This is a genomic window from Rhodovulum iodosum (genome assembly GCF_041020385.1).
GTDB lineage: Bacteria > Pseudomonadota > Alphaproteobacteria > Rhodobacterales > Rhodobacteraceae > Rhodovulum > Rhodovulum iodosum.
In genome coordinates this window covers 498544-607221 of the sequence record NZ_JBEHHI010000002.1, presented here as the reverse complement: position 1 = coordinate 607221, position 108678 = coordinate 498544, and the positions used below count along the sequence as shown (strand labels likewise).

Sequence of the window (108678 nt, the reverse complement as noted above, 5' to 3'; positions counted from 1 at the left end):
GTTGGCGCGCCTGGTCGAGGCGCTGGCGCTGCCGGATCTCGTGGAGATCATGCAAGAGGAGGGGCGCGCCTACGGCACCGATATCGAGGACGAGATGTTTTCCGGCCGCGGTGGCGCGCGCTGGTCGGCGCAGGTGGCCGAGATCTATGACGGCGGGCGGATGCTGGACACGCTGACCGGCGCGATGGAAAATGCGCTGGAGGGCGAAGACCTGACGCCGATGGTCGAGTTCTTTACCGGCCCGCTGGGCGCGCGCCTGATCGCGCTGGAAACCTCGGCCCGGCGGGCGCAGCTCGACCCCGAGGTCGAGGCCGAAAGCGTCGCGCGGCTGGAAGAGATGATCGCCGACGACGATCCGCGCCTCGCGCTGATCGAGGAATTCGTCGAGGCCAACGACCTGATCGAGCAGAACGTGGCCGGGGCGCTGAACTCCAACTACGCCTTTTTCACCGGGCTCGCCGATGGCGGCGGGCTGTCGATGGAGGTGACGGAAGACCAGATGCTGCGCGAGACCTGGTCGCAGGAGCCGCAGATCAGGGCCGAAACGCGCGAATGGCTGTTCGCGTTTCTCGCCATGGCCTACGCGCCGCTCAGCGACGACGAGCTGCGCGCCTATATCGATTTTTCCCGCAGCGAGGCGGGGCAAGAGCTGAACGCGGCGCTGTTTGCCGGCTTCGACGTGATGTTCCGCGACATCTCGCGCGCGCTGGGGCTGGCCGCGGCGCGGTTCACCGGCGGGCAGGATATCTGACCCCTTGACTTGACGCGGCCGATCCGGGATAAGCGCGGCTCCATCGGGCCGAGGCCCGCGTGGGTATCTGACATTGACGCCTTTTCAGGGGCGCGCTGTCCGAGGGCGCCATCCGGCAGAAACGCCGCCGCGAGGCGGGGCCACAGGACGCGGAAGCGAAGGGAAACAGGCCATGTTTGCGGTCCTCAAGACCGGTGGCAAGCAATACAAGGTCCAGGCCGGCGACATGCTGCGCGTGGAAAAGCTTGCGGCCGATGCCGGTGAAACCGTGCAGTTCAACGAAATCCTGATGGTCGGCAGCAAGATCGGCACGCCGACCGTCGCCGGTGCCGCGGTCCAGGCCGAGGTGGTCGACCAGATCAAGGGCGACAAGGTCATCAACTTCGTCAAGCGCCGCCGCAAGCACGGCTCGCAGCGCACGCGCGGCCACCGTCAGCAACTCACCCTCGTGCGGGTGACCGACATTCTGGAAAAGGGCGCCGACAAGTCCGGCGTCAAGCCCGCCCTGGGGGCCGCCACGGCCCCGGCGGACGCCTGAGCGACAGAGGAGTAACGAGCTATGGCACACAAGAAAGCAGGCGGTTCCTCCCGCAACGGCCGCGACTCTGCCGGCCGCCGTCTGGGCGTGAAGCTCTACGGCGGGCAGGCCGCGATCGCCGGCAACATCATCGTGCGTCAGCGCGGCACCAAGTTCTGGCCGGGCGAAGGCGTGGGCATGGGCAAGGATCACACGATCTTTGCGACCTGCGAAGGCGCCGTGACCTTTCACAAGGGCCTCAAGGGCCGCACCTTTATTTCGGTCCTCCCGGTAGCGGAGGCCGCCGAGTAAGCCGAAACCTCAGGACACGGCATTTCAGGTGGGGGATCGGCAAGGCGCCGGTCCCCCATTTTCGTTTCAAGCATTGAAAGGCCCCCGGGATGGGCGTCGAGACAGGTTCTTTCACATGGGTCTCCGCCGGCCCGGGCCGCGGCCCCGACACCGCCGGAGCTGCGGTGTCGGGGCGGTTGCGGGGCGCGGCGCCCGGGTTGGCCGGTTTTGTCGCACCTTGTGCGCCGTCCTTGCAGGCCAAGGTGACGATGGCCATCTTTTTATCGGTCCTTCGGTCGTCGGTGCGCGCGGCCGGGACCGGCGGGGGAAAGCAGATAGCAAAGACGGCCGCGCGCCGGCCGTTTGACAAAGAATTGATGGGGGCCCTGGCCGGCTGAATGCCCGCCAGCATCGCCCGCGCGCTTTTCGGAGGAGGAAAGGCATGACCCTGCAATCGATCGTCACCCAGCCCGTGATCGAGGCCGAACGGTTCACGCTGCGCCCGTTGCGCAGCTCGGATGCCGGGCTGCTGGCGCTTTACGCGGGCGATCTGCGGGTGGCGCGCTTTACCCGGTCGATCCCGCACCCGATGCCGCCCGGCGCGATCGAGGCGTTCATCGACCGCGCCCTCGACGCCAAGCGCAGCGAGGATGTCTGGGTCATGGACGGGGCCGCGCAGGGTCTGTCGGAAGTGCTGGGCGTGGTTGCCCTGGACCGCATGGAACGCGCCCAGTCCGAGATCGGCTATTGGGTGGCGCCGGCCTTTTGGAACACCGGCATCGCCTCGGAGGCGGTGACCGCGATCCTGGAGGCCAACCCGCACGGCGACAAGACGGTCTTTGCCGAGGTGTTTCAGGACAACCCCGGCTCGGCCCGCGTGCTGACCAATGCGGGGTTCGAATATATCGGCGACGCCGAGGCGTATTCGGTGTCGCGCAACGCCAAGGTCGCGACCTGGACCTATCTGAAGAAACTCGGCTGACGCGATGGGCCGGGCGCGGAGCTTTGCGGTGGAGACGCCGCGGCTGAGGCTCGGCCCCATCGGCCAAGACGACTTGCCGGCGCTGATCGAGATCGGCGCGCACCCCCTGGTGGCCCCGATGATGGGCTCGATCACCGTGCCCTGGCCCGAGACCGCGGCGCGGCTTTGGGTCGAGCGGGGGCGGTTTCGCGGCTGGCCGCGGTTCCGGCTGGGCATCTACGAAAAGGCCGGCGGCCTGGTGGGCGCGGCGGGCCTGGGCGGCGCGCCGGTGTCGCTGGCCTATTTCCTGGGGCCCGATCACTGGGGCAGGGGCTATGCCACCGAGGCCGCGCGCGGGCTGATCGGGGCCGTCTTCGACCGCTTTTCCAAGCTGGACCTGATCGCCGCCGATTGTTTCGCCGACAACCCGGCCTCGGCGCGGGTTTTGGAAAAGCTGGGCTTTGAACGCACCGGCACCGGCACCGGCCACTCTCTGGCGCGGCTTGAGCCCGCACCGAATATCCACTATCGGCTGAGCCGACGCAGCTTCGAGGCGCGAGATGAAATTCCTTGACCTTGCAAAGGTTGAAATCCGGTCCGGCGCGGGCGGGGCGGGCTGTATCAGCTTTCGCCGCGAGAAGTATATCGAGTTCGGCGGCCCCGATGGCGGCGATGGCGGGCGCGGCGGCGATGTCTGGGCCGAGGCGGTCGATGGTCTGAACACGCTGATCGATTTCCGCTATCAGCAGCATTTCTTTGCCAGGAACGGCCGCCCCGGACAGGGCAGCCAGAAAACCGGCGCCAGTGGCGACGACATCGTGCTGCGCGTGCCGGTGGGCACAGAGATCCTGGACGAGGACGAGGAAACCGTGATCGCCGACCTCACCGAGGTGGGCCAGCGGGTGCTTCTGGCCAGGGGCGGCAACGGCGGCTTTGGCAACCTGCATTTCAAGACCTCGACCAACCAGGCGCCGCGGCGCGCCAACCAGGGGCAGGAGGGGGTGGAGCGCACGCTGTGGCTGCGGCTCAAGCTGATCGCCGATGCGGGCCTGCTGGGCCTGCCCAACGCGGGCAAGTCCACCTTCCTCGCGGCCACCTCGAACGCGCGGCCCAAGATCGCCGATTACCCGTTTACCACGCTGCACCCCAACCTCGGGGTCGTGGGCGTGGACGGCGTGGAATTCGTGATTGCCGACATTCCGGGGCTGATCGCGGGCGCCCATGAAGGGCGCGGGATCGGCGACCGGTTTCTCGGCCATGTCGAGCGCTGTTCGGTGCTGTTGCACCTGGTCGACGGCACCTCCGAGGATGTGGCCGCGGATTATCGCACCATCATCCACGAGCTCGAGGCCTATGGCGGGCACCTCGCCGACAAGCCCCGCGTGACCGCGCTGAACAAGATCGACGCGCTGGATGAAGACACCCGCGCCGAGGCCCGTGCCGCGCTGGAGGCCGAGACCGGCCGGCCCGTGCTGATGATGTCGGGCGTCTCGGGCGAGGGCCTGACCGAGGTCTTGCGCGCGCTCAGGGCCGAGATCGACGAGGACCGCCTGCGCCACAAGACCGCCCGAGAGGAGCCCGAGACGTGGCGGCCCTGAGCACGGCGCGGCGCGTCGTCGTCAAGATCGGCTCGGCGCTCCTGGTCGACCGCGCGACGGCCAGCCTGCGCGGCGACTGGCTGCGCGCGCTGGCCGAGGATGTGGCGATGCTCAAGGGCCGGGGCGCGGACGTGATCCTGGTCTCGTCGGGCTCGATCGCGCTGGGGCGCGGCGCGCTCGGCCTCGGTGCCGGGACGCTGCCGCTGGAGCAATCCCAGGCCGCCGCCGCGGTCGGTCAGATCCGCCTGGCGCGGGCCTACGAAGAGGCGCTGGCGCCCCACGGCATCGCCGCGGGGCAAGTGCTGGTGACGCTGGAAGACAGCGCCGACCGGCGGCGCTATCTCAACAGCCGGGCGACGATGGAAACCCTGCTGGGCCTCGGCGTCGTGCCCATCGTCAACGAAAACGACACCATCGCCACCGACGAGATCCGCTTTGGCGACAACGACCGGCTGGCCGCGCAGGTGGCGGTGACGGTGGGGGCCGATCACCTGATCCTGCTGTCCGATGTCGACGGGTTCTACACCGCCAACCCCGTCGACCATCCCGATGCCCGCCGCTTCGACCTGATCGAAGACATCACGCCCGAGATCGAGGCGATGGCCGGCGACGCGGGCTCGGGGCTCAGCAAGGGCGGGATGAAGACCAAGCTGATGGCGGCCAAGACCGCCACCGGCGCGGGCTGCGCCCTGGCGATCACCGAGGGGTCGCTGATGCGCCCGCTGACGGCACTGGAAGACGGGGCCCCGTGCACCTGGTTCCGCCCCAAGGGCGACCCGCAGGCGGCCCGCAAACGCTGGATCGCCGCGATGAAGCCGCGGGGCCGCGTGCTGGTCGATGCCGGGGCCGCGGCGGCGCTGGGGCGGGGCAAGTCGCTGCTGCCGGCCGGCGTGACCGAGGTGACCGGCGATTTCGGGCGGGGCGACCCGGTGTCGATCGTCGGGCCCGGCGGTGCGGGGCTGGGCGCGGGGCTGGCGCGTTACACCGCTGCCGAGGCGCGGCTGATCGCCGGCTGCCGCTCGGAAGGGATCGAGGCGATCCTGGGCTATCCGGGCCGCGCGGCGTTAATCCACCGCGATGACATGGTCCTGTAAAACTCTGTAAAAGCGGTGTTTTGGAGATTTCTTGGGCGCGTTTCCTTTTGCCGTGTCCTGGCCGGCTGCGAAACTATCCCGAGCTTCAAAGCGGTATTGTTGAAAATGGCGTATTCCCGCGCCGGGCTGGAAAGGCCCTGGCCGTTCTTGTATTGTGACGGCCAGACAAGGAACCGAAAAGATGAAAGACCTGCCCAAAGACGACATTCCCGCCCTGATGGCTGAAATGGGCCGCCGCGCCCGGGCCGCCGCTGCCGATCTGGCCTTCGCCGCGCCGGGCGCCAAGGCCGAGGCGCTGGCCGCCGCCGCGCAGATGGTGCGCGAGCGCCAGGCCGAGATCCAGGAGGCCAACGCCCGCGACATGGCCTTTGCCCACGCCAAGGAGTTGAGCGCGGCCATGCTCGACCGGCTGCATCTCGACGCGGCGCGCATCGACGGCATCGCTCTGGGGCTAGAGGCCGTGGCCGCCCAGCCCGACCCGGTGGGCGCGGTGATGGCGGAATGGGACATGCCCTCTGGCCTGCATATCCGCCGGGTGCGCACGCCCCTGGGCGTGGTCGGCGTGATCTACGAATCGCGCCCCAACGTGACCACCGATGCCGGGGCGCTCTGCCTGAAGGCCGGCAACGCGGTGATCCTGCGCGGCGGGTCGGAAAGCCTGCATTCCTCCGAGGCGCTGGCCGGCTGCCTGACCGCCGGGCTGAAGCAGGCCGGCCTGCCCGAACACGCCGTCCAACTGGTGCCCACCCGCGACCGCGAGGCGGTGCGCGAGATGCTGACCATGACCGGCGCGATCGACGTGATCGTGCCGCGCGGCGGAAAGGGGCTGGTCGAACTGGTGCAGCGCGAGGCGCGGGTGCCGGTCTTCGCGCATCTCGAAGGCATCGTGCATATCTATGTCGACAAGGCCGCCGACCCGCAAAAAGCGCGCGACGTGGTGCTGAACGCCAAGACACGGCGCACCGGGATCTGCGGCGCGGCCGAATGCCTGCTGGTGCACCGCGACGTGGCCGAAGGGCTGGGCGCCGATCTGGTGGCCGCGCTTTCGGCCGCCGGGGTGCAGGTTCATGCCGGGCCCGGGCTGGCCCACCTGCCGGGCACCGTGGCCGCCACCGAGGCCGATTGGGGGCGCGAATATCTCGACATGGATATCGCCGCCAAGGTGGTCGATGACATCGACGCGGCCATCGCCCATATCCGCGACCATGGCTCGCAGCATACCGACGCGATCCTGACCGAGGACGACGCGGCGGCCGACCGCTTCTTTGCCCGGCTCGACAGCGCCATCCTGATGCGCAACGCCTCGACCCAGTTCGCCGACGGGGGCGAGTTCGGCATGGGCGCCGAGATCGGCATCGCCACCGGCAAGCTGCACGCCCGCGGCCCGGTCGGGGCCGAGCAACTGACGAGCTTCAAGTACCTCGTCGAGGGCGCGGGAACGGTCCGGCCCTGACGGGCCGGTTTTTCGGGTATTTTTGCCAAGAAGAAGGAGCGGCGCGGCGCGCTGCCCTCGGCTTCTTCTGGCCTTAAATATCCCCGCCGGAGGCAGGCGCCGCAAGGCGCCTCCCCGAGACCGGCCGCCTGCCTGCGCGGCGCCTTCAGAAGCGGAGCGTCAGCGCGCAGCCCTCGTGATTGACATCAAGCGCGCGCCCGGCGGCCCGGGCCGCGGCGGGCAGCAGGGCGAATTGCACCTGCGCGGCGCCGGGCGGCGTGGCCGGGCCCGCGCCGGTCAGCGGCGCCCAGTGCGCGGGGTCCGGCCGGAGCGTGTCGGCCTCGGCCCGCACCCGCCCCCCGGCCGGCGCGAGGGTGAGCGCGAGCTGCCCGCCGCGGGGCAGGGCGGCCTCGGCGCAGAGCAGCGCCAGGAGGCCGAGCTGCGCCATGCTGCGGGGCAGGGTGGCCTCGGGCAGATCGGCGGCGAGGCTCAGCCTGGGCGTTTCGAAGTTTTCCTCCAGGATCGACCGCAACGCGTCGCGGCCCAGGCTCTGGCCCGGCGCGGGGGCCCCGAAGGCGAGCCGGAAGAGGCGGAGCCGCGCGGTGGCGCGCGCCACGCTTTCGGCGATCAGCGCCAGTTCCGGTCCTGTCGCGGCCCCGGGGCCGCCGGCCATGGCCAGAAGTTCGAGCCCGTTGCCGATCGCGCCGAGCGGGTTCATCATGTCGTGACAGATCCGTGAACTGACCAGCGCGCTGAGATCGGTCATGCTGCCACCGAGCCCATGCACGCAAGGAGACCGGCCATGCTGGCGCTGAACGCGATTCTCGAGCCCGGCATGCGGGTACGCCACCCGGGCCAGCCCGACTGGGGGATCGGGCAGGTGCAATCGGTGATCGGCACGCGGATCACGGTGAATTTTCCCGATGCGGGCAAGGTGGTGATCGACGGGGCGCGGGTGGAACTCATGCCGGTATACGAAGACTGAAAGCTGTGGTGCGCGCCCAGACTGACCTGCGAACGTTAACGGGGACTTAACGGCTGGGCGCGTCAGGGCGCGCGGTTGCAATGGCGGCGATCTGTGCCTAGAACCGCCCAACCGTCATAGACGAGGCCGCCGCCCCGCCGATGCTTCCGCTCGACCCGCATTTCAGGCTGAAACTGGCCGACACGCAGCAAGAGCTGCGCGCCGCGCAGCGGCTGCGCTACGAGGTGTTCGTGGCCGAGCTGGGCGGCGACGGGCCGCTGGTCGACCACGACGCGCGGCTCGAGGCCGACGAGTACGACCCCTATTACGACCACCTGATCCTGATCGACACGCGCCGCGACGCCGACGCGCTGGACCACGTTGTGGGGGTCTACCGCCTGTTGCGCGACGAGAAAGCGGCCGAGTTCGGCCGGTTCTACAGCGAGGACGAATACGATCTCAGCGTCTTGAAGGCCGGCGGCCGCAGCCTGCTGGAGCTGGGGCGGTCCTGCGTGCATCGTGACTATCGCGGGGGGCCGGCGCTTTATCACCTGTGGAACGGTCTGGGCGATTACGTGCTGGAGCACGGGGTGGAGATCCTGTTCGGCGTGGCCAGTTTCCACGGCACCGACGTGGCGGCGCTGGCCGAGCCGCTGGCCTATCTGCACCACACCCATCTTGCGCCCGCGGCGCTGAGGGTGCGCGTCCAGCCGCAGCATTTCCAGAGCATGGACCTGATGCCGGCCGACCAGATCGACCGACGCCGGGCGATGCTGGCGATGCCCGCGCTGATCAAGGCGTATCTCAGGCTTGGCGGGTTCGTGGGCGAGGGGGCCTTTGTCGACCGGGCCTTCAACACCATTGATATCTGCCTGCTGATGGACACCCAGGCGATGAACGCCCGCTCCAAGGCGCTTTATTCGCGGGGGCGGGCCTGATGGCCACATGGGATGGTGCGCCGCCGCCGGCGGCGGCGCCGATCGGCGCGGCGGGCTGGGCGCGGGTGGCCTGGCGCGGCGCGGCGCTGGGGGGGGTGACCTTCGGCTGTCTGGGGGTGCTGTTGCTGGTGCGGCTGGTCGAGCGGCCGATCTTCGGCTGGCACCGGCCGGTGACGCCCTTCATCACCCAGTTCGTCTGCCGGATGGCCTTTGTCATCCTCGGCATCGGCTACCGGGTGCAGGGCCAGCGGATGACAGAGCGCGGCGCGGTGGTGTGCAACCATGCCTCGTGGCTGGACATTTTCACGCTGAACGCGCGCAAGCGGGTCTATTTCGTGGCGAAATCCGAGGTCGCGGGCTGGGCCGGGATCGGCTGGCTGGCGCGGGCCACGGGCACCGTTTTCATCAACCGCGACCGGCGCGAGGCGAAGCGGCAGACCGAAGTTTTCGAGGCGCGGCTGAAGGCCGGGCACAAGCTTTTGTTCTTTCCCGAGGGCACCTCGACCGACGGCATGCGGGTGCTGCCGTTCAAGACCACGCTTTTCGCAGCCTTCCTGAGCGAGGGGTTGCGCGATCTCTTGTTCGTACAGCCGGTGACGGTGATCTACACCGCGCCCGAAGGGCAGGACGCGCGCTTTTACGGCTGGTGGGGCGACATGGGCTTTGCGCCCCATCTGGTGAAGCTTCTGGCGCAAAAGCCGCAAGGCGCGGTCGAGGTGATCTACCACGCGCCGCTTAAGGTGAGCGATTTCACCGACCGCAAGGCGCTGGCGCGGGCCTGCGAAGAGGCGGTGCGCTCGGGTATGCAAGCGGCCCGGACGGCGGCCGCCGGCTGAGGCGCGGGTGACTTTCGGATTGTCCGCCTGCCGTGCTGCCCGGGGGCGAATCATGTTAGGCTTGGTTCCCAACGGCCCGCGTGGCCCATGGCGCGAGGGATGATGTCATCATGGCCGCAAAGCGCAGAGTCCCCATAGGTCCGGGCGTGATCGGCGCCCTCATGGCCGCGATGATCGCGGTTTCGCTGACGAAGCCGCCGGCGGAGATTTCCGCCTCGCTGGCCGAAATCGCCCGCGCGCTGGTCGGTTACGCGGGCGCGTTGCACGTTGTCTTTCCGGTCGTGCTCGTCCTGGGGCTCGTGCTGCCGCATCTGCGGACGGTGCTCTTTGCCGGGGCCATGGCGTTTCTGGCGCTGTCGGCGGCCACCGTTTCGGTCATCTACCTGCTGGTGCCCAACATCATCGCCTTTTCGGCGATCTTCGTCCTGGTGTGCCGCGCCTATCTGCGCGGCGAGCTGGCCTTCGACCTGGGCCGGACCGGCGCGGCGGACAGGGCCGTGGGCGGCCTCGCGCTCTTGTTCGGCTTTTGGTACCTGCACTGGGTCGCGGCGCCGGTCTGGTGGAACGCGCTGCTGGCCTCGCCCCTGGGGGTACTGAACTGCCCGACATTGTTGGCGATCTGCGGGTTTCTTTGCCTTTCGACGCCGCCGCGCTCGGCGATGCTGACCCTGACCGCGGCGTTCGTGACGCTCTATTTCGGGATTTTCGGAATCGTCTTTCTCGGCGCCTATATCGACGTGGTGCTGGTGGTCGTGGCGCTCTATCTGGCCGTCCGGACGCTGCGGAGGGGCGCGCGGGCGGGCGCCGGGGCGTGAGCGCCCGGTCTCAGCCCATCGCCGCGATCAGCCGGCCCAGCGCGGCCGGGGCGTCGTCGTCGCGCCAGATTTCCTCGCCGATGGCGAAGAAATCGGTGGCGGGCGCGAATTGGGCCACAAGCGCCTCGGTCAGCGCGCCTTCGGCCACCACGGGCAGCTCGATCATCTGCGACCACCAGTCGAACAACTCGTACTCGGCGCGCGTTCCGTCGCCCAGCGCGCTTTGCCCGACCGGGCCGAAGCCGACGTAATCGGCGCCCGCCTCGCCGGCGTTCATCCCGTCATGCCGCGAGGCGCCGCAAAAGGCGCCCAGGATCGCGTCGGCGCCCAGCGCCTTGCGGGTCTTGCGCACGCTGCGCGGCCCGTCGGTCAGGTGCACCCCGTCGAGGCCCAGCCGTTCGACCAGCCCCACATGCGCCTCGATCACCAGCGGCACGTCGCGGGCATGGGCGATTTCGCGCAACGCGTCGGCGGCGCGCGCCACCGCGTCTTCGTCGCGGGTGGCGAGGGCCAGCCGCAGGCAGGCCACCGGGTGGGCGTCCAGAACCGCGGACAGACGGTCGGGAAAGCCATCGGCATCGTAGACAGGCGGCGTGATCAGGTAGATCTGCGGGCGGTCGGTATCGGGCATGGGCAAGCTCCGGCAAACGGCTCGCGCCCCTATAGCGAGGTTTGCCACACTTGGCCACGGGTTGCAGGGGCGCGCGTGGGCGCGTATGACCGCATCCGCCCGACGCCTCAGGAAAAACCGATGACCGCCCCGACCCCCGCCTTTGTTCTGGTCCGCCCGCAGATGGGCGAGAATGTCGGCGCGGCGGCGCGGGCGATGTGGAATTTCGGGCTCGACCGGATGCGGCTGGTCGCGCCCCGCGACGGCTGGCCCAACCCGCGCGCGGTGGCGACTGCCTCGGGCGCCGGGCGGCTGCTGGACGAGGCGGGGCTTTTCGACAGCACGGCCGAGGCGGTGGCCGATTGCGATACCGTCTATGCCACCACGGCGCGCGCCCGCGGGCTGACCAAGCGCGTGGTCACGCCCGAGCGCGCGATGCAGGAGGCGCGCGCGCTGAGTGCCGAGGGGCGGCGCGTGGCGGTGCTGTTCGGGCCCGAACGGGCCGGGCTGGAAAACGACGACATCGCCCGCGCCAACGCGATCATCTCGGTCCCGGTCAACCCCGCCTTTGCCTCGCTCAACCTCGCGCAATGCGTGCTGCTGACCGCCTATGAGTGGCGCCGGGGCACTGCCGACGTCGCGGCCGAGCGCATCGAGATGGCCGGCGCGAGCCCCGCCTCCGTGCTGGAGGTGGAAAAGCTGGCCGAGCATTACGAGCAACGGCTCGACGCGGCGGGCTTCTTCTTTCCCGAGACCAAGGCGCCGGGGATGAAGCTGGCGCTGCGAAACCTCTGGAGCCGGATGCCCCTGACCCGCGCCGATGTGCAGATCTTTCACGGCGCTCTGCGGCAATTGACCCGGCGCGATAACGGGGCGGAGTGACTTGCGGGGCGCTGGCACCGGCCCTAGTCTCGCGCCCGAAAACGGGAGGACGGCCGATGAGCAAACCCCGCAGTATCTTCGAAGAGGTCGGCACCGAGGCGCCGGTGGAAAAACCCGTGGTCGCCCCGGGCGCCATCGACCGCGCGGCGCGTCGCGGCGCGCGGGGCGGCGTGCGGCTGTGGCTGGTCGCGCTGTTTCTCTTGGTGGTGGCGATGATCGTGGTGGGCGGGCTGACCCGCCTGACCGATAGCGGCCTTTCGATCACCGAGTGGCAGCCGGTGATGGGCGCGGTGCCGCCGCTAGGCGACGCGGGCTGGACCACCGCCTTTGAAAAATACCAGGCGACGCCGGAATACCAGATCCAGAACCAGGGCATGACCCTGGCCGAGTTCAAATCCATCTACTGGTGGGAATGGGGCCACCGGCAGCTTGGCCGGATTGTCGGCCTTGTCTGGGGGCTGGGGTTTCTGGCCTTCCTGCTGCTGAGGAAGATGCCCAAGGGCTGGACGCTGCGGCTGTTCGGCATCGGGTTCTTGGGCGGCGTGCAGGGGGCCATCGGGTGGTGGATGGTGTCCTCCGGCCTCGCGCCGGGGATGCTGGACGTGGCCTCCTACCGTCTGGCCACCCATCTGGGGCTGGCGTTCCTGATCCTGGGGCTGATCGCATGGTACGTGTTCAAGCTGGCGCGCCCGGAGGCCGAACTGTTGCAGGCGCGGCGGCTGCGCGACGGGGGCGCCTATGGCTGGGGCACGGCGCTGATGGTGCTGGCCTTCTTGCAGATCGTGCTGGGCGCGCTGGTGGCCGGTATCGACGCGGGCCGCAACTTTACCGACTGGCCGCTGATGGCCGGCGGCCTCTTGCCGCCCGAGCCGCTGCGGCTGGAGCCCGCCTGGCGGAATTTCTTCGAAAACGCGGGCACTGTGCAATTCACCCACCGGATCAGCGGGTATCTGTTGTTCATCGTGGGGCTTCTGGCCTGGCGGCGGGGGCGGAAAAGCGCGCTGAAATCGGTGCGCCGGGGCTTTGACTGGATGGCGGTGCTGCTGTTCGGCCAACTCGTTCTGGGGGTCGGCACCGTGCTCTACGCGGCCCAGATGCATATCGCGCTGACCCATCAGCTCGGCGCGGTGGCGCTTTGGGTGCTGATCCTGCGGGCGCGGTTCCTGGCGCAATACCCGCGCGCCCAATCCGTCCGGGGGTGAGCGATGAGCGCCTATGACGATCTGCTGGACCACCATCGCGAGACCGAGGCGCTGGCCGAGGTGATGGGCCGGCTGGGCTGGGACCAGGAAACCGTGATGCCGCGCGGCGGCGCCCAGCAGCGGGCCGAGGAAATGGGCGCGCTGGAGGGCGTGCTGCACCGCCGCCGCACCGACCCGCGCATCGGCGCGTGGCTGGCGTCGATCGACGAGGGCGGCCTCGGCGCGGCCGAGCGCGCGCAACTGCGCCATATCCGCCGCTCTTATTCGCGCGCCATGCGTTTGCCCGAGACACTGTCGGCCGAGCTGGCCCGGGTGACCAGCCGCGCCCAGGGCATCTGGGCCGAGGCGCGCGCGGCCGACGACGTGGCCCATTTCCTGCCCACGCTGACCGAGGTGATCCGGCTCAAGCGCGAAGAGGCCGCGGCGCTGGCCGAGGGCGGCGACCTGTACGACGCGCTGCTGGACGATTACGAACCCGGCGCGACGGGGCAGGGCATCGCCGAGATGTTCGACCGGATGCGCCCGCGGCTGGTCTCCCTGCGCGAGCGGATCATGGGGTCGGGGCGCGACCACCCGGCGCTGAGCGGCCGTTACGGCGCCGAGGCCCAGTTGACGCTGGCCCGCGAGATCGCCACCCATTTCGGCTATGACTGGCGCCACGGGCGGCTCGACAGTTCGGTGCACCCGTTCACGTCCGGCTCGGGCACCGATGTGCGCATCACCACACGGGTGGACGAGGCCGAACCGCTGGGATGCCTTTATTCCACGCTGCACGAGGTCGGCCACGGTGCCTACGAGCAGGGGATCGACCCCGCCTTTCACCTCACGCCGGTGGGCCATGGCGTGTCGATGGGCGTCCATGAAAGCCAAAGCCGGATCTACGAGAACCAGCTTGGCCGCAGCGCGGCGTTTTGCGGCTGGCTCTACGCCCGCTTCGGCGAGGTTTTCGGCCAGGCGGGCGCGGCTGACGCGCAGGCCTTTTACGCTGCCGTCAACCGGGTGCATTCGGGCTATATCCGCACCGAGGCCGACGAGGTGCATTACAACCTGCACATCATGCTGCGCTTCGACCTGGAGCGCGACCTGATCGCCGGGCGGCTGGAAGCGGCCGACCTGGAGGAGGCGTGGAACACGCGCTTTGCCGCCGATTTCGGCGTGGCGGTCGACAGGCCCGCGAACGGCGTCTTGCAGGATGTGCACTGGTCGGTGGGCCTTTTCGGCTATTTCCCGACCTACACGCTGGGCAATGTCTATGCCGGCTGTCTGTACCAGGCGCTGCGCGCCGCGGTGCCCGACCTCGACGCCGGTCTCGCCCGCGGCCATGCCGAGCCCGCCACCGATTGGCTGCGCGCGCATGTCCAGCGCCCCGGCGGGCTCTATGCCCCGGCCGAGGTGATCGAGAGGGCCTGCGGATTTGCCCCCCACGAAGGGCCGCTGCTGGACTATCTCGACACCAAGTTCGGGGCGGTCTACGGGCTGTGATCGGCCGCGTCGGGGGCTTTTCTAGCTGTCCGGTTTCTGTTACACGGCCATGTCATGGAGGAGATTGACACCGTGCTTCGCATGCTTGCGCGGCGGGCCCGACATGTGGCGGTGATGATCCTGGCGGGCTTCATGCGGCGGCGCCGGGCTGAAGACATCCAGGCCCGCCTGACAGAGCAGCCGCCCCGCGTCCAGGCGCTGATCGTGGCCGCCGTGCTGCTGGGACTGTTTTCGACCAGCATGCTGTTTGCCCAGGCGGGCGTGATCGGCCTGCTGGTGTTTTTCCTGCTGATCATCCTGTTGGTGAAATAGACCGCTCACATTCGTTTGATCTGCCCGCCAACGGCGGGCTTTTTTGTCTGTGTGTCAGCGGCTTATAGTTTGGTATACGGATGCATGCAGTTGAAATCCCACATTTTTTCCCACCTCCGGTGATCCGCTCGGGAAAGGGGCGCGTATCCCTTTCACAACACAAAACAGGAAAGGGAACTAAAATGGACCTCATCGGACCCCTCGCGCTCGGCACCATCGGCTTCGTCGTCGTGTTTGCCTACATCAACATGCGCCAGACCGAAGACCAACTGGCCGAGACGCGCAAGCGCAAGGCCGGCACCCCCAGCGCAAAGCCTATCGCGGCCGAATAAGGCCGCGCTCTTCTCCTCTCTACCGGGCAGGGAGCGCGCCCCTGCCTGCCCCTACCGCGCCCAGTCGGGCGGACGCTTTTGGATGAAGGCGTTGATTCCTTCGTCGGTATCGCGCCACATCATGTTCTCGACCATCACCTCCGACGTGTGCGCGTAGGCGCCGTCGACATCCATCTCGATCTGATCGTAGAAGGCACGCTTGCCGATCTTGACGGCGGCGTTGAGTTTCGACGCGATCGTTTCGGCCAGATCGGCCACCGCGCCGTCCTGCTCTTGGTGCGGGACGGCGCGATTGATCAGCCCGATCGCCTCGGCCTTGGCGCAATCGACGAAGGCGCCGGTCGTCAGCATCTCGAAGGCCTGCTTGCGCGGCACGTTGCGCGAGAGCGCCACCATCGGCGTTGAGCAGAACAGCCCGATATTCACCCCGTTCACGCCGAACCGCGTACCCTCGGCCGCCACGGCGAGGTCGCACGAGGCGACCAGCTGGCACCCGGCCGCGGTGGCGATGCCGTGGGGCGCGGCGATCACCGGCTGCGGCAGGCGCATGAGCCCGGTCATCACCCGGCCGCAGCGCGAGAAGAGATCGGCGAAATAGGCGCGTCCGCCATCCTCGGCCTGGCGGCCGGCCTGCATCTCTTTCAGATCGTGGCCGGCGCAGAATGCCTTGCCCGCGCCCTTGAGCACGACGACGCGGGTATCGCGGTCGTCGTTCAAGGCGTCGATCTGGGCCTGAAGCGCGGCCAGCATCGCGTCCGACAGCGCGTTCAGCCGTTCCGGCGCGTTCATCGTCAGCGTGGCGATCCCGCCGGCATCCTGCCGCAAAAGCAAATCGGTCATCTTGTCATTCCTCCCGGTTCCTGCAGACACTACGCGTCAAAACGGGAAGGGAAAAGAGCATGGAACCGGTGATGGACGCGGCGGCGCTGGAGGCGTTTCTCGCACGCGAGTTTCCCCAGGCGGCGGACGATTTCGTGGTCGAGGCGGTGGCGCCGATGGAGGTGCGGGTGCGCATGCCGGTGGCCGAGCGGCATTTGCGCCCCGGCGGCACGGTGTCGGGCCCGTCTATGTTCGCGCTGGCCGATGTGGGCATCTACCTCGCCGTGCTGGCGATGATCGGGCCCAAGGCGCTGGCGGTAACGACGAATTGTTCGATCGACTTCATGCGCAAGCCCGCGGCGGGGCGCGACCTGGTCTGCGCGGCGCGGCTGCTGAAGCTGGGCCGCGTGCTGGCGGTGGGCGACGCGCTGATCCATTCCGACGGGATGGACGGGGCGGTGGCGCGCGCCGGGCTGACCTATTCGATCCCGCCGCGCTAGGGGCGGCCGGGCAGGGGGGCTGTCCGCCCCCCGTCCCGGATGTGCATCCGGGACTCCCCCCGAGGATATTTTTCGCCAGAAGAAGCGGGGGCGGTGGCTATGGCAGGAGGTCCTGCACGTAGCCCGGCAGCGCGAAGGCGGCCTTGTGCACCGCGGGCGTGTAATAGCCGGTCTCGATGGCGGCGGCGGCAAAGCGCGCCTCGAGCGTGTCGAGCGGCACCGCGCGCGCGCCGCCGTCGGTGCCCCAGCCAAAGGCCATCGGGCCGCCGGCATAGGTGGGCACGGTGGCGAGGTAGCAGCCCCAGTCGGCGAAGAGCGCCTTGAACGCGCGAAGCGTGTCGGTCAGCTCGTCGCCCTGCATGAACGGCACGCCGTTCTGGGTGACCAGGATGCCGCCCGGGGTGAGCGCGCGCTTGGCGTGGCCATAGAACGTGTCGGTGAAGAGCACCTCGCCGGGGCCGATTGGGTCGGTGGAATCGACGATGATGACGTCGAATTTTTCCTGCGTCGTCTTCATGAAGGCGGCGCCGTCGTCGATGACGAGGGTCAGGCGCGGGTCGTCGAAGGCGCCCTGGCTGAGCATCGGAAGGTAGGTTTTCGAGAATTCGACCACGCCCGCATCGATTTCGACCATCGTGACATGCTCGACCGACGTGTGGCGCAGCGTCTCGCGCGCCATGCCGCCATCGCCGCCGCCGACGATCAGCACCCGTTTCGCCGCGCCATGGGCGAGGATCGGCAGGTGGGTCAGCATCTCGTGGTAGATGAAGTTGTCGCCCTCGGTGGTCTGGACCACGCCGTCGAGCGTAAGCACCCGGCCGAAGCGCGGGTTGGTGAAGACCCGCAGGCGCTGGTGGTCGGTCTCGCTGTCGTAGAGAAGCTCTGTCTCCTGGAGGGCCTGGGCGTAGCCGTCATGCAGGGTCTCGACCGACCAGCCCGGTATCCGCGTGTCGCTCATGTCTTCGCTCCCGATTTCTGGGGCCGACCTTGCCCGCCCGGCCGAGGCGCGGCAAGGCCGCGGCGCGAAACGGAAAATGCGCGCCGTCCAGCGGGGACGGCGCGCGGATCGCGGGCAGGGCGGCTCAGGCGGCCTGTTCTTCGGTGACCAGGCCGTCGCCGCGCAACAACTCTTTCACGCGGACATCGGCGGTGCCGAAGGCGCGGGCCAGAACATCGACCGCGCGCCACGGCAGGGCATCGCCGCACATGAACACGTCGAAGGCGCCATAGCCGATCTCGGGCCAGGTGTGCACCGAGATGTGCGACTCGGCCAGCACCGCCACGCCAGAGACGCCCTGGGGCGAAAACTTGTGCGTGTGGATGTGCAGAAGCGTCGCGCCGCATTCGTCGACGCAGTCGCGGAACGCCTGCTGGATGCGGGCCTCGTCGTCCAGGCCGTGGCCGTTCACCACCTCGATGATGAGATGCGTGCCGGCAAACACCCGGCCGTCGCGGCGGATGAAGTGATCGTCGCGGGTGTCGTCGAACACGTCGCGGGTCGTGGGTGCAGCCGAAGGGCTGCGGGTGTCTTCCGCATGGGCGCCTGTCTCCAGACCGATCCCCAGTTGGAAGAGGTTGGCGTCTGTCATGGCGCGCCCCTTCTGACCAGTAGATTGAATCCAGTCGGTTCCTTAGCGCCCCCCCGGTATGGCCCGAAGTTGGGATCGGTTCCGATCGTGAGTGGGACGTAAGGAACAAGCGGGATTCGATCAATAGGGAATATGCGAAATCTTCGCGCCGGACGCCGGTGTTGCAAAAACCGCCCGCCGCGCGCCGGGCCCGGGGCGCGGGCCCGTTCGGTTGCGGTCGGGGGCCGGTCGTGCGGCGATGCAGGCCCTGCGCGGTGCGCGGCGGGGCGGAAAACGCGCCCAAGACATGGGGTAAAATGATACCGTAATTCTAGGCCATTGGTTTGGAATGATAATTTGCCGATGATGCCCCTTGACTGGACGCGGCAAATGCTTAGAACTGCGCCATCCCGAGCTCGGCGGCGCCCGCGTGCCGCCCTGGACCTCTCATCCGATAGGGCAGAGTAATGAAAACCTACACCGCTACCCCGGCGGATATCGAGAAGAAGTGGATCATCATCGACGCCGAGGGCGTCGTGCTGGGCCGTCTCGCCTCGATCGTCGCCATGCGCCTGCGCGGCAAGCACAAGCCGTCGTTCACGCCTCATATGGACATGGGCGACAACGTCATCGTCATCAATGCCGACAAGGTGCAGATGACCGGCTCGAAGCGCACCGACAAGAAATACTACTGGCACACCGGCCATCCCGGCGGGATCAAGCACCGCACCGCGGAGCAGATCCTCGACGGCGCCCATCCCGAGCGCGTCGTGACCCAGGCGGTCAAGCGCATGCTGCCGGCCAACCGGCTGTCGCGCAAGCAGATGACCAACCTGCGCGTCTATGCCGGAACCGAGCATCCGCACGAGGCGCAGCAGCCCGAGGTGCTGGACGTCAAGTCGATGAATTCCAAGAACACGCGGAGCGCATGATGGCTGAAGAAATCAAATCCCTCGACGAGCTGAACGCCGTCGTCTCGGGGTCCGAGGACGCCGTCGTTGCCGAACCCGAAGTCCCGCGCGAGCCCGAGCGCGACTCGCTTGGCCGCTCTTACGCCACCGGCAAGCGGAAGGACGCGGTCGCCCGTGTCTGGATCAAGCCCGGCTCGGGCAAGGTCATGGTCAACGGCAAGGACATGAGCGCCTATTTCGCGCGCCCGGTGCTGCAGATGATCCTGCGCCAGCCGTTCCAGGTCGCCGGCGTGGTCGACGAGTTCGACGTGCAGGCCACCGTCAAAGGCGGCGGGCTGTCGGGGCAGGCCGGTGCGGTCAAGCACGGCATCTCGAAGGCGCTGCAGCTTTACGACCCGGGCTTGCGCGCCCCGCTCAAGGCCGCGGGCTTCCTGACTCGCGACAGCCGTGTGGTGGAACGCAAGAAGTTCGGCCGCCGCAAGGCCCGCCGGAGCTTCCAGTTCTCCAAGCGTTAAGACGCTGGTCCGGCTTTCTCGACGGGGCCGCGCCATGGGCGCGGCCCTTTGCGTTTTCGCGGCCCCGCGGGCTTTGGAAACGCCCTTTGCCGGGTTCCTTCAAGGAATTCTGCGCCCGGCCTGCCCGTTTGCGCGGCAGCGGGCGGAAATCCCGGCCCGGTGGATGCACGCCCCCTTGCGCGGGGCGCTCTGTGTTCCCATGATCCCTCCCGCAGATGGGGGAGGCCACCGCAGGGCATGAGCGACACCGGATCGAGGCCCCGTGCAGGACGGGGCGAGGCGGCGCGGGGGGCCCTGCTGGTCGGCCCGCCGTTTCTCTATGCGCTGCTGCTGCTGGCGGTGCCGCTGGGCGCCATCGGGCTTTTCAGCTTCTGGACGCAGGATTACCTGACACTCGACACCACCCTGACGCTGAAGAACTATCGCGAGGCGTTTACCGAACCGCTTTACATGCAGCTTTTGCTGCGCTCGCTCATGATCTCGGGGGCGGTCACGGTGGCGACCGTTCTGCTGGCCTTTCCGGTGGCCTATTACGTCTCGTTCCATGTCCGGCCCGAGCGCAAGGCGATGTGGATCTTCCTGATCACCATCCCGTTCTGGACCTCTTACCTGATCCGGGTGTTTTTGTGGAAGGTGATCCTGGGCTTCAACGGGGTTATCAACACCACGCTGCAAGGCATTGGGATAATTGATGAACCCTTGCGTTTTATCCTTTACAACGCGAACGCGGTGGTGATCACGCTGGCGCATGCCTTCGCGCCCTTCGCCATCCTGCCGATCTTCGTGGCGCTGGAAAAGATCGACCGCTCGCTCCTGGAGGCCAGCCGCGACTTGGGCGAGACCCATGTCACCACCTTTCTCAGGGTCACCCTGCCCCTGGCCATGCCGGGCGTCGTGGCGGCGGTGCTGATCGTCTTTATCCCCACCATCGGCGATTACGTCACGCCGCGGCTGGTGGGCGGGCCCAACGGGCTGATGATCGCCAACATGATCCAGACCCAGTTCCTGAAGCTCAACAACGCGCCGATGGGCGCGGCGCTGGCGGTTCTGGCGATGGCGATGGTCGGCGCGGTCTCGCTGGTCTTTCTCGCGCTCACGCGGCGCTATCTGAGGGGGCGGGGCTGATGGGGCTGCGCATCTACGCCGTTCTTTACCTGATCTTTCTTTACGCGCCGATCGCGCTGCTGCCGATTTTCGCCTTCAACGACGGCACGATCATCGCCTTCCCCCTGCGAGGCTTTACCACCGAGTGGTTCCGGCAACTCACCGAAATTCCGGCGCTGCACGGCGCTGTGCTGAACAGCCTGATCATCGCGGTGTCCTCGGCGGTGATTGCCACGCTTCTGGGGATCTGCGCCGCGCGGGCGGCCACGCGCTTCGTCTTTCCGGGCAAGAAGGGCATCATGGGGCTGATCATGCTGCCGCTGGTGCTGCCCGAGATCATCGTCGCGGTGTCGCTGCTGGTGGTGCTCTTGCAACTGGGGCTGCCGCTGGGGGCCTGGACGGTGGTGCTGGGCCATGTGCTGATCTGCGTGCCGTTTTCCGTGGCGATCCTGAACTCGGCCTTCCAGAGCCTCGACGTGTCGCTGGAAGAGGCCGCCATCGACCTGGGCGAGACGCGCTGGTCGAGCTTTCGCCTGATCACCCTGCCGCTGGTGATGCCGGGGATCATCTCGTCGCTGCTGATCTCGTTCACCATTTCGCTCGACGAGTTCATCATCGCGTTTTTCCTGACCGGGACCGACCCGACGCTGCCGGTCTACCTGTGGGGCCAGTTGCGGTTTCCGCAGAAAATCCCGGTGGTTATGGCACTCGGCACGCTTTTGGTGCTGGCCTCGGTGATCTTGCTTGCCGTGGCAGAATATGTCCGCCGCCGGGGCGCCGCGCGCACCGGACAGCGCGATACGGGAGGATTGATGTGAAGGACACCACCGGAATCGACCGGCCGATCATCGCGCTGCAGGGCGTCGAGAAATATTACGGCGACTACCAGGCCCTGAGGGGCATCACTGCCGATATCGGCGCGGGCGAGTTCTTTTCGCTGCTGGGCCCTTCGGGCTGCGGCAAGACCACGCTATTGCGTACCATCGCCGGGTTCGAGGCGCCCAGCGCCGGGCGGCTGAGCATCGACGGGCGCGACATGTCGCGGGTGCCGGCCAACCGGCGGCCCACCAACATGGTGTTTCAGTCCTACGCGATCTTTCCCCATCTCAGCGTGGCCGAGAACGTGGGGTTCGGCCTGCGCCGTTCGGCGCTGTCGAAGGAGGAAAACAGCCGCCGGGTGGGCGAGGCGCTGGAGATGGTCGGGCTGGGCGGCTACGGCAGCCGTGCCGCGCACGCCCTGTCGGGCGGGCAGCGGCAGCGCGTCGCGCTGGCCCGCGCGCTGATCCTCAAGCCCAAGGTGCTGCTGCTGGACGAGCCGCTGTCGGCGCTCGACCGCAAGCTGCGCGAGACCATGCAGATGGAGCTGCGCAAGCTTCAGCGGCAGGTCGGCATCACCTTCGTTCTGGTCACCCACGACCAGGAAGAGGCTCTGATCATGTCCGACCGGATCGCGGTGATGTTCGATGGGCAGATCGCGCAACTGGACGACCCGCAGACGCTCTACCGCCGCCCGGTCAGCCGGCAGGTGGCCGATTTCATCGGGGTGATGAACTTCCTGCCCGCCCAGGCCGAGGCGCAGGAGGGCCGGCAGGTGGCGGTGACGATCCCCGGGCTTGGCCGCGCCGAGATCGACGCCGAGCAGGTGCCCGGCGGCCTGCATCCGGGGCAGGCGGCCAGCGTCGGCATCCGCCCCGAGACGATGTCGATCCTGTTCGCCGGCGAAGAGACCGAGCGGCGCGTGGCCCAGGCGACGGTCGAGGATTTGGCCTATTACGGCGACATGACCTACTACACCGTGCGGATGAGGGGCGTCGATGCGCCGCTGACCATCTCGATGAAGAATCTGGTGGGCCGTCCGGTGCTGGCCCGCGGCACGGAGACGCGGGTGGCCTGGGATGCGCGTTCGCTGGTGCTTTTCGCGTGAGCGCGGGCTGAGATCACCGCGGCGCAGCGCCGGGGCGGTTTTGGCACCGCCGGGGCCACTGGGTTTCGGCGCAGGCGAAAATGGGGCGTTTCCACCCTGACACGACTTGCCTCGGCCTGTAATTCCGATATTCTGGAAATATGGAAGAAGAGATTCCCTCGCAACTCGGAACCCTCGGCCACCCGCACCGCCTGGCGATCTTTCGCCTGTTGATGCGGCGCTACCCCGACCGGGTGCCGGCGGGCGAGATCGGCGCGGCGCTGGGGCTCAAGCCGTCGACGCTGTCGGCCTACCTCGCGGCGCTGATGCGCACGCGGCTGGTCAGCCAGACGCGAGAGGGCACATCGCTTCGATATTCCGTCGATGTCACAGAGGTGCGACGTACCTTTGATTATCTGTTCTTCGAATGCTGCCGCGGGCGCCCGGAAATCTGTTCGCCCGTGTCCTTTCCTTCTCAGACAGGACCCGATCCCATGTCCGATCGAAAATACAACGTCCTCTTCATCTGCACCGGCAACTCGGCGCGGTCGATTTTTGCCGAGTCGATCCTGCGTGCCGAGGCGGGCGAGCGTTTCAACGCCTATTCCGCCGGCACCAAGCCCTATTCGGAGCTGAACCCGTTCGCGGTTCGGGTGCTCAAGGACAAGGGCTACGATGTCTCGGTTCTGCGCGCCAAGAACGTCTCGGAATTCAGCGGGCCCGACGCACCGCACCTGGATTTCGTCTTTACCGTTTGCGACCAGGCCGCCAACGAGGAATGCCCCGCCTGGGAGGGCCAGCCGGTGACCGCCCATTGGGGCATGCCCGACCCGGTCAAGACCGAGGGCACCGACGCCGAGAAAAGCCTGGCCTTCCAGCACGCCTACGGTGCGCTGCGCAATCGCATCCACGCCTTTACCGCGCTGCGGCTCGACACGCTCGACCGCATCGCGCTGCAAAGGGCCGTGGACGATATCGGCCGCCAAGCGTCCGAGGTGGAGTCTTGACGGTCTATGCGCTGAACGGCCTTGGGCGCATCGGCAAGCTCGCCCTGCGTCCGCTGCTGGAACGCGGCGCCGAGATCGCCTGGATCAACGACGCGGTGGGCGACCCCGAGATGCACGCGCATCTGCTGGAATTCGACACCGTCCACGGGCGGTGGGGCGCCGCCTTTTCCCATGACCGCGGCAGCGTCACGGTCGACGGCACGCGCCTGCCCTTCATAGGCTCGCCCCGCATCGACGATTTGCCGCTCGACGGGGTCGACGTGGTGATCGACTGCACCGGTGTTTTCAAATCCGAGGCCAAGCTCGCCCCGTATTTCGAGGCGGGTGTGAAAAAGGCGGTCGTCTCGGCCCCGGTCAAGGATGGCGGCGCGGCCAATATCGTCTACGGGGTCAATCACGACATCTACGACCCCGCGCGCCACCGCATCGTCACCGCGGCCTCCTGCACGACCAACTGCCTGGCCCCGGTTGTTAAGGTCGTGCATGAACAGGTCGGCATCCGTCACGGGGTCATCACCACGATCCACGACGTGACCAACACCCAGACCATCGTCGACCGCCCGGCCAAGGATCTGCGCCGCGCCCGCTCGGCGCTGAATTCGCTGATCCCGACGACCACGGGCAGCGCGACGGCGATCACGCTGATCTATCCCGAGCTTACGGGCCGGCTGAACGGCCACGCGGTGCGGGTGCCGCTGCTGAACGCCTCGTTGACCGATTGCGTCTTCGAGATGGAGCGCGCGGTGACGGCCGAAGAGGTCAACGCGCTGTTCCAGGCTGCGGCCGAGGGCCCGCTGAAGGGCATCCTTGGCTACGAGGAGCGGCCGCTGGTGTCGGCCGATTACGTCAACGACACCCGGTCGGGCATCGTCGACGGGCCGTCCACCATGGTGGTGAACGGCACGCAGCTCAAGGTTTATGCCTGGTACGACAACGAGATGGGCTATGCCCACCGGCTGGTCGACGTGGCGCTGATGGTGGGGCGCGCGCTGTGACCGGGCGCCCCGACGGCCTTTCTGCCTATATCGCCGTGACCGCGGCCTATTGGGCCTTCATGCTGACCGACGGCGCGCTGCGAATGCTGGTGCTCTTGCACTTTCACACGCTGGGCTTCACGCCGGTCCAGCTGGCCTACCTCTTCGTGCTTTACGAGATTGCCGGGATGCTCACCAACCTCTCGGCGGGCTGGATCGCGGCGCGCTTCGGGCTCACCTCGACGCTTTATGCCGGGCTCGGGTTGCAGGTGCTGGCCTTGATCGCGCTGGCGCAGCTCGATCCGGGCTGGGCGCTCGGCGTTTCGGTCGCCTATGTGATGGCGGTGCAAGGTGCCAGCGGCGTGGCCAAGGACCTTGCCAAGATGTCCTCGAAATCGGCGGTCAAGCTGCTGGCGCCGGCCGACGGGGCGGGGCTTTTCCGCTGGGTCGCTGTGCTGACGGGGTCGAAGAACGCGGTCAAGGGGGTCGGCTTCCTGCTGGGGGCGGCGCTCTTGGCGAGCCTGGGCTTTGTCTGGTCGGTGCTGGCGATGGCGGCGGTTCTGGCGGCAATCCTGGTGGCCGTGCTGATCGCGATGCCGCCGGGTCTGCCCAAGGGCCGAAAAGGCACCAAGTTTTCCGAGGTCTTCTCGAAATCGGCCAATGTCAACTGGCTGTCGGCGGCGCGGGTGTTCCTCTTCGGCGCGCGCGACGTGTGGTTCGTCGTCGGCATCCCGATCTATTTCTACGCGGTGCTCTCGGACGGAACCGAGGCGGGCAACCGCGCCGCCTTTTTCATGATCGGCAGCTTCATGGCGGTCTGGATCATCCTCTACGGGGCGGTGCAGGCCGCCGCACCGCGGCTGTTGCGCGCCGCGACGCGACCCGAGGGCGAACTGGTCGGCGCGGCGCGGGGCTGGGCGGCTCTGCTCTTCTTGGTGCCGGCGGGGCTGAGCGTGGCCGCGCTGATCTCGCCACAGCCGCAGCCCTGGCTGACGGTGACGCTGGTCGGGGGGCTGCTGGTCTTCGGCGCGATCTTCGCCATCAACTCGTCGCTGCATTCCTACCTGATCCTTGCCTTCACCAAGGCCGAGCGCGTGACCATGGATGTCGGGTTCTACTACATGGCCAACGCCGCCGGACGGCTGATCGGGACGGTGTTGTCGGGGCTGACCTTCCAGATCGGTGGGCTTGCGCTGACGCTCGGGACGGCGGCGGCCATGGTGGCGCTGTCGGCGCTGGCCGCGGGGCGGCTGCGCGCGCCGCCACCGCTGGAGGCCTCGGCATGAGCATCTTCGAACGCTTCCTGACCCTTTGGGTCGCGCTCGCCATGGTGGCGGGCATCGCGCTGGGCCACCTGCTGCCGGGGCTCTTCGCCGCGGTCGCCGCGGCCGAGGTTGCGCGCGTCAACCTCGTGGTCGCGGTCCTGATCTGGGCCATGGTCTACCCGATGATGGTCGGCGTCGATCCCGGCGCGCTGAAAAACGTCGTCCGCCAGCCCCGCGGGCTGGCGATCACGCTGGCGGTCAACTGGCTGGTCAAGCCCTTCACCATGGCCGCCCTCGCGGTGCTGTTTTTCGAGCATGTCTTCGCCGATCTCATCGCGCCCGAGGACGCCCGGCAATACATCGCGGGCCTGATCCTGCTGGGCGCCGCGCCTTGCACCGCGATGGTGTTCGTCTGGTCGCAGCTGACGCGGGGCGACGAGGGTTACACGCTGTTGCAGGTGTCGGTGAACGACGTGGTCATGGTCTTTGCCTTCGCGCCGATCGTGGCATTCCTGCTGGGGGTCACCGACATCGCCGTGCCGTGGCAGACGCTGCTGCTGTCGGTCGTGCTGTTCGTCGCGCTGCCCTTCGCGGCTGGGATCGCGACGCGCTACAGGCTGGGCTCCGAGGCGCGGATCGGGGCCTTTCGAGACCGGATCAAGCCCTGGTCGGTCGTCGGGCTGATCGCCACGGTGGTGATCCTCTTCGGGTTGCAGGGCAGCGTGATCCTCGACCGGCCGCTGGTGATCGGGCTGATCGCGGTGCCGATCCTGATCCAGTCCTACGGCATCTTCGCGCTGGCCTATGCGGCGGCCTATGCGTTGAAGGTGCCCCACCGCATCGCCGCACCCTGCGCGCTGATCGGCACGTCGAATTTCTTCGAGCTGGCGGTGGCCGTGGCGATCAGCCTGTTCGGGCTCAATTCCGGCGCGGCGCTGGCGACGGTGGTGGGCGTGCTGGTGGAGGTGCCGGTCATGCTGTCGCTCGTCGCGTTCGCCAACCGGACACGCGCGCGCTTTGCCTGAGCGTGCCGCCGTGATCCAGATCAAGGCGCGCGGCCCCGTCTCTTTGGCACATCCAGTGGACCAGGAGGCATCGTGACAGCCGAGACACGAACATTTCCGCCGTACCGCCTGCCGGGCTGGGCCTGGCACCTGGCGCTGGTCGCCGCTGTCGCGGCCTGGGTGCTTGTCTATCGCCAGCTTTCGCCGCTTGCCGAGGCGATGACCGCGCTCTTGCCGGTGGCGCGCGACAGCCATGCCGGCGAGGCCATCGCGTTTTTCCTCTACGACGTGCCCAAGGTGATGATGCTGCTCACCCTGATCGTTTTCGTCATGGGGGTGGTGCGGAGCTGGTTCAGCCCGGAAAAGACCCGCGCGCTGCTGTCGGGCCGGCGCGAGGGGGTCGGCAACGTGATGTCGGCCGGTCTGGGCATCCTCACGCCCTTCTGCTCGTGCTCGGCGGTGCCGCTTTTCATCGGGTTCGTCTCGGCGGGCGTGCCGCTGGGGGTGACTTTCTCGTTCCTGATCGCGGCGCCGATGGTCAACGAGGTGGCGCTGGTGCTGCTGTTCGGCCTGGTTGGCTGGACCGTCGCACTGACCTACCTGGCCTTCGGCCTCGGCATCGCCATCGTGGCGGGCTTCGTCATCGGCAAGCTGCGGCTGGAAGGCTGGCTGCAGGACTGGGTGCGCGAGATCAACGCCGGCACCGCCGCGCCGCCCGAAGACGACGCCCCGACCCTGGTCGGCCGCTACAAGCTGGGCATCCGGGCGGTGCGCGAGATCGTCGCCAAGGTCTGGGTCTGGATCCTGCTGGGCATCGGCATCGGCGCCCTGATCCACGGCTATGTGCCCGAGGCGCTGATGGCCCGTATCATGGGCGCCGATGCGTGGTGGTCGGTGCCCGCGGCGGTGCTGATCGGCATCCCCATGTACACCAACGCCGCGGGCGTCATCCCGATCGTCGAGGCGCTGTTGGGCAAGGGGGCGGCGCTGGGCACCGTGCTGGCCTTCATGATGAGCGTGATCGCGCTCAGCCTGCCCGAGATGATCATCCTGCGGCAGGTGCTGACGCTGCGCCTGATCGCGGTGTTCGTCGGCGTCGTGGCCAGCGGTATCCTGACCGTCGGCTTTCTGTTCAACGCGATTTTCTGAGGGAGAAGGACATGAAGAACGTCAAGGTCTACGGCCCCGGCTGCGCGCGCTGCGAGAGCACGGCCGAGATGGTCAGGCAGGCGGCCGAAAAGCTGGGCGTCGTGGTCGAGGTCGAAAAGGTGAGCGACGCGAAATCCATCGCCATGGCCGGCGTGATGTCGACCCCGGGGATCAGCATCGACGGCAAGCTGGTGCACGCGGGCGGGCTGCCCGACGCGGCAAGGCTTGAAGGCTGGCTTTCGGCATGACGCTTGCCCGCGCCGCGCTCGTCTGCCTGTCGCTGACCCCCGGCCTCGCCGCGGCCGGCGAACTCGACATTCAACCCGTGACAGACGGCGTCTGGGCCATCGTCGGGGAAATGGCCCAGCGCAGCCCCGAAAACCTGGGCAACAACGCCACCTTCGGCCTGGTCGTCACCGGGGCCGGCGCGGTGCTGGTCGACCCCGGCGGGTCGTGGAAGGGGGCCGAGGCACTGCATGGCGCGATCCGCACGGTGACCGACCGGCCCGTGGCCTACGTGATCGACACCGGCGGGCAGGACCACCGCTGGCTCGGCAACGGCTATTGGCAGGCCCGGGGCGCAACCGTCATCGCCTCGGCGCCCGCACTGGCCGACCAGGCCGACCGCGCCTCGATGCAGATGACGGCGCTGGCCACGCTGCTGGGCGACGGGCTGGAGGGCACCGAGCCCGCGCAGGCCGACATCGTCTTTCAGGACAGCTACACGCTGGAATTCGGCGGGCTGAGCTTTCGGATCGTCCATCCCGGCCCGGCCCACACGCCCGGCGACAGCTTTGTCTGGGTGCCGGACAAGGCGACCGTGTTTACCGGCGACATCGTCTATGTCGGGCGCTTGCTGGGGGTCGGGCCGCAAAGCTCGATCAAGGACTGGCCGGCGGCGTTCGAGGCGATTGCGGCGCTCGACCCGGCGCATGTCGTCCCCGGCCACGGCCCGGCCACGACACTGGACCGGACGCGGGCCGAAACCTACGACTACCTGGTCAACCTGCGCAGCCAGATCGCCGCGCTGATCGAGGAGGGCGGCGGCATCATGGAGGCGCCGCAGGTCGACCAGTCGGCCTTTGCCCATCTCGAACAGTTCGACAGCCTGGCCGGCCGCAACGCCCAGACCGCGTTTGAACAGATGGAGTGGGAATAGCCGCCCCGGCGCGATCAGGTATCCGCCGAGATCAGCCCCAGCCCGCGCAGGTAGATGCCGATGCCGCTTTCCAGCAGCTCTTCGGCCGGGAAGGGCGCGCGGGCGCCCGGCGTGCCGCGGGTATATAGCTCGACCACCCCGTGGGACATCGCCCAGATATGCGCCGTGACCATCGCCACCGGCGGGCGCTTGGACTCGGGAATGTGGTCGGAGAGGTCGCGCGCGGCGCGCTCCAGCACGGCGCTGGCGCGGCCCGCCACCACGCTGAGATCGGGATTGGCGTTGATCGACAGGCCCGATTCGAACATCGCCATGTAATGGCCGGGATATTTCCGGGCGAAGGCCAGATAGGCCCGGCCCACCGCCTCGAGGCTGGACAGCGCCGAGGGCTGGCCGGTCTGGTAGGCGTATTCCATGAGGTCGGCAAAGATGACATAGCCCTGGCGCGCGGCCTCGGCGATCAGGTCTTCGCGCCCCTGGAAATGGCGGTAGACGGCGGCGGGCGTCACCCCGGCGGCCTTGGCCGCCTCGCTGAGGGTAAATCCCTGCGGGCTTTTGGCCTCGATCAGCGACAGCGCGGCATCGACGAGGGCCTGTTTCAGATTGCCGTGGTGATAGCCGCGCTTAGACATTCCAGATCTCGGGGCCGCCGCAAATCTTGGGGTCGGGCGTGCCCACGATATCGGGCTCCTTGCCGGCATAATCGAGCCCCGAAAGCACGCGGCGGATGGCGGCCAGCCGCGCGCGGCGCTTGTCGTCGGTGCGGATCACCGTCCATGGCGCGTCGGTGGAATGGCTGCGCGAAAACGTCTCTGCGATGGCGCCGGAATAGGCGTCCCAGCGTTTCAGCCCCTCGACGTCGATCCAGCTGAGTTTCCATTGTTTCAGCGGGTCGCTCTCGCGCTTGAGAAACCGGCGCAGCTGTTCGGCCCGGCCCACGTTGAGCCACAGCTTGATCAGGTGGATGCCCTCGTCGACCAGCATCTCCTCGAAGCGCGGCACCTGGTGGAAGAAATGCTCGCGCTCGGCCGCGGTGCAAAAGCCGAACACATGCTCGACCACGGCGCGGTTGTACCACGAGCGGTCGAAAAAGACGATCTCGCCGCCAGCCGGAAGATGCTCGACATAGCGCTGGAAATACCACTCGCGCTTTTCCCGGTCCGAGGGGGCCGACAGCGCCACGACGCGCGCCACCCGCGGGTTGAGGTTTTCCCGAAACCGCTTGATCGTGCCGCCCTTGCCGGCGGCGTCGCGTCCTTCGAACAGCACCGCAACGCGCACACCTTCAGCCTTTACATGGGCCAGAAGCTTGACCAGCTCGATCTGCAGCGCCTCAAGCTCGCTGTCGTAGATGTCGCCGTCGAGCCGTTTGTCGTAGGGGTAGCTCTCGGCCAGGATATCCTTCTTGCTGCCCTCGGCGATGGCCTCGCGCACGGCCTCGGGCGCCTCTTCTTCGTAAAAGCGGGTGATGGCCCCGTCGAAGGGCAGCGTGTCGGTCTTGTTCATGCCATTGACCTAGCCCGATTGGGCGCCCCGGCGCAATCCGGCCCGCGCGGCGGCGCGGTCGATCGCCGCGCGGGTGGCGCGCGGCGCGGCGTGGTGGACCATGTGGCCGACCCCGTCCAGCGCGGTCAGCCGCGCCCGGGGCAGACGCGCGGCCAGCGGGCGGGAATGGATGTCGATGCCGACGGTCCGGTCGGCGGTGCCGTGCACCACCTCGACCGGCAGGTCGAGGCCGGGGTAGCGCGCCGACATCTCGACGAGGCTCGGGCGCAGGCTGTCCACCTGCCGGGCGCTGGCGCGCAGGGTGGCGGGGCGCAGCGCGAGGTCGATGCCGACGAAATCGGCATAGCCGGCGGGCACCGGCTGGGGCGCGAAGAACCGCGCCAGCGCGCCGCGCGCCCGCGCCTCGGTGGCAACGGCCGAGACCAGCGCGCTGCCGAGCCCGGTCGAGGCCATCGAATACCAAGGTGCCAGCTGGCCCGGCCAGGGCATGGTCACCCCCGCCAATGTCACGACGCCGGCCACCCGCGCGGGGTGGTTCAGCGCCCAGGCCATCGCCACGGCGGCGCCGTAGGAATGGCCCAGCACGACCGCGCGGCGGATGCCCAGCCTGCCGGCGGCGGCGTCTAGCTGGGCCGCCTGCGCGGCGGGGCTGTCGCCGCGGTCGCTCAGCGCCTCGGAATAGCCCAGCCCCGGGCGGTCGAAGGCCGTGACGCGATAGGCCGGCGCCAGCCGGCCCGTCAGATCGAAGGTGAAATCGCGCAGGTTGCCCGACGCGCCGTGGATCAATATCACGTCGGGCCCGCGCCCCTCGGTCTGGTAATGCACCCGCCGCCCGCGCACCGTCAGAAACCGGCCGCTGGGCGGCGTCGCCGAGGGCGTTTCGGGCGTCGGCGCCGGGCCGCACGCGGACAGGCAGGCGGCCCCGGTCATGCCGAGGACGGTGCGGCGCGTGTATCGGGACCCGTGCAATGCCATTGCCCCAGCATATAGCGGCCCGGCGGGTGCGGGCCAGACCTCAGCGGCCGGGCTGCAGCCGCCCGGCGCGGTTCGCGGCGCGGTCGATGGCCGCGATGGCCTCTTCGGGGCGGGCATGGTGGGGCATGTGGCCGACACCGGGCAACTCGGTCAGGCGGGCCGAGGGTACGCGCGCGGCGAAGGGGCGCGAATGCACCTCGATCGGCACGATCTCGTCGGCGGTGCCGTGCACGATCTCGATCGGCACCGACAGGCCGGGATAGCGCGGCGCCATGGCGGCGAGATGGGGCTTCAGCCCGTTTACCTGCCGGACATTGGCCCTGAGGGCCTGCGGACGCAGCGACAGCTCGATCCCCAGATGCGCGGCATAGCCCGCGGGCGGGTGCTGGGGCGCGAAGATCTTGTCGAGCACCGGGGCCGCCAGCCGACGGGGCACCAAAGCCGCGACCAGCGGCACCACCACCGCGCCGCCGATGCCCGACGCGGCGATCTGGTACCACGCGCCCAGCCCGCCCTTCCACGGCATCAGCGCGCCGGCCAGCGACACCAGGCCGGCCACGTTGGCGGGGTGGTTCAGCGCCCAGGCCATGGCGACGGCGCCGCCATAGGAATGGCCAACGAGGATCGCATCCTTCACCTCCAGCAACTCGGCCGCCTCGGCCAGCACGGCGGCCTGTTCGATGGGGGATTCGCCGTTTTCGTGCAGCGGCGTGCTGTGGCCAAGACCGGGCCGGTCGAAGGCGATGACGCGGTAGCGCGGTGCCAGGCGCCCGACCAGGTGAAAGGTGAAATCGCGCAGGTTGCCGCCCGCGCCATGGATCAGCACCAGATCGGGCCCCGTGCCCTGAACATGGGCATGGACCTGCCCGCCGCGGATCGACAGCAGACGGCCGGACGGGTCGGGCGGGTCGGCGCGGCGCAGCATGATCGGGCCTTTCGGTTGGGCCGCGCGGGCGGCTCAGCCGGGGGCGGTGCCGATGCGCGCGATCTCGTAGGGGGTGGTCTGGTAGATCTGGTTTATCCAGTTGCCATATAGGAGATGCGCGTGGCTGCGCCAGCGGTTAAGCGGCCGGCGCGTCGGGTCGTCGCCGGGGTAGTAGTTGACCGGCACATCAATGGCCGCACCCGCCGCGGCATCGCGGTCGTATTCCTGTTTCAGCGTGTCGCTGTCATATTCGAAATGGTTGAAGATATAGAGCGCCTGGTGGCCCTCGTCCTCGACCAGGCAAGGGCCGACCTCGTCGCTGCCCAGAAGCGTGGTCAGCCCCGGCGCGGCGTCGATTTCGTGCTGGCGCATCTCGGTCCAACGGCTGACGGGGATGACGAAATCGTCCGAAAAACCGCGCAGATAGGGCGAGGCGGGCGCGAGGTTGGCATGCCGGAAACACCCGAAGGCCTTGGCCTCGAGCATGTGCTTTTCCACACCGTGGAAGTAGTTGATCATCGCCATGCCGCCCCAGCAGACGCCGAAGGTCGAATGCACATGGGTCTGGGTCCAGTCGAAGACGCGGGTCAGCTCATCCCAATAGGTGACATCGGGGAAGGGCAGATGCTCGATCGGCGCGCCGGTGATGATGAGGCCGTCGAACTTTTCGCCGCTGGCCGCGATATCTTCGAAGGGGCGATAGAACGCCTCCATATGTTCGGTCGCGGTGTTCCTGGTGCGGTGCTCGGTCATGCGCACGAGGCTCAGCTCGATCTGCAGCGGCGTGGCGCCGATCAGCCGCGCGAACTGGATCTCGGTCTGGATCTTCTTTGGCATCAGGTTCAACAGACCGATGCGCAGGGGCCGGATATCCTGCCGCGCCGCCGCCGCCTCGCCCATGACCATCACGCCCTCGCGCGTCAGCACGTCGAAGGCGGGCAGGTCCGAGGGCAGCTTGATGGGCATGGGGCAGGGGGCTCCGTTTCAGGACGCTGGAAATAGGGGTGTCGTCAGCGGGACTCAAGGGCCTCGGCAATCAGCGCCTCGAAATCGGCCGGGGTCTTCACCGCGGCCACGTCCTCGGCCAGGACCGTGACGCCCCAGTTTTCGGCCATGGCGGCATAGCGCGGCTGGCGATGGGCCAGGGCGCGGGCATAGGTCCAGCGCACGAAGGCGTCGGGGTCGACCTGCGTTTCGCCGAGCCTGTGGGTCTTGAGGTAGTCCTCCCACGCGGCGCGCAGGAACTCGGGCTGGTAATACATCGGCTTGGGCGCGCGGTCGAAGCGGCGGACCAACTCTTCGGTATGCGCGTCCGAGCCCTTGATCCAGACCAGCAGCAGGTTGTCCGAAAGCGTTTTGAGCACCGGGTCTTCGGGGTTTTCGGGGGCGACGACCTCGCAGATCGACCCGCCCGAGTCGCACACGAAATGGGCGTAGCCGTAAAGCGACCCGGCCTTGTCGATAAACCGCGGCGTATCCATCAGCGCGGCGATCTCGGCCTCGCGGTGCTGTTCCTGCCGGCGCATGTATTCGGCGAAGGGCAACCCGCCCCTGTCCGGCGCGCCGGGCTTGCCCAGGTAGGTGGAGAGCGGCGCGAGATTGTGGAACGTGATGTTGGAGGCGATATACACGCTGTCGGTCAGCAGCAGCTCGCGCAGCAGCGGCACCTTCATCGCCTCGCGCTTGAAATTGTCGGCGATGTGTTCGCCCATGTAGCGCGTGCCGATGCGGTAGTCGATCGAGTAGTGGAACCATTCGCCGCCGCCCCGCAGCATGGCCGAGACATGGGTCTTGCCCAGGCCCGACATGCCGAACAGCAACACCCGCTTGTGGGCGCAGTCACGCCAGTCGTCCGCGCATTGATAGATCATCGCCCGCCCTCTCTGTCTCGGGCCTCTCCTAGCCAGAGGGGGCGGGGCGGTCAAATCCTATGCGCCGATCAGAACCGGTAGGCCACCTTTACACCCACACCCAGCCCCTCGTTATCCTCGAACTGGCCGAAGGTCGTGCCGGCGGGGGCGCCCAGTGCCGGGGGCGGCTTGGTCTTGGCGTCGCCGATCCAGAAATAGCGCACCGCGCCGGTGATCTCGACCTTGCCGGTGGTGTAGGTGGCCGCCAGCCCGAGGCTGGTCAGACCGTCGCGCGGCCCGAGGTTGCCGGCGAACCCGCCATTCTGGGGCTCGTGCGAGGCGGTGATGGCGCCCGACCAGTGGTCGGAAAACCGCCGCCCGACGCCGATCTGGTAGGTGATGCGGTCCTCGTCGAAACTGACCAGCGGCTCGCCCACGCCGGCGACGTAGATCGTCGGCGCGATCTGGAACTCCGACCAGTCGACCCAGCGCACCGAACCGAAAACCAGCGTGTCGCGGGCGATGCCGGTCTGGAATTCCAGGTTCACCGATTGCGGGAACTCGGTGGTGAAGTCGGTCATGGTCGCGGGAACGCCGTCGACGGGCGCGGCCTCGGTCGCCCCGAAATCGGTCGTGATCGCCGAGTTGTAGGTCAGCGCGACGCGCAGGGCGATCTCCGGCCGCTCATAGGCAACGCCCAGCAGATATCCCAGATCGGTCTCGGTCGAGGTGTCCAGCGTGTAGCCGTTGAACAGGCCGACATCGCCGCTGACCTTGAGCATCCTGAGACCGCCGAAGACGCTTATCCCGCCGTCGAGCCTGTAGCGCAGCATCGCGGTGGCCGCCTGGCTTTCCAGGTTGGCGGTCGATCCGCCGAAGGCAAGCGACGAGCCGCCATAGAGATAGCCGGTGTCGGGGCCGTAATCGACCGCCGCGCCGAACGGGCTGTCCAGCACCAGCGCTGCATCCATCCGGTCGTTGAGGCGGGTCTTGAACCCGAGGCTGGCGGCCGTGAAATCACCCGTCATGTCGCCGGAACTGGCGCCGGCGGGGCTGGTCGGGCCAACCGCGAAGGCCTGCGTGCCGCTGATATCGGCGAAGAGATGCCCAAAGGTGAACTCGACGTAATTGCCATCCTGAAACAGGATCCCGGTCGATTGCGTCGTTCGCTCCACCCCGCCGGCAAAGGCGGCTCCCGCTCCCAGCAGCGCCAGCCCGGCTGCCCCGACATATCTGTGCATCTGTCCCCCCAGAGTTGTATTTGTTCGGGCCCCAACGCTACCTAGCCGGGATTTTGTCGGTCAATCAATAACGCTACGTCAACCGACGCTGCGTTGTTTCGTCCTCCTTGTCTCGGTGCGCAGGTTCATCAGGTTCGCAGAGAAGATGACGGCGGCGCCCAGGAACACCGCCGCCTCCAGGGGTTCGCGGTAAAATGCCATGCCGACCAGCGCGATGACCGGAAGGCGCAGGAAATCCATCGGCATCACGATGATCGCCGGGGCAAGCGCCAAAGCCCGTGTCAGGCAGAAATGCGCGAACAGCCCCGCGCAGCCGATGACCGCCAGCCACGGCCAGGCCGTGACGCTGGGCCAGGCGATGTCGAAATCGGCCCCGGCGCAGGCCAGACCCATCGCGGCCTGCATCACGGTCAGCCAGAACAGGATGCAGGTCACGCTTTCGGTCCGGGTCAGCCGCTTGGTAAAGACCGCCGACCCGGCAAAGCCCAGCGCCGCGCCGAGCGCGGCCAGCGCGCCGGGTTCCAGCGCCGCGGGGTCGGGCCGGGCGACGATCAGGATGCCCACGAACCCGACCATTGCCGCCAGCGCACGGCTGCGGGTCAGCCGCTCGCCCAGGATCAGCGGCGCCAGCACCGCCACCCAGAGCGGCGAGGTGAATTCCAGTGCGAAAACCTGCGCCAGCGGGATCGCGGTGAGCGCGTAAAACCACAGGTTCTGTCCGGCGAAATGGCTGATGTTGCGCAAGATGTGCAGGCCCGGCCGGCGGGTCGGCACCTGGTTCAGCGTGCCCGCGGCGCGGCCCACGGCCACGACCAGAACGATGCCGATCAGCGAGCGGTAGAACAAAAGCTCGAACGTATCGAGCTCGATCTGCACCGCGCGCCCCGCGACGGCCATCGAGGAAAACGACGCGATGGCCCCGGTCATCCAGGCCGTGGCACGCAGCGTGGCGGGCGGGCTCACCGCGCCGCCCCGGTGCAGCGGCCGCCGAGCCGGCCGAAACGGCCCGCGGCTTTGGCCGGCAGCGTGGCAACCGCAATGCAGAGGCAGGCAAGGGTATGGGGCAAGGCGTTTTTTCCCGTGGCGCGCCGGCCCAGAGGACCCGAGCCCGCCGCGCGCGTCAAGCACCCCCAAGCACGGAAACAGCTCGTTACGCTGGCGCGGCGCGCCCATGCCCCCGGCCATGCCGCACCACAAGTGCCGCGGTCTGCCGGTCAGGCCGCCCGACAGCCGTCAACGCCGCGGGCAGCCCCATGCCGGCCGCTCCATCCTCGGGCAGGGGGCGCCGTCGCGCCCATGGGCGGCACCGCCGCGATGCGTACCCGTGCCAGCACGGCGCGGCGGATCACTCCCATTCGATGGTGCCGGGGGGTTTCGATGTGATGTCGTAGGTTACCCGGTTGATCCCCTTGACCTCGTTGATGATCCGCGTGGCGGTCTCGCCAAGGAAATCATGGGTAAACGGGTAGTAATCGGCGGTCATCCCGTCGACCGAGGTGACGGCACGCAGCGCGCAGGCGTAATCGTAGGTGCGCCCGTCGCCCATCACGCCGACGGTGCGCACCGGCAGGATGGCGACAAAGGCCTGCCAGATCTCGTCATAGAGCCCATGCTTGCGGATCTGGTCGATATAGACGGCATCCGCCTTGCGCAGGATCTCCAGCTTTTCGCGGGTGATCTCGCCGGGGCAGCGGATCGCCAGGCCCGGGCCGGGGAAGGGGTGGCGGCCGATGAAGCTGTCGGGCAGCCCCAGCTCGCGGCCAAGCGCGCGCACCTCGTCCTTGAAAAGCTCGCGCAGCGGTTCGACCAGCTTCAGCCCCATCTTCTCGGGCAGGCCGCCGACGTTGTGGTGGCTTTTGATCGTGACCGAGGGGCCGCCGGAAAACGACACCGATTCAATGACATCTGGGTAAAGCGTGCCCTGGGCCAGGAACGCGGCCCCCTCGATCTGGTCGGCGTATTTCTGGAACACGTCGATGAACAGCTTGCCGATGGTCTTGCGCTTGACCTCCGGGTCGGACACGCCCTCGAGCGCGCCGAGGAACAGATCGGTTTCATCGGCATGGATCAGCGGGATGTTGTAGTGGTCGCGGAACATCGTGACCACTTCCTCGGCCTCGTTCAGCCGGAGCAGGCCGTGATCGACGAAGACGCAGGTCAGCTGCTCGCCGATTGCCTCGTGGATCAGCACCGCTGCGACCGAGCTGTCGACGCCGCCCGACAGGCCGCAGATGACCCTGGCATCGCCGACCTGGTCGCGGATCTTCTGGATCGCCTCGTCGCGGTAGGCGCCCATCGTCCAGTCGCCGGAAAACCCCGCGAGCTTTACGAAATTCTCGTAAAGCGTCTTGCCGTTCGGGGTGTGGTGCACCTCGGGATGGAACTGCACCGCGTAGAACTGGCGGTCAAGGTCGCCCACGATGGCGAACGGCGCATTGGGGGATGTGCCGAAAACCTCAAAACCCGGCGCGATTTCAGCCACATGGTCGCCGTGGCTCATCCAGACCTGTTCGCGGCCCGTTCCGTCCAGGAACCAGCCGTTCAACAGGTCGATGCGCTGGTCGGCGGGGGTGACGTAGGCGCGGCCGAACTCGGCCGTGCCGTGGCCGCTTTCGACCCGGCCGCCGAGCATCTGCATCATCACCTGCTGGCCATAGCAGATGCCCAGAACCGGCACGCCAAGGGCGAACACCTTTTCCGGCGGGCGGGGGCTGGCGTCGTCCAGCACCGAGGCCGGGCCGCCCGACAGGATCACCGCCTTGGGCCGGTACGTGTCGAGAAACGCGTCGGTCACACTCTGGAACGGGTGGATTTCGCAATAGACGTTCAACTCGCGCAGGCGACGGGCGATGAGCTGGGTCACCTGGCTGCCGAAGTCGACGATCAAAAGGCGGTCATGGGTGCGTGTCATGGCCACCTGATAGGGCCGGTCCCGCCCCCGCGCAAGGGGCGCGCAGGCGCGGGCCGGCATCGCCTGCCAGCGATGGGTCATGCCGATGACGATTTCATGCTGCTTCATCCGCAGTTTGACCGGCTGGCTGGACGTATGCGAGGGGCTGGCGACGGTCACGCCTGACTCGAAGGCGCGGGGTTAGAAGACTGTAAAGAAACACTTGTCGTTCGGCCAGTAACTGGCCGCCAAGGAGGCCGTGCCATTGCGGCGGCGCCGGGGCCAGCACGTCGACGAGCGTCTGGTCGCCGTCGATGAACCCGGTCGCGTAGCTGAGCCCGCCAGGCAGAGCCCACTTCTTGTCGGCCCGCCAGATCGCGCCGACCCGCACCACATCCATGTCGTTCCAGCCGAAGCCCGGATCGTCATCGGTGCAGAAGCGGCGGTGATATCGTCGTGCGTGTTTCCAACCGCTTTGACGTCGCTTTAGAAAGGCCGCTGATACTCGGCCGTGAAGGTCAGGTCAGGGCGCGTCGCGGGGGTATGGGCGAGCCTCTGCCGCGTGTTTCGGGCGCCGGTGCGTTAAAGCCAACGACGAAACCAGACATTCGGATGTCTTTCGGTTATCCCCGCCGGTCCCGATGTCGCTGACGGGCCCGGAAGGGCCGCAATTTGTGGCGTGCCCGCGAGGGTTCGTGCCTAGAACATGTGAAAGACGGCGCCGGGGCATTTCGCGGGAGGTAAAGCGATGGCCGAGAGTCAGGACGGGGTGGCGCGGCGCGGACGTCGCGGCGGCGGCGGCGCGGCCATGCGCGCGGCGCGCAGCGCGGTCAGCATCGAGACCGCGCGCTTCATCGAGCGGCGCATCCCCGATTTCGAGCTGCTGACCGAGGAGGCGCTCGAGATCATCGAGGCCAACGCCGAGATCTTGCTCGAAGAGATCGGCGTGAATTTCGTGGAGAACCCCGCCGCTCTGGACCGCTGGCGCGACGCCGGCGCCGACGTTCAGGGAGAGCGGGTGCGGCTGCCCCGCGGCCTGGCCCGTCAGCTTTGCGCAACGGCCCCCGCCCGGTTCACCCAGCATGCCCGCAACCCCGCGCGCAACGTCGAGATCGGCGGGCGCAGCCTGGTGCTGGCCCCGGTTTATGGCCCCCCCTTCGTGCGCGACCTTGCGGGCGGGCGGCGCTACGCCACGATGGAGGATTTCCGCAAGTTCGTCCGCTTGGGCTACATGTCGAAATGGCTGCACCATTCCGGCGGCACCGTGTGCGAGCCCACCGACGTGCCGGTGAACAAGCGCCATCTCGACATGCTGCTGGCGCATATGACGCTGAGCGACAAGCCGTTCATGGGGTCGGTGACCGAGCCCAGCCGCGCCCGCGATTCGGTGGAAATGTGCGAAATCCTGTTCGGCCGCGACTTCATGGCCGAAAACACGGTTCTCACCTCGCTGATCAACATCAACTCTCCGCTGACCTTCGACGCCACGATGATGGGCGCGCTCGAGGTCTATGCCGCGGCGAACCAGGCCTGCATCGTCTCGCCCTTCATCGTCGGCGGCGCGATGGCGCCGGTCTCGGTCGTGGGCACGCTGACCCAGGTGCTGGCCGAGGTGATGGCGGGCGTGGCCTATTCCCAGCTTGTCCGGCCCGGCGCGCCGGTGATCTTCGGCGCCTTCGTGATGTCGATCGACATGAATTCGGGCGCGCCCACCTTCGGCACGCCGGAGGCCAGCCAGATCCTCTACGGGGCCGGGCAGTTGGCGCGCCGTCTTAATCTGCCGTTCCGCTCGGGCGGGGGGCTCTGCGGATCCAAGCTGCCGGATGCGCAGGCGGCCTACGAGACGGCGAACACGCTCAACGCGGCGCTGCTGGGCGGGGTGAACTTCATGCTCCACGCCTGCGGCTGGCTCGAGGGCGGGCTGGTGGCCAGCATCGAGAAATTCGTGATGGACGCCGACCACCTTGGCGCGCTGCACAAGATGGCCGCGGGCGTGGCTCTCGATACCGAGGCCCAGGCGATGGACGCGCTGCGCGAGGTCGGACCGGGGGGCCATTTCCTGGGCTGCGCCCACACACAGGCGCATTTCAAAGAAGCGTTCTGGCGCTCCGACCTGTTCGACTACAAGCCCTTCGAGACGTGGGACGAAGAGGGCGCGCGCTCAACCGCCATGCTGGCCAGCGAGCGCGCCGCGAAACTGCTGGCGCAGTACCAGCCGCCGCCGCTGGACCCCGCGCTGACCGAGGCGTTGACCGCCTTCGTGGCCGAGCGCAAGGCATCCCTGCCCGACGCCTTCGTCTGAGGCCGGATCAGCCCGCCGGCCCGTGCCGGTCCGCGATCAGCATCGCCTCGCCCATCATCGCGATCAGCATGTCCACGTGGCGCGCCGGGCTGTAGCCGGCGGCGCCGGCCTGCCGGGCCGCCTCGATCTCGGCCTCGCAATCGACCAGCGCGGCCAGCGCGTGACGGGGGCTGGCCGGTCGGCGCCCGTGAAGGATGCGCGCAAGGTCGCGGTCGCGGCGGTACTCGCCCAGCCCGTGCCGTGCCGCACGGACCAGAAGACGCGGACGGCGCAACTGGCCGAGGGTGGTTTTCAGATCGGTCATGACGATGGTCTCCGCAAGAGGTGCCGGCCCCCTGTGTGGCACAACCTTAGCGGGTGTTGCGTGTTTCAGGATAACGCCGCACGCGCGCGTAAGAGAAGTTTATCCTTTAGAAACAATGATTGCCGAAGTGTTACGCGTTAACGAAACGGTAAGAAAAACAACCATGAAGTGCGTTCGCCCAAGGTTCGGCATGTCGCCGGCCCGCCCGGGCACAGGGGGACACGGATGACTGCCGGACCGTGCAAGACCGGACCCGCACCCAGTTGGGTGCCGCTGCCGGTGCATCGCTACCTGAGCCATGTGGAGGGCGGGCGCTCGCTGCGCGCGCTCGCCCAGGGCGCGGGGTGCCACGCCTCGACGGTGCTGCGCCAGGTGCGCCGCACCGAGGCCCGCCGCGACGACCCGCTTGTCGATTCCGCGCTCGCCCGCCTGGCCGCGCTACACCGATCTCCTTCCGTTACGAAGAAAGGCCACCCGATGACAGCAGCGTTCCGCAAGGCCCCCGGGGCCGCCGACGAGACGACGATCCAGACCGAGGCGCGGCGCGTGCTGCGCCGGCTGAACGAAACCGGCGCGTTCCTCGCCATTGCCCGCGACATGGAGCGCGCGGTGGTGCTGCGCCGCCAAGCCGACGGCGGCAGCGCCCGTGTCGCCGTTCTCGACCGCGCGGTGGCCGAAGCCTTCGCGCTGAAGGACTGGATCGCCTGCGCCTCGCGCGGCAAGGTCCTGACCTACGAGATCACCCCGGCCGGGCGCGCCGCGCTGAAGCGCATGCTGGCCGAGCAACGCGGCGCGGCGCCCGGCTTTGCCGAGGCCGCGGCGCCCTTCGGCGACCAGCACCGCGAGATCGGGTTGAAAAAGCTGCGCGCGACCGGCGATGCGCCGGCCGAGCGGGTGCGCATGAACCTCGCCGAATCGCCGCTGGCCGCGCTCGCCCGCCGCAAGGACAAGGACGGCCGGCCCTTCCTCGCGCCCGAACTGGTCGCCGCGGGCGAGCGGCTGCGCGAGGATTTCGAGGTTGCCCAGATGGGCCCCCGCATCACCCAGAACTGGGACCGGTTCCTCACCGGGGGCGAACGCGGCGCGATGGGATCGGGCGACGGCCCAGCCCGCGGCCCCGCCGCCGCGCGCGAGCGTGTGGCCGCGGCGCTGCGCGATCTCGGCCCCGGGCTGGGCGACGTGGCGCTGCGCTGCTGCTGCTTCCTCGAAGGGCTGGAGACGGCCGAACAACGCATGGGCTGGTCTGCCCGGTCAGGCAAGATCGTGCTGCGCATCGCGCTGCAACGGCTCAAGCGCCATTACGAGCGGCAGCAGGGCGGCGGCGCCGATCTGATCGGGTAGGGGGCCTGTTGGCGGGGGCGTCCGGTCGGGGCAGAGAGGGTCGCGCACGGGCACCGCCCTTCAGCCCCCCACCGCCGCGCCCACCGCAAACGCCACCACCGCGCAGACGCTGCCCACCAGCACCGTCTCGCCCACAGACCGGCCCAGCCGCAGCCCCGTCGCGTTCCAGCGCAACAACCCCAGCGCCACCAGCGCGGCCAGCGTCGCCCCGGCGGACAGCATCATGGTGGTGGCATCGGCGGGCCGCAGGAAATACGGGACCAGCGGCACCACCCCGAAAACGACGAATGAGAAAAAGGTAAACAGCCCGTTGATCGCCGGGCTGTCGCCGTCGGGATGGTCGAGCCCTTTGTCGTAACGCATCAACAACTCCGCCATCAGCGCCGGGTTGCGCGCCAGGATCGCGCTGGCCGCCTCGGCATCGCTCGACGACAGCCCGCGGCCCTGCAACAGCCCGGCCAGCCGTCCGCGGGCGTGGCCGGTGTCGTGGCGCACGTGGCGCAGCGTGCCGGCATGTTGCGCGGCGTAGAGGTCGCGCTGCGCGCGGCCGGACAGGAATTCGCCCAGCCCCATCGACACCGCGTCGGCAAAGAGGTTGGCCAGACCGAAGACCAGCACCGCCAGCGCACCGATTTCGGCCACCCCCTCGGCCCGCGCCCCGGCAAAGCCCGCGACGATGGCAAAGGTGGTCACGATCCCGTCATTGCCGCCATAGACGATCTGCTTCAGGAATTCCTGGGTTCGGCCCAACCGGGGGGCCGTGCCTGGGTCGGGAACCATGGCGCTCGCTCCGCGTTCTTCGGCGACCATAGCCGCGCTGGCCGCGCCGCCACAAGCGCGGTGCCGCCGCAGCCATTTCGCAGCGGCGAGAGGGCGATGTAACGGCACGGGCCGGGCCTGGGCGCGCTTTTGCCACCAATGGCGTGCCCTGGCCGCTTCCATCGGCGATTTCTGCACAATAGGACGAATTTTCGCCACAGTTCTGTGGCCCTATCCTGGCAAGGACGATCTGCGTGAGGAATAAATAGATGAATCCCCTTAAAGATTTTGTCGGTCATCAATACGCCCCCGGCGCCGCGCCGGATTGGTACCAGGCCTTTTCCAACAACCTCTCCGCCCTCTCGATGACGCCGGAATCCTTCTCGGCGGTCCTGTGCGGCATGGCGTTGCTCTACCTCGTTGTGTCGCGCACCAGCCGCCGGCTGGCGGTCGACACCGGCGGCGGCCAACTGATCCGCGAGCTTGAGCGCGAAACGCGGATGCGGGCCTTCAGCGACACCGCGTTCGAATTGCGCCTGCGCCACGCGGGCGGCCACCGCGAGACCTGACCGGCGCCCCTCCACGCCGTTTGCGTTCCCGCTCCGCTCCTGTCCTCCCCGCCGGCCGGGCCTCCCAGGCCCCGCCGGCGGGGTTTTCTTTGCGTGCGCCTTGCCGCGCGAGCAGGCGCCAGGGGCCGGCGGCATTGGACAAGCCCGGCCAGAGACATTAAGTCGGGTGCAATGACAGGAGGCCCCATGCGCCCGCGCGATCTGACCCAGCCCGCCCTGCGCCACCCCGAAAAGGCGCACCGGCCCGATGCCGCCCAACAGCCCAAGAAACCCGCCTGGATCCGCGTCCGCGCGCCGGGCGGGCAGGGCTACCGCGATACCCACAAGGTGATCCGCGAACACGGGCTGGCGACCGTCTGCGAAGAGGCCGGCTGCCCGAACGTGGGCGAATGCTGGGCCCATGGCCACGCCACGATGATGATCATGGGCGAGATCTGCACCCGCGGCTGCACCTTCTGCAACGTGGCCACCGGCCGGCCCGATACGCTGGACGCGTTCGAACCGGGCCGCGTGGCCGACGCCGTGCAGAAACTGGGCCTCAACCACGTGGTGATCACCTCGGTCGACCGCGACGACCTCGACGATGGCGGGGCCGAGCATTTCGCCCAGACCATCCGCGCCGTGCGCCACCGCGCCCCCGGCACCACGATCGAGGTGCTGACGCCCGATTTCCTGAAATGCCCCGACAGCGCGCTCGAAACCGTGGTCGCGGCCCGGCCCGATGTCTTCAACCACAATCTCGAAACCGTCCCCGGCCTCTACCCGCAGGTGCGCCCCGGCGCGCGCTATTTCCACTCGCTGCGCCTGCTGCAGCGGGTCAAGGAGATCGACCCGGGCCGCTTTACCAAGTCGGGCATCATGGTCGGCCTCGGCGAAGACCGCCAGGCCGTGCACCAGGTGATGGACGATCTGCGCGCGGCCGATGTCGATTTCCTGACCATAGGGCAATACCTGCAACCCACCCCGAAACACCACGCCGTCGCCCGGTTCGTCACGCCCGACGAGTTCGCCGCCTATGAAAAAGCGGCCTATGGCAAGGGCTTCCTGATGGTTTCTGCCACGCCCCTGACACGGTCTTCCTACCACGCGGGCGAGGATTTCGCCCGCCTGCGCGCGGCTCGGCAAGACCGCCTCGGGCGGGGCTGATCGCGGCGCCCTGCTTCTTCTTGGCCGAAATACCCGATCGCGCCGGGGCCATCGGCGCCGCGTTCGGGCGACATGAGGCTCGTGCCGCAAGTGCAGGAAAATTCGAAATTTCTTGTAATTATCCCAGTACAGGATCTTGCCCGCGCTAGAGCCCGATCCGCCCGCGCGGGCTGTTTGGGGTCAGCCAGTCGGGCCAGCCAAAGACACGCTCGACGGCGTAAAGCAGCAGGCAGAGCGCAATGACGCCCAGCACGAATTTCACCCGCCCGGCACTCGGCGGGGTCTGCGCCCAGCGTTTGGCGCGCAACATCCAGCGCAGGTTCATTCGGCCGCCCTGACCTTGCCGATATGGGGCAGGTTGCGGTTGCGTTGCGCGTAGTCGATGCCATACCCGACCACGAATTCGTCCGGGATCTCGAAGCCCACCCAATCGGCGGCGACCTCGACCTCGCGCCGCGCGGGCTTGTCGAGCAGCGCGCAGACCTTCAGCCGCCGCGGCTTGCGCCCCTCCAGCAGGTGCAGAACGTGGGCCAGCGTGTGGCCGGTATCCACGATATCCTCGACCACCAGAACGTCGCGCCCCTCGATCTCGCCGCGCAGATCCTTGAGGATTCGCACCTCGCGCGAGCTTTCCATGGCGTTGCCGTAGGAAGAGGTTTCGATGAAATCGACCTCTACCGGCAGGTCCAGCTCGCGCACCAGGTCGGCGATGAACACGAACGAGCCGCGCAGCAGGCCCACCACCACCAGCTTGTCGGTGCCCGCGAAACAGGTCTCGATCTCCTGGGCCAGCGCCTCGACCCGGGCCGCGATTGTCTTGGCCGATATCATCTCGTCTATGACATAAGGTCTCTCTGGCATGGCCTACCCTTGATTTTGCGGCCCCGTGGGGTCAAATGGCGCCCCACTGTTAACAAACGCGCGCAGCTATGCCGACCCATTCCGAAAACCGCGAGATGCCTTATTCGGCCCAGCAGATGTACGATCTGGTGGCCGATGTCGCGTCCTACCCCAAATTCCTGCCCTGGACAGCGGCGGCGCGCATCCGCACGCGCACCGCGTTCCAGGATCACGAGGTGATGGAGGCCGATCTTGTGATCTCGTTCAAGGTTTTCCGCGAACGCTTTGGCAGCCGCGTGACGCTCTGGCCCGAGGATTGCCGCATCGACACCGAGTATCTCGACGGGCCGTTCCGCCACATGCGTTCCTACTGGAAGTTCCGCGATATCGGCGAGGGCCGCTGCCATGTCGAGTTCTTCGTGGATTTCGAATTCAAGAACAGGGTGCTGCAAGGCGTGATCGGCGCGGTGTTCAACGACGCGATGCAGCGCATCGTGCGCGCGTTCGAGGACCGCGCCAAGGCGCTTTACGGGGCGCGGAAGGCCGCGGCCGGCTGAGGGCCGGGCGGCCTCAGCCCGGAAGGGCGCCGATCAGGATGTCCAGCGCATGGGCGACGGTGGCCGCGCGCACCGCCGTGCGCCCGCGCGGGCCGAACTCGACGGTTTCGGCCACCGGCGCGGCACCCCGGCGCGCAAGCGCGAAGCAGACCCGCCCCTCGGGCTTGTGGTCCGACCCGCCCGGCCCGGCGATGCCGGTCACCGCGACGGCCAGCGTGGCGTCCGAGCGCGCCAGCGCGCCCGCCGCCATCTCGGCGGCGACCGCTTCGGACACCGCGCCATGCGCCTCCAGCGTCTTTGGCGCGACGCCCAGCATCTGCGTCTTGGCGGCGTTGGAATAGGTCACGAAGCCGCGGTCGAACACCGCCGACGAGCCGGCGATATCGGTGATCGCGGCGGCGATCATGCCGCCGGTGCAGCTTTCGGCGGTGGCGATCGTGGCGCCGGCAGCGCGGGCCCGGTCCAAAAGGGTTTCGGCGGTGTCCATCACATCAGGAAGATATGCGCGATCGCCGCCAGTACCACCACCACGACCGCCGCGATAGCCCCCGCGATCACGTCGTCCAGCATCACCCCCAGCGGCGTCTTGCGCCGGTCGGCCCAGCCCACGGGGCCCGGTTTCCAGATGTCGAACAGGCGGAAGGCCAGGAAGGCCGCGATCCAGCCCGGGTAAAGCGCCAGCACGTTCGCCTCGGCGAAGACGGCGCCGAAGGAGACCGGCCAGAGCGCGATCCACATGCCCGCGACCTCGTCGATCACGTATTCGCTGCGGTCGGGGTCGGCCTCTGCCCCCGCGGCGCGGTCGATGGCCCACCAGCCAAGGCCGCAGACGGCGAGGGTGGCCAGCACGACCAACCCGAAGCCCCCGATCACATGCAGCAGCCAGAAGGCGGGCAGCGCGGCCAGCGAGCCCCAGGTGCCCGAGGCGGGCTTCAGCCGGCCCACGCCGAAGACGGTGGCAATCCTCTCGCTCATGGCTTGACCAGCGTCACGGTGGCCAGCGCCGCGATGCCCTCCTGCCGGCCGGTGAAGCCCAGCTTTTCCGAGGTGGTGGCCTTCACGCTCATCCGGCCTTCGTCGATGCCCATCAGGCGGGCCATCTCGGCGCGCATCGCCGCGGCATGGGGGCCGATCTTGGGCCGCTCGCAGATCAGCGTGAGGTCGGCATTGGCGATGCGATAGCCGCGGTCCGTGGCCCGGCCTACCGCGTGTTTCAGAAAGATGTCGCTGGCCGCGCCCTTCCATTGCGGGTCGGAGGGCGGGAAATGCTGGCCGATATCGCCGTCGGCCAGCGCGCCGTAAATCGCGTCGGTCACCGCGTGCATGCCGACATCGGCATCGGAATGGCCCTTGAGCGCCCTGTCATGCGGCACGGCGATGCCGCACAGGATCACCGCGTCGCCCGCGCAAAAGGCGTGCACGTCGAAACCGTTGCCGGTGCGAATGTCCATCTCTCTCTCCCTGAGCACGCGCTCGGCGCGCACGAAATCGTCGGGGTGGGTGATTTTCAGGTTGTCCTCTTCCCCCTCGACGATGCCCACGTCAAGCCCCGCGGCCAACGCCACCTCGACATCGTCGACGGCCCCGCCCGGATGCGCCGCATGGGCGGCCTGGATCGCCCTGAGAAGAAAGCCCTGCGGCGTCTGCGCCCGGTAAAGCCCGCCGCGGTGGCGCGGCGCCAGAACCCGCCCGTTGCCGCCCTGCCAAAGCGCATCGGTGACCGGCAGGGCCGGGGCCGCGCCGGGATGGGCGGACAGCGCATCCAGAACCCGGTCGATCACCGCGGCGCTGATCAGCGGCCGCGCGCCGTCGTGGATCAGCACCGCCTCGGTGCCCGGAGCCACCGCACCGAGCCCGGCCTGGACCGAGGCATCGCGGGTCGCGCCACCCGATACGGTGGTCACCTCCAGGTCGAGCCCGGCCACGGCCTCGGCGAAGAGGTCGCCATCCTCGGGATGCAGCACCACGACCAGCGCGTCGACCCGCGGATGGGCGGCAAAGGCCTCGATCGTGCGGGCCAGAACCGCGCGGCCGGCCAGGTCTTGATACTGCTTCGGGCGGGCACCGCCCGCGCGCGTGCCGCGCCCGGCGGCAACGATGATGGCTGTGGTCTTCATCCTGTCCCCCAGGCCTCTGCCGGCTCTGTCTAGGAGGTGGCGCAGGGCGGAGCAATGGGGCAATCTGCCGGGCGTCGGCGCCCAAAAGTTGGGCAAATTGCGTCTGCCGCCGTTTTCTTTTGCGTGGTCGAATTGCCATCCCGCCGGCCAAGAGCTACATGCAGATCGAATGCACAAGGATTAATCACTTGGCCGTCCCTGTGGCGTCTCTCACACTCGACCCGCCTGTGTTTCTCGCACCGCTCGCGGGCATCACGGACCTGCCGTTCCGCCAGCTTGTGGCGTCTTTCGGCGTGGGGCTCGTGGTGTCCGAGATGGTGGCCAGCCAGGAGGTCGTGCAGGCCAAGCCCGGCGTGCGCGAGCGGGCCGAGCTGGGATTCGGCGTGGAAAACACCGCCGTTCAGCTTGCCGGGCGCGAGGCGCGCTGGATGGCCGAGGCCGCGCGTTTTGTCGAAGGGCAGGGCGCGCGGATCATCGACATCAACATGGGCTGCCCGGCACGCAAGGTGGTGGGCGGCCTTTCGGGATCGGCCTTGATGCGCGATCTCGACCACGCGCTGGGGCTGGTCGAGGCGGTGGTGGCCGCGGTGGACGTGCCGGTGACGCTGAAAACCCGCCTGGGCTGGGACGATACCAGCCTGAACGCGCCCGATCTGGCGCGCCGGGCCGAGGCCGCCGGCGTGCAGATGATCACCATCCATGGCCGGACACGCTGCCAGTTCTACGACGGCCGCGCCGACTGGGCCGCGATCCGCGCGGTGAAAGAGGCGGTGTCGATCCCGGTCATCGCCAACGGCGATATCGTGGATGCGGCCACCGCGCGCGCCGCGCGCGCCGCCTCGGGCGCCGACGGGGTGATGGTGGGCCGCGCCGCGCAAGGTGCACCCTGGCGTCCCGCCGAGATCGCCGCCGCCGTTTTCGGCGCGCCGGCGCCGCGGGTGCCGAGGGGTGCGGCCTTTGCCGAGATGGTGGCGGGCCATTACGAGGCGATGCTGTCGTTTTACGGCAGCGCCCTGGGCAGCCGTGTCGCGCGCAAGCATCTGGGCTGGTACATGGACGCGGCCGGCACGCCGCCTGTACTGCGCCGCACCGTGCTGACCGAACGCCGGCCCGGGCAGGTGTTTGCCCTGCTGCCCGAGGCGCTGCCGGCCGAGCGATCGAGGCAGGCGGCATGACCAAGCAGGACGAAACGATCTGGGCCTCGCTGCCCGTGCCGGCGCTTTTGGTGGGTCCCGACGACCGGATCGTCGAGATCAACCCGGCGGCCGAGTTGTTCGTCAACGCCTCGATCAAGGCGCTCAGGGGCGCGCCGGTATGGGACAGGCTGGCCGTCGACGCGCCGTTGGACGAGGCGTTCGGGCGGGTGCGCCGCAACCAGGCGCCGCTGTTCATCAACGATGTCGACGTGACCGCGGGCACAAAGCCGCCGGTGCAGTGCAACCTCCAGGTCGCGCCGCTGTCGGACTGTTCCGACCGGGTGATCCTGCTGATTTCGCCGCGCGAAATCGCCGGGCGGCTGGGCCGCGCGCATTCGGTGAAATCGGCGGCCAAATCGGCCATCGGCATGGCCGAGATGCTGGCCCACGAGATCAAGAACCCGCTGGCCGGCATCACCGGGGCGGCGCAGCTCTTGTCGATGAACCTGTCCGCCGAAGACCGCGAGCTGACCGACCTCATCGTGGCCGAAAGCCGGCGGATCGTGAAGCTGCTGGAGCAGGTCGAGCAGTTCGGCAACCTGCGCCCGCCGAAATGCCGCCCGGTCAACGTGCATGACGTGCTCGAACGGGCGCGGAAATCGGCCATGGTGGGCTTTGCCGCCCACATGACCATGGTCGAAGATTACGACCCTTCGCTGCCACCGACATGGGGCGACGGCGATCAGCTGGTGCAGGTGTTTCAAAACCTTCTGAAAAACGCCGCGCAGGCCGCCGCCAAGGATGGCGGAACGATCCGCCTTCACACGTTTTACGACCAGTCGCTCAGGGTGCGCCGGCCCGACGGGTCCGGCGGCGCGGTGCCGTTGCAGGTCGAGATCATCGACGACGGCCCGGGCCTGCCCAACGAGATCGCGGGCGACATCTTCGAGCCCTTCGTTTCTGGGCGCGAGAACGGCACCGGGCTGGGGCTGGCGCTGGTCTCGAAAATCGTATCCGACCACAACGGCTGGATCGCGGTCGACTCGGTGCCCGGACGCACCGTGTTCCGCATCTCGCTGCCCGTCGCGCCGAAATCTCAGGAGGACAAGGACTGATGGACGGAACCATCCTCGTTGCCGATGACGACCGGACGATCCGAACCGTGCTGACCCAGGCACTGACCCGCGCGGGCTGCAAGGTGCATGCCACCTCGTCGCTGACCACGCTGATGCGCTGGGTGGGCGAGGGAAAGGGCGACCTGGTGATCTCGGACGTGATGATGCCCGACGGAAACGGGCTGGAGATGCTGCCCAAGATCGGTGAAGAGCGCCCGGGCCTGCCGGTGATCGTGATCTCGGCGCAGAACACGATCATGACGGCGATCCAGGCCGCCGAGGCCGAGGCCTACGATTACCTGCCAAAGCCTTTCGACCTGCCCGACCTGATGAAACGCGCGGCGCGCGCGCTCGACACCCGCCGGCGGGCCCCGGCGCAGACGCGCGCCACGGTCTCCGGCGGCGTCGAGGAAAACGACGACCTGCCGCTGGTGGGCCGTACGCCGCAGATGCAGGCGCTCTACCGGCTGGTGGCGCGGGTGATGAACGCCGATCTTGCGGTGCTGATCACCGGCGAATCCGGCACCGGCAAATCGCTGATCGCCCGCGCGATCCACGACTTTTCCGACCGGCGCACGCTGCCCTTCGTCATCGCCAATGCCGCCGACCTGGAAGGGGTCGACGGCCCCTCGACGCTGGTTGCCCGCGCCAAGGGCGGCTCGATCCTGTTCGACGAGGTGTCCGACCTCGACCTCGATGCGCAGGGGCGTATCGTGCGCCTGCTGGACGGCTTCGGCGACACCGCGCCGCGGGTGATGGCCACCAGCCAGACCGACCTGATGTCGCGGATGGAGGGGGGCGAGTTCCGGCAGGACCTGTTCTACCGCCTCGGCGGGGTCAGCCTTGCCGTGCCGTCGCTGCGCGAGCGGGTGGATGACATCCCGCTGCTGACCGAGCATTTCCTCGCGCGGGCCGACCGCGACATCACCCCGACCCGGCAGTTGGCCGACGACGCGATGGACCTGATTCGCGCCTATAGCTGGCCCGGCAACGTGCGGCAGCTTGAAAACACCATCCGCCGGCTGGTGGTGACCAGCCCCGAAGAGGTGATCACCCGCGCCGAGGTCGAGGCGGTTCTGGGCAACCAGCCCGAGATAGAGCCGCTGGTCGGCGGCGGCGACGGCGAAAAGCTGTCGGCCTCGGTCGCCAAGCACCTGCGGCGCTATTTCGACTTGCATGGCGGGGTGTTGCCGCCGCCGGGCCTTTACACCCGCATTCTCCGCGAGGTGGAGCTTCCGCTCATTGAAATCGCTTTGGACGCCACGGGCGGCAACCAGGCCAAATGTGCCGACCTTCTCGGCATCAACCGCAATACCTTGAGAAAAAAGATCACTGATCTGGATATCCGCGTGACTCGCCGCCGCAAATTGATGTAAATTCGCAACAATAAGTGGCGCCGGGGTCGCATGCCCCGAAGCGCCGCGCGGTGTGGCGAAGCGGGGCGGCAGTGGCACGCGTCAGGAAACGATCCCATTGGGAGCGGCTTTCCCGTCTCAGACGGAAGCGACGCGTGCAGAACGTGGCCACGCTGGGCGTGGTGGTGCTTGGCCCCGCGCTGGCGATCCTCACATTCCTGGCGCTCGGCCCGCTCGACCAGGGGGCCAGTTCGATCTGGCTGCGCATCGTGCTGCTGGTCGACCTGGTCTATGTGCTGGTGGTCGCGACGCTTGTGCTCCAGCGGGTGGCCCAGATGGTGGCTGCGCGCCGGCGCCAATCGGCGGGGTCGCGGCTGCACCTGCGGCTGACCGGGGTCTTCGCGCTGATCGCGCTGATTCCCACCGTTCTGGTGGCGGTCTTTGCCGGGCTCACGGTCAATGTCGGGCTGGAAGGCTGGTTCTCCGACCGGGTGCGGCAGGTGATCGGCGCGTCGCTGACCGCGGCCGAGGCCTACGAGGCAGAGCATCGCGACGACCTGACCGAGGATGCAGAGGCGCTGGCGGGCTTTCTCAACGTCGCGCGGCAGGCCACGTTCTTCCTGTCCGATGGCGAGGTCCGGCAACTGCTCAACCAGGGGCAGGGGCGTGTTCAGCGCGGCCTGAAAGAGGCCTTCGTGATCGACGGCGCGGGCGAGATCCGCGCCCGCGGCGAACGGTCGTACCTCTTCGACTTCGAACAGCCCAGCCTCGCGGACATCGAAGGCGCCGACGAGGGCGGCGTGACGATCATCGAGGATTGGGACAATAACGAGTTCCGCGCGCTGGTCCGGCTGAGCGCCTTTGCCGACCGATATCTCTACATCTCGCGCGCCGTCGACGGCGAGCTTTTGAACCTGCTCGACGATACCCAGGAAACCGCCCAGCTCTACCACCAGCTGGAAAGCGAGCGGGGGCGGCTGCTGTTCGAGTTCGGGCTTTTGTATATCGGTTTCGCGGTCATCCTGATCCTCGCCGCGATCTGGCTGGGCCTGTGGTTTGCCGAGCGACTGTCGCGGCCCGTGGGGCGGCTGGCGGGCGCGGCGCAGCGGGTCGGTTCGGGCGATCTGGATGTGCGCGTGGTCGAGGAAGAGGGCGATGACGAAATCGCCATGTTGGGGCGCATCTTCAACCAGATGACCGGGCAACTTAAGGTTCAGCGCGAGGCGCTGCTCAAGACCAACCGGCAGATCGAGCGGCGGCGGCGGCTGTTCGACTCGGTCCTGTCCTCGGTCACCGCCGGGGTTGTGGGGCTGGATGCGAAGGGGCGCGTCGATTTTCTCAACCGCTCGGCGCTGGCGCTGCTGGAGCTTGACGAGGACAACTCGCATACGTTGTCCTTGGCCGAGGCGGTGCCCGAATTCGCCCCGCTGTTTGCAAAGCTGCGCGACGGCGGCCGCGAGACCGCGCAGGAGGAGGTCAAGCTTTCGCGCCGGGGCAAGCACGAAAACCTGCTGGTGCGCATGGCCACGCGGCGCAACGCGGCGGGCCAGCCCGAGGGCTACGTCGTGGCCTTCGATGACGTGACCGACCTGGTGACCGCCCAGCGCATGGCCGCATGGGGCGACGTGGCCCGCCGCATCGCCCACGAGATCAAGAACCCGCTGACGCCGATCCAGTTGTCGGCCGAACGGATCAAGCGCAAGTTCCGCGGCAAGGTGGGCGACGAGGCCGAGGTGCTGGACCAGCTGACCGAGGTGATCGTGCGCCAGACGGCCGATCTGCGCCGGATCGTCGACGAGTTCTCGAAATTCGCCCGGATGCCGGAGCCCGAGCGAAAACTGGCCGATCTGACCGCGCTGCTGCGCGATGCGGTGCTGTTGCAGGAAAGCGGCCAGCCCGAGGTGCGCTTTGCCGTTGATTTGCCCGACGCGGAGGTGGTCGCCGATATCGACGCCACGATGATTGGTCAGGCATTGACAAACCTGATGAAAAACGCGGGTGAAGCCATTGAGACCTTTTGTGAAAAGGGCGTGCCCGACGGGTTCGAGCCCGAGGTCAGGGTCAGCCTGGAGCGTGACGGCGACTGGGCGGTGATCCGCGTGGCCGACAACGGTATCGGCCTGCCCGCCGACCGGGCGCGGCTGCTGGAGCCTTACGTGACCACGCGCGACAAGGGCACCGGGCTGGGCCTGCCCATCGTCAAGAAGATCATCGAGGAACATGGCGGCACGTTCGCGCTGCACGACGCGCCGCCCTTTGCCGAGGGCGCCCACCGCGGCGCGCTGGCCGAGCTGCGGCTGCCCTGCGCCGCGGACAGCGCCAGCAACGCCGCCGCGGCGGTGGCCGAATGAATTTGAGGGGAAGAGGGGAAAATGGGTGATATTCTGATCGTCGACGACGAGCGCGACATCCGCGAACTGATCGCGGATATCCTGCGCGACGAGGGCTATTCCACGCGGCTGGCCGGCAATTCCGACGAATGCATGGCCGCGATCAATGTCGAACCGCCGGCGTTGATGATCCTCGATATCTGGCTCAAGGACAGCCGGATGGACGGCATCGACATCCTGGTGCGGGTCAAGCGCGACAACCCGGACATCCCGATCGTCATCATATCGGGCCACGGCAACATCGAAATCGCGGTGGCCGCGATCAAGCAGGGGGCCTACGATTTCATCGAAAAGCCCTTCAACATCGACCAGTTGACCGTCGTCATCAACCGCGCGATGGAGGCCTCGCGCCTGCGCCGCGAGAACCAGGACCTCAAGCGCCGCGACGTGGCCTCGGCCGAGATGATCGGCTCCAGCCCGGCCTTCAAATCGCTTAAGGCCCAGCTCGACAAGGTGACCAAGTCGAACGGGCGCGTGATGCTGACCGGCCCGGCGGGCTGCGGCAAGGAGGTGGCGGCCCGCTTCATCCACGCCCAGTCCAACCGCGCCGGGGCGCCCTTCGTCACCGTCAGTTCGGCCTCGATCGCGCCGGACCGGATGGAAGAGGTCCTCTTCGGCTCGGAAAGCGCCGAGCGGGGCGTGGCGCCGGGGCTGCTGGAACAGGCCCATGGCGGGGTGCTGTTCTTCGACGAGGTGGCCGACATGCCCGCGGGCACCCAGTCGAAAATCCTGCGCGTATTGGTCGAGCAACAGTTTCAGCGCGTCGGCGGGGCCGACAAGGTGCGGGTGGATTTGCGGGTGGTGTCGTCGACCAACCGCGACCTGCAGGCCGAGATCGACGCCGGCCGCTTCCGTCAGGAGCTTTACCACCGCCTGAACGTGGTGCCGATCGGCGTGCCGTCGCTGGAAGACCGGCGCGAGGATATCCCCGAGCTGGCCGCGCATTTCATCGCCGAGTTCAACCGCAGCCAGGGTCTGCCGCTGCGCACGCTCAGCGACGAGGCAACGGCGCTGTTGCAGACGATGCAGTGGCCCGGCAACGTGCGCCAGTTGAAGAACGTGATCGAACGGGTGCTGATCCTGGGCGAGGGCACCGGGCCGATCGAGGCGCGCGAACTGCCCGAACAGGGCGAAGCCCCCGAAGAGCCGGGGCGCGTCGTGCTGTCGGGCGGGCTGGCCACGCTGCCGCTGCGCGAGGCGCGCGAACTGTTCGAGCGCGAATACCTGCTGACCCAGATCAACCGCTTCGGGGGCAACATCTCGCGCACCGCCAATTTCGTCGGGATGGAACGCTCGGCACTGCATCGCAAGCTGAAAAGCCTGGGCGTGGTGACCTCGGCCAAGGCGGGCGGCCGGGTGGCGCATGTCGGCCCCGAACCGGGCGGCTGATTGACCGCCCCCCCCGCATCTGCAAAGGATGATCCGGCTGGCGCAGCGCGGATGCGGGAATGAAGATCATCATTTGCGGGGCGGGGCAGGTTGGCTGGCAGATCGCGCGCCACCTGTCTTCCGAACGAAACGATGTCACCATCGTCGACATGAATGGCGATCTCGTGCGTCAGGCGACCGAGGCGCTTGACGTGCAGGGCGTGGCCGGCCACGCGTCCTATCCCGACGTGCTGGACCGCGCGGGCGCGCGCGACGCGGACATGATCATCGCCGCCACCTATTCGGACGAGGTGAACATGGTCACCTGCCAGGTGGCCCATTCGGTGTTCGCGGTTCCGCGCAAGATCGCGCGCCTGCGGGCGCAAAGCTATCTGACCGCGATCTATTCGGACCTCTACCGACGCGACCACATGCCCATCGACGTGGTCATCAGCCCCGAGCGCGAGGTCGCCGAGGCGGCGCTGCAACGCCTCTCCGCGCCCGCGGCCTTCGACACCGAAAGCTTTCTCGAAGGCCAGGCCCAGTTGCTGGGGATATCGCTGGAAGACCACTGCCCGGTGCTGAACACGCCGCTGCGCCAGTTGACCGACCTGTTTTCGACGTTGCGCGCACTGGTTGTCGGCGTGCGCCGCGAGGGCACGCTGTTCTCGCCCGAGCCGGGCGATCAGCTTTTCGCCGGCGACCAGGTCTATGTCTTTACCCATGTCGAGGACATCAACCGCACGCTCGAGATCTTCGGTAAATCGACGCGGACCCAGGAGCGCGCGGTCATCATCGGCGGCGGCAATGTGGGCCTGGCCGTGGCCAAGGCGCTGGAGGGCCGCGCCAAGCGGGTGCGCGCCAAGGTGATCGAGCGGGACCGCGCGCGCGCCGAGGCCGCCGCCGACGCGCTGGAGCGCACCATCGTGCTGCATGGCGACGGGCTGGACACAAACCTTTTGACCGAGGCCAATATCGAACGCGCCGATGCGGTGCTGGCGGTGACCGACGACGACAAGACCAACCTGCTGGCCGCGGTGCGGGCCAAGCTGGCGGGCTGTCCGATGGCGATCTGCCTGGTCAACGATCCGTCGCTGGTGCCCCTGATGGCGCCGCTCAACATCGACGCCTATATCAACCCGCGCGCCACCACGGTCAGTTCGATCCTGCGCCATATCCGCCACGGGCGGGTCAGGGGTGTCTATTCCATCGGCGATGCCGAGGCCGAGGTGATCGAGGCCCAGGTGCTGTCGACCTCGCCGATGTCGGGCCGGCGCATCCAGGATATCGACTTTCCCGAGGGCGCGCTGGTGGGGGCGGTGATGAAGGGCGGCAAGGTGATCCGCCCGTCGAGCGAAACCCGCATCGAAGAGGGCGACGTGGTGGCCATCTTCTCGCTCTCGGCCGATGTGCCCGAGGTGGAGCGCCTGTTGCAGGTCTCCATCGACTTTTTCTGAGCGCGCGTCGTGCGCCGGGTGTTCGACCTGCCTTTCGTGGTGATCCTGATCGGGATCGGGGCGCTGGCGATGTTCGTGCCGGCGCTGCATGCCTTTGCCGTGCGCGACTGGCTGACGGCACGCAGCTTTCTCTACGCGGCCAGCCTGTTTACCATGCTGGCCGCGCTGCTCGCGGTGGCCTCGGTCAACTCGCACAGCCGCAACCAGGCGCGCAGCCACCTGTTGGCGATGCTGGGCGCCTACGTCGCGCTGCCGCTCATGCTGGCGGTGCCGTTTCACGAGGCGGTGCGCAACACCACCTTTCTGAACGCCTATTTCGAAATGGTCTCGAGCATCACCACCACCGGCGCCAGTCTGTTCGAGCCCGCAAGGCTGGCGCCCTCGGTGCATCTGTGGCGCGCGCTGGTGGGCTGGCTGGGCGGGTTTTTCCTGTGGATAACGGCGATCTCCATCCTTGCCCCGATGAACCTGGGCGGCTTCGAGGTGACCGCCACGGACCGCGGCGTGGGCCAGAGCCCGCGCGAAGAGGGCGACGTGCGCCAGAGCATCGACCCGCGCGAGCGGCTGGTGCGCTTTTCCGGGCAGCTCTTGCCGGTTTACACCGGGCTGACCGGCGGTCTCTGGGTGCTGATGCTGATCGCGGGCGAGGGCCCGTTCGTGGCGATCTGCCACGCGATGTCGACCATGGCGACCTCGGGCATCTCGCCGGTGGGGGGTGTGGCGGGCGGCAGCAGCGGGCTGCCGGGCGAGGCGCTGTTGTTCGTCTTCTTCGTGTTCGCCCTGTCGCGCCAGACCTTCATGCTGGATTTCCGGCCCGAAGGCTGGCGGCGGCTGGCCCGCGACACCGAGTTCCGCTTTGGCCTGACCATCGCGCTTATGGTGCCGGTCTTTCTGTTCGTGCGCCACTGGCTGGGCGCCTACGAGGTGGCGAGCCAGGAAAACCTGCTGGCCGCGCTCTCGGCCTTCTGGGGCAGCGTCTTTACCGTGCTGTCCTACCTCACGACCACGGGCTTCGTCTCGGCCGACTGGTCGGCTGCGCAGGACTGGTCGGGGCTGGACACGCCCGGGCTGATCCTGGCGGGCCTGGCCGTGTTCGGCGGCGGCGTGGCCACCACCGCCGGCGGGGTCAAGCTGTTGCGGATCTACGCGCTTTACAAGCACGGCCTGCGCGAGATGGAAAAGCTGGTGCACCCGTCTTCGGTCGGGGGGGCGGGGGCCTATGCGCGGCGTATCCGCCGGCAGGGGGCGCAGATTGCCTTTGTCTTTTTCATGCTGTTCGCGCTCAGCGTATCGGTGGTGATGGTGGCACTTGCACTGGCCGGGCTCGATTTCGAGAACGCGATGGTGCTGACCGTGGCCGCGCTGACGACCACGGGGCCGCTGGCGGTGACGGCGGGCGAGGCAGGGGGCGGATATGCCTCGCTGAGCGACGGCGCAAAGCTGGTACTGGCCGCGGCCATGGTGCTGGGACGGCTGGAAACCCTTGCCATCATTGCGCTTTTAAACCCCGAATTCTGGCGCACATAACCGCGAACCGGGGCAAAATTCCGCTTAACAAGCTGGAATTCGGTCTGGAATCTCTCGTCACTCCGCTTCATACTTAAGCGTGTATGGCAAACGGATGCCCCGGAAAGCGGGCAAACCAATAAAAGGCAAGAACCCATGGCTGCCGACAAGCAGAATTTGCAGGATGCGTTTCTCAACCATGTTCGCAAGACCAAGGTCCCCGTCACGATCTTTCTGATCAACGGGGTCAAGCTCCAGGGCGTGATCACCTGGTTTGACAATTTCTGCGTGCTGTTGCGCCGCGACGGTCAATCGCAACTGGTCTACAAGCACGCGATTTCCACCATCATGCCGTCGCAGCCGATCAGCCTCTACGAGGGTGACGACTGATCGCCGACCTGCTTGACCACAGCCCGGGTGTGACCCGCGCCTGGGTGCTGCATCCCGACATCTCGACCGAAGAGCGGCGCCGCGCCCCGGGCCCGGCACTGCAAGAGGCGGTCGCGCTGGCCGGCGCCTTGCCCGATCTCGAGGTGGTCGGATCGGAGACCGTCAACCTGCAGCGGGCGCGGCCGGGGCTGTTGTTCGGCACCGGCAAGATCGAGGAGCTGGGCACAAGGCTGAACGAGGCCGAGGTCGAGCTGGTGCTGATCGACGGGCCGGTGACGCCGGTGCAGCAGCGCAATCTCGAACGGGAATGGAAGGTCAAGATCCTCGATCGGACCGGCCTCATCCTGGAAATCTTCGCCGATCGGGCCCGCACGCGCGAGGGCGTGCTGCAGGTGGAACTGGCCGCGCTCAGCTATCAGCGCACCCGGCTGGTCCGTGCCTGGACCCACCTTGAACGCCAGCGCGGCGGGCTCGGCTTTGTCGGCGGCCCCGGCGAGACCCAGATCGAGGCCGACAGGCGGGCCATCGACGAGGCGATTACCCGGCTGCGCCGGCAATTGTCCAAGGTCGCCAAGACGCGCGATCTGCACCGCGCCGCCCGGCGCAAGGTGCCGTTCCCGGTGATCGCGCTGGTGGGCTATACCAACGCGGGCAAATCCACGCTCTTCAACCGGCTGACCGGGGCCGAGGTGATGGCCAAGGACATGCTCTTTGCCACGCTCGACCCGACGATGCGGGCCGTGACCCTGCCCACCGGGCTCAAGGTGATCCTGTCCGACACGGTGGGGTTCATCTCGGATCTGCCGACCCAGCTGGTCGCCGCCTTCCGCGCCACGCTGGAAGAGGTGCTGGAGGCCGATCTCATCCTTCATGTCCGCGACATCGCCCACCCCGAGACCGAGGAACAGGCCGAGGACGTGCGCGCCATCCTGGCCGATCTTGGGGTGGCCGAGACGACCCCGGTGATCGAGGTCTGGAACAAGACCGACCTGCTGCCCGATGCGGCCCGCGCCGCGGTCGAGGCGACGGCGGCGCGGCATGACGGCATCCGCACGCTCTCGGCCTGGACGGGCGAGGGCACCGGGCCGCTGCTGGAGGCGGTGACCGTGGCGCTGGACGAGACCCGCACGCGGCGCGAGCTTCGGCTGGGCTTTGCCGAGGGCCGCCGCCGTGCATGGCTTTATGAACAGGGCGTGGTCGAGGGCGAGGCGCAGGACGACGACGGCTATCGGCTGACCGTCAACTGGACCGCCCGGCAAGAGCACCGGTTCAAGGCATTGCCCGACGACTGACGTGCAACCGCCGTTTCGGGCGGGTTTTAACGCCGCTGCGACGGGCGCTGCATCCTAGTCCGTCTGCCCCGCCGCGCCGCCCTCGGGCAACAGGCGAGTCACGCCGACGGAGGCCGCGCGCGCGAGTTCGGGGTCGAGGCTCATCGGTACGTATTCGCCCCGGCGCCAAAGCTCGCCCAGATCGTCGTAATGCCGGCTCAGCGGATGGCCCGACTGGCCCGTGGCGGTCACGAAGACCGAACTGTCGGGATCGGCGAAATCGTAGACGCCGCGATAGCCGGGACCGTGGACATTGGTAAAGGGGTCGGGGCCGGTGCCCGCGGTCAGCCCGCGCATCAGCGTATTGTCGCCACCGCTGGTCGATTGGCGGATGTTCGTCACCCATTTCAACAGCGGCGTGTCGCCCAGCACCAAATGGTCGTGCAGCGCCTGGTGCGCATCGCCCCAGCGCAGGCTTTCCAGCGCGCCGCCGTGATGCTCGTCGATCCAGATCAGCGCATCGTCGAGCGCCAACCGCGCCATGTCGGTGCAGGTCTCGCGCGCGGTCGACTGCATCACGTCGCACCAGTCGCCGGCGCCCTCGACATCGCGGAAAACCCGCTCGATGAAAACCGGATCGACATGGATGAAGGCATCGGCCAGCGGCCCCAGGTCGTCACGGATCAGCCGGTCCTGCAAGGCGCGCATCCAGGCGGCATAGATCAGAGGTTCGGGCAGGTGTTCGCTCATCTCGCCGTTCCAGTTGGCCAATAGCAACAGCGCGCGCTGGCGGCGGCGCTCGGGCGTGCCTTCGGGGGCGGGCTCTCCGGTAAACCACAGATCGCGGCCGACCAGCGGCAGCAGCGACCGCGCGGTAAAGCTGACGGTGTCGAGCTGCGCCTCGATAAAGCTGTCGCGGGTATGCACCTTGCGGTTCTGCATCAGCCGCCGCCAGCGTTCGATGCGCTGGGTGTCGCCCCAGTCGTAGGAGACATGGTTCGGGAACGGGCGCTCGACCGTCTTGTTGTTGGTGTTTCCGACGATGCCGCCTCCGGGATCGACGAAGCGCGGGTTGGCGGAATAGGGCAGGTAGCCCCGCCAGCGGTTTTCCTTGTGCCAGCCGGCGCTGGGCAGGCGGCCCTTGCTCTGGTGGGCGGGGTCGCGCCGCGGCATCCGGCCGACCATCTGCAGCGCGATATGGCTGCGATCCGCCAGGATCAGGTTGACCGCCGGCGCGACGAACAGCTCGCCCGCGGCCTGCCCCTCGTCCACCGAATGCGCCCGCATCAGCCGCAGCGCCGCGGTCATCGTGGTATCGGACGGGTCGAACAGCGTGCGTGCCAGCGACACCACGTGGCCGGGCGGCGTGATCGCCGCCAGGTCGCCGTGCCGGCCGGGCAGGACCGGGCCGTTTTCCGACCGGCGCAGGGTGATGGTGACCGGGTCGGCATCCTTGACGCGGATGATCGAGCGGCGGGTTTCCAGCGGCTTGTAGCCCTCGGGCGTCAGCACCTCTTCGGGGTTATCGGGGTTCAGCTTTTCGATGTAGAGATCGGCATCGTCGAGATAGGCCAGCGTGATGCCCCAGCCCAGATCGGCGCTGCGGCCCGACATCACCGCGGGAATGCCCGGGATCGTCGCGCCGATCACCCCGCCATCGGACAGCTCCAGCCGCGCGAGGTACCATTTCCCCGGCGCGGTGAAATCGAGATGCGGGTCGTTGGCCAGCAGCGCGGCGCCGGCGGCCGAGCGATCCGGCGCCGCGGCCCAGGCGTTCGAACCCGAGCCGTTCTGCCAGCCCTTGATCGGTGAGAACGGGTCGGGCAGCGCTGCCGAGCGGATCGGACGCTGCGCCGGCAGATCGGGAAACAGCGCGGCGTAATCGGGCAGTTCGGCCACGCCGCGGCCCGGCGCGTCAGGCATGATATCGCGCACCCTGTCGTCATCGAGCAGCAGCGACAGCCGCGCGCGCAGCACCTCGCGGTCGGATTGCGAGGCTATCTGCAGGGCCGTCAGCTTCATCACCGCGATGCTGTCGGCCGGCGTCCAGGGGGCGATCTCGCTCGAGAACATGAAAAATTCCGGCGCGCCGCGGCCCAGTGCCTCGCGGTTGACGGTGTCGATCCAGGCGTTCACGCCGGCGGCGTAGGCCGCAAGCGCGCGCTTGGTGGCCTCGTCCTGCGCCGCCACGGATGCCAGCGACGCGCCATAAAGGTCCATCCGCCGCATCAGGTCGTCGGTGGCGAAGGCCCGCGCGCCGAACGCCTCGCTCAGCTTGCCCTGCACCGTGCGGCGGAACAGCGTCATCTGCCACAGCCGGTCCTGCGCATGGACGAAGCCGAGGCCGAAAAACACGTCCTCGTCGGTCTCGCCGAAGATATGCGGCACGTTGGAATTGTTGCGCACGATCTCGACCGGGGCCGACACCCCGTCCAGCCGGTAGGTCGCGTCGTAGTCGGGCAGCGACCTCGAGGCGAGGTAATACCCGACACCCAGCACGCCCACGACAAGGAATGCGATGCCGAAAAACAGCCGCAACAGCCAGCGAAAGAGGTTTGGCATGGCCTGTCCCGTTGTTGACGCTCGCCGCCCGGCCTGTACTTAGGGGGAAACTGCCAAGCATGCAACGAAGGGAGCGCACAATGGCCAAGGTGGCATTTCTGGGTCTGGGAGTAATGGGCTATCCGATGGCGGGGCACCTCGCCGCCGCGGGCCACGACGTGACCGTCTACAACCGCACGGCCGCCAAGGCCGAGGCCTGGGTGGGCCGGCATGGCGGCGCCGCGGCCGCGACCCCCGCCGAGGCGGCGGCGGGCGCTGAGTTCGTGATGTCCTGCGTGGGCAACGATGACGACCTGCGCAGCATTTGCACCGGCGAGAACGGCGCGTTCGAGGGCATGGGCGAGGGCGCGGTCTTCGTCGATCACACCACCGTTTCGGCCATGGTGACGCGCGACATGGCCACCGCCGGCGCGGAAAAGGGCGTGGGCTTTGTCGATGCGCCCGTGTCCGGCGGGCAGGCTGGCGCCGAGAACGGCCAGTTGGTTGTGATGTGCGGCGGCGACAGCGCGGCCTACGACCGGGCCGAGCCGGTGATCGCGGCCTACGCCAAGCTTTGCAAGCGCATGGGCGAGACCGGCGCGGGCCAACTGACCAAGATGGTCAACCAGATCTGTATCGCCGGGCTGGTGCAGGGCCTGTCCGAAGGGCTGAACTTCGCCGAAAAGGCCGGGCTCGACGGGCGCGCAGTGGTCGAGGTGATCGGCGGCGGCGCGGCCGGAAGCTGGCAGATGGTCAACCGCTACGAAACCATGCTCGACGACGAGTTCGAGCACGGCTTTGCCGTCGACTGGATGCGCAAGGATCTGGCGATCTGCCTGGCCACCGCAGAAGAGACCGGCGCCGGCCTGCCGGTCACCGCCCTGGTCGACCAGTTCTACAAGGACGTGCAAAATCTCGGTGGCGGGCGCTGGGATACCTCGAGCCTGATCAGACGGCTGCGCGCGCTGGGCTGACCATGCGACGTGAGGGGGGGCGCCAACGTATGCGCCGCCCCTATGTTCCAACCCGTAACATCACGATATCGTTGAGCTATTTCCAGGAACGCAGCGGCGCGGGGGCGTGTTGTCCTGTCAGATGGCGCGGACGGAAAGACCGCGCCGGACCAGAAAAAAAGGAGGTTCATCATGAAACGCCTTACCCTGACCGCCCTCTCCGCCCTGATGCTCGGCGGCACCGCGGCCGTGGCCTATACCGACGCGCCGCAGCCGATGGTCGACGAGGTGCGCAACGTGCTGGACAAGAACGGCTACTCGGACGTGCCGGTCGAACTGCTGAACGACCGGCAGATCGCGCAGATCTTTCTTGCCACGTCCAACAGCGACGGCGGCAGCCAACAGCGCGAAGAGATCGCCGCGATCCTGCCCGAGAACATCGAATCGCTCGAGACCGAAGAGCCGGTCATGATCGTGGTACCCGCGCAGGACACGATGACCGTGACGGTCCAGAACTATCTCGACGAGAACGGCTATAAGGCCGATGTCGACGCGCTGGAGCTGTCGCAGATCGCCTCGATCTACGCGCAGATCACAGCCGACAACAGCCCGTCGGAAACCGAGCGCTTCGTCCGCGACGCGCTGAGCGGGTAATCCTGCCCGACAGGTTTGCCAAGACCTTGAACCGGGGCCGGTCCGTTTGGGCCGGCCCTTTGGTCTTTATGCGCGCCCGTCAGGGAATGATCCGGGTGTATTTCGTGCCTTCCAGCGTCGCGCCGACGATCAGGCCGGCCTGCCCGAACACCACCGCGATCACCGGGTCGAGCGCGGTCAGCGTCTCGGCCGAGACGTTTCCGCCGCGGTCCTTCAGGGCGTATTCCATATCCGCCCCCGCCGACCAGCCGGGGCCCGAGCGGAACTCGGCCAGTGCCTCGGCTGTCATGAAAAACAGCGCGTGGGCGTATTGCTGCGCGCCGATCTGGAACCCGATGGTCGCCTGTGTGGCCGAGTAGTAATCCACCGTCACATCGTCGATCAGCAGCGCGCCGCGCCCGTAAGAGCCGCCGACACCGAGCCCGGCCTTGGTGATGAGCGGCATGTAGAGCACGCCCAGGGCCTTGGCGGCCAGGTCCTGAGTGCCCGGGTAGCGGGTAAACAGGTAGTTGCGCGTTGCATCGACCCGCGCGTCGATCATCGAGGCGCCGTCGCTGCCGATGCCGTTGCCGCACGCCGAAAGCGCCGCGGCCGCGCCGGCCCCGGCGATGACACCCCTTCGGGTGATAATGGTCATGGGTCTGCCCCCGTCCTTGACTGTTGAACTGCCTCTTGGTGGCCCTTCCGGCCATTGCTGCGGACAATAGTCGATGGCGCGGCGAAAGTCATCCGCCTGCGTGCCGCATCCGCGAAACCCTGCCGGTTCCGGTAAAAAAAGACCGGCGGCCCGCCATGGCCAGCGCCGGCCGCTGCCGCGCCGCCCGTCCTTTCCGGCTTCTTCTGGCCGTAAATATCCCGGGGGTCCGGGGGCAGGGCCCCCGGCGGCCCGAGCCCGCGCACCGCCGGCCGGCCGGGGCCCGGGTCCGCCCTCAGCCCGCCTTCAGCGCCCGCGCGGCCGCCGGTGCGAAATAGGTCAGGATGCCGTCGCAGCCCGCGCGCTTGAAGCTCAGCAGGCTTTCCATCATCACCTTGTCGCCGTCGAGCCATCCGTTCTGGGCCGCGGCCTGCAGCATCGCGTATTCGCCCGACACCTGGTAGGCATAGGTCGGCACGCCGAACTCGTCCTTCACGCGGCGGCAGATGTCGAGATAGGGCATGCCGGGCTTGACCATGACCATGTCGGCGCCCTCCATCAGGTCGCGCTCGATCAGGCGCAGCGCCTCTTCGGAATTGGCCGGGTCCATCTGGTAGGTCTTCTTGTCGCCGGTCAGCGCACCCGAGGCGCCCACCGCGTCGCGGAACGGCCCGTAAAAGGCCGAAGCGTATTTCGCCGAATAGCTCAGGATCGCCACGTCGGAATGGTCGGCCTCTTCCAGCGCGGTGCGGATCGCGCCGATGCGCCCGTCCATCATGTCCGACGGGCCCAGGATGTCGGCCCCGGCCTCGGCCTGGGCCAGCGCCATCCTGACCAGCGCCTCGACGGTTTCGTCGTTGACGATGACCCCGTCGCGGACGATGCCGTCATGGCCGTTGGCATTGTAGGGGTCGAGCGCGATATCGGTCATCACCGCGACCTGCGGAACCGCGGCCTTGATCGCGCGGATCGTGCGGTTCGAGATGTTGTCGGGGTTCCACGCCTCTTCGCAGGCCTCGGTCTTGAGCGCGGGGTCGGTATAGGGAAACAGGCAGATCGCCGGGATGCCCAGCGCCGCGGCCTCTTCGGCGGCCGCCACGGCCCGGTCGACCGATAGCCGGTTGACCCCGGGCATCGACGGCACCGGCTCTGTCACGTTCTCGCCCTCGCGGATGAAGATCGGCCAGATCAGATCGTCGGCGGTCAGCGTGTTTTCCGATGTCAGCCCGCGCAGGGCGGCCGATTTGCGCAGGCGGCGCAGCCGGGTGGCGGGAAACGGGGCAACGGTGGGGCGCATGGGCTTGCTCCTTGCATCTTTTGGCCTTTGGGTTGCACGGATTGCCGCGCATCACAAGGGTGGGAATCGCCCCGGACGGGCGGTAGATTGACCCCTCAAACACCGGAGGCCCACGGATTGGACTGGCACGAGACCGTCTTCGAGTTGATCGACATGCGGTCCTTTTCGAACTTGTGGTACTGGATCGCGCTGGCGGTGGTCTGGTCGACCTCCAGCCACTGGGTGCTGGGCGTGCCCTACGACCTGGTGCAGCGCGCCAGGCGCAGGGGCGGCGAACCGGCCGAGGATCTGCGCGACCTGGTGCGGATCAACGTCAACCGGATCCGCTACATCGTCCAGGTGGCCGGGCTGTGGCTGTTCGCGCTGGCCTCCTGCGCACTGACGCTGCTGGCGATCCTGGGCTTTGCCTACGATGTCGAGTTCTGCCAGGCGGTGTTCTTGCTGGCCTTTCCGCTCTCCCTCGTGGGTCTGCTCACGGCGATGTCCGCGCACAAGATCGCCAGTCGCGGCCTGACCGACGCCGCGCTGTTCCGCGAATTGCGCATTCACCGCCTGCACGTCCAACTCGTCGGCATCTGCGCGATCACCGTCACGGCTTTCTGGGGAATGTGGCAGAACATGCATGTCGGTGCATTGGGTGGTTGACAGCGCCGCGGCACCGGATAACTGAGCCGGGCCATGACAGACCCCCAGCATATCACCGCAGGCGGCGCCCCCGAGGGCTATGACGCCCGGCTCCTTGTCCGCGAGATGGAAAAGACCGGCCGCCCGGTCGTGCATGTCGCCCGCGACGATCGGCGTCTCGCGGCCACGCATGCCGCGCTGGCCTTTTTCGCGCCCGAGGCGGTGGTGCTGGATTTTCCCGCCTGGGATTGCCTGCCTTATGACCGGCTCTCGCCCAATGCCGATGTCGAGGCCGCGCGCATGGCCACGCTCGCCGCGCTGGCCCACGGGCTGCCGGGGCCTTTCATCCTGCTGACCACGCTGAACGCGGCCACCCAGCGGGTGCCCGCGCGTGACGTGCTGCGCGGCGCCTCGTTCGGGGCGGCGGTCGGCACGCAGGTCAACGAGGAGGCGCTGAAGGGGTTCCTGGTGCGCATGGGCTTTTCCCAGGCGCCCACGGTGATGGAGCCCGGCGATTACGCCGTGCGCGGCGGCATCGTCGATATCTACCCGCCCGGCGAGGCGGGGCCGGTGCGGCTGGATTTCTTCGGCGATGTGCTGGACGGCGCCCGGCGGTTCGACCCGGCCACCCAGCGCACCACCGAAAAGCTGGACCGGGTAGAGCTTGCGCCGGTCTCCGAGGTGATCCTCGACGAGGCGGCGATCACCCGGTTTCGCCAGAATTACCGTATCGAGTTCGGCGCGGCGGGCACGGACGATCCGCTCTACGAGGCCGTCAGCGCCGGGCGCAAACATGCCGGCATCGAGCATTGGCTGCCGTTCTTTCACGAGCGGCTGGAGACGCTGTTCGACTATCTGCCCGACGCGAGCGTCTTTCTCGACGATCAGGTCACACCCGCGCGGCTGGCCCGCTGGGCCAGCATCGAGGACCAGTACGACACGCGGGTCGAGGCGATGGCCCAGAAGGGGCGGATGGACACCGTCTACAAGCCCTGTCCGCCGCATCTGATGTATCTCGACGATGCCGGGTGGGATCGGGCGGTCGCCGGACACCGGGTCGTGCAGCTGGCGCCGCTGCCGCAGGGCACCGGGCCGGGCGTGACCGATGCGGGCGGCCGCATCGGGCGCAATTTCGCGCCCGAGCGCAAGCTGGAACAGGTCAGCCTTTTCAGCGCGTTGAAGGATCATATTGATGCGCGCCGCGCCGAGGGTGCCGTCGTCGTCGCCTCGTATTCCGAGGGCGCGCGCGAGCGTTTGACCGGGCTTTTGGAGGATGAGGGCGTGGTCGACGCCCGGCCCGCCGCCGATATCCGCGATGTGGTCGAGCCCCGCGGGCTCTACCTGACCGTCTGGGCGCTGGAACACGGCTTCCACGGGCCCGGCATCACGGTGATCTCGGAACAGGACGTGCTGGGCGACCGGCTGATCCGCGCGCCGAAAAAACGCCGGCGGGCCGAGAACTTCCTGACCGAAGCTCAGACGTTGTCGCCCGGCGACCTGGTGGTGCATGTCGAGCACGGGGTGGGGCGCTATAACGGGCTGGAAACCATCACCGCCGCCGGCGCGCCGCATGAATGCCTTGCGCTGGAATATGCCGGCGGCGACCGGCTGTTCCTGCCGGTGGAAAATATCGAGCTGCTCAGCCGCTACGGGCATGAGGAAGGGCTGCTGGACAAGCTGGGCGGCGGGGCGTGGCAGGCCAAGAAGGCCAAGCTCAAGGAACGCATCCGCCAGATCGCCGACAAGCTGATCCGGGTGGCCGCCGAGCGCGCGCTGCGCACCGCGCCGATCCTCGAGCCCAACCACCACATGTGGGAGGCGTTCTCGGCCCGCTTTCCCTACCAGGAAACCGACGACCAGCTCGCGGCCATCGAGGACGTGCTGACCGACATCGCCAGCGGCACCCCGATGGACCGGCTGATCTGCGGCGATGTGGGCTTTGGCAAGACCGAGGTCGCCATGCGCGCGGCCTTCGTCGCGGCCATGTCCGGGGTGCAGGTGGCGGTGATCGCGCCGACAACGCTGCTGGCCCGGCAGCATGCCAAGAGCTTTCGCGACCGCTTCCGCGGCTTTCCGCTCGAGGTGCGCCAACTTTCGCGCTTCGTCGGCCAGAAAGAGGCCACGCAGACGCGGGCGGGGCTGGCCGAGGGCACGGTCGATATCTGCATCGGCACCCATGCGCTGTTGGCGAAAAACATCCGCGTCAAGAATCTCGGCCTCTTGATCATCGACGAGGAACAGCATTTCGGCGTCTCCCACAAGGAACGGCTGAAACAGATGCGCTCGGACGTGCATGTGCTGACGCTGACGGCCACACCGATCCCCCGCACCCTGCAGATGAGCCTGACCGGCGTGCGCGATCTCTCGATCATCGGCACGCCGCCGGTCGACCGGCTGTCGATCCGCACCTATGTGGGCGAATTCGACACGGTAACGGTGCGCGAGGCGCTCTTGCGCGAGCATTATCGCGGCGGGCAGAGCTTTTTCGTGGTCCCGCGCATCAAGGACCTGTCCGAGATGGAAGAGTTCCTGCGCGACCAAGTGCCCGAGGTCAGCTTTGTCGTCGCCCACGGCCAGATGGCCGCCGGCGAGCTGGATGACCGGATGAACGCGTTTTACGACGGCAAGTTCGACGTGCTGCTCGCCACCACCATCGTCGAATCGGGGCTGGATATCCCCACCGCCAACACGATGATCGTGCATCGCGCCGACATGTTCGGCCTCGCCCAGCTCTACCAGATCCGCGGCCGGGTGGGCCGGGCAAAGACCCGCGCCTATGCCTATCTGACGACGAAACCCCGCGCCCCGCTCACGCCCACGGCGCAAAAGCGGCTGCGCGTGCTGGGCAGCCTCGACACGCTGGGGGCGGGGTTCACCCTGGCCAGCCAGGATCTCGACATCCGCGGCGCCGGCAACCTGATCGGCGAGGAACAGTCGGGGCACGTGCGCGAGGTCGGGTTCGAGCTTTACCAGTCGATGCTGGAAGAGGCGATCGCCAAGATCAAGGCGGGCGAGATGGAGGGGCTGAGCGAGGCCGACGAGGACTGGTCGCCGCAGATCAACCTCGGCGTCCCGGTGCTGATCCCCGACACGTTCGTCCCCGATCTCGACGTGCGGCTGGGGCTTTACCGGCGGCTTTCGGGGCTGGCCACCAAGGTCGAGCTGGAAGGCTTCGCCGCCGAGTTGATCGACCGTTTCGGCAAGCTGCCGAAAGAGGTCAACACGCTGCTGCTGATCGTGCGCATCAAGGCCATGTGCAAACGCGCCGGCATCGCCCGGCTGGATGGCGGGCCCAAGGGGGCGACGATCCAGTTCCACAACGACAAGTTTGCCAATCCCAAGGGGCTGGTAGAGTTCATCGGGGCGCAGCAGGGGCTGGCCAAGGTCAAGGACAACAAGATCGTCCTGCGCCGGGACTGGAAGAAGGACAGCGACAAGATCAAGGGCGCCTTCGCCATCGCGCGCGACCTGGCCGAAAAGGTCAAGGCCGGGTAACGGGCGAAAAACCCGCTGCAAGGGTTCTGGAGAATTTCCCGCGCGCATGAACGGCGTCGCGCGATATGCGACGCATCGCCGCATCTGTGCTATGATCCCGCCGCAAGACCAACGAGAAATCAAAACAAAGGGGGACGTCATGGCCACGCACATGACCCAGTTCAGCTATTCGGGCGATGCGATCAAGGCGCTTGTCGACAAGCCGCAAAACCGGCGCGAGGCGGTGTCGAAGGTGATCGAGGCCGCGGGCGGCAAGATGGAAGAAATGTATTTCACCTTCGGCGAGTTCGACGGGGTGGCGCTGGTGAGCTTCCCCAGCAATGTCGATGGGGCCGCGGCACTTCTGACGATCGGCGCCAGCGGTACGCTGTCGCGGATGCAGACCACCGTTTTGCTGAGCGTGGAGGATTCGGTCAAGGCGATGGAGAAGGCCAAATCGCTGCGCGACAGTTTCGTGCCCGCTGGCGGCTGAGCGCCTCAGCGTTCGGGTAGCCGCCGCATCAGCACCAGCGCGGCCACGACCGCCAGAAACGCCCCGGTCACCAGCGGCCGGGGCGTGCCGTCGAACATCTGGCCCACCGGGACGGCCAGCAGCACCGAGCCCACGGTGGCAATCGCGCCGATGATCGAGGCGGCCATGCCTGCGATATGGCCCAGCGGCTCCATCGCCAGGGCGTTGAGATTACCGATGGTCAGCCCAAGCAGGCCGAAGACGGTGATCGACCACAGCACGTAGGCCGGAAACTCGGCCCAATCGGGCCAAAGCCCGGCCCAGTACATCGTCGCCATCGTGCCCGACAGCACCACCTGAACGCTTAGCGCCCGGCGGATGAGGTAGCGCATGCCCAGCCGGCCCACCAGCATCGCGTTGAGAAAGCTCGCGCTGCCGGCGATGACGGCGATGAAGGCGAACCAGTAGGGGAAGGCCGGCCCGCGCCCGAAATGGATGTCGAAGACCTGCTGAACCGACGAGAGGTTCATGAACAGCAGCGAAAAGACAAGCGCCTGCACCAGCGTCGCGGTGCGGGCCACCTTGTCGGCGAAAACCTCGCGTGCGGCGGCGGCCAGCGGCGTCAGCCGCAGTGGAAGGCGGCGTGCCGGCGGCAATGTCTCGGCCTGGCGGATCGCGAACCAGCTGACCGAGACCAGAGAGAAGACCAGGAACACCCCGAAGATGCCGCGCCAGCCGACAAGCGCGATGATGCCCGCGCCCACGCTGGGGGCGATCGCCGGCAGCAGGGTGAAGATCATCATCACGAACGAGACGATGCGCGCCATCTCGCGCCCGGAAAACAGGTCGCGCACAACCGCCAGCGCCACCACCCGCGGCGCTGCTGCGCCCAGGCCCTGTACGACCCGGCCCAAAAGCACCAGTTCCAGGCTTTGCGCGAGGCCCGCCAGCGCGGCCCCGGCCATGTAAAGCAGCGCGCCCGACAGGATCACCGGCTTGCGGCCGAAACTGTCCGACAGCGGCCCGGCCACCAGCGTGCCGATGCCGATGCCGAAGGCGAAGCTGGTGATGATGAATTGCGCGTGGTTGGGGTTGTCGGGGGTCAGTTCGCGCCCGATCTGGGGCAGGGCGGGCAGCATCGCGTCGATGGAGAACGCCACCGTGGCGAACAGCAGCGCCGTCATCGCGATGAACTCGACACGGCCGAGGCGTTCGGGTTCGGATGCAGCGCCTGGGGCGCGTTGGTCGACCATCGGGGCTCCGGCGGCGTCAGTCCGTTGCACGGGCGGCCTGCGAACGGCACCGGCGAACGGTCGGGAAGGACAGGAGGGGCGGCACCAAGGCCGCGCTATAGCCGTTTACCGATCACACGGGCCTGCCCGGTGCAAGGCACAATCGGCGCACACGCGCTGTTCAGGCGTGCCCTTGCGGGGGGAGGTCGCGCATCTCTTCGACCTCGGCGATGGCCTGGTTCCACAGCTCGGTCGGCTGGGCCCCGGTCAGGACATGGGCGTTGGCCACGATGAAGGTGGGCACACCGGTCACGCCGCGGGCGCGGGCATGGGCGTCGCGCTCGCGGATCTGGTCCTTGTCGGCTTCCGACGCCAGAAGCCGGGCGATGGCCGCGGCGTCGAGCCCCGCACGCCCGGCAACCTCGGCCAGCACGGCATGGTCGCCGATATCCTCGCCCTTGTGGAAATAGGCCTCGTAGAGCGCGGCCACGGTGGCGTGCTGGCGCAGCTCGATCCCGGCCCAGTGGATCAGACGGTGGGCGTCCAGCGTGTTGGGCGTGCGGGCGATCGCCGCCCAGTCGATCTCGATCCCCGCCTCGCGGGCGTGGCTGTCGATATTGGCATAGACCTTGGCCGCGTTTTCCTTGCCGCCGAACTTGGCCTCGAGGTAGGCGGCGCGGTCCATGCCGCAAGCGGGCATGTCGGGGTTGAGCTGGAACGGGTGCCACTCGATGGTGAAGGGATGGTCGGGATGTGCCGCCAGCGCCGCGTCGAGCTGCGCCTTGCCGATATAGCACCAGGGGCAGATCGGGTCGGCCAGGATATCAAGCTTGAGCATGGTCGGCCTCGTAGGTCTGCCGGATCAGCCGGCGGTTGAGCTTGCCGTTGGCCCCCTTGGGCAGCGCGTCGAGCCGCACATAGAGCCGCGGCTGCTTGTAGCGCGCCAGGCGCTCCGCGGCAAAGGCGGCAAGGCCCGCCTCGTCGGCCTCGGCGCCGACGTAAAACGCGGCGATCACGGTGGTATCGGCCTTGACCGTCACCTCCGTGGCGGCGACCTCGTCCACGGCGGGGTGGTCCAGCAGCGCGCGCTCCACCTCCAGCGGCGAAACCCGCACGCCGCCCGCGTTGAGCATGTCGTCGGCCCGGCCAAGATAGGTGATCGCGCCGTCCTCGGCCATCTCGACCATGTCGCCGGTCAGGAACCATTCGCCCGCAAACCGCGCCTTTGTTTCCGCCTCGGCGCGCAGATAGCCCAGCATCAGCCCCGGATCGCGGGTCGAGACCGCCAGTTGCCCCGGTTTGCCACGGGCAACGGGCGCGTGGCCCTGGCCCAGCACGGCGATGCGGCGGCCCGGCTGGGGATAGCCCGATGCGGGCAGCGGCGCCGGCCGGGCCGGGCTGCCCGAGACGAAGGTCGAACATTCCGACATGCCCAGCGCCTCGTAAACCTTCGTGCCGGTGGCATCGGCCCAGGCCGCCCGCGTGGCCTCGGGCAGCTTTTCCCCCGCCGACAGGCCGTGGCGCAGCCTGGGGAAGGTCAGCGCGGGCGGGTCTTTCAGCATCTGCCGGTAGACGCCGGGGGCGGCGGCAAAGATCGTCGCGTCGTGCCGCTTGATCAAGAGCGGCAGCATCCCCGGCGCGACGTCCTCGGCCGGGATCAGCGCGGTCGCCCCCGCCGACCACGGGTCCAACAGCCCGGTGCCCAGCGTGAAGGTCCAGTTGAAGGCGCCGGCGTGCAGCAGCCGGTCGTCACCGGTCAGGCCGTACCAGCCCTGCCACATCATCCGGCGCGCCCAGACGGCGCGGTGCGCGTGGATCACGCCCCGCGGCCGGCCCGAGGTGCCCGAGGTGTAGACGACGTAGGCGGCGCGGTCCGGATCGCCCGGCGCATACGCGGCCGGCGCATGGCCGAACCAGCCGCGCAGCGTGTCCAGATCGGCCACCGGGCAGGACGGGGTGTCGGGCAGGGCGATGCCGGGGCCGGCCAGGATCAGCGCAGGCTCGATTTCCGCGGCCAGCTTGGCGATCTCGGGGCCGGTCAGCTGCGCCGAGGTGGGCACCGGCACCAGCCCCGCGGCGATGGCACCTAGAAAGGCGATGGGAAATTCCACCCCGTTGCCCAGCCGCATCAGGACATGCGCGCCGGGCGCCAGACCCTGCGCCAGAAGCGCACCTGCCAGACCCAGGACGGCGCGCTCCAGCCGGGCATAGCTCCATCTTTCCGCGCCGGACCGAGAGAGCACCGCCAGCGCTACCTTTTCGGGCTGGCGCGCGGCCGGGGCCAGGACATAGGCCGCCAGGTTGAACGGGGCGGGGCAGGGCGGCGGCGGCCCCTCGTCGAAGATTGCATCCATGGGCGCCGTGCTAGCGGCGGGCGGGGCGGGGCGCAAGATGCCGCCGCCCCGCCCGGGTCAGAACGCGCTGCGCACGGTGCGGGCGCCCGCTGAGATATCCTCGCCCACGCCCTCGACGGTGGCACAGGCCGCCAGCGCCAGAAGCGCGAAGATCAGCGCGATGCGGGTCATTTCGTGTCCTCCGTCCACCAGATGTCGGGCAGAAAGCCGATCCAGTCGCCGTAGATCGGGATCGTCTCGGGATAGTGCAGCCGCGCCGCGTGGGCCAGCCGCGAGTCCGGCGAATACCAGATCGGGATGACATAGCGGCCGGTGGTCAGCACCCGGTCCAGCGCGCGGGTGGCGGCGATGAACCCCTCGCGCGTCTCGGCCGTCAGGATCGCGTCGATCATCGCCTCGGCGGCGGCGCTGTCCATGCCCATCAGGTTGCCGGTGCCGGGCTTGGTCACGCCCTCGGCCCCCCAGTAGAGATATTGCTCGTTGCCGGGCGACAGCGTGAGGCCGCGGCGATAGAAGGTCATGTCGAATTCATAGCCGTCGGTGCGCTGGGCGTACTGCGCGCTGTCGACCGCGGTGATCTTGACGGTGATGCCCAGCCGGGTCAGCTGTTCGGCGAAGATATCGACGATTTGCTGGGTTTCGGTCGCGCCCTGCCGCAGCAGGATGTCGAAGGTAAAGGGCGCGCCGCCGGCGTCGCGCAGCGCGCCCTTGTCGTCGACCGTCCAGCCTGCCTCTTGCAGCCGGGCAAACGCCTTGCGCAGGTTCTTGCGGTTCGAGGCCCGCCCGTCCGAGGCGGGCAGGCCGTAGCCCTCCAGCGCGCCGGGCAGGAGTTGGTCGGAAAAGGGCGCCAGCAGATCGCGCACGCGCCCCTCGGCGGGCCCGTCGCGCATGCCGAGGATCGAGTTGGAGAAATACGAGGCGATGCGCGGCTCGGCGCCGCCGGTCAGCGTGGCGTTGATGAACTCGAAATTGAAGGCGTGCAGCATCGCGTCGCGCACCCGCCAATCGGCAAAGATCGGGCGGCGGGTGTTCATTACCAGCCCGCGGATACCCGAGGGGCGCTGGTGCGGGATCACCGATTTCACGATCCGCCCGTCGCGCACCGCCGGAAAGTCGTAGGCCGTTTCCCATTTCGCCGCGCTGGTCTCGCGGAAGACGTCGATCTGCCCGGCGCGGAACGCCTCGAACACCACGTCGCCGTCGCCGAAGAAATCGTAACGGATCTCGTCGAAATTGTTCTGGCCGCGGTTGAAGGGCAGATCGCGGCCCCAGTAATCGGGGTTGCGTTCCAGCGTCAGGTAGCGCCCGGCCTCGAAATCGCCCGGCATATAGGGCCCGGTGCCGATCGGCGGCTCCAGCCCCCCGGCGTCGAAATCGCGCCCTGCCCATTGCGCCTTTTGCAGCACCGGGCGCAGGCCCAGGATCAGCGGCAATTCGCGGTCGGCGGTGTTGAAGGTGAAGCGGACGGTGCGCGGTCCGGTGGCCTCGGCCCGCGCGACCTTTTTCCAGGCGCCGTGATAGCGGGGGTGGCCCTCTGTCCCGAGCGTCTCGAACGACCACAACACATCATCGACGCTTACCGGCGTTCCGTCGGAAAACCGCGCCTCGGGGCGCAGGGTGAACGCCACCCAATCCCGGTCGGGCCCGGTCTCGACCGATTCGGCCAGCAACCCGTAAAGGGTGAAGGGCTCGTCCCAGGATCGGCCCATCAGGCTTTCGTAGATCTGGCCCCGCATCCCCCAGGGCGCGGTGCCCTTGAGCACGAATGGGTTGAGGCTGTCGAACCCGCCGGCCTCGCCAAAGACGATGCGCCCGCCCTTGGGCGCGTCGGGGTTGATGTAGGGCAGCGACACAAAATCGGGTGGCAGGGCAGGGTCACCGTACATAGCTATGCCATGGGCGGGCTCGGCCTGCGCGCCCGGTGCGCCCGCAAGCAACGCGGCGGCCAGGGTGACGCTGCGGAAAAAGTCGAAAATCACTGGGCGCATTTCGGCAACAATCCTGTCCGGCCTTGCATTTGCTGGCGCGGACACTATGCCCGTGTTCCAAGGTTTTCAAACTTTTAGCTTTAACCCGGGCGCAGGATTGCGTATAAGAGAGTCACTGCTCGATAGGTTTCTTGCCTGTATGAAACCTGCCTCAATAACTTAACGCCCGCCTTGTGCGGGCGTTTTTTTTGCCTCGTTGCCGCGCCCGGCCATGCTACGCTAGATCTGCGCGGACGAGGGCACGCCATGCACGACGACGGCTATGTAGGCAGCGCGGCCCAGGTCGCGTTGCAGAGCAAATGCGTTGCGCTTCACGACGAGATCATGGACACGCCCGGCGCCGTCCAGGGTGGCCGGCTGCTGACCAGCGACGACCCCGCGTGCCTGGGCTGGGACCGCATCGCGGCGATTCTGGCCGAGGACGGGTTCTTCGGCTGCCGCCTCGTCCCACGGGCCGATCTCGACACGGTCCGGTCACGGTTCGCGGCGCTGAACGCAGCCTTCGATTGCTGGGATGTCTTCGCTGCCACGCCGGCCGACATCGCGGCGCGGCCGGTCGCGGCGCCGCCCGACGGCCTGCGCCTGGTGACCGGCGCCGAGGCCGGCCGGCGCGACCGCCTGGGGGCGGTGCAGGCGTTCATGGCCGGCCAGGGGGTCGTGCCGCTGCCGGCGCCGTTCCTCGACGGCATGCTCGGCCCCTGCGCGCTGGCGGTGCTGACCGACGCTTCGGGGCGTATCCTGTCGACCGCCTACGCGCATTTCCCCCATAACCGCCACTCGCCCTTTCACCGATGGGCCTGGACGGGCCTCGCCGCGACGGCGCCCGAGGCGCGCGGGCAGGGGCTGGCGGGCATCGCCTATGGCACCGTGCTGCACGAGATTACCGGGCGCCACAATGCCGGGCAGGTCTATGCCATGGCGCGTGCGGAAAACGAAAGCTCGGTGCGGATGCTGCAAAAACTGGGGCTGACGCAAATGCCCGACAGGGTCAGCGGGATGGCCCGGACCGGGGATGCGCGGCTGACCAGGTGACCGGGGCCGACGCGCCGCCGCAAGGTCACGGTTTTGTGCCGCGCCGCGGCATGGCATGGTTTTTACGTTGAGCGCCGATATGTTGGGCGCAGATTCCCTATGCCAAGGAGGCGCAACATGACACTCTCGGGAAAAACCGCCGTCATCACCGGGTCGAATTCAGGGATCGGGCTGGGCGTGGCCCACGAACTGGCCCGCGCCGGGGCCGACGTGGTGCTGAATTCGTTCACCGACACCGACGAGGACCACAAGCTGGCCGAAGATCTTGGCCGCGAGCACGGCGTCACCGCGCGCTATATCAAGGCCGACATGTCCAAGCCCGACGCGTGCCGCGCGCTGGTCGAAAAGGCCGGGGCCTGCGATATCCTGGTCAACAACGCGGGCATCCAGCATATCGCACCCATCGACGAGTTCCCGCTGGAGAAATGGGACGCGATCATCGCGATCAACCTGTCCTCGGCGTTTCACACCACCGCCGCGGCGCTGCCGCTCATGCGCAAGGCGGGCTGGGGCCGGATCGTCAACATCGCCTCGGCCCACGGGCTGACGGCCTCGCCCTACAAGGCGGCCTACGTGGCGGCCAAGCACGGCATCGTCGGCCTGACCAAGGTGACCGCACTGGAAACCGCGCGCGAGCCGATCACCGCCAACGCGATCTGCCCGGGCTACGTGCTGACCCCGCTGGTCGAGGCGCAGATCCCCGACACGATGGAGAAATACGGCATGGACCGCGACGAGGTGATCGAGAAGGTCATGCTGGAGCGCCAGCCGTCGAAGGAGTTCGCCACGGTCGAGCAGATGGGCGGCACGGCGGTGTTCCTGTGTTCGGACGCCGCGGCGCAGATCACCGGCACCACGATCAGCGTCGACGGCGGCTGGACGGCGCTCTGAGGCGGCGGACGGGGCAGCTGACGGGGGTGCAGACGGGAGGGGGGCCAGCCCCCCGTCCCGGACCTTGTCCGGGACTCCCCCCGGGATATTTACAGCCAGAAGAAGCAGGGGGCCGGCATGGCTGTTAGGCGGATCAATCTGGCCCTTCAGGGCGGCGGCGCGCATGGCGCCTTTACCTGGGGCGTTCTCGACCGGCTGCTGGAGGAGCCGGGGCTGGAGATCGCCGGTATCTCGGGCACCTCGGCTGGCGCGCTGAACGGGGCCGCGCTGAAGGCGGGGCTGCTGGCCGGCGGGGCCGAGGGGGCGCGCGCCAATCTCGACTGGCTGTGGCAGCAGGTGGGCGCGGTGGGCGACATGCGCCTGACGACCTGGATGGCGGCCTTTACGCCCGGGGCCGGCGCCATGGCGCGCGCGCTGGAATACAACATGCCGTTTTCGCTGAGCGACGCGGCAAGCCGGGTCGTCAGCCCCTATGCCTACGGCCCGTTCTACCGCAACCCGCTGGAGCGGATCGTGGCGCGGTTCGATTACGACCGGGTTTGTCACCACTCGGCGCCGGCCTTTTTCGTCAGCGCCACCAACGTGCGCACCGGCAAGGTGAAGGTGTTCGAGGGCGACGCGATCTCGACCGGGGCGATCCTGGCCTCGGCCTGTCTGCCGACGCTGTTCCAGGCCGTCGAGGTGAGCGACCCCGACACCGGGGCGACCGAGGCCTACTGGGACGGCGGCTATACCGGCAACCCGGCGCTGTTCCCGCTGTTCGCGCCGGAGTTGCCCGAGGACATCGTGGTGGTCAGCATCAACCCGCTGGTGCGCGCCGAGGTGCCTGTCACGCCGCAGGAGATCCACAACCGGATCAACGAGATCAGTTTCAACGCCTCGCTGCTGCGCGAGTTGCGGTCGATCGCCATGGTCCGCGACCTGATCGACGATGGGCGGCTGGAGCGCGGCACGATGAAGGACGTGAAGCTTCACATGATCGCCGATGACGGGCTGATGACGCAGCTCGGCGTGGCCAGCAAGATGGTACCGAGCCCGGTGCTTCTGGCCGAGCTGAAATCGGCGGGGCGCGCCGCGGCGGGGCGGTTCCTGCACGAGGCGGGGCCGGCGCTGGGGCACGAAGGCACGGTCGATCTGCACGGTGTGTGCGACTAGCCCGCGGGCGCCGCGGGGCCGAGGATCAGCCCGGCGGCCAGCGCCCACATCACGGCGCCGATGCCGAGGTCGAGCAGCCGCCAGGCCCGCGCGCTTTGCATCGTGGGCGCCAGCAGACGCGCGCCGTAGCCCAGCGAAAAGAAGAAGACGAAGGAGGCGGCGGCGGCGCCCGCGCCGAAGGCCAGCTTTTGCCCGAGGGCGGGGTATTGCGTCGAGACCGCGCCGATCAGCCCCAGCGTGTCGAGATAGACATGCGGGTTGAGCCAGGTCAGCGCCGCGGCCGTGGCCAGGGTGGCCGTCCGCGTGCCGGCGCGCCCCTGCGCCGTCAGCGCGTGCCCGCCACGCCAGGCGGCGCGGAACCGCGCGGCGCCGTAGACCAGCAGAAACGCCGCGCCGGCCAGCGCCATGGCCCTGGGAAACCCCGGGACAAGCGCGACCAGCGTGCCGAAGCCGGCCACGCCGACGGCAATCAGCACCGCATCCGACAGCGCGCAGAACAGGCAAAGCGCGAAAACATGGCTCCGTGCCAGCCCCTGGCGCAGCACGAACGCGTTCTGCGCGCCGATGGCCAGGATCAGCGACAAGGCGGTCAGAAATCCGGTCAGGGCCGCCCCGGCCATGGGGGCGTCAGTTTTCCAGCGTGATGGGGGCAGTTCCGCCGCCGGCCACCACCTTGGGCGGCTCGGGTCTGAGCCGGTCCTCGGGCGAGACCAGCCCCGCCGAGATCACCAGCTTGGCGGCCTCTTCCACCGTCATGTCGAGGACGATCACGTCCTGGCTGGGCACGAACAGCAGAAAGCCCGAGGTCGGGTTGGGCGTGGTGGGCAGGAACACGCTGATCATCTGGTCGTCAACGGGGATGCGCCGGTTGACCTCGCCCTTGGCGCGGGTCGAGATGAAGGCCACGGCCCACAGTCCCTTGCGCGGGTATTCCACCAGGCAGGCCTGGTCGAAGCTGGTCTCGGACTGGGCGAAGACGGTCTCGGCGATCTGCTTGAGGCCGTTATAGACCGAGCGGACCACCGGCATGCGGTCGACCACCCGTTCGCCCCAGTTGATCAGCGACCGGCCGATCAGACCCTTGGCCAGCCAGCCGACGATCAGCGTGAAGATCAGGAAGACGATGACGCCGACACCGCGCACGTCGATGCCGATATATTGCTGCGGGTGATACTTGGCGGGGATGAACGGCAGCACGAAACCGTCGATCCAGCCGGTGACCGTCCAGATCAGCCAGACGGTCAGGCCGATGGGGGCGATCACGACCAGCCCGGTCAGGAAGCTGGTGCGCAGGCGGGCGAAGAGGCCCGGCCCGCGGCGCGCGCCATCGGCGTCGGGTGAGATGTAGTCGTGGTCTTTCTTTTCGAACATGCGATCCGGCCTGCGGTGAACAGCGTCAACCTAGGGTCTCGCCCGCGCCACTACAATAAGCGCATCGCGGCTTGGGCGCGCTGAGGGCGGGCTTTGCCGCGACGCGCGGCCGCATTTCGCGGCCCGTGCCTGTCTTTTCAGCAATGCGCCGACCGGGGGCGATGCCGGGCGGGCGTGGCCGGCCGCTGCGGCCGTCCGGCTAGGCCAGTGCCTGCGCAATCGCGGCGGCGAGCCGGGCGTTGTTCAGCACCAGGGCGATATTGGCCTCCAGCGACCGGCCCTCGGTGATCTGGTGGAGACGCGCCAGCAGGGCGGGCGTGACGGCCTTGGCGCTGGCCCCGGCGGTATCGGCCAGCGCGGCCTCGATCTGCGGCACGATCCGGTCGCGGGGGATCTCGGCCTCGGGCGGGATCGGGTTGGCGACAAGCTGGCCGCCGGCCAGCCCGAGCCGCGCCCGCATCCGGTGCGCCGCGGCGATCTCGGCGGGGCTGTCCATGCGCAGCGGCGCGGCAAGGCCCGAGTCGCGCGACCAGAAGGCGGGCAGGGTGTCGGTGCGATAGCCGATGACCGGGACGCCGAGGGTTTCCAGCACTTCCAGCGTTTTCGGCAGATCGAGGATGGCCTTGGCCCCGGCGGACACGACGGTGACGGGGGTGCGGGCCAGTTCGTGCAGGTCGGCGGAGATGTCAAAGCTGGCCTCGGCGCCGCGGTGCACCCCGCCGATGCCGCCCGTGGCGAACACCGCGATGCCCGCCAGATGGGCGCAGATCATCGTGGCGGCCACGGTGGTGGCGCCGGTGCCGCCCCGCGCAAGGCACACGGCCAGATCGGCGCGGCTGAGCTTGGCCACGCCCTCGGCGCCGGCCAGCGCCGCCAGCCGCTCGGGGTCGAGCCCGACATGGATGGCGCCCGCCATCACCGCGACCGTTGCGGGCACCGCACCGGCCGCGCGCACCGCCTGTTCCACGGCCGTGGCGGTTTCGAGGTTTTGCGGCCAGGGCATCCCGTGGGTGATGATCGTGCTTTCCAGCGCGACCAGCGGTTTGCCGTCGCGCCGCGCGGCGGCGACCTCTGGCGAGAAACTGAGGGGCAGGGTCATGGCGTTGTTCCGGTGATGTGGTCTGCGGCGGCGGCGAGGGCGGCGGCGAGCGCGGATTGCGGCGTAGCCCCGGCCAGCGCGGCGGCGATATGGGCGGCGACCAGCGCATCGCCGGCCCCGGTGACCCGGCCCGCGCGCACGCGGTGGGGCCGGGCGGTCAGGATCGTGCCGCCCGCCAGCGCCGCCGCCGGGCCGGCGCCGTCGGTGACCAGCACCCGTGCCGCGCCCGCGGCGGCAAGCGCGCCGGCAGCAGCGGCGGCATCCGGCAGCGGCATGGCCAAGAGCGCCGCGGCCTCGGCACGGTTGAGATAGAGCGTGGCGTGCGCGCAGGCGAGGAACGGCGCGAGACGGCCGGCCTTGGCGGGGCTGGCCGCCACGACCCTGAGATCGGCCCGCGCCAGCGCAGGCTCGCGGGCCAGGCGCGCCAGCAGCGCCGCGTCGAGATTGCCGTCGATCACGAGCGGGCCGGGATAGGGGGCCTCGGCCGAGCCGAGCGGCCCCGCGGTCAGCGGCGCGATCACCGCCGCCCCGGCCGCCAGCAAGGCGCCGGTGTCGGCGATCGCGGCGACCAGCCCCTGCGGCCCCTCGATCGCCAGGTAGCGCCCGGTGGGCTGGCCGGGCTGGTGCAGGACGTGGCGGGTATCGAGCCCCATCGCGCGGCAGGCGGCGAGCAGCGCGGCGCCCTCGGGATCGTCGCCCACCGCCGAGAGCAGCGCCGGGCGCCGCCCGGCCCGTGCCAGCCCGCGGGCGATGTTGAGCGCCACGCCGCCCGGCTGGCACGAGACCCGGCCCGCGACATCGGCGCCCACGGGCAGCGAAGCCGCCGAATGGCCGACCGTGTCCCAGCCGAGCGCACCGAGGCAGAGGGTGTCGGGGCATGTGGTCATCGCCCCCTGATCGCCCGGCGGCGCGGCGCTGGCAAGCGGGGGATTTGGGTATTTTCGCCAAGAAGAAGGGCAGGGGGTTGCAAAGCGGCACAAAGCGGTTTAGACGCGCGTCCACTTCACAGGCGGGGTCGGGCCTGCGGGGGAGACATCCCCGTCAGGTCCACCGGTTGGGCGATTTGCCCTGAAGCCCCGCCGAGGCACAAACCGGAAAGGAAAAGGCACATGGCGCTTCCCGAGTTCTCGATGCGTCAGCTTCTCGAAGCTGGCGTGCATTTCGGTCACCAGACCCAGCGGTGGAATCCCCGCATGGGCCAGTATATCTATGGCGACCGCAACGGCATTCACATTCTCGATCTGACGCAGACGGTGCCGATGCTGGACGCCGCGCTCAACGTCATCCGCGAAACGGTGGCCAAGAACGGGCGCATCTTGTTCGTGGGGACCAAGCGGCAGGCCCAGCGGCCGGTCGCCGACGCGGCCGAGAAATGCGCGCAATACTACATGAACCACCGCTGGCTGGGCGGCACGCTGACCAACTGGAAAACCGTCAGCCAGTCGATCCAGCGGCTGAAGGCCATCGACGAGCAGATGGAGACCGGCGCCGAGGGGCTGACCAAGAAGGAACGCCTCGGCATGGAGCGCGAGCAGGCCAAGCTGCAAGCCAGCCTGGGCGGCATCCGCGAGATGGGCGGCCTGCCGGACCTGCTGTTCGTGATCGACGTGAACAAGGAAGACCTGGCCATCGCCGAAGCGCGCAAGCTGGGCATTCCCGTGGTTGCCGTGGTCGATACCAACTGCTCGCCCGACGGCGTGGATTACGTCATTCCGGGCAATGACGACGCGGCCCGCGCGATCGCGCTTTACTGCGATCTGGTCAGCCGCGCCGCGCTGGACGGGATGAGCGCGCAGATGGATGCCGCCGGCGTCGATGTCGGTGCCCTGGAAGAGGCGCCGGGCGAAGAGGTTTTGGCCGAGACCGCCGCGGACACCCCGGCCGGGGCCTGAATCGGCTGTCACGGAATCGATACCGGGCGCGGGTAAGGCCGCGCCCGATGGCCGCAACGACAATCGAGGAGAGCCGAGCATGGCAATCACCGCGAAACTGGTGAAGGAACTGCGCGACAAGACCGGCGCAGGCATGATGGACGCGAAGAAGGCGCTGACCGAGAACGACGGCGACATGGACGCCGCGGTGGACTGGCTGCGCACCAAGGGGCTGGCCAAGGCCGCCAAGAAATCCGGCCGTACCGCCGCCGAGGGGCTGGTGGCCGTGGCCATCGAGGGCGGCAAGGGCGTCGCCGTCGAGGTGAACTCGGAAACCGATTTCGTTGCCAAGAACGCCGAGTTCCAGGAAATGGTGGCGGCGATCGCCAAGACCGCGATGGCCGCCGAGGATATCGAGGCGCTGAAAGCGGCCGATCTGGGCGGCAAGACCGTGGCCGACACGATCACCGACAAGATCGCCACCATCGGCGAGAACATGACGCTGCGCCGCATTGCCAGGATCGAGGGCGACACGGTCGTGTCCTACATCCACAACCCCGCCGGCGAGGGCATGGGCAAGATCGGCGTGCTGGTCGCGCTGAAAGGCGGCGACGCGGGCTTTGGCCGCCAGGTCGCGATGCATGTGGCCGCCGCCAACCCCGCCTCGCTGGGCGCGGCCGATCTCGACCCCTCGGTGGTCGACAAAGAGCGCCAGGTGCAGATCGACATCGCCCGCGAAAGCGGCAAGCCCGAGCAGGTCATCGAAAAGATGATCGAGGGCCGGATGAAGAAGTTCCTCTCGGAGGTGACGCTGCTGGGCCAGGCCTTCGTGGTGAACCCCGACCTGACGGTCGAGGCCGCGGCCAAGGAAGCCGGCGCCGAGATCACCGGGTTCGTGCGCCTCGAAGTGGGCGAGGGGATCGAGAAGGAAGAAGAAGACTTTGCCGCCGAGGTCGCCAAGGCCGCCCAGGGCTGAGGCGCAGGCCGGGAAATGAAAAACGGTGCAGCTGGGCAAGCTGCACCGTTTCGTCCTTGCGCCATGCCGCACCTATTGGGGATGAGGACGGTGCATGGCGAAGGTGTCGGACTGAACGGCAGACTATGCGCCGCCAGCCCGACTCCCGCATAGGCGGGTGGATCGCCTTGGACATGAAAATCGCATGTCCGCAACTACCCAAGTCCCATGGCCTTAGGCCACCACTCACGGAACACCGCCAACTTGCCACTTAACGCTGCGGCAAGAAAGTCATGGATTCCCTACCCGAATTTGGAAAAAGACTGTTTCTCAAATGAATAGAAAGACAAACAGTCAGGCTTCCACAAGGAAAATCTGGTTCTGAAACGAGGCCTTGAGCACCGCCTGGGCGGTGGTGTCGACATCGAGCGCCTTGCGCGCGAGGCGCAGGTGCTTTTCCACCGTGGCGGGAGTGAGCCCCATGATCGTCGCGATGTCCTGGGTGGTTTTGCCGTCGCCGACCCATTGCAGCACCTCGCGCTGGCGCTGGGTCAGCGACCGGCCCCGCGCAGCATAGGGCAGGTTGACCAGCTTGAGATGCATCACGTTGTTCATGATCTCCAGCCGTCGGCCGTGTGCCTGCCAGATCTCATCGACATCCTGCTGGCTGAGGCCGCGGCGGCCGGTCAGGCCGATGGCGCCCTTGGCCCGGCTCGATGTCTCGGGAAAGCTGATCGTGTAGCCCGCGGTGACGCCCATCGCGCGATTGAGCGCCAGGACATCGCGTTCGCCCTCGCATAATTCGCCCCGCCCGGCGCGCTCGGCCACCAGGCCCCAGCTGCAGGCGCCGACATGCGTGTTGGCCCAGGCCACCATTGGGGCGTTGAAATAGGATCTCTGGTCGATATAGGCGCGTACGTATTCCGGGCTGTGGTTGCTGAGGATCAGGGAATCCTCGGGCTCTCCCAGCGAACTGGCGGTTCGAAAGCGTGTATAGCCGTAAAGCAGCCGGTCGAACCCGAACCCGGCCATCGCCGCGGTGTGCAAGGCCCAGACCCGTTCGACCGAGCGCGCATCGATCAGGTCGGCCAGGTAGTCTTCCAGAGAGGTGCGGGCCATCAGGGCTGCGCCTTCCCCGGCGGCTTTGGCAGGGCGCGGCTGGTTCGCCTTACGGATGCGGCGATCGGAAACAGGAACATCGGTACAATCCTTTCGCCAAGTGTTTTAGACCGATAGCGTAGGGTCTGTCGAGTTCACCCATAACCGGACCGTCGGCGCGGCGTTCTCGGCGTGGGCGAGTCATTGGACAGGATCTGACGAAGGGAGCGGCATGGCTGACACCCACGATCATGTCGATGTCGCGGTCATCGGCGGCGCGGTGATGGGCAGCGCGGCGGCATTCTGGCTGAGCCGGTTGAGCGAGGGCCGGCTGCGGGTACGGGTGATCGAGGCCGACCCCGGTTACCGCGAGGCCTCGACGGCGCTTTCGGTGGCCTCGATCCGGCAGCAATTCAGCACCGAGATCAACATCAAGATATCTCGCTTCGGCATTGCTTTCATACGAGATATCGCGCGTGAAACCGGCCCGGAGCCGGCCGTGAAAGAGCTTGGCCTGATCGAGAACGGCTATCTCTTCCTCGCCGGGTCGGAGGCCCGCGCGGAGGCCATGCGCGCCGCCGTTTCGTTGCAGCGGGCCGAAGGGGCAGGGACCGAGATATTGCAGCCCGAGGCCCTGGCCGCGCGGTTTCCGCACCTTGCGCTGGACGATGTGGTGATGGGCAGCTTCGGGCCGCGCGACGAGGGCTGGTTCGACAATATGGGGCTGGTGCAGGCGCTCAAATCCGCGGCGCGGCAACGCGGCGTGAGCTATGTGCAGGATCGCGTCACCGGGTTGCGGCGCAGTGGCGACCGGGTGACGGGGCTGCGCCTGGCCTCGGGAACAGAGATCTCGGCGGGTGCGGTGATCAACGCCGCGGGCACGCGGGGTGCGGATATTTTGCGCATGTTGGGCGAGGACATGCCGGTAGAGCCCCGCAAAAGAACGGTTTTCCTGATTGACGCGCCGAATTTAACGGCCCCGCAAGCGCCGCTGATGGTGGACCATACAGGGTTTTACCTGCGCCCCGAGGGCCGCTATTGGCTCTGCGCCACGGTGCCAGAGGCGGACGGCCCGGTCGCGGCGGACGATTTCGACCCGGACCACGCGCTTTTCGAAGACCAGCTTTGGCCGCGGCTCTATGCGCGCGTGCCGGCATGCGATGCGGTAAAGGTGATCCGTTGCTGGGCCGGGCACTATGCCTTTAACACGTTCGACCAGAACGCGCTGGTCGGGCGCTGGCCGGGGCTGGAAAATTTCTACGTGATGAACGGGTTTTCCGGCCACGGGCTGCAGCAGGCGCCGGCGGTCGGGCGCGGCATTGCGGAATTGATCCTGCATGGCGGCTATCGCGCACTGGATCTGTCGCCGTTGTCGCCCGAGCGGCTGAGCACGGGGCGACCGCTGCGCGAGGCCGAAATCGTCTAAATCACCGTAAAAAGGCCCGTTTAGCCGGAACCGTTATTTACATAATACTTATTATCGGACTTAACCCAGGGCGTAGCCCGCCCCCCGCACCGTGCGCACCGGGTCGGCCCCGCCATGCTGGCACAGCGCCTTGCGCAGCCGTCCGATATGCACGTCGACCGTGCGGGTGTCGACGTAGATGTCGCGGCCCCACACCCGGTCGAGCAATTGCTCGCGGCTCCACACCCGGCCGGGCTTTTCCATGAAGGTCGACAACAGCCGGAACTCGGTCGGCCCCAGCTTCAACAGCTTGTCGCCGCGGAACACCTTGTGGGTTTCGGCGTCGAGGGTGATGTCCTCGAATTCCAGCCGCTCGCCCACCGCGGCGGGCCGCGTGCGGCGCAACTGGGCGCGGACGCGGGCCATCAGCTCGACCACCGAATACGGCTTGATCACGTAATCGTCGGCGCCGGTCTCCAGCCCCCGCACCCGGTCGACCTCTTCGGCGCGGGCCGACAACATGATGATCGGCACGCCACGGGTGTCGGACCGGGTTTTCAGCCGGCGGCAGACCTCGATGCCGGACACCGAGGGCAGCATCCAGTCCAGCACGATGATGTCGGGCGCGCCCTCGTCGACCAGCAGCAACGCCTCCTCGCCGTTCTCGGCCTTGGAGACGGCAAAGCCCTCGGCCTCGAGATTGTAGGCCAGCACCTCGCGTTGCGCCGGTTCGTCCTCGACGATCAGAACGGTGGGTTGCTCGGCCGCTGCCATCATTTCGCTCCGGTCGTTTCGTAGACCGTGGTGTCGGATTTCGGCCGCGCGTCCTCGGGGATGCTGCCGGTGACGAAATAGATCACCTGTTCGGAGATCGACGTGGCGTGGTCGCCCATGCGCTCGATGTTCTTGGCGATGAAATGCAGATGCATGCAGGCGGTGATGTTGCGCGGGTCCTCCATCATGAAGGTCAGGAACTCGCGGAACAGCGCGTTGTACATCTGGTCGACCTCGTGGTCGCGCTGGCGCACGTCGAGGGCCAGCTCCGGGTCGCGCTGAATATAGGCGTCGAGCGCGTCCTTCAGCATGCCTTCCACGGTCTTGGCCATCCGCCGGATCGCGCCCGAGGCACCCTCAATGGGCGTCATCTGCACCAGCACCGAGGTGCGCTTGGCCATGTTCTTGGCATAGTCGCCGATCCGTTCCAGGTTGGCGGCGATCTTCATCACGCTCAGCACCACGCGCAGGTCGCTGGCCGAAGGCTGGCGCAGCGCCAGCAGGCGCGCGGCCTCCTGGTTGATCTGCTCTTCCAGCGCGTCGATGGCCGCGTCGTTCTTGCGCACCCGCTCGGCCAGTTCCTCGTCGCGCATCTCCAGCGAATTGGCGGCCTCCAGGATCGCGGCCTCGACCAGCCCGCCCATCTTCATGATGCTGGCCTGGATGCCCTCTAGGTCGCGGTCGTAAGACTTGACGATATGCGGTGACTGCATCGAGTCGGTCATGGAAAATCCCTTCTCAGCCGATTCGGCCGGTGATGTAGCTTTCGGTCCGCTGATCCTGCGGGTTGGTAAAAATCTGGCCCGTGTCGCCATATTCGACCAGGTTGCCGAGGTGGAAGAACGCGGTTTTCTGGCTGACCCGCGCGGCCTGCTGCATCGAGTGGGTCACGATCACCACCGAATACTGTCCGCGCAGTTCGTCGATCAGCTCTTCCACCTGGGCGGTAGCGATCGGGTCGAGCGCCGAGCACGGCTCGTCCATCAACAGCACTTCCGGTTCGGTCGCCACGGCGCGGGCGATGCAGAGGCGCTGTTGCTGACCGCCCGAAAGGCCCGTGCCCGGCGCCAGCAGCCGGTCTTTCACCTCGTCCCAGATCGCGGCACGGCGCAGCGCACTCTCCACGATATCGTCGAGATCGGATTTCGACTTGGCCAGGCCATGAATGCGGGGGCCGTAGGCGATGTTGTCGTAGATCGACTTGGGGAACGGGTTGGGCTTCTGGAAGACCATGCCGACCTTGGCGCGCAGTTGCACCGGGTCGACCTTGGGGTCGTAGATGTCCTCGCCGTCGATCTTGATGTCGCCTTCCACCCGGCAGACGTCGATCGTGTCGTTCATACGGTTGAGGCAGCGCAGGAACGTGGACTTGCCGCAGCCCGACGGTCCGATAAAGGCGGTTACGGTCGTGTCCTCGATGTCGATGTCCACGTCCTTGATGGCGTGGGTGTCGCCGTAATAAACCTGACAGCCATGTGCGGAAATCTTGATGTCCGTGGTCGCCACGTCGTTCTCCACTTTCGGTGTGTCGTACATATTTGCGTCCTTTCCGAAGTGTTTACCAGCGGCGCTCGAAGCGTCGGCGAAGAATGATGGCGATGATGTTCATGGTCATCAGAAAGCCGAGCAGAATGATGATCCCGCCCCAGGCCCGTTCGTAGAAGGCCGGGTCGGCCCGTTTGGCCCATTCGTAGATCTGGGCGGGCATCGCCGAGTTGGGCGCCAGAAAGCCTTCGGCTACGCCGCCGGGATAGTTCGACGCGATATACCCCACCATGCCGATCAAGAGAAGCGGCGCGGTTTCCCCCAGCGCCTGCGCCAGCCCGATGATGGTGCCGGTCAGGATGCCGGGCATGGCCAGCGGCAGAACATGGTGAAAGACCGATTGCATCTTGGAGGCCCCTACCCCGAGCGCGGCATCTCGGATCGAGGGCGGCACCGATTGCAGCGAGGCGCGCGTCGAGATGATGATCGTGGGCAGCGTCATCAGCGTCAGCACCAGCCCGCCGACCAGCGGCGCCGATTGCGGCAGATGCGCGAACTGGATGAAGACCGCGAGGCCCAGGATGCCGAACACGATCGAGGGCACCGCGGCAAGGTTCGAGATGTTCACCTCGATGAGGTCGGTGAAGCGGTTCCTGGGCGCGAATTCCTCAAGATAGATCGAGGCGGCCACGCCGATGGGCAGGCTGAACCCCAGCACCACCAGCATCATGAAGAACGATCCCAGCATCGCCACCCCCATGCCGGCCTGTTCGGGCCGCGCGTCCGATGCGTCGGGGCCTGTAATGAAGTCCCAGTTGAACTCTTTCTCGACGGCGCCCTGCTCGTGCAGCGCATCGACGAGGTCCAGGTGGACGGTGTCGAGGTTCTTGTCGCGGGCGATCGACTCGCGGTCGACACGGCCCTTGAGATACCCGTCGACGCGGCTCGATGCGAGAATGCGGAAATCGACCGTCTGGCCGATCAGGTCGGGGTTGGCGATGACCCTGTCGCGCAGCGTCGAGCGCGCGCCGCTGGAAAAGAGGTTGTCGAGCGGCGAGGAAAAGCCTTCGACCGGGGCTTCCGACAGCGGCGTGTCGATGCCGTAGGCCTCGATCTGGCGCAGCACCGCCTCGCGGATCAAGGGGCTGTAGGCAAAGGTCTTGGCGTCCTTGATCTCGTCGATGTCGCGGTTGCCGTTGGGGTCGAGCACGTCTTGCTTCAACTCGATCTTGAGGTGAAACGCGGTCTGCTGGAACGCGCCCAGGCCGTTCGACAGGATGGCGACCAGCAGCATGACGAGAAAGGCAAGGCCGATGCCGACCGCGGCCATGCCGTAAAGCCGGAATCGGGCCTCGGAGGCGTTGCGGCGGCGGGTGCGCTCGTCGAGTTGCAGAAGCGAGCTCGACCGCGCGGGCCGACCGGCGCCGGGCTGGGTTGCGTTGGCGTCGGTCATTCGTACTGCTCCCGGTATTTGCGCACGATGTAGAGGGCGAAGACGTTCAGCCCCAGCGTGATGACGAACAGCGTCATCCCCAGCGCGAAGGCGACCAGCGCCTCGGGCGAGGCGAAATCGGCGTCGCCGGTCAGCTGGCTGACGATCTTGGCGGTCACGGTCGTCATCGCGTCGAACGGGTTCATGCTGAGCCGCGCCGCGGCCCCTGCCCCCAGCACCACGATCATCGTCTCGCCGATGGCGCGCGAGGCGGCCAGCAGGATGGCGCCGACGATGCCCGGCAGGGCGGCGGGCAGCACCACCTGTTTGACCGTTTCCGACCGCGTGGCGCCCAGGCCGAGCGAGCCGTCGCGCATCGACTGCGGCACCGCGTTGATGATGTCGTCGCTGAGCGAGCTGACGAAGGGGATCAGCATGATGCCCATTACCAGGCCCGCGGTCATCACCGCCGTACCGGCCTGCATGATGCCGATGCCGTCGTCGCCGAAGACCCGCATCAGCAGCGGCCCCACGGTCAGCAGCGCGAAGAGGCCGTAGACGATGGTCGGAATGCCCGCCAGCACCTCGATCATCGGCTTGGCGAAGGAGCGCACGGTCGACGAGGCGTATTCCGACAGGAAGATCGCTGCGAACAGCCCGATCGGCACCGCCACAAGCAGCGCGATGATCGAGATGTAGAGCGTGCCCCAAAGCAGCGGCAGAATACCCAGTTCAGAGCCGCCGCCGAAGCTCGGGCTCCAGGTCAGACCGAGGAAGAAGTCCTCTGCCGGGTAAAGGCGGAAGAACTCGATCGTGTTGAAGACCAGCGACAGCAAGATGCCGATCGTCGTCAGGATCGCGATGGTCGCGGCAAAGATCAGCAGGTAGCGGATCACCTTTTCGACCACGTTGCGGGCACGGAAATTCTTGCCCGTCGCCATGTATGAGATCGTGAACCCCACCCCCGCGGCCGCCAGAACCGCCAGCGTCATCAAGAGGTTGCCGGCAGATGACATCGTCCGGTACCGCTGCGCGGCGCGCAGCACTTCGGGGCCGACATCAGAGCCGAGCGCGACACCGAGATTGCCGAGCCGATCGCGGATATCGGTGAACTCGGCGCGAATGTTGTCGGCCTCATCGCGGCCCATCGCGCCCTCGGTCACGGCCAGGTCAAGCCCGTCGGCGATGCGGCGCACATCGGACATGAACAGCCCGCGCGTCATGCTGTCGGAAATCGCCTCTGCGGGTACGGTAGAGGAAATGGTCCGGTCGATCAGGATCGGCTGGACCAGAAGCCAGACGATCAGGATGCCGACGGCCGGCACCAGCGTCATGATCGTGACGTTGGCCCCGTAATAGGACGGCAGCGAATGCAGGTCGCGGCTGTCCCCTCCTGCCGATTTAAGCGCGCGCGCGCGCCCCAGCATATAGCCGGCCACAGCCATGACCAGCACGATCAGGACAAGCCACAAGACAGGCATTGCCGGCACCCCCAAGAATTGAAACGACCGAAAAAGACGGCAAAAAGGGGGGCGCTCGGGCGCCCCCCTTCGACTGGAGGGCTTAGTTGCCCATGGTCACTTCGTCGGCGACCTTCTGCTGGGTTTCGGCCAGCTCGGGGTCGGCAACCAGGCCGTACTGGGCCAGCGGGCCGTTGGGGCCGGCGATGGCGTCGGAGACGAAGAACTCGGCATAGTCCTTGAGGCCGGGGATCACGCCGATATGCGCCTTCTTGATGTAGAAGAACAGCGGACGCGACACCGGGTATTCACCCGTGGAGATGGTCTCGGTCGAGGGCGCAACGCCCGACATGGTCGCCACTTTCAGCTTGTCGGTGTTGTTCTCGTAGAAGGCCAGGCCGAACACGCCCACGCCCTCTGGGTTCGAGTCGATGCGGGCCAGGGTCTCGGTGTAGTCGCCGTCGATATCGACCGACAGGCCATCGGTACGCACCGCGATGCAGGCATCCTCGGCGTCGTCTTCCGACATGCCGGCGGCCATCATGGCTTCCATCGCGCCGGTTTCTTCACAGCCGACGGCCAGCACCTTTTCTTCGAACACTTCGCGGGTGCCGTGCTTGGTGCCCGGGATGAAGGCGTTGATTTCAACGGCCGGCAGATCGGCGTTGAAGTCCGACCACATGGTGTAGGGGTTATCGACAAGCTCGCCGTCCTTCAGCACTTTCGGCGACAGCGCGTTGAACCAGTCGGTGGGCTCGAACGCGGTGAAGGCCGGGCCGTCGATCTGGCTGGCGAAGACGATGCCGTCATAGCCGATGCGGACTTCGATGATGTCGGTCACGCCGGCTTCGGCACAGGCCTTGATCTCTTTTTCGCGGATGGCGCGGGACGCGTTGGCGATGTCGATGGTGTTTTCGCCAACACCTTCGCAGAAGCGCTTGAGGCCGGCCGACGAGCCGCCCGATTCCACGACCGGGGTCGGGAAGTCGAAGTTTTCGCCGAAGGCTTCGGCAACGATCGACGCGTAGGGCAGCACGGTCGAGGAACCGGCAACCTGAACGTTGTCACGCGCGGCGGCGGCGGTGGCCGAAACGGCAGCGATCGCCAGCGCGGAGGCGGTCAGTTTCGCAAGGGACATGTAGAGCTCCTGATGTCTTGATTTCGGCCGTCGCAGAGACGACCCGACGCGGCCGCCAACTGAGCGACCTCGGGGCGAGCCCTAGACCCGCCGCACAATGCTTTTGTGACGTTTGCGTAACGGTTTTATGACAACGTTTGAAGGGGCCATCAGGTCATGTTTCACGAGCCCTGCGACACTTTCGCCGCCGCCTCGTCCGCCTGCCGTCAAGATGCTGGCAACATGATGGAAAACCGGCTTCCCTCGCGCGGCGTGCTCTCGATGCGAAACCGTCCGCGATGCCGGTTGACGATATGCTTGACGATCGCCAGGCCCAGCCCGGTGCCGCCCATCTCGCGCGAGCGGTGGCTGTCGACGCGGTAGAACCGTTCCGTGAGTCGCGGAATATGAACCGGGTCGAAGCCCTCGCCGTGATCGACCACGTCGATGCGCACCCCCGGCCCGCGAAACGCCAGCTCGCGCGCGCTGGTCTCCAGCATGACCTCCACGCGCCCGCCGCTGCCGCCGTATTTGATGGCGTTCTCGATGAGATTGGTGAACACCTGCACCAGCTGGTCGGCGTCGCCACGTACCCAGACAGGCGCGGACGCGCCGCTCACCGTGAGCGCGACCTTGGCATCGGCTGCCATCGGGCGCAGGGTCAGCACCGACGATTCCACCAGCGCCGCGACATCGACCCGGTCTTCCGGGCGCATCCGCTCTTCGGCCTCGACCCGGCTGAGCGACAGCAGATCGCGCACCAGCCGGTTCATCCGCTCGGCCTCGCGCTCCATGATCGTCAGAAAACGGTCGCGCGCGGGCGCGTCGTTGCGCGCCGGGCCCTTGAGGGTCTCGATGAATCCCAGCAGCGCGGTCAGCGGCGTCTTCAGTTCGTGGCTGACATTGGCGACGAAATCGCGCCGGATCTGGCCGACCTGTTCGCGCTCGGTGATGTCGACCAGCGTGACCAGCGCGCCGCGCGCATCCTCGCCCTCGACCGGGGACGCGGTGACCTCGTAGGTCGCTTCGCGCGCCAGTTCCGTCGTCAGGTAGCGGGTGCGCCGCCGCTGCCTGAGGCGCAGGGTTTCCTCAACGCAGTCCAGGAGCGCCGGCTGGCGCAGCACCGCGATATAATGCCGTCCGCTTCCGGAGGCGCCGAACATCTCTTCGGCATGGGCATTCATCGCCGCCACGCGTTCGTCCTCGGCGATCAACACCGCGGGCAGCGGCACCGCCTCGAGCACCGCCTTCAACAACTGCCCCTGCATTTCATTCACCTTGTGCTTGCCGGCGCGCGCCCGCCCGCCGGGACGTAAACCTGCCCGACGCGCGCATAATGTTTGCCTCGGCGCGAAAATTTCAATTAAGTTTCACGCAACCCTGCGAACCTGTCTTTTAGACAGGTTGACTCAACTATTTCATGCGCAAACCGATTCGTTCGGGCGCGCGACGGAGCGGAGCCACCATCATGCCTATGCGTCAACTCGCGGCCTTCGCGCCCCTGCCCCGCTCGGAGCAGCCGCTCGGACTGCTGATCGACGTGGAGCCCGCCGAGGTTGCCGTGCAGCGCGCGCCGCTGCCGGGGCTTCGGCTCGAAACCCTGCCCTATGCGCTGATCCACGCCGCGCTGGCGCGCGCGCCCTGGGCCGATTTCGTGGCTTCTCCGCTGGTGTCAGAGCATTTCGACGCGCTCGACCTGGCCTGCCAGCTCGACCTTGCGGGGTTCACCGGCAAGTATATCGTGCTGACCCCGCCCCTGCCCCGCCCCGGCATCATCCACCGGGAGATCGCCCAGCTCTGCCCCAGGCTGGCCGTCGAACTGCGACCGCGGGCGCCCCACTGAGGGCGGGCGGGCATCTCAGCCCGCCACCTGCGCCGCCGCCGCGATGCCGGCGGACAGCTCGGCCTGCAACAGCTCCAACGGCTCGACCCCGACCGACAGGCGAAACAGCCCCTCGGTGATGCCCAACGCCGTGCGCGCCTCGTCCGCGACCGCGCGGTGCGACGAGGAGACCGGGTGCGACAGGGTGGTGGCGACATCGCCCAGCGTGGGCGCGAAGGCGATATCGCCCGCGGCGCGCACCAGCGCGTTGGCCGCCGCGCGCCCGCCCGCGATCTCGAAGCTCAGCATCGTGCCGAAACGGCCCTGCAAGAGATCGCCTGCCCGGTTGTGGTCGGGGTGATCGGCCCGGCCCGGATACAGCACCCGCCGCACCCCCGGCAGCCCCGCCAGGTGATCGGCCAGCGCCGCGGCGTTGGCCTCGGCCCGGTCATAGCGCAGCTCGAACGTGTTGAGCCCCCGCTCGGCCATCCAGCAATCGAACGGGCTGGGCGTCATCCCCCAGGTGACGGCGGCCTGGCGCATCGCGGCGCCGAGATCGGGGTCGCGTGCCGCCACGTAGCCCAGCGTCGCGTCGGAATGCCCGGCCAGCAGCTTTGTCACGGAATGGATCACGATATCCGCCCCGTGCTCGAAAGGGCGAACCCCCCGCGGCGTGGTAAAGGTGTTGTCGACCGCCAGCAGGATGCCCCGCTCGCGCGCCAGCGCGGCGATGCCGTGCATGTCGGCCACCCGCAGCGTGGGGTTCGAGACCAGCTCGATCAGGATCAGCCGGGTCTCGGGGCGCAGCGCGGCGGCGATGGCCGCCGCGTCGGTCGGGTCGGCCAGCGAGGTGGCGATGCCAAGGCGCGGCAGGTCGTCGCCCAGCATCCTGAGGCTGCGCCCGTATAGCTGGTCGCCGCCCAGCACGTGATCGCCCGCCTTCAGCGCCCCCAGCATCATCGCGCCGACCGCCGCCATGCCCGAGCCGGTGACAAACCCGCCCTCGGCACCTTCCAGCCGGTCGATCTTGGCGGCCAGCACATCGGCATTGGGGTGCCCCTCGCGGGCATAGGCATAGCCCTGCACCCGGCCCTCGTATTGCGCGTCCAGCGCGTCGGGGTCGGCGGCGGCATAGACCACCGAGGGCTGCAAGGGCGTCACCAGCGGGCGCGCGGCGCTGTCGGGCCAGGCGGTGCGGCGGACGGGGGTGTCGGTCATGGGCACTGCTCCTCGGGGCCGGCCGCCGGAGCTATGCAAAAAGCTCTGGCGAATTCCTTGGACGGAACTTGCGTCACGCGCCGGAAAGGCCGGCGCGATAGCGGCGCATGTTCTGCTGGTAATGCAGCGCCGAGGCGCGCAGCCCCTCGATGGCCGCCGAGTCGAGCGTGCGCACCACCTTGCCCGGCGCGCCCATCACCAGGCTGTTGTCGGGGATCTCCTTGCCCTCGGTCACCAGCGCATGGGCGCCGATCAGGCAGTTTTTGCCGATCTTCGCGCCGTTCAGCACCGTGGCGCCCATCCCGATCAGGGAATTTTCGCCGATCGTGCAGCCATGCAGCATGGCCTTGTGCCCGACGGTACAGCCCGGCCCGATGACCAACGGAAAGCCCATGTCGGTGTGGCAGACCACGTTTTCCTGCACGTTGCTGCCCGCGCCGACCGTGATCGGCTCGTTGTCGCCTCTCAGCGTGCAGCCGAACCAGACCGACGCGCCGCTTTCCAGGATCACCCGGCCGATCAGGTTGGCGTCGGGCGCGACCCAGAAATCGCCATTCTCGGGAAGCGTCGGCGCGATGCCGTCGAGCGTGTAAAGGGTCATGTCAAAGCGCCTCGAATTCGGCCTGCAAGGCGCGCACATGCTCGGTCAGGCCGGGCTGCTGGCTGCGGCGCAGGCGGGTTGCGGTCAGGATGGTCTTGAGCCGGTCCTCGGTGGCGTCGAGATCGTCGTTGACCAGCACGAAATCGTACCCGTCCCAATGGCTGATCTCGTCCCAGCTCTTCTGCATCCGCTTGGCGATGGTCTCGGCAGTGTCCTGGCCGCGGCCTTCCAGCCGGCGGCGCAGTTCGGCAATGGAGGGCGGCAACAGAAACAGCGAAAGCGTGTGCTGGCCCATCGCCGAGTTGCGGATCTGCTGCGCCCCCTGCCAGTCGATATCGAAGAGAACGTCCTGCCCGGCCTCGACCGCGGCGCGCACCGGCGCCTCGGGCGAGCCGTAGAAATGGCCGAAGACATGGGCGTGTTCCAGCATCTCGCCGCGGGCGACCTGGGCCTTGAACTCGCCCTCGCTGAGGAAATGGTACTCCCGCCCGTCGACCTCGCCCGGCCGGGGTCTGCGGGTGGTGGCCGAGACCGAGAACAGGATCTCCGGGTCCCAGTCGCGCAGGCGGCGGGCCAGCGTCGACTTTCCCGCGCCCGAGGGCGATGAGAGAATGATGAGAAGCCCCCGGCGGTCGTCCATGGCCTACTCCACGTTTTGGACCTGCTCGCGCATCTGGTCGATCACGGTCTTGAGGTCAAGCCCGATGCGGGTCAGCGCGGTGGCCTGCGCCTTGGAACACAAGGTGTTGGCCTCGCGGTTGAATTCCTGCATCAGGAAATCGAGCTTGCGGCCCACGGGCCCGTCGTCTGACAAAAGCGCGCGCGCCGCCTCGACATGCGCGGCCAGCCGGTCAAGCTCTTCGCGCACGTCCGATTTCACCGCAATCAGGGCCAGTTCCTGCGCCACCCTGTCGGGATCGGCGCCGTCGCTGTTGTCCAGCACGCGGGCGAGGTTGGCCTTCAGCGCCGCGGCCATCTCGGGGCCGCGCGCCTCGGCCTCGACTTGCGCGGCCTCGACCAGCTCCGCGATCCGCGCCAACTGGTCGCCCAGCACCGCGTCGAGCGCGGCGCCCTCGGCCGCGCGCATTTGCAGGAAGGCGTCGATCAGCGGTGCCAGATCGGCGGTGAGCGCGGGCAGCAGCGCCTCGGCATCGGGTGCCGCGCCGGCCTCGACCACGCCCTTGAGCGACAGGACCTCGGCCGCGCTGGGCGGCGGCAGCGTGAGGTTGTGTTCGAGCGCGGCCACCTCCACGCGCTTGAGCGCCGCCAGCGCGGCATTCAGCGCCGGGGTGTCCAGCGCGAACCCCGCCGCCCCCTCGCCGCGGGTGAGCCGCAGGCCCAGCGTGACGTTGCCGCGCGCCACCTTTCCGGCCAGCGCCTTGCGCACCGCCTCTTCCAGCCCCGGAAGCCCCTCGGGCAGGCGCAGCCGCAGATCGAGCCCGCGGGCATTCACGCTGCGAATCTCCCAGGCCCAGCTCTGGGCGCCGCTCTGCCCTGTGCGCGCCGCGAAGGCGGTCATGGAGTTAACCATCGGTTACGAAAATCCCCCCGGTTGTCGGTATTTTGTGCATTCTTAACCCAAGGGTAAGGGTCTTGCCGCCACGGTTAACACGGGCGTCGACCGGGCGGCAATGATCCCGACCCCAGGACAGCCGCAAGGAAAACCGCGATGGACCGGGAAAAGAGCGCCACGGCACAGATATGCGCCTTTCGGCGGAAAGGGCTGATGCAGGATTTCGCCACCCTCGCCACGGTCGAGGCCTACTGGGAGGGGGTGCGCGGGGGGCGGCCCTGCCCGCCCCCGCGGGCCGCCATCGACCCGCGCGGGCTGGAGGGCGCGCTGTCGGGCGCGTTCCTGGTCGAACGTATCGCGCCCGGCCAAGCCCGGCTGCGGATCGCCGGGCGCGACCTGGCCGCGATGATGGGCATGGACACGCGCGGCATGCCGCTGTCGGCGCTGTTCCTGCCAGAGGCGCGCGCCCGGCTGGAAGGGGTGCTGGAGCTTTTGTTCGACGGGCCGGCCCGGCTGGAGGTCGCCCTCGCCGCGCCCGGCGCGGCCGGGGCGCCGCGGCTGAAGGCCCGAATGCTGCTGTTGCCGCTATGCGACCGGGAGGGGCACGTCAGCCGCGCGCTCGGCGCGCTCGAGTTGGCCGGCGACGTGGGCCGGGCGCCCCCCCGCAGGATGGCGATCGCGGGCTGTCACAGCCGGCCGCTGGACGCCGCCGCCCCTTTTCCGGGTCTGGCAGAGGGCCGCGCGGGCTTTGCCCCGGCGCCGCGCCTGCGCGGGCGGCCGCGGCTAGTGCTGGTCCGCTCCGCCAACCCGCCCCGCGGCGCCGGCTGAGCCTCAGAGCGCCGCGGCGATCTGGCCCGCGTGGCGGTCGCTCAGTTCTTCGGCGACGAGGAAGGCAAGCTCCAGCGCCTGGCTGGCGTTGAGCCGCGGGTCGCAGGCGGTGTGGTAGCGCGACGAGAGGTCCTCGTCGGTCACGGCACGCACGCCGCCGGTGCATTCGGTCACGTCCTTGCCGGTCATCTCGAAATGCACGCCGCCGGGGATGGTGCCCTCGGCCTTGTGCACCGCAAAGAACTCCTGCACCTCGCGCAACACCGAGTCGAACGGCCGGGTCTTGAACCCGCTGGCCGATTTGATCGTGTTGCCGTGCATCGGGTCGCAGGTCCACACCACCTCGGCGCCCATGTTGCGCACCGTCCTGATCAGCCGGGGCAGGTTGTCGCCCACCGTGCCCGCGCCGAATCGTGCGATCAGCGTCAGACGGCCCGGCACGTTTTGCGGATTCAGCTTTTCGATCAGCACCTTGAGGTCGTCCTCGGTGATCGAGGGTCCGCATTTCAGCCCGATCGGGTTCATCACGCCGCGGCAGAACTCGACATGCGCGCCGTCCACCTGCCGGGTGCGGTCGCCGATCCACAGCATGTGGCCCGTGCCCGCGACCCAGTTTCCGGAGGTGGAATCGACCCGGCAGAGCGCCTCTTCGTATTCCAGTAGCAACGCTTCGTGCGAGGTGAAGAAATCGACCGTCGCCAGCCCGCGCATCGTGTCGCCGTTGACGCCCGCGGCGGTCATGAACGACAGCGTGTCGCTGATCCGGGCGGCCATCTCGCGGTATTTCTCGGCCTCGTCGCTGTCGGTAAAGCCCAGCGTCCAGCTATGCACGCGATGGATGTCGGCGAACCCGCCCTTGGAAAAGGCGCGCAGCAGGTTCAGCGAGGCCGCGGCCTGGGTGTAGGCCTGCAAGATGCGCTGCGGATCGGGGTTGCGGGCCTCTTCGGTGAATTCGAAGCCGTTGATGATGTCGCCGCGATAGCTGGGCAGCTCGACGCCGCCGATTGTCTCGGTCGGGGCCGAGCGGGGCTTGGCAAACTGGCCGGCCATGCGGCCGACCTTCACCACCGGCAGCTTGGCGCCATAGGTCAGCACCACCGCCATCTGCAACAGCACCTTGAACGTGTCGCGGATGGTGTCGGCCGAGAATTCGGCAAAGCTTTCGGCGCAGTCGCCGCCCTGCAACAGGAAGGCCTCGCCGCGCGAGACCTGCCCCAGCTTGGCTGTCAGGTTGCGTGCCTCGCCGGCAAAGACCAGCGGCGGATACTTGGCAAGCTGCGTCTCGACCGCGGCCAAGGCCTCGGGGTCGGTATAGTCGGGCATCTGCACCCGGGGCTTGCTGCGCCAATCGGATTTCTGCCACTGGGTCATTGTCGTCGCTCCGCAATCTCGGCTCTCGTGCCGGGGCTTATAGGCCGATGCGCCCCTGCCCGCCACCGCAAATCGGCACGATTCGGCACGCACTTCGGGCCGGGCGCCGTGGCGCAAGCGATCTCTGGCCGTGGCCCCGCAGCGCGGGGCGGACCGCGTGGCCGAGCCGGCGAAACCTTCGGCCGTCGGGCGGCAGAGCGCTTTCGGCCGAGGGTCGGCGCGCTGCCGGCGCGACACTGGCACGGCCCCCGCTCTGCCCTCAACAGGCGGCCGGAAAGGCGCGCTTTTCGCCGTCCGGCCGGGCCGTTTGGTCCTGCGCCCGTGACGTCTGGGGCTTGATCAGCGCCGACAAAACTGGTTTCCGTTCTGAATAGCGCGAAAGGACCGGGTCGTTGGGCGATCGGTTGGATGAAGAATTCCTGGTAGAGGTCGCCGACCCCGGCGCCAAGCCTCAGAACGTCGTATTCGTGCTGCTCGATCAATTCACCATGCTCAGCTTTGCCTGCGCGATCGAGCCCCTGCGCATTGCCAACCGGATGTCGGGCAAGTCACTCTATCGCTGGCGGCTGGCCGGAGAGGGCGGCGATTACGCCACCTGCTCGCACGGCACGGCGCTCAGGCTCGACACCGATCTGGCCGAGCTGGGGCGCGAGGACATGGTGCTGGTCTGCGGCGGCACCGATGTGCAGGCGGCCACCACCAAGCGGCTGTTGAACTGGCTGCGGCGCGAGGCGCGGCGCGGCATCTCGATCGGCGGGCTGTGCACGGCGTCCTACGCGCTGGCGCGGGCCGGGCTGCTGGATGGCAAGCGCGCCACCATTCACTGGGAAAACCAGGACAGCTTTGCCGAGGAATTCCACGAGGTCGACCTGACCAAGTCGGTCTTCGTGATCGACGGCAACCGGATGAGCACCGCCGGCGGCACCTCGTCGATCGACCTGGTGCTGAAGCTCATCGCCGACGCCCATGGCGAAGAGCTGGCCAACGCCGTGGCCGACCAGTTGATCTACTCGTCGATCCGCACCGACCAGGACACCCAGCGGCTGTCGATCCCCACCCGGATCGGGGTGCGCCACCCAAAGCTAAGCCAGGTGATCCAGCGCATGGAGCAAAACCTGGAGGACCCGATCAGCCCGGCGATCCTGGCGCGCGACGTGGGCATGTCGACGCGCCAGCTGGAACGGCTGTTCCGCCGCTACCTCAACCGCAGCCCCAAGCGATATTACATGGAACTGAGGCTCGGGAAGGCGCGCAACCTGCTGATGCAGACCGACATGAGCGTGATCAACGTGGCGCTCGCCTGCGGCTTTGCCTCGCCCAGCCATTTCTCCAAGTGCTACCGGGCGCATTACGACACCACGCCCTATCGAGAGCGCGGCAGCCACGGCACCCGCGCGCCGGCCTGAGCGTCAAAACCGCGTCAGGATCGGTTCGGCGTTGGAGTTCATCGAGAAATTGATCACCACGAGGTCCTGCCCGCGTTCGTGGTAAAGCAGGTAGATCCACAGGTAGTGCTCGCGCTCGCGGAACGCGATGATCTCTTCGCGGAACCCGTTTTCCAGCGCGCGCGTGCGCACCCGCATGTCGTCGGTCAGCGCCGCGGGGTAGATCGAGCGGAACTGGCTGTTGATCGCGTCGAGCTGTTCGGGGCTGTATTCATCGCGCCCGCCGAGCCGCTGGATCAACGGGACGAAATCACGCATCGCGGCCTTCTGCCGCAGAAAGCTGCGCAACTCGGCGTAGTCGTCGAAAATGCCGTCTGGCCGGCCGTCTTGCGCCGGGGCCTGAAATGCCGTCAGCGCCAGGGCCACGGCCAGCACCGCCGCCATTCTTAAACGCATCGTCCCCTCCCGATGGTCAATTGCGCCATGCTAGGCGCACAGGCCCTGGCGATCAATCTCAGGCGCCTGCCGCGGCCTTTTCTTTTCACATCGTCCGTCTTACGCTGCGCGCCGGAATAACCGTTCAACATGGGAGTTGAAGATGAAAAAGCTGCTGATGGCCAGCGCCGCCGCCGCGCTGATGGCCGGCGCCGCCTCTGGCGAGGAAATCAAGGTCGGGGTGGCCGCGGCCTTTACCGGCCCGCTGGAATCGCTCGCCCCGCCGATCGCCGCGGGTTCGGAACTGGCGCTGAAACAGGCCAGCGACTCGGGCCTGTTCCTCGACGGCTCGACCCTGACGCCGGTGCGCGCCGACACCACCTGCGTCGATTCCGCTGCCGCGGTGGCCGCGGTGGAACGCATCATCACCTCCGACCGGGTCGCGGGCGTGGCCGGGCCGATGTGCTCGGGCGCGACGGGCGCGGTGGTCAGCAACGTGGCGGTGCCCAACGGCATCGTCGTGATCTCGCCCTCGGCGACCTCGCCGTCGCTGTCGACGATCGAGGATAACGGCCTTTTCTTCCGCACCGCACCGTCGGACGCGCGCCAGGGCCAGGTCATGTCGGACCTGGTGATGGAGCGCGGCATCGAAGAAGTCGCCATCACCTATACCAACAACGACTACGGCAAGGGCCTCGCCTCGGCCTTCGAAGAGGCCTACAAGGCCGCCGGCGGCACCGTCACGATCACCGCCGCCCATGAAGACGGCAAGGCCGACTACTCGGCCGAAGTGGGCGCGCTGGCCTCGGCCGGCGGCGAGGTTCTGGTCGTGGTGGGCTATGTCGACCAGGGCGGCTCGGGCGTGGTGCAGGCGGCGCTCGATACCGGTGCCTTCGACACATTCGTCTTCCCCGACGGCATGGTCGGCCAGGCGCTGGTCGATCGCTTCGGCACGGCCATCGACGGCTCGTTCGGGCAGAACCCTGCCGCCGCCGGCGAAGGGCGCGAGCTTTTCACCGCGATGGCCGAAGAGGCGGGCTTCGACGGCACCTCGGCCTTCGCGGGCGAGGCGTATGACGCCGCGGCGCTGCTCGTGCTGGCGATGCAGGCCGCGGGCTCGGCCGACCCGCAGGTCTACAAGGACAAGGTGATGGAAGTCGCCAACGCACCGGGCGAAGAGATCCTGCCCGGCGAGTTGGACAAGGCGCTCGAGATCCTCGCGGGCGGCGGCGATGTCGATTATGTCGGCGCCGCCTCGGTCGAACTGATCGGCCCGGGTGAAAGCGGCGGCTCGTACCGCGAGGTCGTCATCGAGGGCGGCGAGCTCAAGGTCATCGGCTACCGTTGACAGCCATTGCGAAATGATTATGACAGCCCGGCCCGGTGCCGGGCTGTCTTTTTGGAAAACCCGGGGGCAAGGTCGCGCGATGATCGTGGTCGAGAACATGCACAGGCATTTCGGCGGCTTCCGCGCGGTCGACGGCGCCTCGCTGGAAATCCGCGAGGGGTCGATCACCGGGCTGATCGGCCCGAACGGCGCGGGAAAATCGACCCTTTTCAATGTGATTGCAGGCGTTCTTCAACCGACCGCCGGGCGCGTGACGATGGCCGGCGAAGACATCACCGGCCTGCCCCCGCACGAGCTGTTTCACAAGGGGCTGCTCAGGACCTTCCAGATCGCGCACGAGTTTTCGTCGATGACCGTGCGCGAGAACCTGATGATGGTGCCCGGCGGCCAGTCGGGCGAGCGGCTGTGGAATGCCTGGTTCGCGCGCGGGCGCGTCTCGGCCGAGGAACGCGCCCTGGCGCAGAAGGCCGACGAGGTGCTGGATTTCCTGACCATCGACCATTTGGCCGACGAGCGGGCCGGCAACCTTTCGGGCGGGCAGAAAAAGCTGCTGGAGCTCGGACGCACGATGATGGTGGACGCACGGGTGGTGTTTCTCGACGAGGTGGGCGCGGGCGTGAACCGGACGCTGCTGAACACGATCGGCGACGCGATCCTGCGGCTCAACGAAGAGCGCGGCTATACATTCTGCCTGATCGAGCATGACATGGATTTCATCGGGCGGCTTTGCGACCCGGTGATCGTGATGGCCGAGGGCAAGGTGCTGGCCGAGGGTGCGGCCAGCGAGATCATGAAAAACGAGGCGGTGATCGAGGCCTATCTGGGTACGGGTCTGAAGAACAAGGTGAAACAGGGCATTGCCTGACCGTCGCGCGGCGGCTCTGGCCTGCCGGAAAACGGGTATTTGAACCAAGAAGAAGAAGGGGCTGGGCGCGCATGGCGGAACCTTTCCTTATCGGCGAGGGCATGACCGGGGGCTATGGCGGGGCCGACATCCTGCATGCCTGCACCGTCGCCGTCGACGCGGGCGAGATCGCGGTGATCGTCGGGCCCAACGGCGCGGGGAAATCGACCGCGATGAAGGCGGTTTTCGGGATGCTGACCATCCACAAGGGCGCCGTGCGGCTGGCCGGAGAGGACATCACCGCCCTGACGCCCCAGGCCCGCGTGGCCAAGGGCATGGCCTTCGTGCCTCAGAACAACAACATCTTCACCTCGATGAGCGTCGAGGAAAACCTCGAGATGGGCGCATTTTTGCGCCGCGACGACATCGCGGCCACCATCGAGGAGGTGTACCGGCTGTTCCCGATCCTGCGGGAAAAGCGCCGGCAGGCGGCGGGAGAGCTGTCGGGCGGGCAGCGCCAGCAGGTGGCCGTGGGCCGGGCGCTGATGACCAAGCCCAAGGTTTTGATGCTGGACGAGCCCACCGCGGGCGTGTCGCCCATCGTGATGGACGAGCTGTTCGACCGGATCATCGAGGTCGCGCGCACCGGTATCTCGATCCTGATGGTCGAGCAGAACGCCCGCCAGGCGCTGGAGATCGCGGACAAGGGCTATGTGCTGGTCCAGGGGCGCAACGCCTATACGGACACGGGCAAGGCGCTTCTCGCCGATCCCGAGGTTCGGCGGACCTTTCTGGGGGGCTGAGCGATGGGGCGGTTTCCTTTCCCTCGGCAATCGCGGCAAGCGCTGCACCGGACGGTGCGGAGAGGGCTGGGCATGCGCGCAATTCTCATCGCCCTGCCGATCTTGTGGGCCGGCCCGGCGCTTGCGCTGGAGCTCGACTGCACCGCGCGGCTGGCCTGCGTTACAACCCTGGGCGCATGCGAGCCCGCCGAGGTGCCCTACGCGCTGAAGGTGGGCCGGCGCACGGGCGACAAGGTGGTGCTGACCACCCCTGATGACGAGAGCTTTTACGAATTCACCCGCCTGCCCGACGCCGCCGGCACGCTGTTGCAGGCGAGCGGCGGCGCGCTGGAAGAGGGCCAGGGCGCGGGTGCGATGACGGTGTTCGACGATTACCGCTTCGTGCTGACCCGCCACAGCTTGGTCCGCCTTGGCGCGGACGGTGTGGCCCGCGAGGCGGTGGCGATCACCATCCTCGGAACCTGCGAGGAGCCTGAGCAATGACAGACCTTCTGAACGCGCTGGTCGCGTTTTCCAACTTCGTGCTGATCCCGGCCACCGCCTATGGCGCGCAGCTCGCGCTGGGCGCGCTGGGGGTGACGCTGATCTACGGCATCCTGCGGTTTTCCAACTTCGCCCATGGCGACACGATGGCCTTTGGCACCATGCTCACCGTGCTGTTCACCTGGTGGCTGCAATCGCTGGGCGTCGGGCTGGGGCCGCTGCCCACCGCGCTGCTGGCGCTGCCGGCGGGCATCGCCGGCACCGCGCTGTTGCTGCTGGCCACCGACCGGGTGGTCTACCGCTTTTACCGCGCGCAGAAGGCCAAGCCGGTGATCCTGGTGATCGTCTCGATGGGGGTGATGTTCATCCTCAACGGTCTGGTGCGCTTCATCATCGGGCCCGACGACCAGCGCTTTGCCGATGGCGAGCGGTTCATCATCACCGCGCGCGCCTTCAAGGAGATGACGGGCCTCGACGAGGGGCTGGCGATCCGCACCACGCAAGGCATCACGCTGGTCACGGCGATGATCGTGGTGGTGCTCTTGTTCTGGTTTCTCAACCGGACCCGGACGGGCAAGTCGATGCGGGCCTTTTCCGACAACGAGGACCTGGCGCTGCTGTCGGGCATCAACCCCGAACGCGTGGTGGCGATCACCTGGATCATCGTTGCCGCGCTGGCGACAATCGCGGGTGTTCTCTACGGATTGGACAAATCCTTCAAGCCCTTCACCTATTTCCAGCTGTTGCTGCCGATCTTCGCCTCGGCCATCGTGGGCGGCCTGGGCAGCCCGGTGGGCGCCATCGCCGGGGGCTTCGTGATCGCCTATTCCGAGGTGACGATCACCTATGCCTTCAAGAAGGTGCTGGGGTATCTCTTGCCCGAGCGGCTGGAGCCGGACGGCCTGGTCCAGCTCCTTTCGACCGATTACAAGTTCGCGGTCAGCTTCGTGATCCTGGTGATCGTGCTGCTGTTCCGCCCGACGGGCCTGTTCAGGGGGAAAGCGGTATGACAATGCGCGACGCCCTTCTCTTCGTCTTCGTGGCGCTGCTGATCCTCGGCGTGGGGTTCCTGCAAAGCTGGAACACGGCGCTTTCCATCCTCAACATGGGGCTGATCTCGGCGATCATGGCTCTGGGGGTCAACATGCAATGGGGCTATGCCGGGCTCTTCAACGTGGGCGTGATGGGCTTTGTCGCGCTCGGCGGGCTGGCCGCGGTGATCGTGGCGATGCCGCCGGTGGGCGCGGCCTGGGCCGCGGGCGGCGGGCGGATGCTGCTGGCGCTGGTGCTGGGCGCGGGGGTGATCGCGGGCGCGGTCGCGCTGTGGCAGCGGATGGCCAAGGGCCGGGCGCGGGCGCTGGCGATGGTGGCCTGGCTGGTCGCGGGGTTCTTCCTCTACCGCTTCGTGTTCGACCCGGCGGCGAATGCCATCGAGGCGGTCGATGCGGCCTCGACCGGTTATCTCGGCGGGCTTGGCCTGCCGGTGCTGCTGGCCTGGCCGGTGGGCGGGCTGCTGGCCGCGGGCGCGGCCTGGGCGATCGGCAAGACCGCGCTGGGGCTGAGGTCGGATTACCTGGCCATCGCGACGCTGGGCATCGCCGAGATCGTCATCGCGGTGCTGAAGAACGAGGACTGGCTGAGCCGCGGCGTGAAGAACGTGATCGGCCTGCCGCGCCCGGTGCCCTACGAGGTGGACCTTCAGCAAAGCCCCGGGTTTGTCGAGAACGCCCAGGGGCTGGGGCTGGACCCGGTCGTCGCCTCGACGCTTTACGTCAAGCTGCTTTATGCGGCGCTGTTCCTGGCCGTGCTGCTGGCGCTGATCTGGCTGGCGGAAAAGGCGCTGAATTCGCCCTGGGGCCGGATGATGCGCGCGGTGCGCGACAACGAGGTGGCGGCCGAGGCGATGGGCAAGGACGTCAAGGCCCGGCACCTGCAGGTGTTTATCCTGGGCTCGGCCATCTGCGGGCTGGCGGGCGCGATGATGACGACGCTCGACGGGCAGCTCACGCCCAGTTCGTACCAGCCGCTGCGCTATACGTTTTTGATCTGGGTGATGGTGATCGTCGGCGGCTCGGGCAACAACTGGGGCGCGGTGCTGGGCGGTTTCCTGATCTGGTTCCTCTGGGTCGAGGTCGAGCCCTTCGGCGCCTTCCTGATGAACGTTCTGACCGCGGGCATGGCCGAGGACTCGGGCCTCAAGGCGCATCTGCTGGACAGCGTCGCGCATATGCGCCTGCTGACCATGGGGGTGATCCTGCTGGTGGTTCTGCGTTTCAGCCCGCGCGGGCTGATCCCCGAACGCTAGGAAACGTTAACCGTCGCAGGCACATCCAGGCGGCTTGTGACAACTCTTCGACCTGCTGATACAACTGTCGCCGCAAGCCTTGCCTTTTCGACAGGTCTTGCAGCAATAGACCTTGATAGCCTCGGAAGCTTGAAGGGTCCGTAGACGTT

111 protein-coding genes and 1 pseudogene (1 of these 112 only partly in view) are annotated in these 108678 nt (G+C 67.9%); 64 read left to right on the top strand and 48 right to left on the bottom strand.

Annotated elements, in window-relative coordinates; genetic code table 11:
* The 8 genes and pseudogenes from Ga0609869_RS12100 to Ga0609869_RS12065 form a co-directional block, all read left to right on the top strand.
* Positions 1–751, top strand: partial view of a hypothetical protein gene (locus tag Ga0609869_RS12100; RefSeq protein WP_125404183.1) — the 3' portion only. 83 nt of this gene lie to the left of the window's left edge; only the last 751 of its 834 coding nucleotides appear in the window; the start codon falls outside the window, past its left edge; it ends in the stop codon at positions 749–751.
* A 172-nt stretch (positions 752–923) separates the two neighbouring features.
* Positions 924–1286, top strand: a pseudogene (rplU, locus tag Ga0609869_RS12095) (50S ribosomal protein L21); the annotation flags it as partial.
* 24 nt (positions 1287–1310) lie between these two features.
* Positions 1311–1580: a 50S ribosomal protein L27 gene (rpmA, locus tag Ga0609869_RS12090; RefSeq protein WP_125404182.1), complete on the top strand. Its 270-nt coding sequence runs from the start codon at positions 1311–1313 to the stop codon at positions 1578–1580.
* Positions 1581–2001: 421 nt separating this feature from the next.
* Positions 2002–2541: a GNAT family N-acetyltransferase gene (locus tag Ga0609869_RS12085; protein WP_125404181.1), complete on the top strand. Its 540-nt coding sequence runs from the start codon at positions 2002–2004 to the stop codon at positions 2539–2541.
* Positions 2542–2569: 28 nt separating this feature from the next.
* On the top strand, positions 2570–3094 hold the full coding sequence (locus Ga0609869_RS12080) for a GNAT family N-acetyltransferase (protein WP_211336795.1): 525 nt from the start codon (positions 2570–2572) through the stop codon (positions 3092–3094).
* Positions 3081–4118: a GTPase ObgE gene (gene obgE / locus Ga0609869_RS12075; RefSeq protein WP_125404179.1), complete on the top strand. Its 1038-nt coding sequence runs from the start codon at positions 3081–3083 to the stop codon at positions 4116–4118. The genes Ga0609869_RS12080 and obgE overlap by 14 nt, the downstream gene beginning before the upstream one ends.
* A complete protein-coding gene (gene proB / locus Ga0609869_RS12070; protein WP_125404178.1) occupies positions 4106–5212 on the top strand; it encodes a glutamate 5-kinase in 1107 nt (368 codons plus the stop codon). Before obgE ends, proB begins: the two co-directional genes overlap by 13 nt.
* A gap of 181 nt (positions 5213–5393) precedes the next feature.
* The gene (locus Ga0609869_RS12065) at positions 5394–6665 is read left to right on the top strand and encodes a glutamate-5-semialdehyde dehydrogenase (RefSeq protein ID WP_125404177.1); all 1272 of its coding nucleotides are present in this window, start codon (positions 5394–5396) and stop codon (positions 6663–6665) included.
* A 145-nt stretch (positions 6666–6810) separates the two neighbouring features.
* Here the strand turns inward: Ga0609869_RS12065 and Ga0609869_RS12060 are convergent, their stop codons facing one another.
* On the bottom strand, positions 6811–7410 hold the full coding sequence (locus tag Ga0609869_RS12060) for a histidine phosphotransferase family protein (RefSeq protein ID WP_125404176.1): 600 nt from the start codon (positions 7408–7410) through the stop codon (positions 6811–6813).
* A gap of 36 nt (positions 7411–7446) precedes the next feature.
* Between Ga0609869_RS12060 and Ga0609869_RS12055 the strand changes: the two genes are divergently transcribed.
* The 4 genes from Ga0609869_RS12055 to Ga0609869_RS12040 all read left to right on the top strand — a co-directional run bounded on the left by Ga0609869_RS12055 (position 7447) and on the right by Ga0609869_RS12040 (position 10197).
* The gene (locus Ga0609869_RS12055; protein WP_125404175.1) at positions 7447–7629 is read left to right on the top strand and encodes a DUF3553 domain-containing protein; all 183 of its coding nucleotides are present in this window, start codon (positions 7447–7449) and stop codon (positions 7627–7629) included.
* A 140-nt stretch (positions 7630–7769) separates the two neighbouring features.
* A complete protein-coding gene (olsB, locus tag Ga0609869_RS12050; protein WP_125404174.1) occupies positions 7770–8546 on the top strand; it encodes an L-ornithine N(alpha)-acyltransferase in 777 nt (258 codons plus the stop codon).
* Positions 8546–9382 (top strand): lyso-ornithine lipid O-acyltransferase, encoded by an 837-nt coding sequence (olsA, locus tag Ga0609869_RS12045; RefSeq protein WP_125404173.1) that lies wholly within the window; start codon positions 8546–8548, stop codon positions 9380–9382. Before olsB ends, olsA begins: the two co-directional genes overlap by 1 nt.
* A 146-nt stretch (positions 9383–9528) precedes the next feature.
* Positions 9529–10197: a hypothetical protein gene (locus tag Ga0609869_RS12040; RefSeq protein WP_125404172.1), complete on the top strand. Its 669-nt coding sequence runs from the start codon at positions 9529–9531 to the stop codon at positions 10195–10197.
* A 10-nt stretch (positions 10198–10207) separates the two neighbouring features.
* Here the strand turns inward: Ga0609869_RS12040 and Ga0609869_RS12035 are convergent, their stop codons facing one another.
* On the bottom strand, positions 10208–10828 hold the full coding sequence (locus tag Ga0609869_RS12035) for a thiamine phosphate synthase (protein ID WP_125404171.1): 621 nt from the start codon (positions 10826–10828) through the stop codon (positions 10208–10210).
* A gap of 120 nt (positions 10829–10948) precedes the next feature.
* On the opposite strand from Ga0609869_RS12035, the gene Ga0609869_RS12030 reads away from it, so the two are divergent.
* The 5 genes from Ga0609869_RS12030 to Ga0609869_RS12010 all read left to right on the top strand — a co-directional run bounded on the left by Ga0609869_RS12030 (position 10949) and on the right by Ga0609869_RS12010 (position 15017).
* The gene (locus Ga0609869_RS12030) at positions 10949–11689 is read left to right on the top strand and encodes an RNA methyltransferase (RefSeq protein WP_125404170.1); all 741 of its coding nucleotides are present in this window, start codon (positions 10949–10951) and stop codon (positions 11687–11689) included.
* A 56-nt stretch (positions 11690–11745) separates the two neighbouring features.
* Positions 11746–12891 carry a heme A synthase gene (gene ctaA, locus Ga0609869_RS12025; protein WP_125404169.1) on the top strand — a complete coding sequence of 382 codons (1146 nt, stop codon included), beginning with the start codon at positions 11746–11748 and terminating at the stop codon, positions 12889–12891.
* Between the two features lie 3 nt (positions 12892–12894).
* Positions 12895–14373: a carboxypeptidase M32 gene (locus tag Ga0609869_RS12020; protein WP_125404168.1), complete on the top strand. Its 1479-nt coding sequence runs from the start codon at positions 12895–12897 to the stop codon at positions 14371–14373.
* 54 nt (positions 14374–14427) lie between these two features.
* Positions 14428–14685, top strand: a complete 258-nt coding sequence (locus Ga0609869_RS12015) for a hypothetical protein (protein WP_125404167.1) — start codon at positions 14428–14430, stop codon at positions 14683–14685.
* A gap of 182 nt (positions 14686–14867) precedes the next feature.
* Positions 14868–15017 carry a hypothetical protein gene (locus Ga0609869_RS12010; RefSeq protein WP_170168783.1) on the top strand — a complete coding sequence of 50 codons (150 nt, stop codon included), beginning with the start codon at positions 14868–14870 and terminating at the stop codon, positions 15015–15017.
* 51 nt (positions 15018–15068) lie between these two features.
* On the opposite strand, the gene Ga0609869_RS12005 is transcribed toward Ga0609869_RS12010, so the two are convergent.
* Entirely contained in the window at positions 15069–15857 is a 789-nt protein-coding gene (locus Ga0609869_RS12005; protein ID WP_125404166.1) for an enoyl-CoA hydratase, read from the bottom strand.
* Between the two features lie 59 nt (positions 15858–15916).
* Between Ga0609869_RS12005 and Ga0609869_RS12000 the strand changes: the two genes are divergently transcribed.
* Positions 15917–16336 (top strand): PaaI family thioesterase, encoded by a 420-nt coding sequence (locus tag Ga0609869_RS12000; RefSeq protein WP_125404165.1) that lies wholly within the window; start codon positions 15917–15919, stop codon positions 16334–16336.
* 97 nt (positions 16337–16433) lie between these two features.
* Here the strand turns inward: Ga0609869_RS12000 and speE are convergent, their stop codons facing one another.
* Both speE and speD read right to left on the bottom strand, forming a co-directional pair.
* A complete protein-coding gene (gene speE, locus Ga0609869_RS11995; RefSeq protein ID WP_125404164.1) occupies positions 16434–17294 on the bottom strand; it encodes a polyamine aminopropyltransferase in 861 nt (286 codons plus the stop codon).
* 124 nt (positions 17295–17418) lie between these two features.
* Complete coding sequence (gene speD / locus Ga0609869_RS11990) at positions 17419–17925, bottom strand: adenosylmethionine decarboxylase (protein ID WP_125404163.1); 507 nt, start codon at positions 17923–17925, stop codon at positions 17419–17421.
* Between the two features lie 446 nt (positions 17926–18371).
* Here speD and rplM point away from each other — a divergent pair, with 446 nt between their 5' ends.
* The 12 genes from rplM (at position 18372) to Ga0609869_RS11930 (ending at position 28895) form a co-directional block, all read left to right on the top strand.
* Positions 18372–18836, top strand: coding sequence for a 50S ribosomal protein L13 (gene rplM / locus Ga0609869_RS11985; protein WP_125404162.1), 465 nt, complete (start codon positions 18372–18374; stop codon positions 18834–18836).
* Positions 18836–19330, top strand: coding sequence for a 30S ribosomal protein S9 (gene rpsI, locus Ga0609869_RS11980; RefSeq protein ID WP_125404161.1), 495 nt, complete (start codon positions 18836–18838; stop codon positions 19328–19330). Before rplM ends, rpsI begins: the two co-directional genes overlap by 1 nt.
* 237 nt (positions 19331–19567) lie before the next feature.
* Positions 19568–20455, top strand: coding sequence for an ABC transporter permease (locus Ga0609869_RS11975; protein ID WP_125404160.1), 888 nt, complete (start codon positions 19568–19570; stop codon positions 20453–20455).
* Positions 20455–21252 (top strand): ABC transporter permease, encoded by a 798-nt coding sequence (locus tag Ga0609869_RS11970; RefSeq protein ID WP_125404159.1) that lies wholly within the window; start codon positions 20455–20457, stop codon positions 21250–21252. The genes Ga0609869_RS11975 and Ga0609869_RS11970 overlap by 1 nt, the downstream gene beginning before the upstream one ends.
* Positions 21249–22358, top strand: coding sequence for an ABC transporter ATP-binding protein (locus Ga0609869_RS11965; protein ID WP_245972183.1), 1110 nt, complete (start codon positions 21249–21251; stop codon positions 22356–22358). Before Ga0609869_RS11970 ends, Ga0609869_RS11965 begins: the two co-directional genes overlap by 4 nt.
* Positions 22359–22498: 140 nt before the next feature.
* On the top strand, positions 22499–23344 hold the full coding sequence (locus Ga0609869_RS11960; RefSeq protein ID WP_125404158.1) for an arsenate reductase/protein-tyrosine-phosphatase family protein: 846 nt from the start codon (positions 22499–22501) through the stop codon (positions 23342–23344).
* Positions 23341–24339 (top strand): ArsJ-associated glyceraldehyde-3-phosphate dehydrogenase, encoded by a 999-nt coding sequence (locus tag Ga0609869_RS11955; protein ID WP_125404157.1) that lies wholly within the window; start codon positions 23341–23343, stop codon positions 24337–24339. The genes Ga0609869_RS11960 and Ga0609869_RS11955 overlap by 4 nt, the downstream gene beginning before the upstream one ends.
* Positions 24336–25604, top strand: coding sequence for an organoarsenical effux MFS transporter ArsJ (gene arsJ, locus Ga0609869_RS11950; protein ID WP_125404156.1), 1269 nt, complete (start codon positions 24336–24338; stop codon positions 25602–25604). Before Ga0609869_RS11955 ends, arsJ begins: the two co-directional genes overlap by 4 nt.
* Positions 25601–26608 carry an ACR3 family arsenite efflux transporter gene (arsB, locus tag Ga0609869_RS11945; RefSeq protein WP_125404155.1) on the top strand — a complete coding sequence of 336 codons (1008 nt, stop codon included), beginning with the start codon at positions 25601–25603 and terminating at the stop codon, positions 26606–26608. Before arsJ ends, arsB begins: the two co-directional genes overlap by 4 nt.
* A 72-nt stretch (positions 26609–26680) precedes the next feature.
* Positions 26681–27736, top strand: a complete 1056-nt coding sequence (locus Ga0609869_RS11940; RefSeq protein WP_211336794.1) for a permease — start codon at positions 26681–26683, stop codon at positions 27734–27736.
* Positions 27737–27747: 11 nt separating this feature from the next.
* Positions 27748–27984: a thioredoxin family protein gene (locus Ga0609869_RS11935; protein WP_125404154.1), complete on the top strand. Its 237-nt coding sequence runs from the start codon at positions 27748–27750 to the stop codon at positions 27982–27984.
* The gene (locus tag Ga0609869_RS11930; protein ID WP_125404153.1) at positions 27981–28895 is read left to right on the top strand and encodes an MBL fold metallo-hydrolase; all 915 of its coding nucleotides are present in this window, start codon (positions 27981–27983) and stop codon (positions 28893–28895) included. The genes Ga0609869_RS11935 and Ga0609869_RS11930 overlap by 4 nt, the downstream gene beginning before the upstream one ends.
* 14 nt (positions 28896–28909) lie before the next feature.
* On the opposite strand, the gene Ga0609869_RS11925 is transcribed toward Ga0609869_RS11930, so the two are convergent.
* The 10 genes from Ga0609869_RS11925 to Ga0609869_RS11880 all read right to left on the bottom strand — a co-directional run bounded on the left by Ga0609869_RS11925 (position 28910) and on the right by Ga0609869_RS11880 (position 38682).
* Complete coding sequence (locus Ga0609869_RS11925; protein ID WP_125404152.1) at positions 28910–29527, bottom strand: TetR/AcrR family transcriptional regulator; 618 nt, start codon at positions 29525–29527, stop codon at positions 28910–28912.
* The gene (ppk2, locus tag Ga0609869_RS11920) at positions 29520–30401 is read right to left on the bottom strand and encodes a polyphosphate kinase 2 (protein ID WP_125404151.1); all 882 of its coding nucleotides are present in this window, start codon (positions 30399–30401) and stop codon (positions 29520–29522) included. Before ppk2 ends, Ga0609869_RS11925 begins: the two co-directional genes overlap by 8 nt.
* Positions 30402–30410: 9 nt before the next feature.
* Positions 30411–31331 (bottom strand): alpha/beta fold hydrolase, encoded by a 921-nt coding sequence (locus tag Ga0609869_RS11915; RefSeq protein WP_125404244.1) that lies wholly within the window; start codon positions 31329–31331, stop codon positions 30411–30413.
* Positions 31332–31416: 85 nt separating this feature from the next.
* Positions 31417–32301, bottom strand: coding sequence for an alpha/beta fold hydrolase (locus Ga0609869_RS11910; protein ID WP_125404150.1), 885 nt, complete (start codon positions 32299–32301; stop codon positions 31417–31419).
* Between the two features lie 33 nt (positions 32302–32334).
* Positions 32335–33267: a homoserine O-acetyltransferase MetA gene (gene metA / locus Ga0609869_RS11905; protein ID WP_125404149.1), complete on the bottom strand. Its 933-nt coding sequence runs from the start codon at positions 33265–33267 to the stop codon at positions 32335–32337.
* A 44-nt stretch (positions 33268–33311) separates the two neighbouring features.
* Positions 33312–34172, bottom strand: a complete 861-nt coding sequence (locus tag Ga0609869_RS11900; RefSeq protein ID WP_125404148.1) for an ATPase — start codon at positions 34170–34172, stop codon at positions 33312–33314.
* Between the two features lie 68 nt (positions 34173–34240).
* Positions 34241–35392: a hypothetical protein gene (locus Ga0609869_RS11895; protein ID WP_125404147.1), complete on the bottom strand. Its 1152-nt coding sequence runs from the start codon at positions 35390–35392 to the stop codon at positions 34241–34243.
* A 78-nt stretch (positions 35393–35470) separates the two neighbouring features.
* Positions 35471–36319, bottom strand: coding sequence for a DMT family transporter (locus Ga0609869_RS11890; RefSeq protein ID WP_125404243.1), 849 nt, complete (start codon positions 36317–36319; stop codon positions 35471–35473).
* 418 nt (positions 36320–36737) lie between these two features.
* Positions 36738–38303 (bottom strand): glutamine-hydrolyzing GMP synthase, encoded by a 1566-nt coding sequence (gene guaA / locus Ga0609869_RS11885; protein WP_125404242.1) that lies wholly within the window; start codon positions 38301–38303, stop codon positions 36738–36740.
* A 94-nt stretch (positions 38304–38397) separates the two neighbouring features.
* Entirely contained in the window at positions 38398–38682 is a 285-nt protein-coding gene (locus Ga0609869_RS11880; protein WP_125404146.1) for a hypothetical protein, read from the bottom strand.
* Between the two features lie 348 nt (positions 38683–39030).
* Between Ga0609869_RS11880 and Ga0609869_RS11875 the strand changes: the two genes are divergently transcribed.
* A complete protein-coding gene (locus Ga0609869_RS11875; protein ID WP_125404145.1) occupies positions 39031–40584 on the top strand; it encodes a trimethylamine methyltransferase family protein in 1554 nt (517 codons plus the stop codon).
* Between the two features lie 7 nt (positions 40585–40591).
* Here the strand turns inward: Ga0609869_RS11875 and Ga0609869_RS11870 are convergent, their stop codons facing one another.
* Positions 40592–40888, bottom strand: coding sequence for a DUF6477 family protein (locus Ga0609869_RS11870; RefSeq protein ID WP_125404144.1), 297 nt, complete (start codon positions 40886–40888; stop codon positions 40592–40594).
* Between the two features lie 225 nt (positions 40889–41113).
* On the opposite strand from Ga0609869_RS11870, the gene Ga0609869_RS11865 reads away from it, so the two are divergent.
* On the top strand, positions 41114–42229 hold the full coding sequence (locus Ga0609869_RS11865) for a DUF6456 domain-containing protein (RefSeq protein ID WP_125404143.1): 1116 nt from the start codon (positions 41114–41116) through the stop codon (positions 42227–42229).
* 60 nt (positions 42230–42289) lie between these two features.
* Here the strand turns inward: Ga0609869_RS11865 and Ga0609869_RS11860 are convergent, their stop codons facing one another.
* Positions 42290–43009 (bottom strand): VIT1/CCC1 transporter family protein, encoded by a 720-nt coding sequence (locus Ga0609869_RS11860; protein WP_125404142.1) that lies wholly within the window; start codon positions 43007–43009, stop codon positions 42290–42292.
* Between the two features lie 248 nt (positions 43010–43257).
* Between Ga0609869_RS11860 and Ga0609869_RS11855 the strand changes: the two genes are divergently transcribed.
* Both Ga0609869_RS11855 and lipA read left to right on the top strand, forming a co-directional pair.
* A complete protein-coding gene (locus Ga0609869_RS11855) occupies positions 43258–43557 on the top strand; it encodes a hypothetical protein (protein WP_125404141.1) in 300 nt (99 codons plus the stop codon).
* Positions 43558–43728: 171 nt separating this feature from the next.
* On the top strand, positions 43729–44703 hold the full coding sequence (lipA, locus tag Ga0609869_RS11850; RefSeq protein WP_369022862.1) for a lipoyl synthase: 975 nt from the start codon (positions 43729–43731) through the stop codon (positions 44701–44703).
* Between the two features lie 145 nt (positions 44704–44848).
* Here lipA and Ga0609869_RS11845 read toward each other — a convergent pair whose 3' ends face one another.
* Both Ga0609869_RS11845 and hpt read right to left on the bottom strand, forming a co-directional pair.
* A complete protein-coding gene (locus tag Ga0609869_RS11845; RefSeq protein ID WP_125404139.1) occupies positions 44849–45028 on the bottom strand; it encodes a hypothetical protein in 180 nt (59 codons plus the stop codon).
* A complete protein-coding gene (gene hpt, locus Ga0609869_RS11840; protein WP_125404138.1) occupies positions 45025–45564 on the bottom strand; it encodes a hypoxanthine phosphoribosyltransferase in 540 nt (179 codons plus the stop codon). The genes Ga0609869_RS11845 and hpt overlap by 4 nt, the downstream gene beginning before the upstream one ends.
* Positions 45565–45632: 68 nt before the next feature.
* On the opposite strand from hpt, the gene Ga0609869_RS11835 reads away from it, so the two are divergent.
* On the top strand, positions 45633–46100 hold the full coding sequence (locus Ga0609869_RS11835) for a type II toxin-antitoxin system RatA family toxin (RefSeq protein WP_125404137.1): 468 nt from the start codon (positions 45633–45635) through the stop codon (positions 46098–46100).
* Between the two features lie 13 nt (positions 46101–46113).
* On the opposite strand, the gene Ga0609869_RS11830 is transcribed toward Ga0609869_RS11835, so the two are convergent.
* From Ga0609869_RS11830 to Ga0609869_RS11820, 3 genes are read right to left on the bottom strand one after another with little or no spacing between them, the layout of a single operon-like run.
* Positions 46114–46587 carry a CinA family protein gene (locus tag Ga0609869_RS11830; protein ID WP_125404136.1) on the bottom strand — a complete coding sequence of 158 codons (474 nt, stop codon included), beginning with the start codon at positions 46585–46587 and terminating at the stop codon, positions 46114–46116.
* Positions 46587–47075, bottom strand: a complete 489-nt coding sequence (locus Ga0609869_RS11825) for a phosphatidylglycerophosphatase A family protein (protein ID WP_125404135.1) — start codon at positions 47073–47075, stop codon at positions 46587–46589. The genes Ga0609869_RS11830 and Ga0609869_RS11825 overlap by 1 nt, the downstream gene beginning before the upstream one ends.
* Positions 47072–48217: a bifunctional 2-C-methyl-D-erythritol 4-phosphate cytidylyltransferase/2-C-methyl-D-erythritol 2,4-cyclodiphosphate synthase gene (locus Ga0609869_RS11820; RefSeq protein WP_125404134.1), complete on the bottom strand. Its 1146-nt coding sequence runs from the start codon at positions 48215–48217 to the stop codon at positions 47072–47074. The genes Ga0609869_RS11825 and Ga0609869_RS11820 overlap by 4 nt, the downstream gene beginning before the upstream one ends.
* A gap of 158 nt (positions 48218–48375) precedes the next feature.
* On the opposite strand from Ga0609869_RS11820, the gene dusB reads away from it, so the two are divergent.
* From dusB to hflX, 9 genes are all read left to right on the top strand, one after another.
* The gene (gene dusB / locus Ga0609869_RS11815) at positions 48376–49392 is read left to right on the top strand and encodes a tRNA dihydrouridine synthase DusB (RefSeq protein ID WP_125404133.1); all 1017 of its coding nucleotides are present in this window, start codon (positions 48376–48378) and stop codon (positions 49390–49392) included.
* A complete protein-coding gene (locus tag Ga0609869_RS11810; RefSeq protein ID WP_125404132.1) occupies positions 49389–50468 on the top strand; it encodes a two-component system sensor histidine kinase NtrB in 1080 nt (359 codons plus the stop codon). The genes dusB and Ga0609869_RS11810 overlap by 4 nt, the downstream gene beginning before the upstream one ends.
* Positions 50468–51844, top strand: a complete 1377-nt coding sequence (locus tag Ga0609869_RS11805; protein ID WP_125404131.1) for a response regulator — start codon at positions 50468–50470, stop codon at positions 51842–51844. The genes Ga0609869_RS11810 and Ga0609869_RS11805 overlap by 1 nt, the downstream gene beginning before the upstream one ends.
* Before the next feature lie 71 nt (positions 51845–51915).
* Complete coding sequence (locus Ga0609869_RS11800) at positions 51916–54174, top strand: sensor histidine kinase NtrY-like (RefSeq protein WP_438826877.1); 2259 nt, start codon at positions 51916–51918, stop codon at positions 54172–54174.
* A gap of 21 nt (positions 54175–54195) precedes the next feature.
* Entirely contained in the window at positions 54196–55602 is a 1407-nt protein-coding gene (gene ntrX, locus Ga0609869_RS11795; protein ID WP_125404129.1) for a nitrogen assimilation response regulator NtrX, read from the top strand.
* A 59-nt stretch (positions 55603–55661) separates the two neighbouring features.
* The gene (gene trkA, locus Ga0609869_RS11790; protein WP_125404128.1) at positions 55662–57038 is read left to right on the top strand and encodes a Trk system potassium transporter TrkA; all 1377 of its coding nucleotides are present in this window, start codon (positions 55662–55664) and stop codon (positions 57036–57038) included.
* Between the two features lie 9 nt (positions 57039–57047).
* Positions 57048–58565 (top strand): TrkH family potassium uptake protein, encoded by a 1518-nt coding sequence (locus Ga0609869_RS11785; protein WP_342772208.1) that lies wholly within the window; start codon positions 57048–57050, stop codon positions 58563–58565.
* A gap of 135 nt (positions 58566–58700) precedes the next feature.
* On the top strand, positions 58701–58934 hold the full coding sequence (gene hfq, locus Ga0609869_RS11780) for an RNA chaperone Hfq (protein WP_125404127.1): 234 nt from the start codon (positions 58701–58703) through the stop codon (positions 58932–58934).
* Positions 58935–58963: 29 nt separating this feature from the next.
* Complete coding sequence (gene hflX, locus Ga0609869_RS11775) at positions 58964–60226, top strand: GTPase HflX (protein WP_170168782.1); 1263 nt, start codon at positions 58964–58966, stop codon at positions 60224–60226.
* Between the two features lie 54 nt (positions 60227–60280).
* Here the strand turns inward: hflX and Ga0609869_RS11770 are convergent, their stop codons facing one another.
* Positions 60281–62767: a penicillin acylase family protein gene (locus Ga0609869_RS11770; RefSeq protein ID WP_125404125.1), complete on the bottom strand. Its 2487-nt coding sequence runs from the start codon at positions 62765–62767 to the stop codon at positions 60281–60283.
* 80 nt (positions 62768–62847) lie between these two features.
* Here Ga0609869_RS11770 and Ga0609869_RS11765 point away from each other — a divergent pair, with 80 nt between their 5' ends.
* Complete coding sequence (locus Ga0609869_RS11765) at positions 62848–63720, top strand: NAD(P)-dependent oxidoreductase (RefSeq protein ID WP_125404124.1); 873 nt, start codon at positions 62848–62850, stop codon at positions 63718–63720.
* Between the two features lie 171 nt (positions 63721–63891).
* Entirely contained in the window at positions 63892–64353 is a 462-nt protein-coding gene (locus tag Ga0609869_RS11760; RefSeq protein ID WP_125404123.1) for a hypothetical protein, read from the top strand.
* Between the two features lie 79 nt (positions 64354–64432).
* Here Ga0609869_RS11760 and Ga0609869_RS11755 read toward each other — a convergent pair whose 3' ends face one another.
* Positions 64433–64990, bottom strand: coding sequence for a lipid-binding SYLF domain-containing protein (locus Ga0609869_RS11755; protein ID WP_125404122.1), 558 nt, complete (start codon positions 64988–64990; stop codon positions 64433–64435).
* A 292-nt stretch (positions 64991–65282) separates the two neighbouring features.
* Positions 65283–66284: a porphobilinogen synthase gene (hemB, locus tag Ga0609869_RS11750; RefSeq protein WP_125404121.1), complete on the bottom strand. Its 1002-nt coding sequence runs from the start codon at positions 66282–66284 to the stop codon at positions 65283–65285.
* A gap of 117 nt (positions 66285–66401) precedes the next feature.
* Between hemB and Ga0609869_RS11745 the strand changes: the two genes are divergently transcribed.
* From Ga0609869_RS11745 to Ga0609869_RS11735, 3 genes are all read left to right on the top strand, one after another.
* Positions 66402–66929, top strand: coding sequence for a component of SufBCD complex (locus tag Ga0609869_RS11745; RefSeq protein ID WP_125404120.1), 528 nt, complete (start codon positions 66402–66404; stop codon positions 66927–66929).
* Between the two features lie 33 nt (positions 66930–66962).
* Complete coding sequence (mfd, locus tag Ga0609869_RS11740; RefSeq protein WP_125404119.1) at positions 66963–70403, top strand: transcription-repair coupling factor; 3441 nt, start codon at positions 66963–66965, stop codon at positions 70401–70403.
* 139 nt (positions 70404–70542) lie between these two features.
* A complete protein-coding gene (locus Ga0609869_RS11735; RefSeq protein WP_125404118.1) occupies positions 70543–70875 on the top strand; it encodes a GYD domain-containing protein in 333 nt (110 codons plus the stop codon).
* Positions 70876–70880: 5 nt separating this feature from the next.
* Here Ga0609869_RS11735 and Ga0609869_RS11730 read toward each other — a convergent pair whose 3' ends face one another.
* From Ga0609869_RS11730 to Ga0609869_RS11710, 5 genes are all read right to left on the bottom strand, one after another.
* Complete coding sequence (locus tag Ga0609869_RS11730; RefSeq protein WP_125404117.1) at positions 70881–72107, bottom strand: multidrug effflux MFS transporter; 1227 nt, start codon at positions 72105–72107, stop codon at positions 70881–70883.
* A 160-nt stretch (positions 72108–72267) separates the two neighbouring features.
* A complete protein-coding gene (locus Ga0609869_RS11725; RefSeq protein WP_125404116.1) occupies positions 72268–72924 on the bottom strand; it encodes a DsbA family oxidoreductase in 657 nt (218 codons plus the stop codon).
* Positions 72911–74440 (bottom strand): class I adenylate-forming enzyme family protein, encoded by a 1530-nt coding sequence (locus tag Ga0609869_RS11720; protein WP_125404115.1) that lies wholly within the window; start codon positions 74438–74440, stop codon positions 72911–72913. Before Ga0609869_RS11720 ends, Ga0609869_RS11725 begins: the two co-directional genes overlap by 14 nt.
* A 57-nt stretch (positions 74441–74497) precedes the next feature.
* Positions 74498–74611 carry an entericidin, EcnA/B family gene (locus Ga0609869_RS11715; RefSeq protein ID WP_125404114.1) on the bottom strand — a complete coding sequence of 38 codons (114 nt, stop codon included), beginning with the start codon at positions 74609–74611 and terminating at the stop codon, positions 74498–74500.
* Entirely contained in the window at positions 74608–76428 is a 1821-nt protein-coding gene (locus Ga0609869_RS11710) for an extracellular solute-binding protein (RefSeq protein ID WP_125404113.1), read from the bottom strand. The genes Ga0609869_RS11715 and Ga0609869_RS11710 overlap by 4 nt, the downstream gene beginning before the upstream one ends.
* Before the next feature lie 246 nt (positions 76429–76674).
* On the opposite strand from Ga0609869_RS11710, the gene Ga0609869_RS11705 reads away from it, so the two are divergent.
* The 3 genes from Ga0609869_RS11705 to Ga0609869_RS11695 all read left to right on the top strand — a co-directional run bounded on the left by Ga0609869_RS11705 (position 76675) and on the right by Ga0609869_RS11695 (position 79506).
* Positions 76675–77460 carry a GNAT family N-acetyltransferase gene (locus Ga0609869_RS11705; protein WP_125404112.1) on the top strand — a complete coding sequence of 262 codons (786 nt, stop codon included), beginning with the start codon at positions 76675–76677 and terminating at the stop codon, positions 77458–77460.
* Between the two features lie 117 nt (positions 77461–77577).
* Positions 77578–78351: a 3-hydroxybutyrate dehydrogenase gene (locus tag Ga0609869_RS11700; RefSeq protein ID WP_125404111.1), complete on the top strand. Its 774-nt coding sequence runs from the start codon at positions 77578–77580 to the stop codon at positions 78349–78351.
* Between the two features lie 117 nt (positions 78352–78468).
* On the top strand, positions 78469–79506 hold the full coding sequence (locus Ga0609869_RS11695; protein WP_125404110.1) for a patatin-like phospholipase family protein: 1038 nt from the start codon (positions 78469–78471) through the stop codon (positions 79504–79506).
* Here the strand turns inward: Ga0609869_RS11695 and Ga0609869_RS11690 are convergent.
* The 4 genes from Ga0609869_RS11690 to Ga0609869_RS11675 all read right to left on the bottom strand — a co-directional run bounded on the left by Ga0609869_RS11690 (position 79503) and on the right by Ga0609869_RS11675 (position 82863).
* Positions 79503–80126, bottom strand: a complete 624-nt coding sequence (locus Ga0609869_RS11690; RefSeq protein ID WP_125404109.1) for a LysE/ArgO family amino acid transporter — start codon at positions 80124–80126, stop codon at positions 79503–79505. The two genes, Ga0609869_RS11695 and Ga0609869_RS11690, sit on opposite strands and share 4 nt — an antisense overlap.
* Positions 80127–80133: 7 nt before the next feature.
* Entirely contained in the window at positions 80134–80877 is a 744-nt protein-coding gene (locus tag Ga0609869_RS11685; RefSeq protein WP_125404108.1) for a DUF502 domain-containing protein, read from the bottom strand.
* Positions 80878–81076: 199 nt separating this feature from the next.
* Positions 81077–81976, bottom strand: coding sequence for a pseudouridine-5'-phosphate glycosidase (locus Ga0609869_RS11680; protein WP_125404107.1), 900 nt, complete (start codon positions 81974–81976; stop codon positions 81077–81079).
* Positions 81973–82863 (bottom strand): PfkB family carbohydrate kinase, encoded by an 891-nt coding sequence (locus tag Ga0609869_RS11675; protein WP_125404106.1) that lies wholly within the window; start codon positions 82861–82863, stop codon positions 81973–81975. Before Ga0609869_RS11675 ends, Ga0609869_RS11680 begins: the two co-directional genes overlap by 4 nt.
* Positions 82864–83085: 222 nt before the next feature.
* On the opposite strand from Ga0609869_RS11675, the gene rpsB reads away from it, so the two are divergent.
* Complete coding sequence (gene rpsB / locus Ga0609869_RS11670) at positions 83086–83868, top strand: 30S ribosomal protein S2 (protein WP_125404105.1); 783 nt, start codon at positions 83086–83088, stop codon at positions 83866–83868.
* A gap of 79 nt (positions 83869–83947) precedes the next feature.
* A complete protein-coding gene (tsf, locus tag Ga0609869_RS11665) occupies positions 83948–84823 on the top strand; it encodes a translation elongation factor Ts (protein WP_125404104.1) in 876 nt (291 codons plus the stop codon).
* 333 nt (positions 84824–85156) lie between these two features.
* Here tsf and Ga0609869_RS11660 read toward each other — a convergent pair whose 3' ends face one another.
* Positions 85157–85921, bottom strand: a complete 765-nt coding sequence (locus Ga0609869_RS11660; protein WP_125404103.1) for a LuxR family transcriptional regulator — start codon at positions 85919–85921, stop codon at positions 85157–85159.
* 211 nt (positions 85922–86132) lie between these two features.
* Here Ga0609869_RS11660 and Ga0609869_RS11655 point away from each other — a divergent pair, with 211 nt between their 5' ends.
* The gene (locus tag Ga0609869_RS11655) at positions 86133–87326 is read left to right on the top strand and encodes an NAD(P)/FAD-dependent oxidoreductase (RefSeq protein ID WP_125404102.1); all 1194 of its coding nucleotides are present in this window, start codon (positions 86133–86135) and stop codon (positions 87324–87326) included.
* Positions 87327–87386: 60 nt separating this feature from the next.
* Here Ga0609869_RS11655 and phoB read toward each other — a convergent pair whose 3' ends face one another.
* From phoB to Ga0609869_RS11620, 7 genes are all read right to left on the bottom strand, one after another.
* Entirely contained in the window at positions 87387–88079 is a 693-nt protein-coding gene (gene phoB / locus Ga0609869_RS11650; RefSeq protein WP_125404101.1) for a phosphate regulon transcriptional regulator PhoB, read from the bottom strand.
* Entirely contained in the window at positions 88079–88804 is a 726-nt protein-coding gene (gene phoU, locus Ga0609869_RS11645; RefSeq protein ID WP_438826876.1) for a phosphate signaling complex protein PhoU, read from the bottom strand. The genes phoB and phoU overlap by 1 nt, the downstream gene beginning before the upstream one ends.
* A 13-nt stretch (positions 88805–88817) precedes the next feature.
* Positions 88818–89615 (bottom strand): phosphate ABC transporter ATP-binding protein PstB, encoded by a 798-nt coding sequence (gene pstB, locus Ga0609869_RS11640; protein ID WP_125404100.1) that lies wholly within the window; start codon positions 89613–89615, stop codon positions 88818–88820.
* A 22-nt stretch (positions 89616–89637) separates the two neighbouring features.
* The gene (gene pstA / locus Ga0609869_RS11635) at positions 89638–91017 is read right to left on the bottom strand and encodes a phosphate ABC transporter permease PstA (RefSeq protein WP_125404099.1); all 1380 of its coding nucleotides are present in this window, start codon (positions 91015–91017) and stop codon (positions 89638–89640) included.
* On the bottom strand, positions 91014–92477 hold the full coding sequence (gene pstC / locus Ga0609869_RS11630; RefSeq protein ID WP_125404098.1) for a phosphate ABC transporter permease subunit PstC: 1464 nt from the start codon (positions 92475–92477) through the stop codon (positions 91014–91016). The genes pstA and pstC overlap by 4 nt, the downstream gene beginning before the upstream one ends.
* A gap of 82 nt (positions 92478–92559) precedes the next feature.
* A complete protein-coding gene (locus Ga0609869_RS11625) occupies positions 92560–93594 on the bottom strand; it encodes a substrate-binding domain-containing protein (RefSeq protein ID WP_125404097.1) in 1035 nt (344 codons plus the stop codon).
* 206 nt (positions 93595–93800) lie between these two features.
* Positions 93801–94841, bottom strand: a complete 1041-nt coding sequence (locus Ga0609869_RS11620; protein ID WP_125404096.1) for a sensor histidine kinase — start codon at positions 94839–94841, stop codon at positions 93801–93803.
* A gap of 200 nt (positions 94842–95041) precedes the next feature.
* On the opposite strand from Ga0609869_RS11620, the gene Ga0609869_RS11615 reads away from it, so the two are divergent.
* Entirely contained in the window at positions 95042–95416 is a 375-nt protein-coding gene (locus tag Ga0609869_RS11615; RefSeq protein WP_125404095.1) for a hypothetical protein, read from the top strand.
* A gap of 15 nt (positions 95417–95431) precedes the next feature.
* Here Ga0609869_RS11615 and Ga0609869_RS11610 read toward each other — a convergent pair whose 3' ends face one another.
* The 4 genes from Ga0609869_RS11610 to Ga0609869_RS11595 form a co-directional block, all read right to left on the bottom strand.
* Positions 95432–96613 carry a trans-sulfuration enzyme family protein gene (locus tag Ga0609869_RS11610; RefSeq protein WP_125404094.1) on the bottom strand — a complete coding sequence of 394 codons (1182 nt, stop codon included), beginning with the start codon at positions 96611–96613 and terminating at the stop codon, positions 95432–95434.
* Between the two features lie 73 nt (positions 96614–96686).
* On the bottom strand, positions 96687–97214 hold the full coding sequence (locus Ga0609869_RS11605; RefSeq protein WP_125404093.1) for a gamma carbonic anhydrase family protein: 528 nt from the start codon (positions 97212–97214) through the stop codon (positions 96687–96689).
* A 1-nt stretch (position 97215) separates the two neighbouring features.
* Positions 97216–97854: a guanylate kinase gene (gmk, locus tag Ga0609869_RS11600; RefSeq protein WP_125404092.1), complete on the bottom strand. Its 639-nt coding sequence runs from the start codon at positions 97852–97854 to the stop codon at positions 97216–97218.
* Between the two features lie 3 nt (positions 97855–97857).
* Complete coding sequence (locus Ga0609869_RS11595; protein ID WP_125404091.1) at positions 97858–98745, bottom strand: YicC/YloC family endoribonuclease; 888 nt, start codon at positions 98743–98745, stop codon at positions 97858–97860.
* A gap of 138 nt (positions 98746–98883) precedes the next feature.
* Here Ga0609869_RS11595 and Ga0609869_RS11590 point away from each other — a divergent pair, with 138 nt between their 5' ends.
* Positions 98884–99555, top strand: coding sequence for a PAS domain-containing protein (locus tag Ga0609869_RS11590; protein ID WP_125404090.1), 672 nt, complete (start codon positions 98884–98886; stop codon positions 99553–99555).
* A gap of 3 nt (positions 99556–99558) precedes the next feature.
* On the opposite strand, the gene Ga0609869_RS11585 is transcribed toward Ga0609869_RS11590, so the two are convergent.
* Entirely contained in the window at positions 99559–100926 is a 1368-nt protein-coding gene (locus tag Ga0609869_RS11585; protein ID WP_125404089.1) for a class II 3-deoxy-7-phosphoheptulonate synthase, read from the bottom strand.
* A gap of 404 nt (positions 100927–101330) precedes the next feature.
* On the opposite strand from Ga0609869_RS11585, the gene Ga0609869_RS11580 reads away from it, so the two are divergent.
* Positions 101331–102332: a GlxA family transcriptional regulator gene (locus Ga0609869_RS11580; protein WP_281273269.1), complete on the top strand. Its 1002-nt coding sequence runs from the start codon at positions 101331–101333 to the stop codon at positions 102330–102332.
* 3 nt (positions 102333–102335) lie between these two features.
* Here Ga0609869_RS11580 and Ga0609869_RS11575 read toward each other — a convergent pair whose 3' ends face one another.
* Complete coding sequence (locus tag Ga0609869_RS11575; RefSeq protein ID WP_125404087.1) at positions 102336–102767, bottom strand: hypothetical protein; 432 nt, start codon at positions 102765–102767, stop codon at positions 102336–102338.
* 142 nt (positions 102768–102909) lie between these two features.
* Here Ga0609869_RS11575 and Ga0609869_RS11570 point away from each other — a divergent pair, with 142 nt between their 5' ends.
* The 6 genes from Ga0609869_RS11570 to Ga0609869_RS11545 all read left to right on the top strand — a co-directional run bounded on the left by Ga0609869_RS11570 (position 102910) and on the right by Ga0609869_RS11545 (position 108529).
* Complete coding sequence (locus Ga0609869_RS11570; RefSeq protein ID WP_125404086.1) at positions 102910–104094, top strand: ABC transporter substrate-binding protein; 1185 nt, start codon at positions 102910–102912, stop codon at positions 104092–104094.
* Positions 104095–104173: 79 nt separating this feature from the next.
* Positions 104174–104959, top strand: coding sequence for an ABC transporter ATP-binding protein (locus tag Ga0609869_RS11565; protein ID WP_125404085.1), 786 nt, complete (start codon positions 104174–104176; stop codon positions 104957–104959).
* A 71-nt stretch (positions 104960–105030) separates the two neighbouring features.
* Positions 105031–105741, top strand: coding sequence for an ABC transporter ATP-binding protein (locus tag Ga0609869_RS11560; RefSeq protein WP_125404084.1), 711 nt, complete (start codon positions 105031–105033; stop codon positions 105739–105741).
* Between the two features lie 72 nt (positions 105742–105813).
* Positions 105814–106224, top strand: coding sequence for a hypothetical protein (locus tag Ga0609869_RS11555; RefSeq protein WP_125404083.1), 411 nt, complete (start codon positions 105814–105816; stop codon positions 106222–106224).
* Positions 106221–107234, top strand: coding sequence for a branched-chain amino acid ABC transporter permease (locus Ga0609869_RS11550; protein WP_125404082.1), 1014 nt, complete (start codon positions 106221–106223; stop codon positions 107232–107234). The genes Ga0609869_RS11555 and Ga0609869_RS11550 overlap by 4 nt, the downstream gene beginning before the upstream one ends.
* Complete coding sequence (locus Ga0609869_RS11545; protein WP_125404081.1) at positions 107231–108529, top strand: branched-chain amino acid ABC transporter permease; 1299 nt, start codon at positions 107231–107233, stop codon at positions 108527–108529. Before Ga0609869_RS11550 ends, Ga0609869_RS11545 begins: the two co-directional genes overlap by 4 nt.
* Positions 108530–108678 lie beyond the last annotated feature (149 nt).

What these genes read in the sequence shown, in the direction of transcription:
- Ga0609869_RS11870 (WP_125404144.1), bottom strand. Translation starts at nt 40,888, where the DNA reads ATGACCGATCTGAAAACCACCCTCGGCCAGTTGCGCCGTCCGCGTCTT.
- Ga0609869_RS12065 (WP_125404177.1), top strand. Translation starts at nt 5,394, where the DNA reads ATGAAAGACCTGCCCAAAGACGACATTCCCGCCCTGATGGCTGAAATG.
- Ga0609869_RS11825 (WP_125404135.1), bottom strand. Translation starts at nt 47,075, where the DNA reads ATGAGCGAGAGGATTGCCACCGTCTTCGGCGTGGGCCGGCTGAAGCCC.
- ntrX (WP_125404129.1), top strand. Translation starts at nt 54,196, where the DNA reads ATGGGTGATATTCTGATCGTCGACGACGAGCGCGACATCCGCGAACTG.
- rplM (WP_125404162.1), top strand. Translation starts at nt 18,372, where the DNA reads ATGAAAACCTACACCGCTACCCCGGCGGATATCGAGAAGAAGTGGATC.
- pstB (WP_125404100.1), bottom strand. Translation starts at nt 89,615, where the DNA reads ATGTACGACACACCGAAAGTGGAGAACGACGTGGCGACCACGGACATC.
- Ga0609869_RS12005 (WP_125404166.1), bottom strand. Translation starts at nt 15,857, where the DNA reads ATGACCGATTTGCTTTTGCGGCAGGATGCCGGCGGGATCGCCACGCTG.
- Ga0609869_RS11910 (WP_125404150.1), bottom strand. Translation starts at nt 32,301, where the DNA reads ATGCTGCGCCGCGCCGACCCGCCCGACCCGTCCGGCCGTCTGCTGTCG.
- Ga0609869_RS12015 (WP_125404167.1), top strand. Translation starts at nt 14,428, where the DNA reads ATGGAGGAGATTGACACCGTGCTTCGCATGCTTGCGCGGCGGGCCCGA.
- Ga0609869_RS11560 (WP_125404084.1), top strand. Translation starts at nt 105,031, where the DNA reads ATGGCGGAACCTTTCCTTATCGGCGAGGGCATGACCGGGGGCTATGGC.
- Ga0609869_RS11690 (WP_125404109.1), bottom strand. Translation starts at nt 80,126, where the DNA reads ATGGCCGGGGCGGCCCTGACCGGATTTCTGACCGCCTTGTCGCTGATC.
- Ga0609869_RS11605 (WP_125404093.1), bottom strand. Translation starts at nt 97,214, where the DNA reads ATGACCCTTTACACGCTCGACGGCATCGCGCCGACGCTTCCCGAGAAT.
- Ga0609869_RS11710 (WP_125404113.1), bottom strand. Translation starts at nt 76,428, where the DNA reads ATGCGCCCAGTGATTTTCGACTTTTTCCGCAGCGTCACCCTGGCCGCC.
- Ga0609869_RS11865 (WP_125404143.1), top strand. Translation starts at nt 41,114, where the DNA reads ATGACTGCCGGACCGTGCAAGACCGGACCCGCACCCAGTTGGGTGCCG.
- Ga0609869_RS11755 (WP_125404122.1), bottom strand. Translation starts at nt 64,990, where the DNA reads ATGACCATTATCACCCGAAGGGGTGTCATCGCCGGGGCCGGCGCGGCC.
- speE (WP_125404164.1), bottom strand. Translation starts at nt 17,294, where the DNA reads ATGAGCGACACGCGGATACCGGGCTGGTCGGTCGAGACCCTGCATGAC.
- arsB (WP_125404155.1), top strand. Translation starts at nt 25,601, where the DNA reads ATGAGCATCTTCGAACGCTTCCTGACCCTTTGGGTCGCGCTCGCCATG.
- rpsB (WP_125404105.1), top strand. Translation starts at nt 83,086, where the DNA reads ATGGCGCTTCCCGAGTTCTCGATGCGTCAGCTTCTCGAAGCTGGCGTG.
- rpmA (WP_125404182.1), top strand. Translation starts at nt 1,311, where the DNA reads ATGGCACACAAGAAAGCAGGCGGTTCCTCCCGCAACGGCCGCGACTCT.
- Ga0609869_RS11700 (WP_125404111.1), top strand. Translation starts at nt 77,578, where the DNA reads ATGACACTCTCGGGAAAAACCGCCGTCATCACCGGGTCGAATTCAGGG.
- Ga0609869_RS11935 (WP_125404154.1), top strand. Translation starts at nt 27,748, where the DNA reads ATGAAGAACGTCAAGGTCTACGGCCCCGGCTGCGCGCGCTGCGAGAGC.
- speD (WP_125404163.1), bottom strand. Translation starts at nt 17,925, where the DNA reads ATGACAGACGCCAACCTCTTCCAACTGGGGATCGGTCTGGAGACAGGC.
- guaA (WP_125404242.1), bottom strand. Translation starts at nt 38,303, where the DNA reads ATGACACGCACCCATGACCGCCTTTTGATCGTCGACTTCGGCAGCCAG.
- olsB (WP_125404174.1), top strand. Translation starts at nt 7,770, where the DNA reads ATGCTTCCGCTCGACCCGCATTTCAGGCTGAAACTGGCCGACACGCAG.
- Ga0609869_RS11975 (WP_125404160.1), top strand. Translation starts at nt 19,568, where the DNA reads ATGAGCGACACCGGATCGAGGCCCCGTGCAGGACGGGGCGAGGCGGCG.
- Ga0609869_RS11585 (WP_125404089.1), bottom strand. Translation starts at nt 100,926, where the DNA reads ATGACCCAGTGGCAGAAATCCGATTGGCGCAGCAAGCCCCGGGTGCAG.
- Ga0609869_RS11890 (WP_125404243.1), bottom strand. Translation starts at nt 36,319, where the DNA reads ATGACCGGGGCCATCGCGTCGTTTTCCTCGATGGCCGTCGCGGGGCGC.
- Ga0609869_RS11730 (WP_125404117.1), bottom strand. Translation starts at nt 72,107, where the DNA reads ATGGTCGACCAACGCGCCCCAGGCGCTGCATCCGAACCCGAACGCCTC.
- olsA (WP_125404173.1), top strand. Translation starts at nt 8,546, where the DNA reads ATGGCCACATGGGATGGTGCGCCGCCGCCGGCGGCGGCGCCGATCGGC.
- tsf (WP_125404104.1), top strand. Translation starts at nt 83,948, where the DNA reads ATGGCAATCACCGCGAAACTGGTGAAGGAACTGCGCGACAAGACCGGC.
- Ga0609869_RS12085 (WP_125404181.1), top strand. Translation starts at nt 2,002, where the DNA reads ATGACCCTGCAATCGATCGTCACCCAGCCCGTGATCGAGGCCGAACGG.
- Ga0609869_RS11575 (WP_125404087.1), bottom strand. Translation starts at nt 102,767, where the DNA reads ATGCGTTTAAGAATGGCGGCGGTGCTGGCCGTGGCCCTGGCGCTGACG.
- ppk2 (WP_125404151.1), bottom strand. Translation starts at nt 30,401, where the DNA reads ATGAACAAGACCGACACGCTGCCCTTCGACGGGGCCATCACCCGCTTT.
- Ga0609869_RS11695 (WP_125404110.1), top strand. Translation starts at nt 78,469, where the DNA reads ATGGCTGTTAGGCGGATCAATCTGGCCCTTCAGGGCGGCGGCGCGCAT.
- hpt (WP_125404138.1), bottom strand. Translation starts at nt 45,564, where the DNA reads ATGCCAGAGAGACCTTATGTCATAGACGAGATGATATCGGCCAAGACA.
- Ga0609869_RS11550 (WP_125404082.1), top strand. Translation starts at nt 106,221, where the DNA reads ATGACAGACCTTCTGAACGCGCTGGTCGCGTTTTCCAACTTCGTGCTG.
- Ga0609869_RS11545 (WP_125404081.1), top strand. Translation starts at nt 107,231, where the DNA reads ATGACAATGCGCGACGCCCTTCTCTTCGTCTTCGTGGCGCTGCTGATC.
- Ga0609869_RS11805 (WP_125404131.1), top strand. Translation starts at nt 50,468, where the DNA reads ATGGACGGAACCATCCTCGTTGCCGATGACGACCGGACGATCCGAACC.
- Ga0609869_RS11655 (WP_125404102.1), top strand. Translation starts at nt 86,133, where the DNA reads ATGGCTGACACCCACGATCATGTCGATGTCGCGGTCATCGGCGGCGCG.
- Ga0609869_RS12020 (WP_125404168.1), top strand. Translation starts at nt 12,895, where the DNA reads ATGAGCGCCTATGACGATCTGCTGGACCACCATCGCGAGACCGAGGCG.
- Ga0609869_RS11615 (WP_125404095.1), top strand. Translation starts at nt 95,042, where the DNA reads ATGCCTATGCGTCAACTCGCGGCCTTCGCGCCCCTGCCCCGCTCGGAG.
- Ga0609869_RS12030 (WP_125404170.1), top strand. Translation starts at nt 10,949, where the DNA reads ATGACCGCCCCGACCCCCGCCTTTGTTCTGGTCCGCCCGCAGATGGGC.
- Ga0609869_RS11675 (WP_125404106.1), bottom strand. Translation starts at nt 82,863, where the DNA reads ATGACCACATGCCCCGACACCCTCTGCCTCGGTGCGCTCGGCTGGGAC.
- Ga0609869_RS11765 (WP_125404124.1), top strand. Translation starts at nt 62,848, where the DNA reads ATGGCCAAGGTGGCATTTCTGGGTCTGGGAGTAATGGGCTATCCGATG.
- Ga0609869_RS11830 (WP_125404136.1), bottom strand. Translation starts at nt 46,587, where the DNA reads ATGGACACCGCCGAAACCCTTTTGGACCGGGCCCGCGCTGCCGGCGCC.
- Ga0609869_RS11565 (WP_125404085.1), top strand. Translation starts at nt 104,174, where the DNA reads ATGATCGTGGTCGAGAACATGCACAGGCATTTCGGCGGCTTCCGCGCG.
- Ga0609869_RS11855 (WP_125404141.1), top strand. Translation starts at nt 43,258, where the DNA reads ATGAATCCCCTTAAAGATTTTGTCGGTCATCAATACGCCCCCGGCGCC.
- Ga0609869_RS12055 (WP_125404175.1), top strand. Translation starts at nt 7,447, where the DNA reads ATGCTGGCGCTGAACGCGATTCTCGAGCCCGGCATGCGGGTACGCCAC.
- Ga0609869_RS11725 (WP_125404116.1), bottom strand. Translation starts at nt 72,924, where the DNA reads ATGCTCAAGCTTGATATCCTGGCCGACCCGATCTGCCCCTGGTGCTAT.
- mfd (WP_125404119.1), top strand. Translation starts at nt 66,963, where the DNA reads ATGACAGACCCCCAGCATATCACCGCAGGCGGCGCCCCCGAGGGCTAT.
- Ga0609869_RS11970 (WP_125404159.1), top strand. Translation starts at nt 20,455, where the DNA reads ATGGGGCTGCGCATCTACGCCGTTCTTTACCTGATCTTTCTTTACGCG.
- Ga0609869_RS11845 (WP_125404139.1), bottom strand. Translation starts at nt 45,028, where the DNA reads ATGAACCTGCGCTGGATGTTGCGCGCCAAACGCTGGGCGCAGACCCCG.
- trkA (WP_125404128.1), top strand. Translation starts at nt 55,662, where the DNA reads ATGAAGATCATCATTTGCGGGGCGGGGCAGGTTGGCTGGCAGATCGCG.
- Ga0609869_RS11820 (WP_125404134.1), bottom strand. Translation starts at nt 48,217, where the DNA reads ATGAAGACCACAGCCATCATCGTTGCCGCCGGGCGCGGCACGCGCGCG.
- Ga0609869_RS11880 (WP_125404146.1), bottom strand. Translation starts at nt 38,682, where the DNA reads ATGGATGTGGTGCGGGTCGGCGCGATCTGGCGGGCCGACAAGAAGTGG.
- Ga0609869_RS11685 (WP_125404108.1), bottom strand. Translation starts at nt 80,877, where the DNA reads ATGTTCGAAAAGAAAGACCACGACTACATCTCACCCGACGCCGATGGC.
- Ga0609869_RS11735 (WP_125404118.1), top strand. Translation starts at nt 70,543, where the DNA reads ATGGCCACGCACATGACCCAGTTCAGCTATTCGGGCGATGCGATCAAG.
- metA (WP_125404149.1), bottom strand. Translation starts at nt 33,267, where the DNA reads ATGCCCATCAAGCTGCCCTCGGACCTGCCCGCCTTCGACGTGCTGACG.
- phoU (WP_438826876.1), bottom strand. Translation starts at nt 88,804, where the DNA reads ATGACCGACTCGATGCAGTCACCGCATATCGTCAAGTCTTACGACCGC.
- dusB (WP_125404133.1), top strand. Translation starts at nt 48,376, where the DNA reads ATGCAGATCGAATGCACAAGGATTAATCACTTGGCCGTCCCTGTGGCG.
- obgE (WP_125404179.1), top strand. Translation starts at nt 3,081, where the DNA reads ATGAAATTCCTTGACCTTGCAAAGGTTGAAATCCGGTCCGGCGCGGGC.
- Ga0609869_RS11610 (WP_125404094.1), bottom strand. Translation starts at nt 96,613, where the DNA reads ATGACCGACACCCCCGTCCGCCGCACCGCCTGGCCCGACAGCGCCGCG.
- hemB (WP_125404121.1), bottom strand. Translation starts at nt 66,284, where the DNA reads ATGCGCCCCACCGTTGCCCCGTTTCCCGCCACCCGGCTGCGCCGCCTG.
- Ga0609869_RS11590 (WP_125404090.1), top strand. Translation starts at nt 98,884, where the DNA reads ATGGACCGGGAAAAGAGCGCCACGGCACAGATATGCGCCTTTCGGCGG.
- Ga0609869_RS11930 (WP_125404153.1), top strand. Translation starts at nt 27,981, where the DNA reads ATGACGCTTGCCCGCGCCGCGCTCGTCTGCCTGTCGCTGACCCCCGGC.
- Ga0609869_RS11715 (WP_125404114.1), bottom strand. Translation starts at nt 74,611, where the DNA reads ATGACCCGCATCGCGCTGATCTTCGCGCTTCTGGCGCTGGCGGCCTGT.
- Ga0609869_RS11595 (WP_125404091.1), bottom strand. Translation starts at nt 98,745, where the DNA reads ATGGTTAACTCCATGACCGCCTTCGCGGCGCGCACAGGGCAGAGCGGC.
- Ga0609869_RS11915 (WP_125404244.1), bottom strand. Translation starts at nt 31,331, where the DNA reads ATGACCGGGGCCGCCTGCCTGTCCGCGTGCGGCCCGGCGCCGACGCCC.
- Ga0609869_RS11960 (WP_125404158.1), top strand. Translation starts at nt 22,499, where the DNA reads ATGGAAGAAGAGATTCCCTCGCAACTCGGAACCCTCGGCCACCCGCAC.
- Ga0609869_RS11555 (WP_125404083.1), top strand. Translation starts at nt 105,814, where the DNA reads ATGCGCGCAATTCTCATCGCCCTGCCGATCTTGTGGGCCGGCCCGGCG.
- Ga0609869_RS11760 (WP_125404123.1), top strand. Translation starts at nt 63,892, where the DNA reads ATGAAACGCCTTACCCTGACCGCCCTCTCCGCCCTGATGCTCGGCGGC.
- Ga0609869_RS12010 (WP_170168783.1), top strand. Translation starts at nt 14,868, where the DNA reads ATGGACCTCATCGGACCCCTCGCGCTCGGCACCATCGGCTTCGTCGTC.
- Ga0609869_RS11810 (WP_125404132.1), top strand. Translation starts at nt 49,389, where the DNA reads ATGACCAAGCAGGACGAAACGATCTGGGCCTCGCTGCCCGTGCCGGCG.
- Ga0609869_RS12000 (WP_125404165.1), top strand. Translation starts at nt 15,917, where the DNA reads ATGGAACCGGTGATGGACGCGGCGGCGCTGGAGGCGTTTCTCGCACGC.
- Ga0609869_RS12035 (WP_125404171.1), bottom strand. Translation starts at nt 10,828, where the DNA reads ATGCCCGATACCGACCGCCCGCAGATCTACCTGATCACGCCGCCTGTC.
- Ga0609869_RS11620 (WP_125404096.1), bottom strand. Translation starts at nt 94,841, where the DNA reads ATGCAGGGGCAGTTGTTGAAGGCGGTGCTCGAGGCGGTGCCGCTGCCC.
- Ga0609869_RS11895 (WP_125404147.1), bottom strand. Translation starts at nt 35,392, where the DNA reads ATGCACAGATATGTCGGGGCAGCCGGGCTGGCGCTGCTGGGAGCGGGA.
- lipA (WP_369022862.1), top strand. Translation starts at nt 43,729, where the DNA reads ATGACAGGAGGCCCCATGCGCCCGCGCGATCTGACCCAGCCCGCCCTG.
- Ga0609869_RS11860 (WP_125404142.1), bottom strand. Translation starts at nt 43,009, where the DNA reads ATGGTTCCCGACCCAGGCACGGCCCCCCGGTTGGGCCGAACCCAGGAA.
- rpsI (WP_125404161.1), top strand. Translation starts at nt 18,836, where the DNA reads ATGGCTGAAGAAATCAAATCCCTCGACGAGCTGAACGCCGTCGTCTCG.
- phoB (WP_125404101.1), bottom strand. Translation starts at nt 88,079, where the DNA reads ATGGCAGCGGCCGAGCAACCCACCGTTCTGATCGTCGAGGACGAACCG.
- ctaA (WP_125404169.1), top strand. Translation starts at nt 11,746, where the DNA reads ATGAGCAAACCCCGCAGTATCTTCGAAGAGGTCGGCACCGAGGCGCCG.
- Ga0609869_RS11900 (WP_125404148.1), bottom strand. Translation starts at nt 34,172, where the DNA reads ATGATCTATCAATGCGCGGACGACTGGCGTGACTGCGCCCACAAGCGG.
- Ga0609869_RS11705 (WP_125404112.1), top strand. Translation starts at nt 76,675, where the DNA reads ATGCACGACGACGGCTATGTAGGCAGCGCGGCCCAGGTCGCGTTGCAG.
- pstC (WP_125404098.1), bottom strand. Translation starts at nt 92,477, where the DNA reads ATGCCTGTCTTGTGGCTTGTCCTGATCGTGCTGGTCATGGCTGTGGCC.
- Ga0609869_RS11625 (WP_125404097.1), bottom strand. Translation starts at nt 93,594, where the DNA reads ATGTCCCTTGCGAAACTGACCGCCTCCGCGCTGGCGATCGCTGCCGTT.
- Ga0609869_RS11570 (WP_125404086.1), top strand. Translation starts at nt 102,910, where the DNA reads ATGAAAAAGCTGCTGATGGCCAGCGCCGCCGCCGCGCTGATGGCCGGC.
- pstA (WP_125404099.1), bottom strand. Translation starts at nt 91,017, where the DNA reads ATGACCGACGCCAACGCAACCCAGCCCGGCGCCGGTCGGCCCGCGCGG.
- Ga0609869_RS11875 (WP_125404145.1), top strand. Translation starts at nt 39,031, where the DNA reads ATGGCCGAGAGTCAGGACGGGGTGGCGCGGCGCGGACGTCGCGGCGGC.
- Ga0609869_RS11770 (WP_125404125.1), bottom strand. Translation starts at nt 62,767, where the DNA reads ATGCCAAACCTCTTTCGCTGGCTGTTGCGGCTGTTTTTCGGCATCGCA.
- Ga0609869_RS11720 (WP_125404115.1), bottom strand. Translation starts at nt 74,440, where the DNA reads ATGGATGCAATCTTCGACGAGGGGCCGCCGCCGCCCTGCCCCGCCCCG.
- Ga0609869_RS11925 (WP_125404152.1), bottom strand. Translation starts at nt 29,527, where the DNA reads ATGTCTAAGCGCGGCTATCACCACGGCAATCTGAAACAGGCCCTCGTC.
- hfq (WP_125404127.1), top strand. Translation starts at nt 58,701, where the DNA reads ATGGCTGCCGACAAGCAGAATTTGCAGGATGCGTTTCTCAACCATGTT.
- Ga0609869_RS11680 (WP_125404107.1), bottom strand. Translation starts at nt 81,976, where the DNA reads ATGACCCTGCCCCTCAGTTTCTCGCCAGAGGTCGCCGCCGCGCGGCGC.
- Ga0609869_RS11835 (WP_125404137.1), top strand. Translation starts at nt 45,633, where the DNA reads ATGCCGACCCATTCCGAAAACCGCGAGATGCCTTATTCGGCCCAGCAG.
- Ga0609869_RS11660 (WP_125404103.1), bottom strand. Translation starts at nt 85,921, where the DNA reads ATGGCCCGCACCTCTCTGGAAGACTACCTGGCCGACCTGATCGATGCG.
- Ga0609869_RS12060 (WP_125404176.1), bottom strand. Translation starts at nt 7,410, where the DNA reads ATGACCGATCTCAGCGCGCTGGTCAGTTCACGGATCTGTCACGACATG.
- gmk (WP_125404092.1), bottom strand. Translation starts at nt 97,854, where the DNA reads ATGGACGACCGCCGGGGGCTTCTCATCATTCTCTCATCGCCCTCGGGC.